Source organism: Streptomyces sp. NPDC054796 (assembly GCF_053611545.1).
The window spans coordinates 1-111,884 of sequence record NZ_JBSHAO010000010.1 but is presented as its reverse complement, the minus strand read 5'-3'; the positions used below and the strand labels follow the sequence as shown (position 1 = coordinate 111,884).

Here is a 111,884-nt window from a genome sequence, read left to right as displayed (position 1 = left end):
GTCCTCGGTGACGCTCTCGCCGAGCAGCGCCGAGAAGGTCCGCACGATGGCGGGGCGCATCGCGTTGTACTCCACCAGCGAGCCGAGGAGATCGAGCCGCCGCGCCCCGGCGGTGCGGCTGCCACCTGTGTCCCAGCGGTCGCGCTCTTCCAGCACGGCCACGAGAAGCTCCTCCTTGGTGGGGAAGTAGTGCAGCAGCCCCTGCTGGGTGAGGCCCACCCGCTCGGCGACGGCCCCCAGCGACGCGCCCCGGTAGCCCCGCTCGGCGATCACCTCCAGAGCCGCACCGACGATCTCCGCCCTGCGCTCCTGGCTCCTCGCCCTGGTCATCTGCCCGCCCGCTCCTTCCGTGGCCGCCCGGCCCGCTCGGTTCCCCGTCGGCAGGACCGTACGCCACGCCGCGACATCACGAAAACATAACAAAACCTACTGCTCTACAGGCACAGGGTCCACCATGGGAGCGGCAGCGGACAGTCGACGAGGAGGTACGGACATGGGTGACGGGGTTCCCCGGAGCAGCGGAAGCGGACGGTCGCCGGAGGGCGGCCCGGCGCCGGAGGGCGGTTCTCCGGCCGAGGGCGAGTGGGCGCGCGAGGCCGTCGTCGAGGCCGCGCTGGACAAGCTCGACCTGGACACGAAGGCGCGGCTGCTCGCAGGCCAGGACATGTGGTCGCTGCCCGCCGTGCCCGGGATCGGGCTGCCGTCGCTGGTGATGTCGGACGGCCCCATCGGGGTGCGGGGTGTGCGCTGGACGGCGGACGACCCGTCCGTGGCGCTGCCCTCGCCGACGGCGCTCGCGGCGGCCTGGGATCCGGGCCTCGCGCGGCGCGCAGGGCGGCTGCTCGCGCAGGAGGCCCGCCGCAAGGGTGTGCACGTACTGCTGGCCCCGACGGTCAACCTGCACCGCTCCCCGCTGGGCGGACGGCACTTCGAGGCGTACAGCGAGGACCCGTACCTCACCGGCGCGATCGGCACCGGCTACGTGCGGGGCGTGCAGGAAGGCGGCGTGGGGACGACGGTCAAGCACTTCGTCGCCAACGACGCGGAGACCGACCGCTTCACCGTCGACAACGTGGTCGGCGCCCGCGCGCTGCGCGAGCTGTATCTGAGGCCCTTCGAGATGATCGTCAAGGGGGCGCGGCCCTGGGGGATCATGACGGCCTACAACTCGGTCAACGGCACCACCATGACCGAGCACGGTCCCCTGGTGAACGGGGTGCTGCGCGGGGAGTGGGACTTCGACGGGTACAACGTCTCGGACTGGATGGCGGCGCGCTCGACCAAGGGCGCGATCGAGGGCGGCCTGGACGTGGCCATGCCCGGCCCACGCACGGTGTACGGGGAGGCGCTGGCCGCCGCCGTCCGCGCGGGCGAGGTCGAGGTGGCACACGTGGACACGGCCGTGCGCAATGTGCTGCGGCTCGCGGCGCGCGTCGGCCTCCTCGACGGCGCCCCGCCCGTGGTCACCGCGCCGCCCGCCGGGATCGACGGGCCCGCGCTGGCCCGCGAGATCGCCCGCCGCTCCTTCGTCCTGGTGCGCAACGAGGAGCGCGACGGCCGCCCCACGCTCCCGCTGGACCCCGCGCGCACACCCCGTATCGCCCTCATCGGCGCCCTGGCCCGCGAGCCGCGCGTGCTGGGCGGGGGCTCGGCCACGGTCTTCCCCGAGCACGTCGTCTCCCCGCTGGAGGGCCTGCGCGAGGCGCTGCCCGAGGGCGCGCTGACCTACGCCGTCGGCGCCGACCCGAGCGACGAACTGGCCGTCGCCGACGCCGGTTTCACGCTGCGCGCCGTCTGCCGCGACGAGGCGGGGGAGGTCCTGGGCAGCGCGTCCGTGCCGAACGGCATGGTCCAGTGGCTCGGGAACGACCTGCCTCCTGGCGTGACGTACGAGGCGCTGCACTCCGTCGAGATCACCGGCACCCTCACCCCGCGCGAGAGCGGCGAGCACTCCTTCGGCACCCGGGGCACGGGCGGCTTCACGCTGACCGTCGACGGCACGGTGCTCTTCGACGGGGAGCGCTCCTCGGACGACCCGTTCGGCGCGATCTTCGACGCGCCCGTCGAGCACGGCCGCGTCGCGCTGACGGAGGGACGGTCCGTGGAGATCACCCTGCGCCACACCGTCGACAAGGGGGCCACGGGCCCGCTGCGCGCCATCGTGTTCGCGCTCGCCCACCTGGGACCGCGGCGCGATCCGGACGAGCTGATCGCGGAGGCCGTGGCCGCGGCCCGCGAGGCCGACACCGCGCTCGTGGTGGTCGGCACCACCGAGCGCGTCGAGTCCGAGGGCTTCGACCGCACCACCCTCGCCCTGCCCGGCCGTCAGGACGACCTCGTCCGCGCCGTCGCCGCCGCCAACCCCCGCACGGTGGTGCTGGTCAACTCCGGCTCGCCCGTACAGCTTCCCTGGCGCGACGAGACGGCGGCGCTGCTGCTCACCTGGTTCCCGGGGCAGCAGGCGGGCGCCGCGCTCGCCGACGTGCTGCTGGGCGCCCACGAGCCCGGCGGGCGCCTCCCCACCACCTGGCCCGCGGTGCTCGACGACACGCCCGTCAAGGGGACCGTTCCGGAGGACGGCGAACTCCCTTACAACGAGGGCGTCTTCATCGGCTACCGCGCCTGGCAGCGCGACGGCCGCGCACCCGCCTACCCCTTCGGGCACGGCGAGGGCTACACGAAGTGGACGTACGAGAGCGCCCGCTTCACCCCTGCCGACCCAGACGCCGACGCCGACGCCCAGGACCCGGACGCCGCCGGCCGCCTCGGCACCCTCACGGTGCGGCTGCGCAACACCGGGGACCGCCACGGCCGCGAGGTCGTCCAGCTCTATCTGGCACCGGAGCGGCAGGACGGCGGCGCGGACCGGCCCGCGCGCTGGCTCGCGGGCTTCGCCTCCGTGGAGGCCGCGCCGGGCGAGAGCGCCGAGGCCGTGGTGCCGCTCCCCCGCCGCGCCGCCGAGGTCTGGGACGAGGCGGCGGGTGACTGGCGGCTGGTGCCCGGCCCGTACAGGGCGGAGGCGGCGCACAGCGTCGAGGACGTGCGGCTGCGCACGGCGGTGGAGGTGACGGGCGAAGCCTGAGCCGGGGCGGGCCATGGAGCCGTGGAGCCGTCAGGGAGGCGCCTCCCACTGGACGCGCAACCAAAAGGTTGCCTATCGTGGAGCGGGGAGGCACCATGGACGAGGTATTCAAGGCGCTCGCCGACGCGCACCGCAGGCAGCTCCTCGACAGGCTCCATGAGCGTGACGGGCAGAGCCTGCGCGAGCTGGGCGAGGGCCTGGAGATGACCCGGCAGGCAGTGAGCAAGCACCTCGCCGTGCTGGAGACGGCGTGTCTGGTCACCGTCGTACGCCACGGCCGGGAGAAGCTGCACTACCTCAACCCGGTACCCATCAACGACATCGCCGACCGCTGGATCGGCCGGTACAGCCGCGAACGGCTGCGCACCCTCGCCGACCTCAAGCACGTGCTGGAGAAGGAACCCATGAGCAAGCCCGAGTTCGTCTACGTGACCGTCATCAGAACCACCCCCGAGCGGCTCTGGCAGGCGCTCACCGACCCGGCGTTCATCCGTCAGTACTACGAGGGGACGGGCCCCGAGTCGGACTGGAAGGTCGGCTCACCCGTGAAGTGGAAGATGAGCCCCGACGGCGAGTCCCACGACTGGGGCCAGGTGGTCCTGGAGTCCGAGCCGTACCGGAAGCTGGCGTACACCTGGCACAACTACCAGCCCGAGATGGCCGAGATGTTCGGCTGGAGCGAGGAGAAGCTGGCCGAGCTGCGCAAGGAGCAGATCTCGAAGGTCTCCTTCGAGATCGAGCCGCTGGGCGAGTCGGTCCGGCTCACCGTGATCCACGACGACTTCGAGCCCGGCAGCGAGATGCTGGAGGGCGTGAGCGAGGGGTGGCCGGAGATCCTGTCCAGCCTCAAGACGCTGCTGGAGACGGGCGAGCCGCTGCCCGCGCAGGACGGCTGACCGGGGCCACGCACCCCCATCAAGGCACCCCGTCAGGGTGCCCCGGCGGAGTGCCCCGACGGGGTCACGGCGCCTCCCCCGACGCCAGCACGGCGCGGGCGAGCGCCGCGACCCCGTCGCGCATCCGCTCCGGCGCGGTGCCGCCCGCGCTGACGTGCTCGATGAGGTCGCTCCGCACGGCGGCCAGGAGGGCGTGGGCCAGGAAGCCGGCGTCACGTTCGCCGCGCACCTCGGCCAGCAGCGCGGCGAGCTGCCCGTGCCACAGCGCGTAGCCCTCGTTCCGGTACGGGCTGCCGCTGCCCGCGTTCTCCAGGGCCAGCATCAGCGGGCGGCTCTCCAGCTTGAGCCGCAGCAGCGCGTCGAGCAGCGCGAGCACCCGCTCCTCGGCCGGGGCGCCGGGCCCGAGCGGGGGCGGGCCTTCCGCTACGTCGCGCCTGAGCGTCTCCGTACGCTGCTCGACGAGCGCCTTGACCAGTCCGACGCGGTCCCCGAACCGGCGGAAGAGCGTGCCCTTGCCGACGCCCGCCTCGGCGGCGATGTCATCCATGGAGACCCGGCCGGGATCGCCCCGCTCCTCGAACAGCCGCGCCGCCGCCGCGAGCACCGCCTCACGGTTCCGCACGGCGTCGGCGCGCTCTTTGCGTACGGGGGGTACGGGGGGCTCGGGGGGTACAGCGGGCAAGGGTTCCTCCTGGGGCGCGGAAACGGACTACTGGTCCGCACTCTAGGCGGGGCTCAGGTCCAGCGCAGGGGCAGGTTGGCAAAACGGACCGGCAGTCCGTATATTCGGTGAAGCGGACCGCCGGTCCGCATTCATGCTCCCGCCCCTCCCCCGAAAGGCACAGCCATGCCCGCGTCCACCACTGCCCCCACCACCCCCGAGCAGGTCTTCCGGCGAAGCCTGGAGCTGCTGCTCGCCAAGGACATCTCCGGCTGGCTCGGACTCTGGGCCGAGGACGGTGTCGTCGAGTTTCCCTTCGCGCCGCCCGGCGCGCCCCGGCGGCTGGACGGCAAGGAGGCCGTCCGCGCCTATATGGCCGACTACCCGGACCACATCGACCTCGCGGACATCCCCTGGGCCGAGGTCCACACGACCGGGGACCCCGAGGTGGCCGTGGCCGAGTGGCGCGGGGTGGGGCGTGTGGTCGCGACGGGTGAGCCGTACGACATGACGTACATCGTCGTCCTCACCGTCAAGGACGGCCTGTTCACCCACTACCGCGACTACTGGAACCCGCTCGTCGTCCAGGAGGTCACGGACGGCGGCAACGCGCCCTTCGGAGGCGGTGCCCGATGACCGGACCTGAACCCGTTCTCGTGACCGGGGGCACCGGCAAGACCGGCAGCCGCGTCGCCGCCGGGCTCGCCGGACTGGGGCACCCCGTGCGCGCGGGCAGCAGATGGCCCGCGCCGGGCCACCCCGTAGAAGCACCCGTGGACGCGCCCGTGGACCGCTCGACGAACCATCCCGTACGGCCCGTGCGCTTCGACTGGGCCGACCCCGCGACGCACGGCCCCGCGCTCGACGGGGCACGCCTGCTCTATCTCGTCGCACCCCTCGCGGACCCGGACCCGGCGGCCGTGATGCTGCCGTTCCTGCGGCGGGCGCGGGAGAGCGGCGTGCGCCGGGCCGTGCTGCTCAGTTCCTCCGCCATCACGGAGACCGGCGACGGGCTGAGCGTCGTGCACCGCGCCGTCCGCGACACGTTCCCCGAGTGGGCCGTGCTCCGCCCCTCGTGGTTCATGGACAACTTCACCGGCGACCACCCGCACGCCCACAGCATCCGCGCGGCGGACGAGATCGTGACCGCGACGGGTGAGGGGCGGGTCGGGTTCGTCGACGTGCGGGACATCGCGGAGGTCGGCGTACGGGCGCTGAGCGACGCGCGGGCGCACAACACCGCGCACCTCATCACGGGGCCCGAGGCGCTGAGTTACGCGGACGTCGCCGCCGTCGTCTCACGCGTCACCGGCAGGCGGATCGCGCACCGTCCCGTCCCGTACGAGGCCATGCGCGACAGGCTGGCGGCGACCGGGATGCCGCCCGCCTTCGCGGCGCTCCTCGCGGGGATGGACCGGTCGATCGCCGGAGGCTCCGAGGACCGGGTCAGCCCCACGGTGGAGCGCGTCACCGGCAGGCCCCCGCGTTCCTTCGCCGAGCACGCGGCGGCGCACGTGGCCGGTCTGGCGCGCGGGTAGCGGCAACGGGCGTACGCGCGTGCCGCGCCCGGCGGCGCCCCGTGGTTCACCCCCGTGCGCGGTCCAGGCCCTCGGCGGCGAGGAGCTCCCAGACCCGTGCGGGGGTCAGCGGGGTCTCGGTGAGGGCGTGGGCGATCTCGGGCACCGCGTCCGCCACGGCGTTGGCCACCGTGACGGGCGGCGGCAGCGTGCCGCCCTCCCCCAGCCCCTTGAAGCCGCCGGGGATGAGGGTGCTGGGTGTGACGGTGTGCTCGACGCCCACGTCGGGCACGTCGCCAGGCCCCGGCAGCTCGTAGTCCCACAGCGAGGTGGTGAGCGGCTGCGCGGTCACCGGGTCGTACGCCGACTCCTCCATCAGCGCGAGCCCCAGCCCCTGCGCGACGGCCCCGACGATCTGGCCCTTGGCGATGAGCGGGTTGACCAGGACGCCGCTGTCGTTGACGGTGTGGTACTTCTCGACCGTCACCGTGCCGGTGTCCAGGTCGACGGCGACCTCGGCCGCGTGCGCCGAGTAGGCGAAGGTGATCGCGGGCGGGTCGAAGTCGACGGTCTCCTCCAACTGGATGCGGTCGTGTTCCGCGCGGCCCCAGCCGAGCCAGCCGCGGTGGGCGACCTCGCGCCACGTCGCCGTCTCCCCCGTCTTCCCGGCGCGGAAGACCTGCCCTTCGAGCCTGACGTCCTCGGTCGCGGTGCCCAGATACCGGGCCGCCAGCCCCTGCATCCGCTCCCGCATCCGCGCACCGGCCAGCATCAGCGCCCCGCCGGAAAGCGCGACGGAGCGGCTGGCCTGCGAGGACAGTTCGGAGTGCGGGGTGGTGTCGGTGTCGCCGAGACGCACCGCGATCTGCTGGAGCGGCAGTCCCAGTTGCTCCGCGACGATCTGCGCCAGCGCCGTCTCGATGCCCTGCCCCATCGAGATCGCCCCGGCGAACACGGTGACGGTGCCGTCCTCGTTGACACGGATCCGGCCGCCCTCCCAGCCGCTCATCTCCGCGCCCGCCAGCTCCAGCAGCGCGGTCGGCGCGAAGCCGGTGATCTCCACACACGGTGTGACGGCCGCACCCCGCCGCACCCGCCCCGTGCGCTCGCGCCTGAACCCCTCGGCCAGTTCGGCGGCGCGGCGCAGGGCTGCCGGGTAGTCGCCGTTGTCGTAGGTCATCAGCGTGCGGGTGGTGTACGGCATCTCGTCGGCGCGCACGAGATTGAGCCGCCTCAAGTGGCCTGCCTCCACGCCGAGTTCGCGCGCCGCCTCCTCGATGAGACGTTCCCTGATCCAGGCCGCCTCCTGCATGCCGTAGCCGCGGTAGGCCCCGGTGGGCACCGCGTTGGTGTGGACCGCGGTGACGGTCGCCCCCGCGCGGTCGAAGCGGTAGGGCCCCTCGATCGACTGTCCCGCGACCTGGAACGGGCCCGAGCCGCCCTGCGTCGGGAAGGCGCCGAGATCGCCCTTGATGTGGGCCTCCACGGCGAGGAAGCGGCCGTCGGCGTCGAGCGCGAGCCGGGCGTGGGCGCGCTGGCCACGGCCCTGGTAGCTGGCGGTGAGCGCCTCGGCTCGGTCCTCGGTCCACTTGACGCGGCGGCCGAGGAGTCTGGCGGCCAGGCACACCAGCACCTCGTCCACGTACACCGCGGCCTTGCCGCCGAACGCGCCGCCCACGTCGGGCACGAGCGCGCGGATCTGGTCGACGCGCAGCCGCAGCGCGGTGGCCAGCCCGTAGCGGACGGCGTGCGGCACCTGGGTGCTGCTCCACACCGTCAACTGCTCGGTGGCGTCGAGCCATTCGGCGAGGATGCCGCGCGGCTCCATGGAGCAGAAGCTGACCCGCTGGACGCCGAGTTCGCGCTCGACGACGTACGGGGCGCCCGCCATGATCTCCTCGACGTCGGAGGCCGGGTCGCCGAAGCGCACCTCGCCCGCGATGTTGCTGCCGTCCTCCGGGTAGAGCAGCGGCGCGCCGTCGGCGAGCGCGGCGTCCACGCCCACCACGGCGGGCAGCGGCTCGACGGTGACCTCGACACGTTCGGCCGCGTCCTCGGCCGCCGCCCTGCTGTCGGCCACGACGATGCCGATGGGCTGGCCGACGTAGCGGACCGTGGGCGCCGCCAGCTCGATGTGCTTGAGGCGCTGGCCGGGGATGTTCCAGACGGTGGGCAGGGGTTCGGTGTGCCGCGCGATCTCCTCGGGCCCGAGCGCCAGGTGGGCTCCGGTGTCGCGGAGTGCGGCCGAGGCGTCGAAGCGGGTGACGCGGCCGTGTGCGACGGTGCTGCGGACGAGGGCCGCGTGCAGGGCCGAGGCGTCGTCGATGTCGTCGACGTAGCGCCCCTGGCCGCGCAGCATGCGCGGGTCGTGGACGCGGGGCAGCGGGCGCCCGATCAGGCCCTCGCCGAGGGCGGGTGACGTGGGTTCGCCGGGGGCGGGTGCCGTGCCGTCGCCGGTCATCGGGTGGCCTCCCCGCCCTTGTCCGAGGGGCCCGAGGGGAACGCCATGTCGGAGGGGAGTGTGACCTCGGGGTGCGTGGCCTCGCGGGGTGTGTCCGCGGGATACGAGGGGTGGCCCGGGGTGTCCGCGAGGTGTGGGGCGTGTAGGGGCTCGCCCGGGGTGTCCGGGAAGTGTCGGGCGGGGTTCGTCTCCCGCCCTCGGCGCTCGATCGCGGCGCGGATGCCCGCGTAGCCGGTGCAGCGGCAGCGATGTCCCGCCAGCACCTCGTCGACGGTCGCCTCCGTGCCCAGTCCCTCCCGTTCGGCGGCGGTGAGGCTCATCAGGATGCCCGGGGTGCAGAAGCCGCACTGGAGTCCGTGCTCCACCATCAACGCCTCTTGCAGCGGCGAGAGTTCACCGTTCCGCGCCAGCCCCTCGACCGTCTCCAGGCGGTGCCCGTCCGCCTGGACCGCCAACATCAGACAGGACCGCACGGGCGTCCCGTCGAGCAGGACCGTGCAGGCTCCGCACACGCCCTCCTCGCAGCCGACGTGTGTGCCCGTGAGCCCCAGGCCGTGACGCAGGAAGTCGCTCAGCAGGGTCCGCGCCTCCGTACGGCCCGAGCGCACCGCGCCGTTCACGGTCACGGTCACCTCGCGTGTCGTGGTCCCGCTCATGCCCTGCCCCTTCCCTCGGCGTCGGTGTCCCTTCCCTCGGCTCCCTCGGCCGCGGCGTCAGCGCGAGCCGCTTCCGCCGTCTCCGGTTTTGTGCGTGCTTCGGCCGCCAGGCGGCCGAGGGCGCGCCGCACCGCTGTGCGCAGCAGCGCGGTACGGAACGCGGCGCTGCCGTGCAGGTCGCTGGGCGGTGCGGCCTCGGCCTCCGCCGCGTCGAGCACGCCGTCGAGCACGTCGCCGGTCTCCCCGCCGGTGAGTCCGGCGACGAGCGCGTCCAGGGACCGGCCCCGCAGCGCCTCCTCGGCGCGGGCCAGCCGCACGGGCCGGTCCGCCACCCCGGCGCCCGCCAGGCGTGCGGCGGTCACCGTCGTCGCGCGGGTGCCGTTCGTACGGGCGAGGTCGAGGCCGAGGCAGACCCCGACCAGCGGGAACCCGCCCTGGCCGTGCCGGGGGATCTCCACGAAGCAGAACCGGAAACCGTCGCGCCGTGGGAACTCGACCGCGGTGAGCACCTCGCCCGGGCGCCGGGCTGTACGGGGAGCGGGCGCGCCGGGTGTGTTCGTCGCACCGGCCACGTCGGCCACGTCGGTCGCGTCGGTGGCCTCGGTGGCCTCGGAACGGAAGAAGTCGTCGGCGGACACCGTGCGCTCGCCCTCGGCCGACCGCAGGAACATCCGCGCCCCGAGCGCCACGGCCAGCGCGGGCAGCTCGGCCGCCGGGTCGGCGTGGCTGAGCGAGCCGCCGACCGTGCTGCGGCTGCGGATCTGCGGGTGCGCGACGAGGCGCACCGTCGCGGGCAGTACGGGCAGCGCGCCGCGCAGCGCTTCGTGGCGCTCCAGCTCGCGCAGCCGGGCCATCGCGCCGATCCGCACGCGGTCCGCGCGGATCTCCACCGCGCTCATGTCCCGCACCCGGTTGATGTCCACGACGACGGCCGGGCGCACCCGGCGCCGGTTGAGCAGCGGCAGCAGGCTCTGACCTCCGGCCAGCAGCGACGCCCCCTCCCCTGCTTCGGCCAGAGTCTCCACCGTCTCCTCGACGGTGCGCGGCTCCACGTACTCGAACGCGGGAGGTTTCATGCGCCCTCTTCCGGCTGCTCCGACAGGTCCGCGCCATACCCCGCCCCGTACGGTCCCGCCGTGGTACGCCACGTGTCACGGGCGGCACATGTCGCGGGCCGGGTGCCACGACAAGAGTCGGCGCTGACGGCGACGGAGGCAAGAGTCCCGCACCACGCCACACCCGTCCGCCACACCTGTCCGCCACACCCCTACGTCACAGCGGACGCACAGCGTCCACCGGGCCGGGGCACAACGGGGCGCCGCACACTGCGTGTCAGCGGACGTGGGCGGGACCGCCCAGAAACAGACACGGACACAGACACGGACAGGAGACGCGGCATGAGGGACGGACAGACATCCTCGCGCTGGCTTCGGCTGGTGCGCACCCCGTGGACGGCGGCCTGTGTGACGGTCGCGGTCGTGCTGGGCCCGGCAGCGACGACCGCCTCGGCCCTCGACCAGGCCAACGCCTCCCCGAGGCACCGCCCGTACTCGGCGCTCGGCCACCAGCAGAACGCCGTCCAGCCCGCTCCCGTACGGCTCCGCGGAGGTGAGAGCGCACGCCGATAGGGCGTGCTGTCCGGGAAGGTCTGCCGGATCGGGATGGCACGTCTGTACGCCTTGCGCGCACGATCGCGTGATGACGCATCTCGGACTGGTGACTGTTGTCGTGCGTGACTACGACGAGGCCATCGCCTTCTTTCGGAACGCCGTCGGGTTCGAGCTCGTGGAGGACACACGGATCGACGAGGACAAGCGGTGGGTGGTGATCGCTCCGCCCGGAGCGCGGGAGACGGCTGTGCTCCTGGCCAGGGCCGTGACCGGCGAGCAGGAGGCTCGTATCGGGGACCAGACCGGCGGCCGGGTCGGCTGGTTCCTGAACACCGACGCGTTCGATCGCGATTACCAGCGGATGAGGGCGGCCGGGGTCGTGTTCGAGGAAGCGCCCCGGCAGGAGCCCTATGGCACGGTCGCCGTCTTCCGGGACCTGTACGGGAACCGCTGGGATCTGATCCAGCTCCGCCGGCCGGTGGCACCGGAGGGTGTGTGAGGCCAGGTTTGTGGCTGTGCCGTGCGCGGAGGATTCCGGCCTCGGGAATCGCCGGACTCATGAAGTGAGGCTGTCCGACGGGATCGTCGCTCCGTACATCCGGAACCTGTGCGTCGGCACCCGGGGACTATCCCGCTGTCCCCCAGTGACCAGCGGTTACGGGGCGGGCTTCAGGCGCTTCGGGGGCCGCTGCCCTCGCGCGCGGCGCGGATCTGGGCGAGCCATTCCGTGCCCAGCCGACGCCCGTCGGGGAGTTGGTCGTCCCGGTCCCAGCGCCAGGTGGTGATCATCGCCAGCACGAGGATCCGGCAGTCGCGCAGCACGTCCTGATCGACACCCGGATAGTGCACGCTGACGTCTTCGGGCGCATGGGCGAGGTCGAATTCGACGGGGCCGCGGCAGCACGTCTCAAGGTCGATGAACAGCGGCCCGTTCTTCGTGGCGAGCAGGTTGCCCGGGTGCGGCTCGCCGTGCAGAAGCTGCTCCGGGCCGCCGCCGCGCTCGCCGATCGATCGGCTCAGGCTCCGCAGCGTGTCGGCGAGCAGTTCCCGGTCCGCGTCGGGGAGCGCCGGGGTGCGGTCGCGGTCCGCCACGAGTCGCTGGGCCTGCTCGACCCGCTCCGTGAAGTGCGGCGTCGGGACGTCGAGGACGTCGAGCCCGCGCATGCCGAGGTGCAGTTGCGCGAGCGCATGGGCGTAGTCGGCTGACGGGACCTCTGGTACGGCTGCTGCGGCTGGTGCGGCTGGTGCGGCCTCTTGAGGTGCGACGGGTTCGTAGTAGGTCCACAGCGTGACCGCGAAGCCGTCACGCTCGTAGACGCGTGGCTCCACCCGGGGCTCAAGGACGGCGACGGGGCACCCGGACGCGGCGAGCCGCTGAGCGAGGTCGATCTCGAACTGTGCGACCTGGTGCGCCACGGGTGCCACCCGGGCCAGGACGTCACAGGGCAGCAGCCGCAGGGTGAGCTTGTTCGAATCGTGGAGAACGCTCGCGTCGTCGGCCGCGAGGCCGCACGACGAGGCGATCGCCGTGGCCGCGGCCACCGCACGCCGGACCTCTGACGCCTGCACCGTCGCCTGGCCCCTCTCCGCTTATGCGCTGCCGGGCGGTGCCGAGCGCCGCCGTCATGACTCCCCCGGCAGCCAGAAGGGGCTGCCGGGGGTACGTCGTGTCCGTACGAGGTGAATTCGCCGGGGATTTCCCCGGCCCGGAACGGTCACCGGGCCGGAACGGTCACCGGCCCGGAAAAGGAACGCCGTTCAGGAGTATTCGCGTCCCATGATGTCGGCGAAGGCGGCGGGGTCCGTGTCGAAACCGCGGAGCACCGGGCGGATTTCCCACTCGCCCGACTCGCCCCGGACGAACTCGGCGATGGTGGCCGCCGTGGATTGACCGACGCGCGAGAAGTCCTCCTGGACCAGCTCGTTGACGCCCTCACAGATCTTCGCGCTGCTGTTCGGCACTTCGGCGAACGTCTTGCGCCCGCCGCCCTGCTGTATGGCCACACCCACGACAACCCGCACATACGAGGAAGCCAGCCGGTCGAGTTCGAGGGTCATGGCCTCGTCCGCGCCGAATCCCTGGCCCGTCCTGCTGTCCCGGTTGAGGGTGATGGTGCCGTCGGGTGAACGGCTGTCGAAATGGACGAGATAGGCGGGCTTTCCGTGCGGATCGTCAGCGGTATACGTCGCGGCGACGATGTCGAGATCGTTGACCGGCGCACCAGAGGGGCTGGGATCCCACTTGAGTGTCACTTCGACTTTCCTGAGCCCCTTGTTGAGACTACTCACAGAATTCCCTTCCTCCGAACTGGGCTTATGCGAGCTGCGTCCGCGCCCAACTGTATCGTCTGGGCGGCTCGTTGAGATTGCTCCGCCCGTCCGCCGTGCGGGCCGACGGGGTCAGTCCGTGGACGTCGGCCGGGTCAGGTCGTAGAACGTGCTGCTTCCGACCGTGACCTTGGTGAAGTGGTCCGCGACCCAGGACTCGACCGAGGACGCCGTCCCCGAGCTGCGGCTTGAGCCTCCTGAACCGCTGGACGTGCCGATGTAGTAGTGGATCTTCCCGTCCGCCACGTACTTCTTGAACTGGGCGAGGGTGGGGCTCGGGTCGCTGCCGTTGAAGCCACCGACGGCCATCACCGGTGAGCCGGTGGCCGGTTGGTAGCTGGCCGCGCTGGAGGAACCGGTCGTCGGCGTCGGCGCTGAGCTTGGCCTTCGCCTTGGCGGTGACTGTTGTGCCGTTGAGCATCGCGCCGACACCGCCACCGGCCCCGCCGCCCTTGCCTCCCTTACCTCTCTTGCCGGGCACGCCGTTGCCGGACTTCCCGGAGCTGGCGCTCTTGCCGGGTGTGCCCTGCGACGTGCCGCCCCGCTGCGGGGGCTGGCCCTGACCGCCGGGGCCGCCGGGGTTGCCCTTGCCGCCGCCCGGCGCGCCGCCAGGGGCACCGCCACCCGTGTCTGTGCGGGCACCCGTACCCGCGCTCGTGACGGTGCCGGTCGCCGCGCCGTGGCGGCTCGTGCCGTCCGTGTGCTCCACATGGCCCGTGTGGTGAGTGGTCGTCATCGGACGCGCCCTGTGTGGGTCCTGGCCTCGGGCGCCACCGGTTCGGCACCGGCGACGGGGCGCAGCGTCATGGTCGGCTCGTCGGTGGTCCGCTGGTAGGCGGTGGCGCCGGTACGGTCACCGTCCATGCCCTGTCCCTGCTCGTGCTTGGCGGAGAAGACCCAGGCACGGAAGAGGACGAACCGCAGCACCGTCGCCGCCAGATTCGCCGCCACCAGCACCGCCAGCTCCGTCGCATGCGAAGCCCCCCACACCGCACGCAGCGCCCGCCCCCGCGCCAACTCCCGTCCTCGCGCTCCGGTGCGGGGGAAGCGTCCGCGCCGCAAGGCGGGTGTGCTGATGTCTCGCTCATGAGAACAGGCTGTGCGGTTCCTCTGAGAACGCACTGTGAACCGGCCGTGAACAAGGTGGGAGCCGCCGTACGGGCCCCGGCGCCGCTCCCTTGCCGTGTCCCCCTGCGCGACGTTCGCTCATACCGGTTCATTCAACCCGAAAACCGTCGGAACGGCTCGGTGGCCGACGCCCGCCCCCGGCAGGTGCCCGTGATTCACAGGAACCCACAGCTCCTTCACAGCGACCTTCCGCCACCGCATCCCTAGCATCTCGGCGCATGAGCGATGAAGCCATCTCCCAGCAGAGCGACCGGGACCCTACCCGGCGCGGCGACCGCGACCTGTCCCGGCGCCGTGCCCTCACCCTCGGCGGCGCGGGTGCCGTGGCCGTGGGCATCGGCGCACTGGGCGCCGCCAACGCCCTCGCGGGTGACGCCACCGCCACCGCCACCGCCACCGCGACGGCGGCGGCGGGCGGCGCCGACGGCACGGCCGAGGAGTGCTACCGCCTGACGGCCGAGTCCATCGAGGGCCCGTACTACCTCGACTACGACCTCTTCCGCCGGGACATCGCCGAGGACCGTCCCGGCATCCCCATGACACTGCGGCTGAAGGTGATCGACGGGACCAGTTGCAAGCCGCTCAGGAACGCGGCCGTCGACATCTGGCACTGCGATGCCGTCGGCGTCTACTCCGGCTACACCGGCATGGGCTCGGGCGGTGGCGGTGGCGGCGGCTCGGAGCCCCCGCCCTCCGGCGCACCGACGGGAACACCCACCGGAACACCGACGGGCGGACCCGGCGGCGGCGGCGGCGGACACCAGGAGCCGACCGACGGCACGACCTTCCTGCGCGGCTCGCAGATGACGGACCGGCACGGCGTCGTCGAGTTCGGAACGGTCTTCCCCGGCTGGTACCAGGGGCGCGCCGTGCACATCCACACCAAGGTGCACGTGGACGGAAAGCTGACGGAGGACGGGTACGAGGGCGGCCACCAGTGCCACACGGGGCAGCTCTACTTCGAGGAGAAGGCCGTGCTGGCCTCGGCCGAGGCCGATCCGTACCGCACCAACACCACCAGGACCACCCTCGACGAGGACTTCATCTACCCGGGCGGTGGCGCGCAGGGCGGTCTGCTGAAGCTGCGCTACAAGCGGGGCCGCATCACCGACGGGGTGGCCGCCTCGCTCACCGTCGCCGTCGACCCCGACGCGACCCACGACGGCTCGGACGCGGGCGGCCCCCAGCCCACCGGCAGCCCCTCGTCCTCCTCCTGACGCTCCCCGTCCGTCCCGCCACCCCGCCCACTCCGCCACCCACCTCGTCCGCGTAAGCCGGGCCGGCCCGACAGGCTGGTCAGCCCGACAGCCCGACAGCCCGACAGCGCGGCGGCGAAGGCGCCGGACCGCTGCTCGACACCGCTGCACGTGTCCTGCGCCTTCGCCGGGGTGGCGTCGCCCTCGCACTCCTGATCGCGGAAGGACGCCCACAGGGACAGCCAGCCAAGGCCCCGCTCCTCGGCGAACGTCCGCAGCTCGGCCGCGTCCGCGAGGGTGAACGTCTCGCCCTCGACGTCGTTGACGCCCGCCATCGCGGTCACGGCGAGGGTCTTCCAGGCCGGGCGTAGCCGGTGTCCCCGGCACCGCTCGTGGCGGAGGGCGCGGACCGTGCGGCGGTGCTCCCGCCCCCTCCGGCCGCGGGGGTGCCCGTCGAGCACGCGGCGCAGCCCAGGCACACCAGCACGAGGGCCCCCACGGTTCCGGCGGCCGTTTTCAGAGAACTCCGCATTCCGCACTCACCGTGGTGGGCGCTCCGGCACCCGGTGGACGGCGGCTACGACCTCGACGACATCCCCCTCGCGCAGACCCTGTGGTCGGCGGGCTTCGTCCTGCTGCTGATGCGCCGGCGGCCACGGCTCTCCGGGACGGGCCGCTGGAAGCCGGTGGACCGGCTGGTCAGGGTGCTCAACGCCCGCGCCGTGACGGTCTATCTGTGGCACGAGATCGCGCTCATGGCGGGCGTCGTGCTGATCGACCCGCTGTGGGACGTGCCCGCCTTCGAGCGGTATCTGCCGCTGGACAGCCAGTGGTTCCTGTTCGGGGTGGCCTGGGTGCTGATCGCCGTGGCGGTCCTCCTCGTCGGATGGGTCGAGGACGTGGCGGCCAGGCGCGCGCCACGGCTGCTGCCCTGACGCGGTACGTCAGCGGGCGGCGGACGAGCGGCGGCGCGGCCATGGGTAAGGTAAGCCTTACTTCGGGAGCGCCACCGCTCTCCGTCGTGCCCGCCGACCATCTCGTACGTCACGTCCGCGCGTACGCCAGCACGCCCCTGGAGGCCACGCCCATGGCGCAGCAGTCCCCGCCGCAGCCCGGCCCCACCACGACCACCGCGACCACGGCCAGGGCCAACACGGCGCGCCCGCCACGGCTGGCCCGCCCCGCGCCCGTCGAGCTGACCGGCAGTCCGCGCGTCCGCGCCCTGGAGGCCGAGCTGGCGGAGGGAGTCCGGGCTGAGGAGGCCGTGGCGCGGCTGTGGCGGGACGTCGCACGCGAGGGCACCCCGCTGATCGAGGCCGACCCCGCCGGCAACCCGGACCACGCTGCCGTCACTTTCCTCTGGCGCGGCGACGAGGAGACCGGCGAGGTGACCGTCCTGCCGAACAAGGTCGCCGATCCGGCGGCCATGGAGCGCAACACCATGCGCCGGGTGCCCGGCACCGATGTGTGGCACTGGAGCGTACGGATGCGTCGCGACTGGCGTGCCACCTACGAGATACGTGTCGACGGTGTCCCGCGCCGCGACGCCCACAACCCGGCCGCCTTCCCCCGGCGCTGGGGCGGCGAACCGCTGTCGGTCGTACGCCTGCCGCACGCGCCCTCGCCCCGCGCGTGGGAGCGGAGGGCCGATGTGGCGCGCGGGCACGTAGGTGTGCACCGGGTGCGCAGCGGCGCCCTCGGCAACGAGCGCGAGGTGTGGGTGTACGAGCCGCCGGAGGGCCCCACGCAGGGCGGCGATCAGGGCGAGCCGGAGGGCGCACCCCGCGAGCTGCCCGTCGTCGTGCTCTTCGACGGCGAGATGTGGGAACCCCGCCTGGACTTCTCCGCGCTGCTCGACAACCTCATCGCCGAGGGCCGCATCCCGCCCGTCCTCGCGCTGCTCCCGCACGCGCTCGGCCAGGACCAGCGCGCCGACGAACTGGCGGGCAACGACACCTTCCTGGAGTTCCTCGAAGGGGAACTGCTGCCCTGGGCCGCCGGCCGCTGGCCCGTCACCGCGGATCCGGCGCGTACCGTGCTGGCGGGCCAGAGCCTGGGCGGGCTGATGTCCGTCTACGGGGTGCTGCGTGCCCCGCACCGCTTCGGCGCCGCGCTGGCGCAGTCGGGTTCCTTCTGGTGGCCGAACGGCGCGGACGCCGAGGAAACAGAGCGGGTGACGCGGATGGTGGCCGAGGCGCCGTCTCCCGTTCCGCCCGTGCGGCTGCGGCTGTCGGCGGGCGAGCAGGAGTGGGTGCTGCTGCCCGCCAACCGGCGGCTGCGGGACACGCTGGCCGAGAAGGGCTGGCACGCGACGTACCACGAGTTCAACGGCGGGCACGACTACCTGTGCTGGCGGGACGAGATGGCGGCGGGCCTGGTGGAACTGCTGGACGGCGCGTGACGCCATGGGCCGTAGGCCGTAGGCCGTAGGGATCGCGCCTGAGACGTACGGACGCGTGCGGAGGGCGGAAGGGCGCCTGTCAGCCGGACGTCTCGATGTGCGTCACGCAGGCGGCGTGCGCGGCCGGGCCGAACTCCGTCTCCCAGCCGCCCGGTACGGGCGCGAAGACGGGCCACAGCGCGCGCTCGCCACGAGGCGCGCGCAGGACGAGGTGGCTCTGGTCCGAAGGATCCCTGTCCGGGTCGCCCTCGGGCGCCTCGAACGGCGCGGGCGCCGAGGACGCGGCGAACGCGGTGCAGGCGGTCACTTCACGGGCTCCTTCTCTTCTCGGGCCGCGCTCGCGCGCGGTACGGGCACCCCGTCCAGCTCGGCCAGGCGCGTGGCGAGAACCGAGCCGATGTGCGAAAGGTGCCGGGGCAGGGTGAGTTGCGGGTGCAGGCAGTCGAGGTCGTGGTTGGTGACCTCGCCGCTGACGTACGGGCGCCACGCCTCCCTCGTCAGCCAGTCCTCCTCGCGCGGCGCGGCGGCCGTGAAGAAGAGCAGGTCGCCCTCGTAGCGCCGGTGTTGGTGACGGCGCATCAGGCGGGCGTTGTTCGTGACGATGCCGACCACCGCGGTGAGGGTCCGCTCCGGCAGCGCGGCCAGCGCGCTGCCCTCACGGCGCAGCACGGCGAGGACGTCGTCGCGGGAGAGCAGGGCGCCGTCCTCGGTGGCCGCTTCGGTGTCGAACCCGGCCATGCGCAGCAGCGCGCGCAGCGCGTCGGCCTCGGTGGGGGCCTTGAGCTGCCGCCACTGGTCGGAGGGGTAGGCGTCCATCAGGGCCAGCAGTTCGACCCGTTCGCCCGCCTCCTGGAGCAGCACCGCGACGGTGTGCGCGACGACGCCGCCGACGGACCAGCCCAGCAGCCGGTACGGGCCGTGCGGCTGCACCCGGCGCAGTTCCTCGACGTAGTCGGCGGCCATCTCCTCCATGGAGCCGGGCAGTTGCGTGTCCTCCTGGCCCGTGTGCCCGTGCAGGCCGCGTGCCTGGAGGCCGTGTACGGGGAGGCCGGGCCCCAGCGGGGCCAGGAGGCCCGAGTAGCACCAACTGATGCCGCCTGCGGGGTGGAAGACGAACAGGGGCCGACGCCCGCCTCCCGCGCGCAGCGGCAGCAGCACCCCCAGCGCGTCGTCGTCCGGGGCGTCCTCCGCGCCGCCCTCCGCGTCGTCCCCTCGCCGGAGGCGCCGTGCGAGCGCGGCCGGGGTGGGGGCCTGGAAGAGGGTGCCGATGGTGACGCGCTCTGCGGACTCGTCGCCGAGGGTCTCGCGGATGCGCGCCGCGAGGCGGGCCGCGAGCAGCGAGTTGCCGCCCAGGTCGAAGAACCCGTCGTCGACGCCGACCCGTTCCACGTCCAGCACCTGCGCGAACAGCCGGGTGAAGGTCTCCTCCCGGTGGCTGCGCGGCGGCCGGGAGCCCTCGGTCGCGGGCAGTTCGGGCGCGGGCAGTGCCGAGCGGTCCAGCTTGCCGTTGGGGCTCAGCGGCAGCGCGTCCAGCACGACCAGCGCGCCGGGCACCATGTAGTCGGGCAACTGCGCGGCGAGCCGCGCCCGCAGTGCCTCGGTGTCGCAGACGCCTTCCTCCCCGCTCTCCGCCGGCGTGATGTAGCCGACCAGCCGCTGGTCGCCAGGCCGGTCCTCGCGGACGAGGACGGCGGCGGCGCGCACCCCCTCGTCGGCGGTCAGCGCGGCCTCGACCTCGCCGGGCTCCAGGCGCTGTCCGCGCAATTTGACCTGGTGGTCGGTGCGTCCCAGGTACTCGATCTCGCCCCGCTCGCTCCAGCGCGCCAGGTCCCCCGTCCGGTACATGCGTCCGGGCGCCGCGGACCCGTCGGGGCCCTTCGGCGCGTAGGGGTCGGCGGTGAAGCGGGAGGCGGTGAGCGCGGCGCGTCCGAGGTAGCCGTCGGCGAGCTGGGCCCCGGCGAGATACAGCTCGCCGGGCACGCCGGGCGGGCACGGCTGGAGTGCCGCGTCGAGCACATAGGTGCGGGTGTTCCACACGGGCCTGCCGATGGGCACGGGGCCCGTGCTCCCTGGCCCGCACTCGTGGTACGTGACGTCCACGGCTGCCTCGGTCGGCCCGTACAGGTTGTGCAGCGGCACCCCCGGCAGCACCCGTACCGCTTCCTCGACCGTCTCGCGGGGCAGTGCCTCGCCGCTACAGAAGACACGTCGCAGCACCGCGCCGCAGCGCACGGCGTCCGGCTCGGCGAGGAAGACGCTCAGCATGGACGGCACGAAGTGGAGGGTGGTGACGCCGCACTCGCGGATGGTGCGGGCCAGCGCCGCCGGGTCCTTGTGCTCGCCCGGCGAGGCGACGACGAGCGTGGCGCCCTCGCGCAGCGGCCAGAAGAACTCCCACACCGACACATCGAAGCCCGACGGCGTCTTCTGGAGGACGCGGTCGTCGGGGCGCAGCCCGTACTCGCCCTGCATCCAGCGCAGCCGGTTGTCGATGGCCGAGTGCGGGACGACGACGCCCTTGGGGCGGCCCGTCGAGCCCGAGGTGTAGATGACGTACGCGGGATCGCGCGGCTCGGGCCCTGTCCCGGGGCGGGTACGCGGTTCGTCGGCCAGTTGCGCGACGGTGTGCGGGTCGTCGAGGACGAGCCGCATCGGGCCTTCGGCGGGGAAGGTGGGGGCCGTGGCCGCGTCGGTGAGGACGCAGGCGGGGGCCGCGTCGTCGAGCATGTACGCGAGCCGTGCCGCCGGGTAGTCCGGGTCGAGCGGAAGATAAGCGGCGCCCGCCTTGAGGACGGCGAGCAGCGCGACGACCAGCTCGGGCGAGCGGGGCAGTGCGACGCCGACCCGGCCGCCGGGGCCCACGCCGAGCGCGGTCAGCCGGTGGGCGAGCTGGTTGGCGCGTGCGTCGAGTTGCTCGTAGCTGAGCGCCTGGCCGCCGCTGACGAGCGCGGTGGCGTGCGGTGTGCGCGCGGCCTGGTCCTCGATGGGCCCGACGAGGGTGGTGACGGGCAGTTCCCGTGCGGTGTCGTTGAACGTGCCGACCACGCGGGCGCGTTCGTCGGGGGTGCAGATGCCGTGGGTGGCGAGCGGCGCGTGCGGGTCGGCCTCGGCCAGCCGCTCCAGCAGCCGCAGATAGCGTTCCTGGTGGCGGGCGAGGTCGTCCTCGCCGTACAGGCCGGGGTTGCCGTCGTGGTCGAAGCGGAGTCCGGTGCCGTCGGTGCGGTCGTAGACGTTGACGGTGAGGTCGTCCACGGGCCCCGCTGAGAGGTTGTGCGCGGTGCACTCCGCGCCCGCGAAGGTGACGCCGTAGTCGAAGGGCATGACGTTGACCAGCGGCCCGGTGAGGGCGCGGCCCTCGCCGAGGAGGCCGAGGTCGCGCCGGATGTCCTCGTACCGGTAGCGCTGGTGTCTGCGTGCCGCGCGGACGGCGAGCACGGCGGCGCGGGTCAGCTCGGCGAAGGTGGCACCGGGTGTGACGGTGAGCCGCAGCGGCAGCACGTTCATGACCATGCCGGGCACGCGCAGCGCCACCGAGCCCATGCGCCCCATCATCGGCAGGCCGAGCACCACGTCCTCGCTGCCCGTGGCCCGTGACACGTACAGCGCCTGCGCGGCGAGCAGCACGTCGGGCCAGGTGGCACGGACCGAGGTGGCCAGCGCGCGCAGACGCTCGGTGGCCTCGGGGCCGAGGTGTCCCGTGCGGCGGTGGAAGGTGCGGCCCGCGAGGGCGCCGCTCCCGGCGAGGGTGGGCACCTCGGGCCTGTCGGCGAACTGGCCGCTCCAGTGGGCGCGGTCGACGGTGAGCGCGGCGGAGGAGTGGTAGGCGGCGTCCTCGGCGACGAGGTCGGCGAGGCGGCCGAAGGGGCTTGCCCCCGGGGTCCTGCCGTCGGCGAGCGCGGTGTAGAGGTCGGCGACGCGCTGGACGAGCAACGAGTAGCCGAAGCCGTCCATGACCACGTGGTGCACCCGCTGGTACCACAGCCAGCGTGCGTCGCCGACCTGGAAGAGCGCGTGCTTGAAGAGCGGGCCCGTCTCCAGGTCGAAGGGCTCGGTGAGGTCGTCGCGCATCCAGGTGTGTGCGACGGCGTCGGGGTCGGTGTGCTCGCGCAGGTCGGTGGCGTACAGCGGGAAGCCGTGGCCCGGGGGTTCGATCTCCAGGGGCAGTTGCCGTGGCACACCGTCCGCGTCGGTGGTGAAGCGGACGCGCAGCGCGTCGGCCTCGCCCGTGGTGCGGTGCAGTGCCTCCGCGAAGAGGACGGGGTCGAGGGTGCCGCGTATCTCCAGGTACTCGGCGGTGTTCTGCGCCGGGCTGGCGGGATCGAGGGCCTGCGCGTACCACATGCCCGACTGCGCGGCGGTGAGCGGCAGTCCGGCACGGGGCGCGCCGGGGGCCGGGTGGTCCACCGGGCCGGACGGGGGCGGCTCGGACGGCGCGGGTCCTGCCTCCGCGTGTGCCGCCCGCGCGTGGGCCGTGGCGGCGGCGCTCATCGGTCGGCCCCCATCAGCTCGGCCCAGCGCTCGATGGCGGGCCGGTCGGCGAGTTCCACGAAGGTCACCTGGGTGCCGTGGTCCTCGCGCCAGCGCTTGAGGAGGGTCATGACGCGGATGGAGTCGAGGCCGTAGTCGACGAGGTTCTCGTCGACGGGGATGTCCTCGGGATCCTCGCCGAGCACGTCGGCGACGTCGGCGCGGATCCGGTCGGTGGTGAGGTGCGGCATGCCGTGCTCACTTCCCCTCTGCCGTGCGGGGCGTCTGATCGGTGAAGGGCCCCGCCAGCACGGTGTGTGCCGTGGTGACGACGGCGCACTTGGCTGCGGCGTAGCGCAGCGCCATGTGGTGGTCCTCCTCGGAGAAGTCGGCGACGGCGTCGGCGACGAGGAACGCCTGGATGTCCCGCATCCACGCGTCGGCGGCCGTGAGCAGCACGCCGATGTGCGCGTACACGCCGACGACGATGAGCTGGTCGCGGCCCGCCTCGGCCATGCGCTCGGCGAGGTCGGTACGGGCGAAGGCGCTGTACTTCCACTTGGTGAGCACGGTGTCGCGCTGCCGCGGTGCCACCGGCGCGGGGATCTGCGCGGAGCGTTCGTCGTCGGGCAGTCCGGGGCCCCAGAAGTCCTGCTGGAGTCCGCGTTCCTCGGGGGTCTGGCCGCCGACCTGCGCCGAGTAGACGACGGGGACGCCCAGTTCGCGGCAGCGGCCGAGCACATGGGCGGTGTTGTCGAGCAGTTCGGTGCGCGGGGAGGTGTCGGGCGGGAAGGCGCCGAGGAAGTAGTTCTGGAGGTCGTGCACGAGCAGCACGGCCCGGTCGGGGTGGGGGCTCCAGTTGGCCTTGTTGCGCGGCAGTGCGCCCTTGTCGGGCATGGGGTACGGGGTGATGGCGGGCAGGGCCATGGGGGTGCTGCCTTCCGGTGTGTGTCAGGGGTTCCGGTGTGCGGGGGTGCGGGGCGGCGGGGTGCGCGGGGTGCGCCGGGGGCAGCCGGGGGTCAGGAGGCCGGGCCGTCCTCGGGTGGCTCCTGGGTGCCGGTGGTCAGCAGTGCGGCGACGGCGGCGCGCAGGTCCCTCTTGGAGGTCTTGCCGACCCCGGTGCGCGGGAAGGCGTCGGTGAACTGGACCCGGTCGGGCACCTTGAACTCGGCAAGACCCCGCTCGCGCACATACCGCTTCAGCTCGACGGGCCTGGGCCGCTCGGCGCCCTCGCGCAGGACGACGTAGGCACATGTGCGCTCGCCCAGATACGGGTCGGGCAGTGCGACGAGGGCGACGTCGTGCACGGCGGGGTGGCCGAGGAGGACGTTCTCCACCTCGTCGGCCGCGACCTTCTCGCCGCCCCTGTTGATCTGGTCCTTCGCGCGGCCCTCGACGATCAGGTGGCCCGTGGGGGTGAGCCTGACGATGTCGCCCGTGCGGTAGAAGCCGTCGGCCGTGAAGGCGTCGGCGTTGTGCGCGGGGGCGCGCCAGTAGCCGCGGATGGTGTACGGGCCGCGGGTGAGCAGGTGGCCGCTCTCCCCCACGGGCACGTCGTTGTCCTCGTCGTCCACGACGCGGATCTCGTCGTCGGGCGAGATGGGGCGCCCCTGGGTGGTGACGACGGTCTCCTCGTCGTCGTCCAGGCGCGTGTAGTTGACGAGTCCCTCGGCCATACCGAAGACCTGCTGGAGCGCGCAGCCCAGCACGGGCCGCACCCTGCGTGCCGTGGTCTCGCTGAACTTCGCGCCGCCGACGAGCAGCAGCTCCAGGCCGCGCAGCGGCCCGTTGCCCTCGGCCTCAGCCGTGTCCAGCCACACATGCGCGAGCGGCGGCACGAGCGCGGTGAGGGTGACACCCTCGCGCTCGATCAGCGGGAACGCCACATCGGGGCTGGTCCCGGGGGCGAGGACGACGCGGCCTCCCGCGTAGAGCACGCCGAGGTGTCCTGGTGAGGACATGGGGAAGTTGTGCGCGGCGGGCAGCACACAGAGGAAGACGGTGTCCTCGGTGACGTCGCACAGTCCGTTGGAGCCGCGCAGCGAGTAGATGTAGTCGTCGTGCGTGCGCGGGATGAGTTTGGGCACGCCCGTGGTGCCGCCGGACAGCTGGAGAAAGGCCAGCTCGTGCGGCGCGGGCGGGTCCGGCACGACGAGCCGCCCCGGCCCCGGCGGGTCGATGGAGAGGGCGCTGAGGGGTTCGTGCCGTCCGGGGTCCCCGTCGGCCACGAACACATGGCGCAGCGTGGGCACCCGCTCGCGTACGAGGCCGGCGAGGGTGCGGTAGTCGAAGCCGCCGTGCCGCGCGGGGACGACGTAGGCGACGGCCTCGGTGAACTCGCAGAAGTAGGTGATCTCCAGTTCGCGGTGCGCGGGCAGCGCGTAGACCGGGACGGCGCCGATCCGGAAGAGCGCGAACACCACCTCGAAGAACTCGGCGATGTTGGGCAGTTGGATCACGACCCGGTCGCCCTTGCCGATGCCCCGCGCCAGGAGCCCGGCGGCCATGCGGTCGGCGCGCTCGTCGAGTTCGCCGTACGTCCACACCCGGCGGCGTGCCTCGCCGGTGCCGGGTGAGGGGTCCACGAGCGCGGGTCTCTCTGGGTGCGCGGCGGCGCGCTCGCGCAGCATCCCGCCGAAGGTCTCGCCGCGCCACCATCCGGCGGCGCGGTAGCGCGCGACGAACTCGTCGGGCCAGAAGGGGTGATCGGGGTACGGCGTCGTGCGGTCCTGGTCCTGGTCGCGGTTCTGGTCCTGGACGCGGTCCTGGTCCTGGACGCGGTTCTGGGTGATGCTCACAGCTCGACCCCCGCCGCCTCCAGGAACGTGCCGAACTTCGCGCCCGTCTCGTCCGCCTCGGCCCACGGTGAGGAAGCGGCGACGACACCGGCGCCCGCGTACAGCCGCAGCCGCCGCTCCTCCGGCTCGGCCTCGGCGCAGCGGATGGTGACCACCCACTCGCCGTCGCCTTCCGCGTCGCCCCAGCCGACGACGCCGGTGAACAGCCCCCGGTCGAAGGGCTCCAGCTCGCGGATCAGCGCACGCGCCGCGTCGGTGGGCGCGCCGCACACGGCGGGCGTCGGGTGGAGCGCCATGGCGAGTTCCAGTGCCGAGGTCTCGGGCTCTGCCAGCTCGCCCGTGACGGTGGTGGACAGGTGCCACATCGCGGCCGTCCGCACGAGAGTGGGCCGTTCGGGTACGTCGAGGACGCGGCAGTGCGGCTGGAGCGCGGCGCGTACGGCGTCGACGACGAGCGCGTGCTCGTGCAGGTCCTTCGCCGACTCCAGCAGCCCTGCCGCGCGACGTACGTCCTCGGCGAGGTTGTCGCTGCGCGGCACGGAGCCCGCGAGGGGGTTGGCGGTCAGTTTCGTCCCGCGCCGGGAGACCAGCAGTTCGGGGCTGGCGCCGAGCAGGGTGCGGCCCGGTCCGGCCGGGACCGCGAACGTATAGCCCTCCGGGTCGCGGCGGGCCAGGCGCTGGAGGATCGCGGACAGTTCCAGCGGCTGCGACGAGGTGAGTTCGAGGGTGCGCGCCAGGACGGCCTTGCTCAGCGCGCCCGCGCGCATGCGCTGCACGGCGGCGGTCACCGCGTCGCGGTAGACCCTGGCCTCCGGCACCCGGCGTATCTCCCAGTCGGCGGGCGTAGGGACGGGTGCGGGCAGCACGGTCAGCGGGTCCTCGCGCAGCGCGGGCGCGCCGCGCACGGTCTCGGGCACGGCGAGCCTGGCGGGCGCCCCGGTGTCGAAGGGCACGGCCCCGACGACGAGGGGCGACGCCTGTCCGGCGTGCCGCCGCTCGCGCAGTGTGGCCGCGACCCGCTCCGGCAGCGGACGGCCGTCGTGCGGCACGCGAGCGGCGGTGCCTCTCGCGAGCAGGGTGCGGGTGGGGCTCGCGAAGAACCGCGTGTCGTCCCCTGGTTCGTACGCGGCCAGCAGGTCCGTGGCGGAGCCGACGCGCCGCGCGACGTCCGTCGATGCGGAGGAGGAGCGAGAAGAGGAGGGAAGGGCGTGGGCGGTGGTCACGTGGTGCTCCGTTCGGTCGCAACGGAAGGGCGGAAGGACGGGTGGTGCGGCACATGTGGTGCGGCACGGGGTGTGGCTGAGGGGCACGGGCGGGCGCGGGCTCGCGGGCGCGGCGCCGTGCGCTGGTACGGGGACGTGCGGCGGGGCACGAGGGGGTGCGGGGGCCGGGGACAGCGGCCGGTCCTGTCGCGCGGCCGGTCGTCTCCGGGCACCGGCACCCGTGTCGGGGAACGCCTCGGCACGGTCGCCCCTGTCCGGGGCCAGGTGTCCGGGGCCGTCTCCGGAGCGGCGGTTCGGAGCGACAGTCCGGAGCGGCGGTTCGGAGCGCGCACACACGTGCACGCGTCCCGCAGCGCTTCCGGTGCCCGGTCAGGCGCGCAGCGTCGCGCCGCCGTCCACGTACAGGTCGTGGAGGGTGATGTGGCGGGCCCGGTCGGAGACCAGAAAGGCCACGGCCTCGGCGATGTCGAGGGGTTCGGCGATCCGGCCGAGCGGGATACCGGTGCGGTACGTGTCCGGGTCGCCGTCGATCACCGAGCGTGGCGGCCCCGCGTTCGTGCCGTCGCCCTCCGGCCACAGCGCCCGCTGCATGGCGGTGTCCGTGGAGCCGGGTGAGACGACGTTGCACCGGATGCCGCTGCGGCCGAGTTCGAGCCCGAGGCACTTGGTGAACATGGTGGCCGCCGCCTTGGACGCCGCGTAGGCGGCCATCCCCGTGCGCGGGATACCGGCGGCGTTGGAGCCGACGGTCACCACCTGGCCGTCGCGCCGCTCGCTCATGCGGCGGGCGACGGCGCGGGAGACATGGAAGACGCCGGTGGTGTTGACCGCGAAGGTCCGCGCCCAGTCCTCGTCGGTGAGTTCGACGACGGGCGCCGCGTGCAGCACTCCGGCCACGTTGACGAGGATGCCGAGGGGGCCCACGGTGCGCTCCACCTCGGCCACCAGTTCCTCGACGGCCGCGGCGTCGGCGATGTCGGCGGTGTGCGCGCTGATCCGGTCCTGGCCGTACTCGGCCTCCAGGGCTTTGACGCCCTCGGACTCGCGGTCCACGGCGGCGACTCGGGCGCCCCGGTCGGCGAGCGTACGGGCGACGGAGGCGCCGATGCCCGCGCCCGCTCCCGTGACCAGTGCCGTTCTGCCGACGAGTTCGGTTTCAGTCGCTTGCGAAGGCAACGCGCACACCTCTCCCAGAGATCGACTTCTTACTTAGGTAAGGCTAACCTAACACGGCTTTCTGTGAGCCCTCCGGGACTCGCGAAAAGCTCGCGCGGGCACCCGGAACGCCCCCGCGGAAGGTCACCCGGCCATCGCCTTCTCGATGTCGTCCAGCACCGAGCCGGCGGCCAGCGGACCGCCCAGGCTGGTCCACTTCGACCCGTCGATCTCCGTGACGTGGCCCTCGCGCACGGCGTCCAGCTCCTTGTAGGCGGGCTTCCCCTGAAGCTCCTTCAGCAGCTTCGCATCCTCGCCCTGCGCGGAGAGGGTGCCGATGAACAGCCAGTCGCCGTCCACCTTCGCGATGTCCTCGTCGCTGATCGGGGTCGAGTGGCCCTCGCCGCGCTCCTTCTGGATTCCGGGCCGCTCGAAGCCGAGGTCCTTGAGCACGTCGCTGACGAAGACGCCCTGCTGCATCAGCGCCGTGCCCTTGGTGCTGTAGCGGGCGACGCTGACGGTGGACCCCGCCCTGTCGCCGAGACCCTTCTTCACCTCCGCGACCTTCTCGTCGTAGGCACCCAGGACCTTCTCCGCGCGCTCCTGCCTGTTGAGCGCCTTGGCCGTGAGGTCGAACGCGTCCTTGAAGTCGTTGCTCTTCGCGAATGTCACCACGGTGGGCGCGATGGCCCGCAGTTGCCGCAGCACCTGCTTGTCCGCGACCTGTCCCGCGAGGATCACATCCGGCTTCGCCCGGGCCACCTTCTCGACGTCGGGCCCCGTCACGGCGCCGACCAGGGGTATCCCCTCGGCCTTGTCCGCCAGGTACTCCGGCGCGCCCTTCTGGCCCCGCCCCGCGGTCAGTCCGACGGGCTTCACGCCCAGCGCGAGCGCGCTGTCGAGGTCCATCTCGCTGAGCGTCACCACCTTCACAGGCTTCTCGGGCACCTTCACCCGCTCGCCCGTGGCGTCCTCGACCGTGCGGGTGGCGCCCTTCGCTCCACCTGAGCCCTCAGCGCCCGCGGACTCCTCCGCGCCGCACCCCGTCAGCGCGAGCGGGACGACGACCGCGAGCACGGCGGCCCCCGCCAGCCGACGGCGCGCGGGGCGAGTGCCGGAGACGGCGGGGATCACGGGGATGGCGCGGCCGGACCGGCCGTACAGACGAGGCATGGACAACTCCCGTACAGGTCACGGCGGTCCGGGGGCCGGACCGCATCGAGGAGGACTTAGGTTAGGCTAACCTAATGCTTCCTGTGCTCCGGGGCAGCCCCGACGTCACCAACAGCGCGGATTCCCCGCCAACGGCTACGGCCCGACGGGCTGGGCGGGCCCGTCCAGCCGCTGGGCGCCGCACAGTGCTGTGGGCCGCGCTCGCCCTCACCGCCGCGCTGCTCGTCCTCGCGCTGCTCTCGCTGCTCATCGGCACGGGCGACGCGCCCGCGGGGCGCGCCCTCGCCTATCTGCTCGGCGACCCCGGTGCCCGCGCGGACGCGCAACTCCAGCTCGCCGTCGGCGACGTGCGGATGCCGCGCACCTTCGCCGCCGTCGTGGTCGGCGCCGGACTCGGCACGGCGGGCGCGCTCCTCCAGGCCGTCACCCGCAACCCGCTGGCCGAGACCGGCCTGCTCGGCGTCAACGCGGGCGCGGCGGCGGGAGTCGTCACGGGACTCACCTGGGCCGGGGTGAACTCCGCCTACGGAATGCTCGGCTGGGCCCTCGCTGGCGGACTCGCCGCCAGCGCCGTGGTGCTGCTGATCGCCGCCTCGGGGCGCGCGGCGGGCTCGCCGCTGCGGCTGGTGCTGGCCGGGTCCGCGCTCGGCGCCACCTTCCACGGCGCGACCGCCTATGTGCTGCTCGGCAGCCGCTCCACCTTCGACGAGTACCGCTACTGGACCATCGGTTCGCTGGCCGGGGTGGACGCCTCGGCGGTACGGGCCATGGCCCCCGTCGTCGGCGTCGGGCTGCTGTGCGCGCTGCTCACCGCGCGGCCCGTCTCCGCGCTGGCACTCGGCGACGACGCGGCGCGGGCCCTGGGCCACCACCCGGGCCGTGTCCGGCTCGCCGCCGTCGGCGCTGTCACCCTGCTGACCGGCGCCGCCGTCGCGCTGGCCGGGCCCATCGCCTTCCTCGGCCTCCTCGCCCCGTACGCGGCACGCGCCCTCGCCGGGCCGCGCATCGTGGCGCAGCTGCTCCTCTCCGCGCTCGTCGCCGCCGATGTCACGCTCGCCGCCGACGTCCTGGCGCGCGTGGTGATGCGGCCCTGGGAGACGCCGGTGAGCGTGCTGCTGGCGCTGCTCGGCGGGCCGTTGCTCATCTGGATCGCCCGCACGGACAGGGGCACGCTGACGGGAGGCGCGGCATGACACCACGTCAGGAAACGGAACCGGATGCGGAGGTGCCGGAGGCCGGTCCCGGGCCGTCGGAGGGCACCCTGCCCGCCCCGCCCGGCCCGCAGACGCCGCACGCTCCGCACCCACCCCTCACCCCGCCCGACAGCGTCGTCGTCCGCTTCCGCACCTTCTCGTGGCTCTTCCCGCCGCGCACCGCGCTCGTCGCCGTCGGCCTCGGGCTCGTCATCGCGGTCGTCGTCGTGCTGGGCACCCTCGCCAGCTCCAGCGGCATGAGTTTCGGCCAGAGCGTCGGCGGGCTGCTGGGCACCGGCGACAGCCTGGACGTCATGCTCGTGCGCGAGTTCCGACTGCCGCGCGTCGTCGTCGGGCTCATGGTCGGCGCCGCGCTCGGCGTCTCCGGCTGCCTCACGCAGGCGCTGGCGGGCAACCGGCTCGCGACCCCGGACATCATCGGCGTCAACGAGGGCGCGACCGCCGTCGTCGTCGCCTCCGTCGTCGGCTCCTCCACCGCGATGATCGGCGACTGGTGGCTGGGCCCCATCGGCGCAGCGGCGGCCGCTGCGCTCGTCACGCTGCTCGCGGGCGGCACCGGGACGCGCGGCTACCGCGTGCTCGTCGTGGGCATCGGCGTCTCCGCCGTCGTCGGCGCCGTCACCGATCTCGTGCTCTCCCGGCAGAACGACAACACCGCGGGCGGGGTGTTCCTGTGGAGCGTCGGCAGCCTCAGCGGCCGTGACCTCGCCGTCGCGCTGCCCCTCGCGCTCTGCCTGGTCCCGCTGCTGCCGCTCTCGCTCGTCGCCGGGCGGCGGCTGGACGTCCTCCGGTTCGACGACGAGACCGCCGCGTGCCTGGGGCTCTCCGTGCCGAAGGTGCGGGGTGTCGCGCTGGCGCTGGCCGTCGCGCTCGCCGGGGTCGCCGTCGGCATCGGCGGACCCGTCTCCTTCGTGGCACTGGCCGCGCCCGTCATCGCAGGGCGGCTCGCGGGTCCCGCGCGCGTGCCGGTGCTCGGCTCGGCCCTCACCGGTGCCGCGCTGGTGGCGGCGGCCGACGCGCTGGGCCGCGTCATCGCTCCCGTAGAGATACCCGTCGGTGTCGTCACCAGCGTGCTGGGCGGCCCCTTCCTCCTGTGGACGCTGCTCGGCCGCCGTGGTGTGGACGCGACAGCGGGAAAGGCATGACCCACGTGACAGCCCCCACCCCCACCGGCCCGACGACCGCCCCCGCCGGGGAAGACGCCCCTTCGGCCCCGGCCGCCCCGGCCGTGCGTGCCGCCCCCGACCCGGCCACCGCTGACGGCACCCGCAACCCCGCGCTGGAGGTGTCCGGGCTCACCGTCGGCTACGCGGAGCACACCGCCGTGCGCGACGTCACCTTCGAGGTGCCGCAGGGCCAGGTCCTCGCGGTCGTCGGGCCCAACGGCTGCGGAAAGTCCAGCCTGTTGCGCGCCGTCGCCCGGCTGCACAGGCCGGACACGGGCACCGTGCGCGTCGGCGGCACGGACGTGTGGCGGCTGCGGCAGCGCCAGGCCGCGCACCGGGTCGCGCTCCTCCCCCAGTCCCCGCGGGCGCCCGAGGCGGTGACCGTCGCCGGGCTCGTGCGCTACGGCCGTCATCCGCACCAGGGACTGCTGCGCCAGTGGTCGCGGGAGGACGAGCGCGCCGTGCGGGACGCGCTCGACGCCACCGGCACGGCGGCGCTCGCCGGGCGCCGCCTCGACACCCTCTCCGGCGGGCAGCGGCAGCGGTGCTGGCTCGCGATGGCCCTCGCCCAGCAGACCCCGCTGCTCCTGCTGGACGAGCCGACGAGCGCGCTCGACATGGGGCACGCGCTCGAAGTCCTGGAGCTGGTACGGGAGATCGCCGCGGGCGGGCGGACCGTCGTCATGGTGCTGCACGACCTCGCGGCGGCGGCCCGCTGGGCCGATGGCCTCCTCGCCATGCGCGACGGCCACATCGTCGCCTCGGGCCCGCCCCGGACGATGCTGGACGCGGCGCTGGTGCAGGAGCTGTACGGGGTACGGGCCGACATCGTCCCCGCGCCCTCGGACGGTTCGCCGGTCGTGGTGCCCGTCGCCAGGACCGCCGCGCAGGGGGAAGCGGCGACGGCCGGTGCCGGGCCGGAGCGGGAAGCCGAACCGGAACCGGCAGCGGAACCGGAACCGGGCTGACCGACGGAAAGCCGCTCGCGACGGCCATCGGCCCCGGTGTCCGGCCGCTTTCAGCCGGCGCTGACCGGTGCCGGGTTCCCGGGGAGCTGCCGGCCTCCGCCGCGGTCCTCCTTCGAGAAGCGCGCGACGAGACCGGGAACGCGCAGGAAGCAGGCCAGCGCGGTGGCGGCCTGGAAGGCGGCGATCGCACGCCGGGTCGTCGGCATGGCCAGGCGCAGGAGACGCGGATTCACTTCGCCCTGGATCCTGTCGACGAAGGGCCGCAGCACGCTGTCGTAGTTCGCCAGCGCGGCCGGCAGGTCGCCCGGGTGCCGGTTGATCTCACCGGCCAGGACGTGGGCGCCCACCAGGCCACCGGAGACGCCCATGCCGCTGTAGGGGGAGGCACAGTGGGCGGCGTCACCGGCGAGGACCACGCGCCCCTTGGACCAGGTACCGGTCCGGACCTGGACGACCTCCTGGGAGTAGAAGAACGGACTCGTCCGCATGCCGTCGATGAAGCGCCCTGTCTGCCAGCCCGCGTCGCGGAACCTGCTCGCCCAGAACTCCCGCTGGCGCTCGACGGGTTTCCGGTGGATCGCTGAGGCTTCCTCCGACTCCTCCCGCAGCACGAAGTACACCTGGGTCTCGGCCGGGTTGTGGCTGCGGCGCATGATCTGACGGCCGCCCGGAGCCATGTAGGTGTCCCGGATATTGCCGTCGGACGCTGTGCGCGGGATGAACCAGTAGGCCATGTGGATGCCGACGCGCCAGTACGGGTCGAAGTCCGCGGCGAGTATCGCCCGGCGGATGCGCGATCCCTGCCCGTCCGCGCCCACCAGGAGGTCGAACTCGCCGGAGGAGCCATCGGAGAAGTGCGCGACGACCCGCTGTTCGTCCTGCTCGAAGCCGTCCACGCTCACACCGAAGACGTACTCGGTGTCGTCCTTCGACGCCTCGTACAGGATGCGCACCAGGTCACCGCGCATGATCTCGTACTCGGATGTGAGGGTCTGCCTGCCACGTCCTGAGGTGTTGGCCATGATCGTCGCCCTGGCCCTGCCGCGCGCGTCGACGAAGGCGACACCCGCCTCCTCCACGAGCTTGCCGCGGACGGCGTCGAGAAGCCCCATCCGCTCGACGGCCTCGATGCCCTGCCCCCGGAGATCGACCTGCGCGCCCGTGGCCCGCAGCGCCGGAAAGCGTTCGACGACGGTCACCTTGTGGCCGCCCCGCGTGAGCCAGAAAGCCAGCGCCTGGCCTGATATCCCGCCCCCTGCGACAAGGACCCGCAGGGGGCGCGCTCCCGATCCGTCGGCCATGCCCGTCACCCCAAAAATCTATCGGTGAATGATTCCTTTTCGAGAGTTGTCTATCAGTGATAGATTTGTCAATGTGACCAAGATGAACCGTGAGATCGTCGTCTCCGGAGCGCTCGATCTGCTCGACGAGGTCGGCCTGGACACGGTCAGCACCCGGCGGCTGGCGAAGCGGCTGGGCGTCGAACAGCCCTCGCTCTACTGGTACTTCCGCACCAAGAAGGACCTCCTCGCCGCCATGGCGGAGGCGGCGATGGCACCGCACGCCGCCGCCCCGCTGCCGATGCCCGGCGACGACTGGCGCGACTGGTTCCTGGACAACACGCGGAGCTTCCGGCGCACCCTGCTGATGCGCCGGGACGGCGCACGCCTCCACGCGGGCAGCACCCCCGCCAACGACCTCGACCGGATCCGCCGCAAGATGGACTTCCTGGTCTCCTCCGGGGTGCCCGAGCGGGACGCGCGGATGGCGATGCTGGCCGCCGGCCGTTTCACGGTCGGCAGTGTCCTGGAGGAACAGGCGGACGCCGGGCCCGGCGACGGCTCGGAGCTACCGGCCGACATGCCCGTGATCGACCACGAGTCGGCATTCGAGGCCGGTCTGGCCCTCATCCTGGACGGCCTGGTCCACCGCACCGCGACGCGGGCCGACGGTCATGGGTCCCGCGCGGACGAGGGGTGAGCCCGTGGGCGATGGCGTCCGTCCGGGCCGACAGGACCGGCCCGGCGCGAGGCCCGTAGTCCGTAGCCCGTAACGGAGGCGGAGGCGGAGGCGGCGGGTTCGCTCCGCGCGCAACCCGCCACCCGCACCGCCCGGCGGCCCTACCGTCCACCCGTATGACGTCACATGTCGCGGTCCTGTCCGACATCCACGGAGTGCTGCCCGCGCTGGAGGCCGTGCTCGCCGAGCCCGACGTACGTGCCGCCGACCGGATCGTCCTGACCGGCGACCTGGCCGCGGGTCCGCTGCCCGTGGAAACCCTCGACGCGCTCGAAGCACTCGGCGAACGCGCCCTGTGGATACGGGGCAACGCCGACCGCGAACTGGCCGAGGCCCGCCCCACGGGCGATCCCGTCACCGACTGGGCGGCGGGCCGCATCAGCGCCGCACAGCGCGCGCGGCTCGCCGCCCTGCCGCTCACCGCCGAGCTGGACGTCGAGGGACTCGGCCGCGTCCTGTTCTGCCACGCCACCCCGCGCGACGACGCCGAGGTCGTGCTCGTCGACTCCCGCACCGAGCGCTGGAACGAGGTCACCGCCGGGCTCGACGCGGGTGTGGGCACCGTGGTGTGCGGCCACACGCATGTGCCGTTCACCCGCGTCGTGCACGGCCGCACGGTCGTCAACCCGGGCAGCGTCGGCATGCCCTACGGACGTCCCGGCGCACACTGGGCCCTGCTCGGGCCCGGCATCACGCTGCGCCGCACGCCCTACGACTACGCGGCGGCGCGGGCCCGCATCGCCGCCGCCTCGGCCTTCCCCGACGCGGACGCCTGGGCCGGGGAGTACGTCCACGCCCGTTCCAGCGCGGAGGACGCGCTCGCCGCGTTCGGCCCGCACGACGGGCGGTGCGACGGGCAGGGCGACAGGCGGTGCGACAGGCGGTGCGCGTAACCGTCTCAGCGGGCCCGCAGCGCCCAGTACTGGGCGCGTTCCGTGCCGATGTAGGGCGCGTCCTCCACATGGCGCAGCAGGTCCAGGCGGCCCGCGTTGGCGAGTTCGCCGACGTGGGAGGCGAAGCCGGAGGACTCCGCGTAGCTGTCGCGGGTGTTCACCAGGACGAGCCCGCCAGGCGCCGTCACCCGCAGCAGCGCGGACAGTGCCTCAGGCCGCACATGTCCCGGCGCGAAGACACCGGAGCACAGGGTGGCGTCGTAGGTGCGCTCGGGCAGGGTCTCGGGGCGGTTCAGATCGACGCCGCCCCACAGCGTGCCGTAGGCGCCGGTGCCGCGGGCCCGCTCGACCATCTCCTCGCTCAGGTCGAAGCCGTCGAGCGCGTACCGGCCGTGCCGGGCCAGCGCGACGCCTATGAGCCCCGTGCCGCACCCGGCGTCGAGCAGGCTCGCCCGCTCCCTCGCGCCCCGGGGCCACTGCGCGGACAGCTCGACGAACAGTTCGCACATGAACTCCGGTGCGTCGTACCGCTCGCCGAGCACGTCCCTGTCGTAGGTGCTCGCCCAGTCCCTGTAGTGGGCCTCGATCGCCTGCGCCGTTCCGTCCAGGGCGTGCGCCCGCTCGATGCTCGTCCGGCCGTCCGTCATCCGCGCCTTCACCTCGTCCTCGTCGTCCGCTCCGGCGCGCGTCACGTGCCGCGTGGCCGTCTCCGCGCGCCGGGTTCGACGGAGCCTCCCCAGTCGGCCACCCCGTAACCCGTGCCCCGTCGCTCGCACGGGCCACACCCGTACGGCGTACGGACCGGGCCCGGAACGGCGGAGTCGAGCGCCAGGTGCGTCACTCGCGGGGGCCACGCGGGTCGCCGCGCGGCCCCGGCTGGCGTGGAATCGGAGGGACACCCGCCGTCGGCCGGGCACGCCGGCGCGGGCACGAGGAAAGGACGCGATGGACCGGCTCAGAGACCGAGCACCCGCGCGGGTGAAGTGGGTACCGCCGGTCATCGTGCTGGCGGCGGTGGTCATCGACATCTGGGCGCCGGACTACATCAGCGGTACGGCGTTCTACTGCCTCGCGTGCGTGCTGGCCGCCGCGGTGTCCTCCTTCCGCTACACGATGTCGGTCGTGCTGACATGCTGCGCCGCCGTCCTCGTCGGATACCTCGCGCCCGACGTCTTCCAGTTGCCGCCGGACGAGCAGGTGATCCGGCCCGCGAGCGTACTGGTCGCCGGGCTGATCGGCATCGACCTCAACCTCGCGTTCTCCCGCACCGAGCGGCGCCTCGGCCTCGTCCGCACCGTCGCGGAGGAGTTGCAGCGCGTCGTGCTGCCCGTGCCGCCGGTGCAGGTGGGCCCCGTGCACATCGCGTGCCGGTACGAGGCCGCCGACACGGAGGCCCACATCGGCGGGGACCTCTACGCGGTCCAGGACACCCCCTACGGCATGCGCATGCTGATCGCGGACGTGCGCGGCAAGGGGCTCCCGGCGGTCGCCGTGGTCTCGGTGCTGATCGGCGCGTTCCGTGAGCGGGCCGGCGAGGAACCGGAGCTGGCGGGGCTCGCCGTGCGCCTGGACGAGGCGCTGAACCGGGAGCAGTCGGCCGAGGCGGACCCCATTCCGTCGGAGGCGTTCGCGACGGCGCTGCTCGTCCAGGTGTCGCCCGACCACACCTCGCTCCAGATCCTGAACCGCGGCCATCCCGGCCCGTATCTGATCGAGGGCTCCACGGTCTCCGAGCTGCCCACCCGCGAGACGGGCCTGCCCCTGGGCATGGGCGCCCTCGCCTCCCAGCAGGTGCCCCCGCAGCCCGAGACGGTGCCCTTCCCTCCGGGCTGCGAGGTGCTGTGTCTGACCGACGGGGTGACCGAGGCCCGGAACGGGAAGGGCGACTTCTTCGACCCGCTGGTGAACTGGCGCCCCGAGCCGCAGCTCAGCCCGGAGGGCCTGATCACCTCGCTGGTCGGCGCCGTCACCGACTGGGCGGGCGGGACCCGGCACGACGACATGGCACTGCTCGTCATGGCCCACGACGGCACGGCGTCCGACGGCACCGCGTCCGAGGGTGCCGGGGCGGCGCTCAGTCGCCCTTCTTCAGCGCCTCCGAGAAGAGGGGCGTGACCTTCTTGAGCGCGTACGGCAGGGACAGCACCGTGTTGGTGGCGAAAGCCGAGCTGATCGAGCGGTCATCGAAGATCACGGAGCGGCCGTCCTCGACGGACGGCACCGCCTGGTACAGCGGGTCATCGGCGATCTTCTCGGGCTTCACTCCGATGGGGGTCATGACGGTCAGGTCGGCGTCGAGGAGGTTCAGCTTCTCGCGGGAGATGTCGATGGAGAAGCCCTTGCCGGCCCGCTTCTGCACGGCGGGGCTGTTGCGGAAGCCCAGGGCCTCGGCGAACTCGACCCGGCCGCCGCCGCGCACGTAGGCGCCGTAGCCGCCGCCCGAGTAGGCGCCCAGGGTGATCGTCTTCCCCTTGAACTCGGGGTGCGCCTCCGCCGTCTCGCGGAAGTGCGCGTCGGTCTGCTTCTTCAGCTCCTCGCCGCGCTCGGAGCGGCCGAGCGCCTTGGCGACCATGGAGAGCTGCCGCTGCCAGGAGAGCTTGTACTGGTCGCCGCCCGAGGGTGCGGAGACGGTGGGGGCGATCTTGGAGAGCATCTCGTTGCGCGCGCTGTCGCCGCTGGACTTGGTGTCCAGGATCAGGTCGGGCTTGAGCGCCGCGATCTTCTCCAGCTCAGGTTCCAGGGTGCCGATCAGCTTCGGCGACTTGTCGTACTTCCCCTTGGCCCAGGGGCCCACGCCGTCGCCGCCGAAGGCGAGCCAGTCGCTGGCGCCCACCGGCTGCACGCCGAGCGCGAGCGCGGTCTCCGCGTCGCCCCAGCCCAGGGCGACGACGCGCCGGGGCTCCCGTTCCACCGTGACGTCGCCGAACTTCGTGGAGATCTTCGCGGGGAAGGCGCCCTCGGCGGCTCCTCCTTCCGTGTCCGACGTCGCCGTGCCGCCGTCCTGGGAGCCGCCGCAGGCGGCGAGGGGGACGACGAGGAGCGCGGCGAGGAGACCGAGTCCCGCTCGTCTGCGGAGGGATGGGGCCGGGGAAACGCTTCTACCGATCATGAGCTTAGGTTAGCCTCACCTAAATACTTTTCGGTACCTGGGCCTCGTCACAGTGGTGACGGCCCACCGGGACGATCAGCGGAGTCCCCGAGACGGGGTCGGGCGTCAGCGCGCAGCGCAGCCCGAACACCTCGGAGACGGTCTCCTCCGTGACGACATCTGCGGGCGGCCCCTCGGCCCGCACCTCTCCCCCGCGCATCGCGACGAGGTGGTCGGCGTAGCGGCAGGCCAGGTTGAGGTCGTGCAGCACGACGACGATGGTCGTGCCGTGCGTGCGGTTGAGGTCCGTGAGCAGATCCAGCACCTCGATCTGGTGCGTGATGTCGAGATACGTCGTCGGCTCGTCGAGCAGCAGCAGGTCCGTGCGCTGGGCCAGGGCCATCGCGATCCACACCCGCTGACGCTGCCCGCCGGACAGCTCGTCGACGTCGCGTGCGGCCAGCTCCGCCACGTCCGTGGCCCGCAGCGCCTCGGCCACGGCCTCCTCGTCCTCCTCCGTCCAGCGCCGGAACCAGCCCTGGTGGGGGTAGCGCCCCCTGCTGACGAGGTCGGTGACGGTGATGCCGGCGGGCGCGACGGGGCTCTGCGGCAGGATGCCGAGCGTGGCCGCGACCTCCTTGGGCGGCAGGCCGTGGATGCTCTCACCGTCGAGCCGCACCACACCGGCCGAGGGCGCGAGCAGCCGGGCCAGACCGCGCAGCAGGGTCGACTTCCCGCAGGCGTTGGGGCCGACGATCATCGTGATCCGGCCCGGAGGTATCTCCAGCGAGAGGCCGCTGATGACCTCGCGGGAGTCGTAGGCGAGCCGGAGGTCCTCCGTGCTCAGCGTGTGCCCTGCCGTCATCGCCCCTGCTCCGATCCGTTCCGGCCCGATGTGGCGCGGCTCGATGTGGCGCCGCTCGATGCGTCGCGACCCGATGTGTCGCGGGATGTGTGGCTGCTCGACGGGTTCCGGCCCGATGTACCGCCGCCCGGTCCGTTCCGGCGCCCGATCCGTCCCGGCCCGGCCTGGCCCGTTCCGCGAGCCCGGCCCCGCGCCCGCTCGCGCGTGCCGTGCGGGGCACGCCGTGTGTCCGTCATCCGCCGCGCCCACCCCTGTTGGACCTGGCCAGGAGCCAGAGCAGATAGGGCGCACCGACCACGCTGGTGACCACGCCCACGGGGAACTGCCGGGCGCCGAGCAGGTGCTGCGCGACGAAGTCGGAGGCCAGCACGATCAGCGCGCCCGTCAGGGCCGAGGGCACCAGCGCCGGATCGTCGCGCCGCAGCAGCCCGCGCGCGAGGGGCCCCGCCACGAAGGCGACGAAGCCCACGGGCCCTGCGGCGGCCGTCGCAACACCGACGAGCGCCACCGCGCACAGGAGCAGCAGCACACGTGCGCGCTCCGTGCGGGCGCCGAGCCCCCTGGCCGTGTCGTCGCCGAGTTGCAGCACCTTGAGCGCCCGTGACCCGGCCGCCGTCAGCGGCAGCAGGACGGCGAGGGCCACCAGGAGGGGCACCGCGTGGGACCAGTCGCGGCCGTTGAGGCTGCCCGTGAGCCAGACCTTGGCCTGTTCGGCGACGACGGTCTCCGAGAGCGTCATCGCGTACGAGACGACGCTCATCAGCACGGCGGAGACCCCGACGCCGACCAGCACCAGCCGGTACCCGGTCACGCCCCGGCGCCACGCGAGCAGATGGATGAGCGCGGCGGCCAGCACGGCGCCGGCGAGCGCGCTCGCCGAGACCGCGGCGCCGCCCAGGCCGAACAGCGCGATCGCCGCCACGGCGGCGGCGCTCGCCCCGGCGCTCACGCCGATGACGTCGGGGCTGGCCAGGGGGTTGCGCAGCAGCGTCTGGAAGACCGCGCCCGACAGGCCGAAGGCCACCCCGACGAGGATGCCGGTGAGCGCCCTGGGCAGCCGCAGCTCCAGCACGATGAAGTCGGCGCCGCCCGTGCCGCCGCCCGCGAGCGCGGCCAGCACGTCGGACAGCGGGAGCGTGAGGTCCCCGTACGCGAGCGAGCAGCACAGGGCCGCCGCGAGCGCGGCCAGCAGGCCGAGCGAGACGGCCAGGGTGCGGCGCGTGTGTGCGCGGCGGCTGCGGCGTACGGCGCGCAGCGCCGCGCGGACGGCGTCCCCGGCCGCGTCCTGGACCAGGGGCGAGGAGGCCGCCTGCGGCGGCGGGTCCATGGGCACGGGTTCCCTCTTCGCGGGCACGGGTTCCCTCACAGCTCGGCCTGCTTGCGCCGTCGCACCAGCGCGATGAACGGGGGCACGCCGACGACGGCGGTGACGATGCCGACCTGCAACTCGCCCGGCTGCGCCACGAGTCGGCCGAGCACGTCGGACACCAGCAGCAGCGAGGGCGCCAGCAGCGCGGCGTAGGGCAGGATCCAGCGGTGGTCGGGCCCGGTGATCATGCGCGCCACGTGCGGGACGACCAGTCCGACGAAGGCGATGGGGCCCGCGACGGCCGTGGCCGTGCCGCACAGGACGACAACGGCCGCCGCCGACAGCGCCCGTACGACACCTACGCGCTGGCCCAGGGCGCGCGCCACGTCGTCGCCGAGCGCGAGAGCGTTGAGGAACCGGCCGCAGAGCAGGGCGCAGACCGTGCCGACGGCGAAGAAGGGCGCCGCCTGCCACAGCAGGTCCGCTTCCCGCCCGGAGAGCGCGCCGACCTGCCAGAAGCGGTACTGCTCGAAGACGTCGGTGTCCGACAGCAGGACGACCGTGGTCACCGAGCCGAACGCCGCCGTCGTGGCCGCGCCCGCCAGAGCGAGCTTCACCGGCGTGGCACCCTCGCGGCCCATCGCGCTGACCCCGTACACGAGCACGGCGGCGACCAGCGCGCCCGCGAACCCGAACCACACATACCCGGTGAGCGCGCTCACGCCGACCACGTGGATCCCGAGGACCACGAACAGTGCTGCGCCCGCGTTGACTCCGAGGAGGCCTGGGTCGGCCAGCGGGTTGCGCGCGACGCCCTGCATCACGGTGCCCGCGAGTCCGAGCGCGACGCCGACGAGCAGCCCGGCGACGGTGCGCGGCACGCGCAGCTCGGCGACGATCAGATGGTCCTTGTCCGACGGGTCGTGGTGCAGCAGCGCGTCGAGCACGGTGCGCGGGGGCAGGCTCTGCGCGCCGAGCGCGAGGCTCGCGGCCACCGCGAGCAGCAGCACGACGGCCGCGGCGAACAGCCCGGCGACGAGGGCAGGACGGGCCCGCGACGCGCGCGGGGTCCGCGCCGCCCGTGCCGTCGGTCCCGTCCGTGCCGCTCGCGCGAGGCGTGCGGCGGGCTCGCCTGTACGGTTCACTTCCGTGCTCACCATGCCCCGGAGCCGCGCGGCACGGTCCCCGTTCCGGTTCTGCTGCCGCTCATACACCTTTGCCGATCACTGAAACTTAGGGCAGGCTACCCTAATCGCACATCACCGGTACCGGCCGCACCACCGCCACCACCGGAGCGGCGACGGTGAACGGACAGGCGAGCAGAGGGTCACGGATGCACAGCGGCAGCACGGTCGGTACGGATGGCGCGCGTCACTCGCACGAGGCGGACACGGCGGACACGGCGGACGGAGCCCCGCGCGTCGCGGACCCGCTCGCGTGGCCCGACTGGCCGGACTGGCCCGACCAGGGCGGCACGCTCGTCACCAGCGAGGCCGAACTGAGCGCCCTGGTGGGCGAGCCGCACCCGATCGTCATCGACAAGGTGACCTCGCGGCTGGGCGACGTCGAGCAGCGGTGGCTGCGCAGCTCACCGTTCGTCTTCCTGGGCACCTCGGCCGACGACGGCACGTGCGACGTGTCGCCGAAGGGGGACCCGGCCGGGTTCGTGGAGATACTCGACGACCGCACGATCGCGATACCCGACAGGCCGGGCAACCGCCGCGTCGACGGCTGGCGCAATCTGCTCACCAACCCGCACCTCGGGCTGATCGCCCTCGTGCCGGGCCAGGGCATGACCCTGCGGGTCAACGGGCGCGCCCGGCTGGTCCGCGACGCCCCTTTCTTCGACCGTCTCGCCCTCGACGGGCGCCCTCCGGCCCTCGCGCTGCTCCTCCGCACCGACGAGGTCTACTTCCACTGCTCGCGGGCGCTCACCCGCTCCGGGGTCTGGAACCCCGAGACCTGGGACCCCGACAGGGTCGGCGCCAAGGGCGGCTAGACCGCCGACCAGAGCGCCGGGTCAGGGATGTGACGGGGGCTCAGCTCCCGTCATCCGGCGCGCGCTCGCGCTCGGCCTCGCGGGCGCGCAGCCGCTCCCGCTGCGGCACCACCGTGTACTTGGGATCCTGTGCCGACTGCCTGCCCGCGTGGAAGACCGCGAGGCGCGTGCAGAGGGAGGCGCCGAGCAGTGCGGCGCCCGAGGCTCCCGGGACCACCGCCACGCTCCGGCCGCTCCGGCCACTTCGGCCGCTCCGGCCCAGCAGCGCGCCGAGCGCTCCCCCGGCCGACAGCAGCTTCGCCGCCCGCATCAGCCGCCCCGCCGTGCCCTCGCGGTAGGTCTCGGCGACCACACCGAGCCGGGTCTCCATCGCCTTGACGGCCACCGCCTCGACTGCGGCGCCGAGCAGCGCGGCACTGCGCGCGGGCCCGTGCTCCCGTGGCGGTGCGACGAGCAGGGCCATGCCCGCCGCCGCTGACGTGGCCGAAGCGGTGAAGACGAAGGGCAGTTCGCGGTAGGCGCCGTGCCACGCGGGCACCGCCGTGTCGGCGGCGAGCACGGCGGTGTAAGCGGCGACGGCGGGTCCGAGCAGCGCGGCACCCACGGTCGCCGTGCGTCCGGCGCGCGGCAGCAGTCCGGTGAGATCGGAGACGGCGGCGGCGCCCGCGGCCGGGCCGTAGGCGGCGAGCAGCCAGGAGCCGACGCTCATGGGCGAGGTGGGCTTGAGGACGCGGAGCATGTTGACGAAGCGCGCAGGGCGGCCCAGGTCGTGGATGAGCGCGGCTGCGGACCCCGCGACGGCCACCGTCGAGGAGACCTTCAGCGCCCGCGCCGTGGCGCTCCTGCCCGTCAGATCCGCGCCCGCCGCGAGGACCGAGCCCGCTCCGGCGAGACCGCCGAGGAAGAAGTAGCCGCCGATGTTCAGGGGCTTCCACGCGGGGGTGTTGAGGACGGGCCTGCCGTAGTACGAGGTGAACTCGGCGTCCGGCACCACCGTCCGCTCGCCCTTGCCCCTGCCCTTGCCCCGGCGTCCGCGCCTGCCGCCCCCGCCGCCTCCGTCGCGCCGTTCCGCCGCGCTCACAGGGCGCCCCTCCGTCCCGTACCGCCGCAGGGACGCGCGTGCGCGGCGAACACGGCGGCGAGGCCCCCGAGAAGGGTGAGTGCCGCGGCTCCCGCGTGCCGCCACATCGCGGGCAGGTCGCGAGTGGTGACGACGGGGTCGGGCGGCAGTCCGTAGACCTCGGGTTCGTCGAGCAGGAGGAAGAACGCACCGTCGCCGCCGACGCCGTCCTCCGGGTCGTGGCCGTAGAGCCGCGCCTCCGGCACTCCGGCCCGGTGCAGTTCTTCGACTCGCGCGGCGGCGCGTTCGCGCAGCTCGTCCAGGGGGCCGAACTGGATGGACTCCGTGGGGCACGCCTTGGCGCAGGCCGGTTCCTGGCCCGCGCCGAGCCGGTCGTAGCACATCGTGCACTTGAAGGCGCGGCCGTCCTCGGGCCGCTGTTCGATGACGCCGTAGGGACACGCCGGCACGCAGTAGCCGCAGCCGTTGCAGATGTCCTCCTGCACCACGACGGTGCCGAACTCGGTGCGGAAGAGGGAGCCCGTGGGGCACACGTCGAGGCAGGCGGCGTGGGTGCAGTGCTTGCACACGTCGGAGGACATCAGCCAGCGCAGCTCGGTGCGTCCCTCGGGCGCGGGCGGCGCCTCCCCGGGCTCCGTCACCTCGGCCGGGGCGGCGGGGCCGCCCGCCGCGAGCGCGAACACGTCCACGTCGCCGTGGTCGACGGCGGCGTCAGTGGCCGGGACACCCAGCGGCCTGCTCTGCTCGATGAACGCGACATGGCGCCAGGTGGAGGCGCCCAGGCCCTCGCTGTTGTCGTAGCTCATGCCCGTGAGCGCGAGGCCGTCCTCGGGCAGCGCGTTCCACTCCTTGCAGGCCACCTCGCACGCCTTGCAGCCGATGCAGACCGAAGTGTCCGTGAAGAAGCCGACACGCTCCGGGTGCCCGGTGTGGCCCGCGTCCCCGGAGGGGTCGGGCTCGGCCCCCGCGAGCAGGTTGCGGCCGACGAGGGAGCCGGTCATCCCCGTACCTCCGTTCCGGTGTGCTCCGTGATGCCCGCGCGCGTCCGGTACGCGTCGAGCAGTTCCCGCAGCGCGGGCCCGCGCGGGCGGCGGCCCGGACGGATGTCGGCGGTCAGTGCCTTGACCTCCTGGATGTGCACGTTGGGATCGAGCGCGACGGAGGTCAGTTCGTTGGCCGCGTCGCCGCGCACGAGCCCGTTGGCGCCCCAGTGGTAGGGCAGCCCGATCTGGTGGATGTCGCGCCCGCCCGCCCTCAGCGGGGTCATCCGCTCGGTCACCAGCACCCTCGCCTCGACGGCGCCGCGCGCCGTGACGAGGGTGGCCCATCCGGCGTGGTCGAGGCCGCGTTCGCGGGCGAGCTGCGGGGAGACCTCGCAGAAGAACTCGGGTTGCAGCTCGGCCAGATACGGCGACCAGCGCGTCATGCCGCCCGCCGTGAAGTGCTCCGTGAGCCGGTAGGTGGTGACCACGTAGGGGAAGACCGGGGAGCCCGCGTCGTCGCCGCTGGGGTGGTAGCGGTTGTGCTCGCGGGCGAAGGTCTGCCGGACGGGGCTGCGCTGCTGCCCGGGGTGCAGCGGGTTGCGCACCGGGGAGTCCTGCGGCTCGTAGTGGGTGGGCAGCGGCCCGTCGACGAGCCCGGCGGGCGCGAACAGCCAGCCCTTGCCGTCCGCCTGCATGATGAACGGGTCGACACCGCTGAGCGCGTCGGGCCCCGTCGCGTCGGCGGCCGGGCGGAAGGAGGGCGGCCGGTCCTCGATGAAGTCGGGGTTGTCGTGGCCCGTCCAGCGTCCGTCCTCGCCGTCCCACCACACGAGGGCCTTGCGCGCGCTCCAGGGCGCCCCTTCCGGGTCGGCCGAGGCGCGGTTGTAGAGGATGCGCCGGTTCGCGGGCCAGGCCCAGGCCCACTCGGCGGCGATCCAGTCCTGCTGGGTGTGCGGCTTCTTGCGTGCGGCCTGGTTCACGCCGTCGGCGTAGACACCGCAGTAGATCCAGCAGCCGCACGATGTCGAGCCGTCGTCCCGCAACTGCTGATAGCGGGTCAGCGGGGCGCCGTCGGGCCCGTGTCCGTTGATCTCGGCGAGCACCGCCTCGGCGACGGGCTCCTCCAGCGGCCCCTCGACGGGATAGTCCCAGGTCAGGTCGAGCACCGGGCGGTCCATGGGCGCCGTCGAGCCGCGCAGCTTCTCCCGTACGCGCCTGCCCAGGTGGTACATGAACCACAGATCGCTGCGCGCCTCGCCGTCGGGCTCCTTGGCCGGGTGGTGCCACTGGAGCATGCGGTTGGTGTTGGTGAAGGACCCGGCCTTCTCGGTGTGCGAGGCGGCCGGGAAGAAGAAGACCTCGGTGCCGATGTCCTCCGTGCGCAGCTCGCCGGTCTCGGTCTCGGGGCCGTCCCGCCACCACGTCGCCGACTCGATGAGCGAGAAGTCCCGTACGACGAGCCAGTCGAGGTTCGCCATGCCCAGGCGCTGCATCCTGGCGTTGGCCGAGCCGACGGCCGGGTTCTCGCCCAGCAGGAAGTAGCCCTTGCACACGCCGTCGAGCTGCGCGAGGACGGTCTCGTAGGTGCTGTGCGAGCCGGTGAGCCGGGGCAGGTTGCCGAAGAGGTAGTCGTTCTCGGCCGTGGCCGCCTCGCCCCAGTACGCCTTGAGCAGGCTGACGAGATACGCGCCCATCTCGCCCCAGAAACCCTTGTCGGTGCGCATGGCACGGACGAAGGTGTCCAGGTCCTCGTGGGCGTGCGCGTGCGGCATCGGGATGTAGCCGGGCAGCAGGTTGAACAGGGTGGGGATGTCGCTGGAGCCCTGGATGCTGGCGTGCCCGCGCAGCGCCTGGATGCCGCCGCCCGGACGGCCGATGTTGCCCAGGAGGAGCTGGAGCACGCAGGCGGTGCGGATGTACTGGGCGCCGACGGTGTGCTGCGTCCAGCCCACCGCGTAGGCGAAGGCGGAGGTACGGTCGCGGCCCGAGTTCGCCACCAGCGCCTCGCAGACCTCCAGGAAGGTCTCGCGCGGCACACCGCAGACCTCCTCGACCAGCTCGGGCGTGTAGCGCGCGTAGTGGCGCTTGAGGAGCTGGAAGACGCAGCGCGGGTGCTGGAGTGTGCGGTCGTGGCGGCGCGGGCCCGTGACGGCGGGGCCGCCCGAGCCGTGCGACTCGGCGTGGCCCGAGGCGCCGGTCCTGGCGCTGTCGGCGGGCGGCAGGTCCGTGTCGCCGGGCGGGCGGTCGGCACCGTCACCGGCACCGGCACCATCTGCGGGCGCGTCCGCGCGCTCCTCGTACAGCGCGTCCCGCTCCCCCGCCGCCGCCTGCACCAGGCCGCCCTCGTACTGCCAGGTGTCGACGTCGTAGTGCCCGGTCTCCTCGTCGAGCCCGGAGAAGATGCCGTCGAGGTCCTCGGTGTCCTGGAAGTCCTCGCCGACGAGGGTCGAGGCGTTGGTGTACTCCAGCACGTACTCGCGGAACTCCGAGCCGGTGCGCAGCACGTGGTTGATGATGCCGCCGAGGAAGGCGATGTCGGTCCCCGCGCGCAGCGGCACGTGCAGATCCGCCAGTGCGCTGGTGCGCGTGAACCTCGGATCGACGTGGATGATCTTCGCGCCGCGCGCCTTGGCCTCCATCACCCACTGGAAGCCGACGGGGTGCGCCTCGGCGAAGTTGGACCCCTCGATGACGATGCAGTCGGAGTGCTGGAGGTCCTGGAGGAAGGTGGTGGCGCCGCCGCGTCCGAAGGAGGTGCCGAGCCCGGCGACCGTCGAGCTGTGGCAGACCCTGGCCTGGTTCTCGATCTGGACCACGCCCAGGGCCGTGAACAGCTTCTTGATCAGGTAGTTCTCCTCGTTGTCGAGGGCCGCGCCGCCCAGGGTGGCCAGCCCCAGCGTGCGGTTGACCCGCGTCCCGTCGCGCTCCTCCTCCCACGTCTCGCGCCGGGTGCGGACGACCCGTTCGGCGACCATGTCCATCGCCGTGTCCAGGTCGAGCCGCTCCCAGTCCGTGCCGTAGGGGCGCCGGTAGAGCACCTCGTGGCGGCGCGCGTCGCCCGTGGTGAGCTGGAGGGTCGCCGAACCCTTGGGACACAGGCGTCCGCGGCTCACGGGCGAGTCCGGGTCGCCCTCGATCTGGACGACCTCGTCGTCCTTCACATAGACGTTCTGGCCACAGCCCACGGCGCAGTAGGGGCAGACCGACTTCACGACCCGGTCCGCCTCGTCCGTGCGCGCCCGCAGGTTCCTGGTGCGGGCCGAGGTCACGGCCGCGCCTCTGCCCAGCGGATCCGCCCCGGCCAGTTGCCGGTACACGGGCCAGTCCTGGATCCAGGTGCGCACGCCCATCCCACGTCCTCCCACAGGTCGGCCCTGACCGCCGCCGCGCCCGGGTGCCGTACGCACCCGGGTGCCGTGTGTGCGGACCACCAGTTCCCCGCTCGGGGCACCTGACACGTCGCCCCGGCGAGATGGGCCCGTAAGGCGCAGCCGAGGTGGCGGACCGCGGACGCACATCGGGTCACGTATGACGGGTCCCGGCACGGGTACGCGGAGGGCCCCGAGCGGAGGTGGTGGCTCTGATGAAGGCACTCGTCTGGCACGGAAAGCGCGACGTGAGGGTGGACGAGGTCCCGGACCCCGCCGTCCAAGAGCCGACCGACGCGGTCATCCGGATCACGTCGAGCGGCCTGTGCGGCTCCGACCTGCACCTGTACGAGGTGCTCACCCCGCTGATGACGGAGGGCGACATCCTTGGTCACGAGCCGATGGGCGTGGTCGAGGAGGTGGGCGCCGAGGTGACACACCTGTCGCCCGGCGACCGCGTGGTGGTGCCGTTCCAGATCGCGTGCGGCTCGTGCTTCATGTGCGACCGGGGCCTCCAGACCCAGTGCGAGACCACGCAGGTGCGCGACCAGGGGTCGGGCGCGCCGCTCTTCGGCTACACCAAGCTCTACGGTTCGGTACCCGGCGCACAGGCGGAGTACCTGCGGGTGCCGCAGGCGCACTACGGCCCGGTGAAGGTCCCGGAGGGCCCGTCGGACGACCGGTACCTGTTCCTGTCCGACGTGCTGCCCACCGCGTGGCAGGCCGTCGAGTACGCGGCCGTGCCCAAGGGCGGCACGCTGGTGGTGCTCGGTCTCGGGCCCATCGGCGACATGGCCTGCCGCATCGCGCTGCGGCGGGGCGCCGAGCGCGTCATCGGCGTCGACCTGGTGCCCGAGCGGCTGGCGCGCGCCCGCGCGTGGGGCGTGGAGGTGCTGGACCTGACGCACCACGAGGACCTCCCGGGTGCCGTCCGCAACCTCACCGAGGGGCGCGGGCCCGACTCCGTCGTCGACGCCGTCGGCCTGGAGGCACACGGCAGCCCCGGCGGCAAGCTGTTGCAGACCCTGGGCGGCATGCTCCCCGGCAGGCTGGCCGAGCGCGCCGTGGCGACGGTGGGCGTCGACCGGCTCTCGGCCCTGCACCACGCCATCGACATCGTCCGCAGGGGCGGCACGATCTCACTGAGCGGCGTGTACGGGGGCGCGGCCGATCCGCTGCCCATGCTCACCCTCTTCGACAAGCAGGTGCAGATGCGGATGGGTCAGGCCAACGTGCGGCGCTGGGTGCCCGACATCCTGCCGCTGCTCACCGACGAGGACGTGCTCGGCGTCGACGAGTTCGCCACGCACCACCTGCCGCTTGAGCGGGCGCCGCACGCGTACGACATGTTCCAGAAGAAGGCCGACGGCGCGGTGAAGGTGGTGCTGCGGCCCTGACACGGGCGGGTCCCGGCCCGGCCCTCCCGGGGCCGGGTCAGCGGGGCGACGGGTCAGCGGGGCGGCGCGTGCCGCCGCGTCAGCCCCCGGTCTTCAGCACCACCTCGTCGGCCCCGCACACCTCTGCCGACATGTTGCGGGACATCATGCGCAGCGCCGCGTCGGCCAGGTCCTCGTGGATGTGGGCCACCGCGTCCCGGGGCACGCACACCTCCAGGTGCCGGATGTGGGCGTCCAGCGCCGAGTACAGCACGCACTGCTCGGTGACCTGCCCGCACAGCACGACCCTGCGGATGCCGCGCTGGAACAGCAGATACTCCAGCGGCGTCTGGTAGAAGATCGAGTGCCGTGCCTTGACGACGAACAGCGACTCGGCGTCGGGCCGGATGGGCTCGACCAGTTCGGAGTGCGGGCTCTGGAGCACGGTGTCCAGGATCTCGTCGTGGTGCGAGCGCCACCTGCCGAAGTTGTCGTTGACGTAGATCACCGGGGTGCCCTCGTCACGCGCGCGGTCGATCAGCCGCCGCATGGGCGGCAGCGCGCGCCGCACCGAGGGGATCAGCTCCGCCGCGTCGCGGTGCTCGTAGGCGTTGATCATGTCGATGACGATCAGCGCCGTCCCGTCGCCTTCCTGGCCGTGCACGTCACGTTCCTGGCCGTTCATGCTCTTCACCATCCCGTCCGGCTTCCCCCTCCGCCAGTCCATGAACACGCGGGCCCCGTGTGTGACGGGACGGATCGGGGGAACCGCCGGAGACAGTCACCTCCGCATCTGAGAGGGGAACCTTCATGGGGACGCTACGCGGATCGTCCGTCCTGGTGACGGGCGGTTCCAGGGGCCTCGGGCTGCTGCTGGCGCGACAGTGCGCCGAGCGGGGCTGCGACGTCACGATCGCGGCCCGCGACGAGGAGGAGCTGGAGCGCGCCGTGGCACTGCTGCGGGAGCGGCCGGGCGGCGGCACGGTCACGGGAAGCGTGTGCGACGTACGGGACCGCGCCGCGGTACGCGATCTGGTGGCCGCGACGGCCGAGCGGCAGGGCGGCCTCGACGTGGTGCTGGCCAACGCCGGCATCATCCAGGTGGGCCCGGCCGAGGCCACCGGCGCCGACGGTTTCCGTGACGCCATGGACACGATGTTCTTCGGCGCCCTGCACGCCTCGCTGGAGGCCCTGCCGTATCTGCGCGAGAGCCGCGTGGGCGGGCGGCTCGGGCTCGTCGGCTCGGTCGGCGGGCTGCTCCCCGTCCCGCATCTGCTGCCCTACTCGTGCGCGAAGTCGGCCGTGGGCGCACTCGCCGAGGGGCTGCGCACCGAGCAGGCGGAGCACGGCGTCAGTGTCACCGCCGTACGCCCCGGGCTGATGCGGACCGGTTCCCATCTCCAGGCGGAGTTCGGGGGCGACGCCGACCGCGAGTACGCCTGGTTCGCCACACTCGCGGGGTTGCCGCTGCTCTCGATGAACGCGGAGCGCGCCGCCGAGCGCATCGTCTCCGCCGTCGAGCGCAGGCGCACCAGGCTGGTGCTCACCCCGGCGGCGAAACTGGGCGGCAAGGCGTACGGGCTCGCGCCCGTGCTGGTCACGCGCGTCAACTCGGTCGTCGCACGGCTGCTGCCCGACGCCGCCCCCGGCGGCGGAGGCACCGTCAAGGGCGCACTCGTCGCGCGCGGGGAGGGCGCGGGACGCACCAGGTGGCAGGCGGCACTGAGCGCCCTCAACGACCGCGCTTCCCGGCGCTTCAACGAGACAGGCCCGCGACACCGGAGGCACCCATGAACACCCCCCGCACCGACGGCAACGGCCCCGGCAGCCACGGCGAGCGCGGCGGCCACAGCGACCACCCGTCCGAGCAGCACCCCAAGCCCGCCTTCGCGCAGCAGGACCAGCCGCACCCGGGCGACACGGAGCGCATGGACCCGCGGCCCGACCACGGCGAGGACTCCTACCGGGGCAGCGGGCGGCTGACGGACAAGTGCGCCGTCATCACCGGCGGCGACTCCGGCATCGGCCGGGCCGTGGCGCTCGCCTACGCGCGCGAGGGCGCCGACGTCCTCTTCGGCCACCTCCCCGAAGAGGGCGAGGAGGGCCGCGAGACGGCCCGGCTGGTGGAGGACGCAGGGCGCCGCGCGGTGGCCGTGCCCTGCGACATCAGGGAGGAGGCCGAGTGCCGACGGCTCGTGGACCGCGCCGTCGGGGAGTTCGGGCGCATCGACGTGCTGGTGAACAACGCGGCCTACCAGATGGCGCAGAAGGACGGCATCGACGGCATCACGACCGAGCAGTTCGACCGCGTCGTGCGCACCAACCTCTACGGCATGTTCTGGCTGTGCAAGATGTCGCTGCCGCACATACCGGAGGGCGGCAGCATCATCAATACGACCTCGGTGCAGGCGTACCGCCCCGGTCCGCACCTCCTGGACTACGCGACGACCAAGGGCGCCATCGTCACCTTCACCCACGGTCTGGCGGCCAATCTCGCCGAGCGCGGCATCCGCGTCAACGCCGTGGCCCCTGGCCCCGTGTGGACCCCGCTCATCCCGGCGACACTGCCCGACACCTCGCACTTCGGCGAGCAGAGCCCGCTGGGGCGCCCGGCGCAGCCCGCCGAGCTGGCGCCCTCGTACGTGTTCCTGGCCTCGCGCGACGCGAACTACGTGACCGGCGAGATCCTCAACGCCACCGGGGGCACACCGCTGCCCTGAGCGGCAACGGTGCGGGGGGATACGGGGAGGGGGTCGGCGCATGAAGATTCCCTCATCCCGCGCTCACCGGTGCCTCACGCCCCGTGGCGATGCTGGAGGCCACGGTGCCGTACGAGCGCGAAGGGGCTGAGGACATGGGGACCGTCCGCCGCACACGGGTCCGGGACGCCGGGACTCGGGCGGGCGAGCGCATAGGCGGGGGCGCCGCGCCACGTCGAACGCCTGCCGAGGCAGGCGCGGCGGCGCAGCGGACGCCCTGACAGGTCCGTCCCCCGCCCGGCCCCCACCGCTGGAGGCAGCATGCCCGCCGACCCCCTCGCGTTCGTCCACGCCTTCGTCCGCGCCCAGGCGTACTCCGCCGACGACCCCGACTCTTCGGACGACCCTGCCGACCCTGCCGACGACCGCCCGCCCCGTTCCACACACCGCGCACAGCCCACCCGGTCCACCGGGCCCGCCCGCACCGCCCGCACTGCCCGGCACGGCAGGACCGGGGTGCCGGAGCAGTCGGCCCGCACCGCCCGGAACCGCGGCTCCCAGCCCCGCGACGCCGCGCTCTCCCGCCCCGTGAAAGGTGAATAAACGGTTAACTCCGGGTGGTCACCAGGGTGTACGCGCCGGAGGTGAGGGGTACCGAGCTGACCATGCGATTAGGCGTTGTCGATGTGGGTTCGCGCACGGTCAGGCTGCTGGTGGCTGAAGGGGACGGAGCTGTTCCGCTCCCCCTGCACACGGCCAAGCACCGGTTGCGCCTGGCAGACCACCTCGGACCCGACGGCTCCCTCTCAGAGGAGGCCGTGGGCGAGCTGGCCCGTGCCGTGGGCGAGGCCCACGGGGAGGCGCGGCGCTGGGGCGCCGAGCCGCTCGTGTTCGCCACCTCCATCGTGCGGGACGCCGCGAACAAGCAGGACGTGGTGCGCACCGTGCGCGAGCGCACCGGGGTCCCCCTGTGTGTGATGTCGGGCCAGGCCGAGGCGGAGTTCACCTTCCTCGCGGCGCGCCGCTGGATGGGCTGGCGCGCGGGCCCGATGCTGCTGCTGGACATCGGCGGCGGCGCGCTGAAGGTGGGCTTCGGGCGCAGCGGTGTGCCCGATCTGGCCGTCTCGCTGCCGCTGGGCGCCGGGCACCTCACCCGGCAGTTCCTCGGCGAGTCCGACCCTCCGGACCCGGAGGCCCTGCGGGCCGTGCGCCGCGAGGTACGCCACCGGCTGCGCGACTTCGCCGCGCGCATGCAGTGGGAACGCCCGCTCACCTGCGTCGCCACCTCACGCACCTTCCAGCAGCTCGCCCGGCTGTGCGGCGCCCCGCCGGGCCGCGAGGGCCCCTTCGCGCAGCGTCTGCTCCACCGGCGCGATCTGCGCGCCACCGTGCGGCGGCTCGCCGACACCCCCGCCGACGAGCGGGCCGAGCTGCCGGGCATCTCGGCGGCGCGCGGGGCGCAGTCCCTGGCGGGCGCCGTCATCGCGCACACCGCGATGAAGCTGCTGGGCGTCCGTACGGTCACCATCTGCCCCTGGGGGCTGCGCGAGGGCATCCTGCTCAAGCACCTTGAGGGCGGCGACGCGACCTGGTGGAACCTCACGCACGGGCTCGGCGGCGACGCCGCGAACGGGCCGCGCGGCCAGGTGGACATGCGCCTCCCGTCCTCGCGCTCCCTGTCCTGAGCCCGCCGCCGCAACCGCCCGGCACCCGGCTGGCCGTCCGGCTCCCGGGCGCACTCCGCCATCCGGCGCGCGGCGGCCCGCGCTCGTACGCCGTCGTCCGTTTGCCGGGTGCGGCGGGCAGGGCCGACGATGGAAGGGAAGCCGCGGAGCTGCGGCCACCCGCGTGACCACGCGGACCGGGGTCTCCCCGGCGACGCGGGGTCGCTCCCCCACGGTGGAGGTAATCGCTCATGGCTACGGCATGCGGTACGCCGTGCTGGGTCAGCCTGATGACCCGGGACATGGAGGCGGCGGAGCGCTTCTACGGCTCCGTCCTGGACTGGGATTTCCGGCCCGGCTCCTTCGGGCCCGGTTTCCGCGTGGCCCTGGACGACGGGCTCGCCGTCGCCGGGCTGAGCGAGCTGGCCACCTCGTGGCAGATGCCGGTCTCCTGGAGCGCCTACTTCCGTGTCGACGACGCCGACCTCGCCGCCTCCCGCATCCGGGAGCGCGGGGCCACCATGGGCGTCGGCCCCCTCCGCCTCGGCGAGGGCCGCGCGGCGCTCGCCGCCGATCCCTCGGGCGCGGCTTTCGGGCTCTGGGAGGGCGACACCCTCCCCCACTGGGAGGTCGGCAGCGGCCGGGCCCCCGCCTGGCTGGAGCTGCGCACGCGGGACGCGTTCGCGGCGGCCGTCTTCTACGGCGAGGTCTTCGAGTGGGCCGACGCCACGGGACGCTGCGAGGTGGCGTACCAGTACGAGACCAACGAGGTGTTCGTGCGCGCCGGGGGCCACACCGTCGCGGGGCTGCGCGGGGGCGGCGTCGAGGCGGCGCCCGATCCCAGCGTCAGGCCGCGCTGGCAGGTCTACTTCCGCGTCCCCGACGCGGAGCGCGCGGCGAAGGCCGCCCTCGCGGCGGGCGGGACCGTGCTCGCGGAGCCCGCGCCGATGTCCCTGGGTGTCGCGGCGACCCTGCGCGACCCCGACGGCGCGCTCTTCTCCGTCCTCGCGGCCTGAGCGTCACCGGGGGCAGGGCTCACGAAGCGGACGACGGACGAGGGTCCGGCGCGCCTCAGACCGTGCGCGTCTCAGACCGCCGCGTGCTCGCTCCGCCGCGCCGGGGACGCGACGGAGGCCGTGGGCGTCCCGCCCTCGCCCGCGTCGACCTCCTCCTGGATGCGGCGGCAGGCGCCGCTGATGAGGCGGGAGACGTGCATCTGCGAGATGCCGAACCGCTGGGCGATGCGGGACTGCGTCATCTCGCAGTAGAAGCGCAGGTAGAGGATCTGCCGTTCCCTCTCGGGGAGGTGACGCAGCCGGGTCCTGACGGCCTCGCGGTCGACAACGTGGTCGTAGCCCGGCTCCTCGCTGCTGAGCGTGTCCAGCAGGCTGTAGTTGTCCTCGCCGCCGGGCAGTTCCGCCTCCAGGGAGAGCGAGCTGTAGCTCTCCAGCGCCTCCAGGCCGAGCTGGACGTCCTCGGGGCACAGCCCGGTGTGCTCGGCGAGTTCGGCGACGGTGGGCGAGCGGTCGCCGAGGGTGAGGCTCAGCTCCTTGGCGCTGCCGCGCACACGGTTGCGCAGTTCCTGCACGCGCCGGGGCACATGGAGGTCCCACAGGTTGTCGCGGAAGTGGCGCTTCAGCTCGCCGACGATGGTCGGGATGGCGAAGCTCTCGAAGGCGCAGCCGCGGGAGGGGTCGTAGCGCTCGACGGCCTTCACCAGGCCGAGCGCCGCTACCTGTTCGAGGTCCTCCACCGCCTCGCCGCGGTTGCGGTACTTGTGCGCCAGCCGGTGCGCCATCGGCAGCCAGGCCGCCGCGATGTCCTGCTGGAGCCGGTGCTTCTCCGGCCCGTCCGGGAGACGTACGGCACGTGCGAAGTCCTCCGCCGTGTCCGGGGCGTCGTGGTGCGGGTGGCGGTTGCGCCGCGTACGGAGCTGGGTGGTGCTCATGGGCTTCGCTCACTCCCTGGTCACGCGGTCGGTGGCCGAGCGGGGCGGGAGCAGGCACGGGCCCTGGCGGCGGAGCGGGTGGTCCGCTCCCGCGGCTGTGCCTGCTGACCGAAGCACTGGTCCCTGGAGGCCCCAGGGACGGGACACGCGTGCCGACGGGGGCGCGGAGGCAGCCCTCGCGACCGGCTGCCTGCCGCCTCCGGAGCCGGACGGCGGGTCCTCCTCCACCATCGCAAAGGTCGGCCCGCACGGCATCTCGGCCCGGCACGCCCCGGCGCGGTGCCGAAAACGGGCCCACAGGTCCACGGCCGGCCCGCCGCCCCGCCCGCCTCGCGTAGGCGCCGCAGTGCTCACACCGTCGCGCCGTGTCCGCGCAGCCACGGGAGTGGATCGATGCCCGAGCCCATGCGCGGGGTGACCCGCACCTCGAAGTGGAGGTGCGGCCCCGTGGAGTTGCCCGTGTTGCCCGACAGGCCGATCCGCTGTCCCGCGCGCACCCGGTCGCCGTCCCTGACCTGGAGCAGGGACAGGTGCGCGTACTGCGTGTAATAGCCGTCCTCGTGCCGCAGCACGATCTGGTTCCCGAAGGCGTCCCCGCACCCGGTGGACACCACCGTGCCGGGTCCCACCGCGCGGACCGGGGTGCCCGTCGGGACGGCGAAGTCCTGGCCCGTGTGCAACTGGGACCAGCGGGAGCCGGAGGAGGCGAAGCCCGCCGAGAGTTCGTACGCGTCCACCGGCGCGACCCACCGCTCCCCCCGGCCCCCCGCCCTGTCCGGCTCGCCCTCCCCGCCCGAAAGCTCCCCGTACGGGCAGCCGCCCGACGTGCTCATCAGCAGCCCGGTGCCGGAGCCGCGCTCGCGTACCGTGCGGCGCAGCTCGCGCTCGGCGCGCGCCAGCCGCCGCTCGACGGCGGCCTGCACGGCGCGCTGGTGCCGCACGCTCGTCTCCAGCGCGCGCAGCGTCGCCTGGGCGCGGGCCCTGTCCCGCGTGAGCCGCCGCTGCGTGAGGCGGGTGCTGCGCAGCAGCATGCTCAGCGCCCTGTCGCCGCGCCGCTGGCTGCTGAGCCGCTCCAGCAGCGCCTCGGGCGACGTGGTGGTCAGCAGCCGTACGCCCGGCGTCCACCCGCCGTCGCGGTACTGGCCGCGCGCGATGATCCCCGTCTGGTGGCGCAGGAAGCGCATCCTCACCTGCGCGCGCACGACGGAGGCCCGCAGCCGTGCCGCGGTGGCGCGCTGCGCGTCGGTCCTGGCGCGTACGCGCTCGTACCGCGCCGTGGCCCGCTGCGCCTTCTCGTAGAGCGCGTCCACGCGGGCCGACACACGGTCCCTGTGGTCCGCGGGTGCCGGGCGGCCGTCGGCGAGCGCGGACGGCTGTGCGCCCGTCCCAGTGCCCGTGCCGGTCAGCAGCAGGGCGCACAGCGTGGCGACGGTGGCGAAGGCAGGGGCACCGGGGCGGCCCCAGCGGGCGGCGACGTGGCTCATCGGACGATGGTCCGCCCGTACGCGCTCCGCGCGGCTCAACTGCCGCCTGGCGCGCGGGGGGTTGGGCCGTTCGACGGAGTGTCGCGGCCCCGTACGGACGCGGTACGGCGCTCCGCCGGCCCCTTCGGCGGGCGCGGCGCGGATCACCCGTACGGGGAAGTGGCCGTGCCGTCCCCGTATACGCGGACGGGTCACTCGCGCGGGAGCGAGAGCGCGAGGACCGCCATGTCGTCCTCCAGGACGCCCTCGCTGTGCCGCAGCACGGCATCGGCCAGCGCGTCGACCGTCGCGCGCGGCGAGGGCGCGCCGAGCCCCGTGCAGAAGGCCACCGGGTCGAAGAACACGCGGGCGCGGTCCCTGGCCTCCACGACCCCGTCCGTGAACAGCAGCAGGGTGTCGCCGGGCGCGAGCGCGTCCTCGCGGACGGGCGGGGTGCCGCTGTTCCCGGACGGGGCCAGGTCGCGCAGCCCCAGCGGCAGCCCCTCAGCCGCCGGGTGCAGGGTGCGCGGCGCCTCGCCGTCCCGCAGCAGCAGCGGCGCGGGGTGGCCGCACTGGAGGGTGCGCAGGCGGCGTCCGTCGAGGGACACCTCGGCGCACAGCGCCGTGATGAAGCGCTCGTCGGCCTCCAGTGCCCCGGCGTCCCCGAGCTGCCGCTTCCAGCGCTGGTCGGACTCGTCCAGCCAGCCGACGAGCGCGGGCAGGTCGGGCGCGCGGGGCGCCGCCTCGCGGAAGGCGCCCAGCGTCGCGGCGACGGCGGACATGGCGCCGAGCCCCTTGCCTCGCACGTCCGCAACCAGGACGCGGACGCCGTAGCGGGTCCTGGCGACGGCGTACAGGTCGCCGCCGATGCGGGCCGCCGCGTACGCGGGCTCGTAGCGTCCGGCCACCTCCAGCGGCCCGCAGCGCGCGGGGAGCGGCGGCAGCACCGCCTGCCGCACGGTCTCGGCGACGACCTGCGCCGTCGCCAGCTCCGCGTCCCGCCGTCTGCGGACCCGGCACAGGCCCAGACTGACGACGACGAGTACGGCGAGTTCGCCGAGGTCGACGAAGCCGTGCGGGACGGTGGGTCCGGCGGTCGCCAGCACCTCGACGGCGCCGATCGCCAGCACCAGCGCCCCGATCAGCACGGTGGCGCGCAGCGTCATCCGGTAAGCGGCGACGAAGGGTGCCGCCGCCAGCAGCGGTGCGCCGGTGATCTCCGGCGGGGTGGCCGCCTGGACGCACAGGCTGATGACGATCAGTACCGCCGGAAGGGCGTCGGCCCAGGACAGCGGCCCGCGCACGGGGCGGGCCCGCTCGTGCTTCCGGGCGACGCCGAACGCCTCGGGGGGTCCTGCGGGAGGGCGCCGGGGGAACATCGCTGGCCGCCCTCCTCAAGAACGTGGCCCGGATCCGGCCTGGACGTGGAAGCCCATGGCTCCGTGGACCTGTCTCAGCCTCGGGGAAACGGGGCGGGGCTGCCACCGGGAGCGGGGGCGGGAGGGCGGGGGGCCGGGGGCCGGGAGGCTCCGGTTCCGCTCGTGTGCCCTGCGCGCTCATGCCGAGGGGCGGCACTCCGGGTGGAGTGCCGCCCCTCGGCGGGTGGCGGGAAGCGGTGCGTCAGCGGTTGCTGGTGCCGTTGCCCGAGAGCGCCGAGATGTCATCCAGAATGTGCGAGAGCGGCTCGTCGCCCTTCTGCTGCGCGGAGTTCCGCGCGCACTGCTGGTCCTGCTGCGAGGACAGGACGTCGATGTCCTGGACCGTGATCGGGATCAGGCCGACGAGGGAGCCCAGGTTGGCCTCGATCGGGATGCCCAGGCAGAGCTTGTTCAGCGAGCCCTGGATGAGCTGGTTCTGCGGGCTGTGGTTGCCGTGCGTGTTGTGCTCGGCCATCCGCTCGGTCGAACCGTTGCCGTTGACCGAACGGGTGCTTTCGTCGTTGCCGATGGCCATCGCGGGCGAGGCCGTACCGACGATGGCGGCGGCACCGACAACGGTGGCGAGAGCGTGCTTGATCATTTTGAACCCTTCTGAAAACGGCTGATCCAACGTCGAATCGACTTGATCAACACCTCTACGCGCGAAGAGTTCCACTTATTCACCCGATGGCAGGAATCATCCCCGCGACAGCGGCTCTCCGGGCGGGGTGCCGCTCCTCCGCGGAGAGGGGTGCGTCAGCGGATGCCGGTGCCGTTGCCCGAGAGCGCCGAGATGTCATTGAGAATGTGCGAGAGCGGCTCGTCGCCCTTCTGCTGCGCGGAGTTCCGCGCGCACTGCTGGTCCTGCTGCGAGGACAGGACATTGATGTCCTGGACCGTGATCGGGATCAGGCCGACGAGGGAGCCCAGGTTCGCCTCGACGGGAATGCCCAGGCACAGCTTGTTCAGCGAGCCCTGGATGAGCTGGTTCTGCGGGCTGTGGTTGCCGTGCGTGCCGTGGTCGCCCATCCGCTCGGTCGAACCGTTGCCGTTGACCGAACGGGTGCCTTCGTCGTTACCGATGGCCATCGCGGGCGAGGCCGCACCGACGACCGCGGCGGCACCGACAACGGTGGCGAGAGCATGCTTGATCATTTCGAACCCCTCTGAAAACGGCCGGTCCAATGTCGAATCGACCTGACCAACACCTCAGCGCGCGAAGAGTTCCACCTCTTCACCCGTTGGCAGCAAACATCCGCCGGCCGACAGCTCCCCCGGCCGGGCCGTGGAGCGGCGCAGGTGGGCAGACTGTGGGGAGCCCCGTCCCCGGCTGCCGGGGGCATCTCGTTCGGAAAGGTTCCACGACGTGCAGATCGATCTCACCGACAGGACCGCGCTGGTCACCGGATCGACCCAGGGAATCGGCGCGGCCATCGCCGCCGGACTGGCGCGGGCCGGGGCGCGGGTGGGCGTCAACGGGCGTACGGAGCGGTCCGTCAACGCGGCCGTGGAACGGCTCGGCGCCGAGGTCCCGGGCGGCAGGTTCGTCGCCGCGTCCGGGGACGTGTCCACCGACGAGGGCACGGACGACGTGCTGCGGGAGCTGCCGGAGGCGGACATCCTCGTCAACAACCTCGGCATCTTCGGCGCCCGTCCCGCGCTGGAGATCACCGACGACGAGTGGCGGCGCTACTTCGAGGTGAACGTCCTGGCCGCCGTCCGGCTCACGCGCGCCTATCTGCCCGGCATGGCGGACAGGTCGTGGGGGCGCGTGCAGTACATCGCCAGCGACTCGGCCCTCGTCGTCCCCGCCGAGATGATCCATTACGGGATGTCCAAGACGGCGCTGCTGGCCGTCTCGCGCGGCTTCGCGAAGGAGGCGGCGGGCAGCGGGGTCACCGTCAACTCGGTGATCGCTGGGCCCACGCACACCGGGGGCGTCGAGGACTTCGTCTACGAGCTGGTCGACCGCGACCTGCCCTGGGAGGAGGCGCAGCGCGAGTTCATGCGCACCCACCGGCCGCAGTCCCTCCTCCAGCGGCTCATCGAGCCGGAGGAGATCGCGCACATGGTCGTCTACCTCAGCTCGCCGTTCGCGTCGGCCACCACGGGTGCGGCGGTACGCGTCGACGGCGGCTACGTGGACTCGATCGTGCCCTGATCCGCCCCCGGGCCTCCGGACCGCCGAACCCCGGCCCGCCGGATTCCGGTTCGCCGAATCCCGGCCCGCCGAACCCTTGACACGTTCCGCCCTCGTGCACATAGTTCTCGCCTCACAACGCAACACCGTTGCGCTGAGCGCACCGGGCGGGGCGGCACACCCCCGCCGGTCATCGAGCAGCACGCCGGGCCTACGGCCCAGCACCGGCACAGCAGGAGGTGGGCGCATGGCGCACGCGGAGACGCGGGCACGGGCGCGGTCGCAGACGCACGCGGAGACGCGAGGCGAAGCGGAGACGCAGGCGCACGCGGAGACGGCGCGGGCCCAGGCGAAGGCGAAGGCGCCGCAGCAGGGCGTCCTCCAGACCGCCGACCGGGCCCTGGTCGTCCTGCTCACCTTCACCGAGCAGCGCCCCGAGTGGGGCGTCAGCGAACTGGCCAGGCACCACGGCTGGGACAAGGCCGTCGCACAGCGGCTGCTCACGACGCTCGCCGCGCGCGGGTTCCTGCTGTGCGACAGCACCACCCGCCGCTACCGGCTCGGGCCCGCCGTCTCCCGGCTGGCGCGGGTCGGCGAGCACAGCGGCGTGCTGCCCTCCCTGGTCAGGCCCGTGCTCGCCCGGCTGCTGCGGGAGACGGGCGAGAGCGTCGTCCTCAACGTGCCCAACGGCGGCGGCTACCGCTGCGCCGCCGCCGTCGACGGCACCGGGCCCGTCCGCTACACGGCCATCGTCGGCGCCCTGATGCCGGGGCACGCCGGGGCCTCGGGGCACGCGATCTTCGCGTACTACCCGGAGCCCGAGATCCGGCAGATCTTCGGCGCCGCGCCGCTCCAGCGCTTCAACGACCACACCGTGACCGGCGTCGACGCGCTGCTGGAGCGCTACGAGCAGGTGCGCGCCGACGGCTACAGCGTCAGCCACGGCGAGTACGACGAGGCGGTGACCGCCGTCTCCGCGCCCGTCTTCCAGGCCGGGAGCATCGCCGCCTCGCTCACCGTCATCGGCCCCGCGCACCGGGTCTCCCGGTCGGCCGGGGACCTCACAGGGCTCGTGCTCGACGGTGCCTCGGAGGCCACGGCGGCCTTCGGGTCCTGACCTTCCCGGCCCCGGCGCCCACCCCCGCGCCACCCGCCCCCCCCACCGGTCCCACCGGTTCTCCCCGTGCCGACGGCACCCCTCGCGCGCCTCCACCCCGCGGCGCGCGCACCCGCACGGCCGTCGCCTTCCCCTGTCATGCCCTCGTGCCCGCCCTCGTGAAGAGGTGTCCCGTGTCTCTCCCCGCACCACCAGAAGGCCCGTCCGGACCACACGCCCCACGCGCCGGTTCCGGCTCCGGTTCCGGTTCCGAGGCCGCCGCGTCCCACCCCCGGGTGCGCGAACCGTTCCTCTTCGTCCTCCTCGCCGTCCTCTCCGTGGTGGGCGCCGTCATCGGCGTCGATCTGGTCGCCAAGCTCGGCATCTCGGCGAACACCTCGGTCGTGGGCGCCCTCATCGCCATGCTGATCGGGCGCATCCCGCTCGCGGGGCTGCGCCGCATGCGCTCCGTGCACCGTCAGAACCTCGCGCAGAGCGCCATCTCGGCCGCCACCTTCGCCGCGGCCAACGCGCTGCTGACGTCGGTGGCCGTGCCGTACGTCTTCGGCCGCCGCGATCTGGTGTGGCCGATGCTCGCCGGGGCCTTCATCGGGCTGCTCGTCGACGCCTGGGTGCTGTACCGCTCCTTCGGCTCGCGGCTACTGCCCGCCGACGCGGCATGGCCGCCCGGCACCGCTGCCGCCGAGACCATCAAGGCCGGTGACCAGGGCGGCAAGCGAGCCGTCGTCCTCGCGGGCGGCACCCTCGCCGGGCTCGCGGGAACGTTCTTCAGCCTGCCGCTCTCGGCCGCCGGTGTGGCCTTCCTCGGCAACATCTGGGCGCTGCTGATGTTCGGCATCGGCCTCGGGCTGCGCGAGTTCGGGCCCGGTCTGCTGGGCACCGACCTCGGCACCGGGTACGTGCCGCACGGTGTGATGGTCGGCGCCGGTGTCGTCGCCCTCGGGCAGGCGGTGGTGCTGCTCGTGCGCCGCCGTGGGAAGGGCGGCGCCGATACGCGGCCGACCGATGCGGCGGCGCACGGGGCGACGGCTCCGGAGAACGCTCCGGAAGCGGCGTACACCGTGGACGAGCGGGCCCTGCGTGCCTCCCTGCTGAAGGGCTACGCGCTGTTCACCGCGGGCGCCGTCGTGCTCGCGGTGGCGGGCGGGCTGCTCGGTGAGATGAGCCTGCCGGGGCTGCTCGGCTGGGTGCTGTTCGCCGCCTTCGCGGCCCTGGTGCACGAGCTGATCGTGGGGCTCGCGGCCATGCAGTCCGGCTGGTTCCCCTCCTTCGCGGTCACGCTGATCTTCCTCGTCGCCGGGCTCCTCATCGGCATCCCCTCGGTGCCGCTCGCCCTGCTGGTGGGCTATGTCTCCGCCACCGGGCCCGCGTTCGCCGACATGGGCTACGACCTCAAGGCGGGGTGGCTGCTGCGGCGCGACCACCGCCCCTGGGACCCGTACGAGCGCGAGGGCCGCCGCGAGCAGTTCCGGGCCGCGCTGATCGGCTTCGCCGCCGCGCTCGCCGTCGTCGCGCTGCTGTGGCAGTCCTACTTCCGGCAGGGCCTGATCCCGCCCGTCGCCACCGTCTACGCGGACACCGTGCGGCACGGGCTCGGCGAACCCGGTGTGCTGCGCACCATGCTGCTGTGGGCCGTGCCCGGCGCGCTGATCCAGCTTCTGGGCGGCCCCCGGCGCCAGATGGGCGTGATGCTCGCGACCGGTCTGCTCATCCTCACCCCGCACGCCTGCTGGCTCGTGCTGGCCGCGCTCGCCGTACGCGTCGTCTACCGCAGGCTGCGCGGCCCCTCCGCCGACACCGAGCTGAACCTCGTGGGCGCCGGGCTCATCGCGGGCAGTTCGCTCGGCGACTCCGCGCAGATCCTCCGCGCCAAGTAACCACCCCTCGGCGCCCGAGGCCACTCATCCCGAGACCACTCCCCCGACCCCGTTCCCTACCAGGAGAAGAGCACCATGGAGATGCACAGCCGACTCGAACCCCGCAGTGAGTACCTCGGGTTCGAACTCGCCCTCGCGGCCCGCAAGCTGGTCGAGCAGGTCATGCTCGTGAAGCCGGGCGAGCACGTCGTCCTCACCGGGGACACCAGCAGCGACCGACGCGTCGTCGACGCCACGGCGCAGGCCGTCGCGGCGGCGGGCGCGCACCCCGTCGTCGTCTGGTACGAGACCCTGCCGGGCTCGTCCATGGAGCCGCCGCGTCCCGTCGCCGGTGCCATCGCGGACGCCGACGTGTGGATCGAGTTCGCCGTCTCGTATCTGATGCACTCGGACGCCTTCCGCACCGCGATGGCGAACGGCTGCCGCTACACCAACCTCACCGCGATGGACGTGCACATGCTCGTCGCGACGGTCGGACGCCCCGACTTCCAGGGCGTCATACGGCTGGGCAAGGCACTGGTGCGGCTGCTGGAGGCTGCCGACGAGGTGCGCATCACCTCGGCCAACGGCACCGACATCACGGGCCGCAACGGCGACCGGCCGGTCAACCTGCGCGGCAAGCCCGCCGAGAAGCCCGGCGAGACGGTGATGCTCTCCGGGCAGATCTCCTGGAACCCGCTGGAGGAGACCCAGGACGGCGTCCTGGTCTTCGACGGTGCCCTGTGGCCGCCGGACGAACTGGGTCTGCTGCGCTCGCCCGTGCGCTGCACCGTCGAGAAGGGCGTGGTCACGGCCATCGAGGGGGGCCAGGACGCGGACACCTTCCGCCGCTGGATGGAGTCCTGGGACGACCCCGACATGTTCCGCGTAGCGCACTGGTCGCTGGGCTTCAACCCGGGCGTGCTCGCGCCCACCGGGCGCATCGTCGAGGACGAGCGTGTCTTCGGCTGCGTCGAGCTGGGCATCGGCACGAAGGGCGTCTGGATCGGCGGCGAGCCGTGGGTCGCGGCGGCGCACACCGACGGCAGCGTGCTCGGCCCCTCCATCTATCTCGACGGTGAGGCCATCGAGGTGGACGGGCGCTATGTGCACCCGGAGCTGGTGGAGATCTGCCGCGAGCTGGGCGTCGCGGGCTACTGACACCGCGCGGACACGGGGTGGGGAGGGGCCGGTCGCCGGTCCCTCCCCACCCGTACGCGCACACCCCACCCGTACGCCCGCACCCCAGCCGTACGCCCGCACCCCGCCAGCCCATACGCACACACCGCGTACGTACCATCTGTCCGTCCCGCCGACCGCTGGAGCAGCCACCATGACCACAGCCCCCTACCGTCACGACGGCCTCGTCTGCACCGACCACACTCTCGACGTGCCGCTGGACCACGCGCGCCCCGAAGGGCCGTCGATCACCCTGTTCGCCCGCGAGGTGACGGCGGCGGGCCGCGAGCGGGACGTGCTGCCCCTGCTGCTGTGGCTCCAGGGCGGGCCAGGCGGCCGGGCCGAGCGGCCCCACGCGGCGGGCGCGTGGCTGCGGCGGGCGCTGAAGGACTACCGGGTGGTGCTGATGGACCAGCGCGGTACGGGCCGCAGCACCCCCGCCGACCGGCGCACCCTCGCCGTGCACGGGGACGCCGCCGCGACGGCCGCGTATCTGGGCCACTTCCGCGCCGACTCGATCGTCCGCGACGCCGAACTGCTGCGCCGTCACCTCAACGAGCAGCGGCACGGGGAGCGCGAGCGGGACCGGCCCTGGAGCGTGCTGGGCCAGAGCTTCGGCGGCTTCTGCGCGCTGACGTATCTCAGCCTGGCGCCCGAGGGTCTGGACCAGGTCTTCATCACCGGCGGGCTGCCCACCCTCACCGGGCACGCCGACGACGTCTACCGCGCCGCCTACGCCCGCACCCTCGCCCAGAACGCCCGCTACTTCGACCGCTACCCCGGCGACCAGCGCCTCGCCGACGAGGTGGCGGCGCATCTGGCGGCGCACGACGTGCGGACGCCGTCGGGGGAGCGGCTCAGCGTGCGCCGCTTCCAGACCATGGGCATCAACTTCGGCCAGGCGTCCAGCTTCGACGCCCTCCACTATCTGCTGGAGGGCGCGTTCGTGACCGGGCCGCGCGGCCCCGAGCTGTCCGACACGTTCCTGCGCGGCGTCGACGCCACCGTCTCCTTCGCCCAGCGCCCCCTCTACGCGGTGCTGCACGAGCCGATCTACGCGCAGGGCGGCAGCCCCACGGCGTGGTCGGCGCACCGGGTGCGCGAGGAGTTCCCCGCCTTCGCACCGGACACGGACGGGCCGCTGCGCTTCACGGGCGAGATGATCTACCCCTGGCAGTTCGAGGAGGACCCCGCGCTCGTGCCGCTGCGCGACGCGGCCCAGTTGCTGGCCGAGCGCGCCGACTGGCCCGCGCTCTACGACCTCGACCGGCTCGCGGCGAACGAGGTCCCGGTCGTCGCCGCCGTCTACTACGACGACATGTTCGTCGACCGCGGCCACGCGCTGGAGACGGCGGACGCGGTGCGCGGGCTGCGGCCGTGGATCACCAACACGCACGCGCACGACGGGGTACGTGTGGACGCGGGCGTCCTCGACCGGCTGCTGGAGATGGCACGCGGCGAGATCTGACCCCGGAACGTGCCCGGCCCCCCGGCCCCCTCCCCCACGGAGGGGGCCGGGTCAGATCCGGTAGCGCCGCAGCGCGGGCATCGCGACCGCGAGCGCGAGCATGGCGACCACCACGAGGAGCCCGCCCGCCGTGACCGCCGTGCGCGTGCCGAAGACGGAGCCGGCGGTGCCGTGGAAGAGGTCGGCCAGCCGGGGCCCGCCCGCCACGACCACGGTGAACACGCCCTGCATGCGGCCCCGCATGTCGTCCGTGGCCACCGACTGGAGGATCGCGCCCCGGAACACCATGGACACCATGTCGGCCACACCGCCGACCGCGAGGAACGCCGCTGCCCACCACAGGCTGCCGCTGAGCCCGAACCCCGCGACGGCCAGCCCCCACACCACCACGGAGCCGATCACCATCAGCCCGTGCCGGCGGGCGCGCGAGAACGTGCCCGAGAGCAGTCCGCCCGCCACTGCCCCGAAGGGGATCGCGGCGAACAGCAGCCCGAGCGCGAAGCCCTCGCCGTAAGGCGCGTACGTACCGGCGGCGAGCTGCGGGAACAGGGCGCGCGGCATGCCCAGCACCATGGCGATGACGTCGGCGAGGAAGGACAGCAGCAGCACCTGGCTCGCGGCGATGTAGCGGAAGCCGGCGGCCACCTCGCGCCACCCGGCGCGCCGCTTCACGGGTTCCTTCCCCGAACTGTGCAGCGGCGGCAGCGCGGGCAGCTTCCACACCGCCCACACGGCGGCGCACAGGGCGAGGCTGTCGACGAGATACAGCTCGGGCAGTCCGATGACGGGTATCAGCGCGCCCGCGAGCAGCGGCCCCACGACCATGCCGGTCTGCGCGACGGTCGAGCCGAGCGCGTTGGCGGCGGGCAGCTCGGAGGCGGACACGAGGCGGGCGATGGACGCGCTGCGCGCCGGCGCGTTCATGCCGAACAGCGCCTGTTGCAGGGCGAGGAGGACCATCAGCAGCCAGACCGACTCCATGCCGAGCGCCGCCTGTACCCAGAACAGGAGCGAGGTGACGGCGATCCCGGCGTTCGTCACCAGCAGCAGCTTGCGCCGGTCGACGCTGTCCGCGACCGCGCCGCCCCATAGCGCGAAGACCACGAGCGGGACGAGCCCGGCGAAGCTGGCGTAGCCCACCCAGGCCGAGGAGCCCGTGATGTCGAAGACCTGCTTGGGCACGGCGACCGCGGTGAGCTGGCTGCCGACCGCGGTGATCGTGGTCGAGGTCCACAGACGGCGGAAGGCGGGGTGCCGCAGCGGCCGGGTGTCCATCGCCCAGCGGCGCCAGCCGCCCCGCTTCCGCTCCGACTCCGGCTCCGGCTCCGGCTCCGGCTCCGTCCCGGGCTCTCGCGCCGGTATGTCGTCCGCCGCGTCGTCTCCTGCGGCTCTTCTGGGGGTGTCCACGGCGGTCCTGGCTCTCTTTTGTTTCGTCGTACATCCATATGGTCGGCATCCATTGTCGCCGCGCCGTCAACGAACCCACGGACCGGGCACGGGGACGCCACCGCGACGGCACGGGGACGCGCCCCCTTCCGGCGTGATCTCATGGAGCCGCACGTCCGCAAGGGGGCGGTACGGCCTCCCCCGACTCATGAGGAGGGCGCGAGCATGGCGCAGGAAGTACGCGGAGTCATCGCTCCGGGCAAGGACGAACCGGTGCGGGTGGAGACGATCGTGATCCCGGATCCGGGCCCGGGAGAGGCCGTGGTGCGGGTGCAGGCGTGCGGCGTCTGCCACACGGACCTGCACTACAAGCAGGGCGGCATCAACGACGACTTCCCCTTCCTCCTCGGACACGAGGCGGCCGGTGTCGTCGAGTCCGTGGGCGAGAACGTGGACGAGGTCGCGCCGGGCGACTTCGTGATCCTCAACTGGCGTGCCGTGTGCGGCCAGTGCCGCGCCTGTCTGCGCGGGCGCCCCCAGTACTGCTTCGACACGCACAACGCCGAGCAGAAGATGACACTGACCGACGGGACCGAGCTGTCCCCCGCGCTGGGGATCGGCGCGTTCGCGGAGAAGACGCTCGTCGCCGCGGGCCAGTGCACGAAGGTGGACGCGCAGGCCCCTGCCACCGTCGCCGGGCTCCTGGGGTGCGGGGTGATGGCCGGTATCGGCGCGGCCATCAACACCGGGCAGGTCGGGCGCGGCGACTCCGTCGCCGTCATCGGCTGTGGCGGTGTCGGTGACGCCGCCGTCGCGGGAGCGCGGCTGGCGGGCGCGGCGAAGATCATCGCGATCGACGTGGACGACCGCAAGCTGGCGACCGCCAAGTCGATGGGCGCCACGCACACCTTCAACTCGCGGGACGACGACCCCGTCGAGGCCGTGCGCGCGCTGACCGGCGGCTTCGGCGCCGACGTCGTGATCGAGGCGGTCGGCCGTCCCGAGACGTACAAGCAGGCGTTCTACGCCCGCGACCTTGCCGGGACCGTCGTCCTGGTCGGGGTGCCCACGCCCGACATGCGGCTGGAGCTGCCGCTGCTGGACGTCTTCGGGCGCGGCGGCGCGCTCAAGTCGTCCTGGTACGGGGACTGTCTGCCCTCGCGGGACTTCCCGATGCTCATCGACCTCTACCTCCAGGGCCGCCTGGACCTCGCGGCCTTCGTCACCGAGACCGTCGAGCTGGACCAGGTCGAGCACGCCTTCGAGCGGATGCACGAGGGCGACGTGCTGCGTTCGGTGGTGGTGCTCTGATGGCGGCGCGCGTCGACCACCTCGTCACCTCCGGCCAGTTCTCGCTGGACGGCGGCACCTGGGACGTGGACAACAACGTGTGGATCGTCGGCGACGACCGCGAGGCAGTCGTCATCGACGCGGCGCACGACGCGGACGCCATCGCCGAGGCCGTCGGAGAGCGCAAGCTGCGCGCGATCGTGTGCACGCACGGGCACAACGACCACATCGACGCGGCGCCCGCGCTCGCCGACCGCACCGGGGCGCCCATCCTGCTGCACCCGGACGACCTCCCGCTGTGGCGGCAGACCCACCCGGACCGCTCCCCCGACGGCGAGCTGCACGAGGGGCAGGCCATCGCGGTGGCCGGTGCCGTGCTGACGGTCCTGCACACTCCGGGGCACGCGCCCGGCGCGGTCTGTCTGCACTGCCCCGACCTGGACACCGTGTTCAGCGGCGACACTCTCTTCCAGGGCGGTCCCGGCGCCACCGGGCGGTCGTTCTCGCACTTCCCGACGATCATCGAGTCCATCCGTGAGCGGCTGCTGACGCTGCCGCCCGAGACCGTCGTACGGACGGGGCACGGCGGCTCCACGACGGTCGGCGCGGAGGCACCGCACCTCCAGGAGTGGGTCGACAGGGGGCACTGAGCGGACCGCTCCCCGGGCCCGCCGCGCGCTACGGCTCCGCCACCGCTGCCGCCACCGGCTACCGCTGCCGCGTCAGCGCCCTCGTGCGCAGGGCGAGCAGCGCGCCGGTGCGGAAGGCGGGGTCGCCGAGCCGTTCCCCGTAGAGCTGGTCGAGCTGCCGCAGCCGCTTCCGTACGGTCTGCGGGTGCACCCCGAGCGCTTCGGCGACCTCGGGGGCCGTGCGTCCCCACGACGTCAGCAGTGCTTCGAGCGTGTCGGCGAGCCGGGCCGCCTTCCCCGGCGGGAGCGCGCGCAGCGCTTCGGTGAGCCGGTCGGCCATCAGCCGCCCCATGTGCGCGCCGGACAGCAGGTGCAGGTCGAGGAGGTGGTCGGCGGCGACGACGGGGACGTCGGCGGGCGCTCCCAGGTCGTTCCGGTGCCGGAGGGCCAGGCGGGCGCAGTACGCGGAGAGCCACGCCTCGTCCAGCGCGACGGTGGGGCCCAGCGCGGCGGCGTACTCCCGCACGGCGGCCCGCAGCCGGTCCAGTCGGCCGCCGTCCTCGGGGTCGGGGACCACGAGGAGCAGTTCGCCGCCCTGCGGCAGGACCAGGACGTCCTCGTCGAGCCCGGAGGCGGCGAGCACGTGCCCGCCGCCTCCGGCGCGGCCCATCACGAGGCAGGCCACCGACTCGGGAAGCGGCCACTTCGCCTGCTCGGCCAGCGCGGACAGCGGCTCGGTGCGCGGCATGGCCGACTGTTCCAGCAGGCGCGCCGCCAGTGCGCGGCGGCTGCGCTGCGTGTGCCCGGCGGCGTGGGCGCGGGCCGCGGCGTAGCCCCGTACGGCGAGGTCGGACAGCGCGCTGATGTGCGCGAGCACCGCCTCGGTGACCGGCAGGGCCGTCTCCGGGGGCAGCGAGGCGGCGTGCGCAAGGCGTACGTAGTGGCGGCAGGCGACGCGCGCGCCGACGCGGTAGGCGGCCTGGATGCCGTCCGTCGTACGGCCGTTGAGGTACTCCAGCCGTCCCAGGCGCTGGAAGAACAGCTCGTGGTGGCCCTGCGGGCTGTCGGGGTTCTCGGTGAGTTCCACGAACTGGCGCAGCGCGCAGTGCACGGCGGCCGACACGTCCCGGCCCACCGCGGAGTGCTCCGGCTGCCGGTAGACGCGCACCTCGTGCCGGATCGCCGCCTGCATCTCCGAGGCGATCTCCTCGACCCGGGGGCGCAGCACGTCGGCGAAGAGCACGGGCACCTCGCGCCAGGGCCAGCGGGCGAGCACGTCACCTGTGGGCTCCATGGGGGGGCTCCGGGAAGGATGAGGGGGCAGGCGAGGAGACGGGAGACAGTCAACAGCGCGGCCTCCCGCGCAGACAGGGGAATTCCGGTCCGAGTGTGCGGCTGCGCGGCTACGGGGTGGGGCGAGGGCTCACACGGATGAGTGACGGGGCCGCGGATCTGTCACCGGAGTGCGGAATTCCGGGGCGGGGCGCGCCATGGCTCTGGTGTCCGCGGTGCGGCTGGTCCAGCGTATGGCGGGCCGAGCCTGCCGCCCGTGCCGTCCGTCAGTTCTCGTCGCAGGTGTCTCTCGCCGAGTGCGGGGAGTGTGCCCATGCCGTACCGAGTGCCGCACCAAGTGCCGTACCGAGTCCGGGTCCCGGCCGAACTGCGCGACCATGTGCGGTTGCACGTCGCGGACATCGCCAAGGAGATCGTCACGGCGGTCCGCCGCAGGATCCCCGCCTACGCGCGCCCGCTGGACGCCACCTACACGCACGCGCTGCAACGCGGCGCCGAGCAGGCTCTCGACGGGCTCCTCGCCAGGATGGCCGCCGCGGACGCCGACACGGGTCCTGTCATGACGACCTACCGGCGGCTCGGGCACGCCGAGGCCGACGAGGGGCGCGGCCTGGAATCCCTGCACGCGGCGATCCGGGTCGGTACCCAGGTGGTCTGGCGCCGGATGAACGCCCCCGAGATCATGGGCCCGCTGCCGCGGGAGGCGGTCGCCGCCTTCGGCGAGCTGCTGTTCCTCCAGCTCGACGAGCTGAGCCGGGCCGCCACCACCGGCCACGAGGAGGTGCGGCTTCGCTCGGCAGGTGAACTGCGGCGGCGGCGCGCCCACCTGGTCACCCTGCTCACCTCCTCCCCGCCCGTCTCGCTCCGCGCCCTCGACGCACGGGCCCGCGCGGCGCAGTGGCGGCTGCCGCAGCGGCTGGCCGTCGTCGTCGCCGAACTCGACCACGAGCCGTCGCAGGAGCCGGGAGCGGGACGGCGCGGGCCGATGATGCCGCCCGGGTTCCTGACCCGCTTCGAGGGACGGCGCGGCCTCATCGTCGTGCCCGACCCGGACAGCGCGGGCCGCCGACGCGATGTCGCCTCAGCGCTGCGCGGGACGCGTGCCGCGATGGGCCCCGCGGTGGCGCTCACCGAGGGCGCCCGCTCCCTGGGCTGGGCGGTGGACGCGCTGGACCTCGCCCGTCGCGGCGTGCTCCCGAGCAGCGGACTGCTGCGCTGCGCCGACCACTTGACGACGCTGCTCCTGCTGCGCGACGACGCACTCGTGGACGCCCTCGCCGAACGCTGTCTGCTGCCCCTGCGGGACGTCCGCTCGCCGCAGCGGGAGCGGCTCGCTGAGACGCTGCTGTGCTGGCTCCAGAGCGGCAACAGCACCACGGAGGTCGCGGAGCGCCTGGCCGTACACCCGCAGACGGTGCGCTACCGGATGCGTCAGCTCAAGGCGGCCTACGGCGACCGTCTCTCCTCGCACGAGGAACGGTTCGCGCTCCAACTGGCCCTCCAGGCGGTGCGCTTGCGCGGACAGGCGGGGCCCGAGGTCCCGGCGGCCGCACCCGTCACCGGCCCTGTGCCTCCCCCTCGGCCTCACCGTCGCCCTGTCCCAGCACGTAGAGGTGCGGCAGGTTGACCACGATCGCCTCCTGGGTGCTGCGGGCGATGACCACGACCGCCTCGTCGTCGGGGTCGGGGTTCTCCTCGCGGTGGGGCACGTAGGGCGGGACGAAGATGTAGTCGCCGGGCGCCGTGCGCAGGCGGACCTCTTCGGCGGGGCCCGCGCCGCCGCCGTCGTCGAGGAACACGAACTCGGGGTGCCCCTTGACGACGAAGATGGCCGTCTCCGACTCCCCGTGATGGTGGTTGGCCGAGGATGTGTCGGGGGCTACGTGGGTCTGGCCCATCCAGATCCGTTCGGAGCCGACGGTCTGGCCGCTGACGGCGGCGAAGCGCCGCATGCCGCCGGTCTGCGCCGTGTCGCCGTCGAGCCCGTCCGCGCGGATGTGGTGCAGGCGCCGGCGCAGCGGGGTGCCGTCGCCCGGGGCCGCCGTGTCGTGAAGGTGCGGGTGGAACGCGTCGTGCCCCTGCTCGGGCGGGGTCGTGGTCATGGCGTAGACCGTAAGAACCCGAAAAAAGGATGTCAATAAGTGTCCATTCTCTGACCAGCGATAACACCCCCTTTCCGGAACCGGTCCGACTGCCCTGATCCGACGCGGCCCACCCGCCGTGGCCACGGCCGTGGCAATAATGGAGGGCATGCAGATCTCGGCGAAGGCGGACTACGCGGTCCGGGCACTTGCGGAGCTGGCCGCGGACGCCGCACGGCCGCTCACGTGCGAGGCGATAGCCACGTCCCAGGACATTCCCTTCCGGTTCCTCAAGTCGGTCTTCCGCGACCTCCGCGCGGCAGGTCTCGTGCGCAGCCAGCGCGGCTGCGAGGGCGGGTACTGGCTGGCCCGCGAGCCCGTCGCCATCAGCCTCGCCGACGTGGTCACGGCCGTGGACGGCGAGCTGCTGACCCTGCGCGGACAGGCACCCGGCGCCCTGGACTACCCCGGCGCTGCGGCCCGGCTGCCCGGCGTGTGGCGGGACGTGGAGACGTACGTGGGGGAGCTGCTCGGCAGGACCACGCTCAGCGATCTGGTGCGCGACGTGAGCGGCGACAAGGGCGGCGAGGGAGCGGCGGGGTCCCCCCGGCCGGTCGTCATGGGGGCCGCCCCCGTCACGGCCGGGTGACCTGGCATGGATCCCGCGCACCCGGCGCCGCACGCCCCCGAACCGCCGGTCCCCTCACCCTCCTCACCCCCGTCACTCCCCGGCGTACCCGCCCAGCGCGAAGAGGCCGGGGACGAAGCGGCCGGGCGCGGGCTCCGGGTGGAGATCACCGAGTACACCGACCCCGCCTGCCCCTGGGCCTGGGGCTGCGAGCCCACGTTCCGCCTTCTGCGGGAGCGGACGCGCGGACTGGCCACCTGGCGCCGCGTCTTCGGCATCCTCTTCGACGAGGACGACGACCCGCCGCCCGACCCGGCGGCCGAGGCGTCCTGGTACGCGGGCTTCATCGCCCGCACAGCGCGGCACACCCGCGCCCCCTTCACCTCCCGGCTCCAGTGGGTGGCCTCCTCCAGCTGGCCAGCCTCGCTCGCCGCGAAGGCCGCCGAGCAGCAGGGCCCCGAGGTGGCGGAGCGGGTGCTGCGACGGCTGCGCGAGTCCACGTTCGTAAGGGGCACGCCCGCCGACACCGTGGACCGCGTGCTGGAGGCGGTCGACGGCGTCAAGGGGCTCGACACCGCGCGGCTGCGCGCCGGCTTGGCCGAGCCCGCGACGCTCGACGCCGTGCGCGACGACTGGCACGAGGCGCGCGACCCGCTGCCCGAGGCGCGGTCGCTGCGCGCACCAGCGCGGCATCCGCACGGCGCGGGGGTCAAGGAACTGGAGGTGGGCGTGCGGTACTCGCTGCCCACGCTCGTCGTGCGCGGTCCGTCCGGCACCGTGGTCGTGCCCGGCTGGCGCGCCCCCGAGGAGTACGTGGCCGCACTGGACGCCGTCGCTTCCGGCTCGGGCTCCGGATCCGGGTACGGCTCCGCGACGCGGCCCGTGCGGCCGTGCGGCGCCCACGAGGCGCTGGAGCGGTACCGCAGCATGACGGAGCCGGAGTGGGAGCTGCTGACCGACGGCTCCCCTCCCCCGGCCCACGCCGTGCGGATCGAGACCGGCAACGGGGCACTGTGGCTGCACCCGGACGAGGCGATCACGTGAGGACGCCAACTCCCCCGCGATCCGTCCGAGATGGGAAACCCGCAGGTCGACCGCGTCTTAGCCAATGAGACATCAAAAGGTATCCATTGACGGCGGCATCGTCGCCGGGCCAGTATGAGCGCATGATTCCGACGCACCCCGGTGTGGTGTGCCGCTACGTGGACCTCCGGCGCACCTGTAGCGCGCTCTGTCTCTGACCGCCGCCCTCCTCTGACGCGCAGGCCCCTCCGTTCCGGTCCGGCCGGAAACCGGTGGCTGCCCCTTCCTCCGGGCACCGCGGCCGCGCGCGACGGCCAGAGATCCCTCTCCCCCTTTCTTTCCTCCCCTTTCCTCTCGCCGCACGGCCGCGTCGAGCCCCGCCCCTGGGCCGGGCCGTCGCGTCCTCGCGTACGTCCGTACAGCTCAAGCTCACAGCTCCCGTAGCGCCCTCGGAGCGCCGGGACGCGGCTGCGCGTACGGGCCCGCGACCACGCCGTGCCGTGCGCGGACACCACGAAAGGCGACGTTCACCCATGAGCGCCCCCGCGCCGCCCGAACCCTCGTCCCCGCCGTATCCGCCACCTCCGCCGCCCTCCCCGCAGCCGCCGCGCACCGCGCCGGGCCGTCGCGCCGCGCTGGGGCTCGGCCTCGGGGCCGGGGCCTCGCTGCTGCTTTCCGCGTGCGGCGGGGTCGCCACCACCGCGGCTGCGGGCGGCTCGGCGACCACCCTGCGCTGGGGCTGGGACCTGCCCTCCTCCTGGGACCCGGTGTTCTCCTCCAAGGGCTGGGACGTGCATCTGCTCTCCCTCGTCTACTCGGGCCTCACCCAGCTCGACGCCGAAGGCAACGCCGTCCCCGCGCTCGCCCGTTCCTGGCACTACGCGCACGACGGCCGCACCCTCACCTTTGCCCTGCGCCACGGGCTGCGGTTCTCCGACGGGACGGACGTGGACGCGCGGGCCGTCAAGGCGAGCATCGAGCGCGGCAAGAACCACCCCAAGTCGCTGATCGCCTCCCAGCTCACCAGCATCGGCCGCGTCGAAGCCCCCGACCGGCACACCGTCGTCCTCGAACTCACCGAGACCGACTACCAGTTGCCGACGCTCCTCGCGGGCAAGACCGGCATGGTGGTCAGCCCGGCCGCTTTCCGTAAGGACGAGGCGGCGCTGGCCACCGCACCCGTCGGGCACGGGCCCTTCGAGCTGCTCTCCTACGCGCAGAACTCCATGGCGAGCCTGCGCCGCGACCCCGGCTACTGGAACGCGGACCGCATCACCGTCGACCGCTTCGAGGCGTATCCGGCCCCCGACGAGACGACCGCGCTCGCCTCCCTCCAGTCCGGGCGGCTCAACGTCGCGCAGATCCCCTTCAGCCAGGTCTCGGCCGCGCGTGCGGCCGGTCTGAAGGTGCAGCTCATCCCGTCGATGGTGGTGCGCGTGCTGGACGTCAACACCTCGATGAAGCCCTTCGACGATCCCGATGTGGCGGAGGCGCTGAAGTACGCGGTGGACCGTCAGGCGCTGCTGGACGCCGAGCAGTTCGGGCACGGGACCGTCAGCCTCCAGCCGTTCCCACCCGGTTACGCGGGCCACGATCCGGGGCTCCAGGACGCGTACCGTCACGACCCCGAGCGGGCGCGGCGGCTGCTGAAGAAGGCCGGGCGCGGCAAGGACGTCGAACTGACCCTCACCACCCAGCAGGCCCAGGGCATACCCGAGCAGCTTCAGGCCCAGTTGGAGGAGGTCGGCTTCCGTACCCGTATCGAGGTCATCCCCGAGTCGCGCGCCAGCGAACTCGTCTACGTGCAGCACTCACGGGCGCTCTACATCGACCAGTTCGCGGGCCGCGAGTCCGCCGTCCAGACGCTCCAGGTGCTGTTCGGCGAGGAGGGGCTGATGAACCCCTCCCGTCGCACCACACCGGAACTCGACGCGGCGACCCGCGCCGTGCGCAGGACCCCGGTGGACTCGCCCCGCTACGGGCAGGTGCTGCGCGAGGCGACGGGGGTGGCCGTGCGGAGCATGCCGAACGTCTTCCTCTACACCGTGCCGCGCGTCCTCGCCCGCCACCCCGGCGTCTCCGCGATACCCCGGCTGCCCGTGGTGCAGCGCTTCGAGGGGGTGAAGGCCGCGTGAGCGCGACCGCCACGGGCCTGCCGGAGAGGACCGGGAGTGCCGGGCGCGCCGGGCGCGCGGGAGGCGTCGCCGTGCGTGCTGCCGGGCGACGGTTCGCGCGCGCTCCGCGCTCCCTCGCCCGTGTGCTCCTCGTCGCGGGCACCGTCTTCCTGCTCTCCTCGGCGCTGACCTTCGGCCTCGGCGCACTGTCCGGCGCGAACCCGGCAGCGGCTGTGCTCGGTGAGACGGCGACACCCGCCGACATCGCCCGCATGAACCACGAGTTCGGGCTCGACAGGCCCCTCGTCGTGCAGTACCTGTCGTGGCTGGGCAACGCCTTCACCGGGGATCTGGGCCGCTCCTGGTTCACCACCATCCCGGTCGCCGACAGCATCGCGCAGGCCCTCCCCGTCGACCTGTCCATCGCGGGGCTCGCGCTGCTCATCGCCGTGCTGCTCGGGGGCGGTGCCGGGATCGCGGCGGCGCTGCGGCCGGGCAGCAGGCTGGACCGCACGGTCACGGCGGCCTGCACCCTGCTCGGCACACTGCCCGGCTTCGTCGTCGCCATCGTCCTGGTGACGGTGTTCTCGCTGAAGCTCGGGCTGCTCCCGGCGGGCGGCTACGTACCGCTGGACGTGGACCCCGTGCGGTGGCTCACGTTCACGATCATGCCCGCCGCCGCGCTCAGCCTGGAGGCCGCAGCCGCCATCGCGCGGCAACTGCGCACCTCGCTGGTGGGGACGCTCCAGGAGAACTTCGTGACCGGCGCCGTGATGCGCGGGCTCTCAGCGCGGCGTGTGCTGTTCGGGCACGCGTTGCGCAACGCCGCCGCGCCCGCGCTGACCGCGCTGGGCATGAGCGTGCCGATGCTGCTGGGCGGCGCCGTCGTCACCCAGCAGATCTTCGCCCTGCCGGGTCTCGCGCAGCTCGCTCTCCAGTCGGCGGAGCAGCACGACATCCCCGTCATCCAGGGGACGTTGCTCGTGACGATCGCCGTGGTGCTGGTCGTCAACATCGCCGTCAACGCCCTGCTCCTCGCCCTCAACCCGACGGCCAGGCGCCGCGGTGCCAGTCGTGCCGGTGGCGTGAGCGGTGCCACGGGCCGGGAGACCGACCGGGGGGACGCGTCATGAGAGCGCTGCGACTGGCCTGGCGCACCCGCGCGGCGAAGGCCGCGCTGCTGGTCCTGCTGGCAGTGACCGCGCTGGCGGTGACGGGCGGCTGGCTGGCACCGTACGACCCGCTCGCCCAGCACCCCCACGACATGCTCCAGGGCCCCGGCTCCCAACACCCGCTGGGCACGGACTACTTGGGGCGCGACGTCCTCAGCCGTCTGCTGGAGGGCACGGGCCGCTCGGTGTTCGGCGCGGTGGAGGCGGTGGCCGCCGCCATGGCCGTCGGCGTACTGCCCGGCCTGGCCTCGCTGTGGCTGGGGCCCGCCGTCGAGTGGCTGGCGCAGCGGGCTGCCGACGCGCTGATGACGCTGCCGTTCACGATCTTCGCCATCGCGGTGGTCGGCGCGCTCGGCAACGGCATGCACCAGGCGATGCTGGCGCTCGGCGTGCTGTACTCGCCGCTGTTCTTCCGGATGACCCGCGCCGCCGCGCTCGGGCTGCGTCAGGCGCAGTACGTGGAGTCGGCGGAGCTGTTCGGGGCCTCGGTGTGGCGCGTGCTGCGTACGCACATCGCGTCGAAGATCCTGCCGACCCTGGTGGTGACGGCGGCGCAGGCGCTGGCCACCTGCCTGCTGGTGGTCTCCTCGCTGACCTTCCTCGGCGTGGGCGTCCAGCCGCCCGCCGCGACCTGGGGCGGCATGCTCGCGACCGACCTGGGCTTCCTCGCCCTCCAGCCCTGGGCGCCCCTCTTCCCCGCCGCGCTGATCGTGCTGACCACGGGCGCGCTGAACCTCCTGGCGGACGCGGTGCGCGACGCGGGCTCCGCGACGGACACCGCCGCTCCCGCTTCCTCCGCGCCGGGCGCGCACGACGACACCGCCGACAACACCGCCGACAACACCGCCGCCGACACCGACAAGGAGCGTGCAGCCGATGCCGCACTCCCCGTCCGCTGAGGCCCCGGCCGAGGCCCCTCCCCGTAGCGCGGCGCCCGTACGAGCCGCGAAACCCACGGAGCCCACTGAGTCCACTGAGCCCCGAGCGGTGGCAGACACCGTGCTCACCGTCGACGGTCTCGCCGTGACGGTCGCCTCCGCGCGTGCCCGCGCCGTGCGGGACGTGAGTTTCGGCGTACGGCGCGGCGAGGCCGTCGGCCTCGTCGGCGAGTCGGGCAGCGGCAAGACCCTCATCTGTCGCTCCGTGCTGGGCCTGCTCCCGCCGGGCTGCGACGTGTCCGAGGGGCGGATAGCCCTGGGCGACGAGGAGTTGACGGGCCTCTCGCGCCGCGAGTGGAACCGGATACGCGGCACCCGCCTCGGCGCCGTCTTCCAGGACCCGGCCTCCTACCTCAACCCGTCCCTCACCGTGGGCCGCCAGCTCGCCGAGCCGCTGCGGCTCAAGCTCGGCCTCGGCCGGTCCGAGGCGGCCGAGCGCGCCGTCGCGCTCTTCGACGCCGTCGGCCTCCACGACCCCGCCGACGTCTACCACCGCTACCCCTTCGAGCTGTCCGGCGGCATGCTCCAGCGCGTCCTGATCGCCGTCGCCGCCGCCTGCGCGCCCGATCTGCTGGTCGCGGACGAGGCGACCACCGCGCTCGACGTCGTCGTCCAGGCCGAGGTCCTCGCCCTCCTCGCGCGCATGCGCCACGAGCACGACCTCGCGCTGCTCCTGGTCACACACGACCTGGCCGTCGTCGCCGAGGTCTGCGACCGCATCCTGGTGTGCTACGCCGGAGAGCTGGTCGAGGACGGCCCCGCCGAGCAGGTGCTCACCCGGCCGCGGCACCCGTACACCGAGGCGCTGCTGCGTGTCGCGTCCGTCGGGGACTGGTCGCGCCGCGAACTCGACGTCATCCCCGGCGCCCCGCCCGAGGCGGGGGCCGAGCTGCCAGGCTGCCGGTTCGCCGACCGGTGCGCCTTCGCGACGCCCGCGTGCACGGCGGGCCCCGTGCCGTGGCGCGAGGCCGTGCCGGGGCACCGGGTGCGGTGCGTGCGGGCCGGGGAGCTGGAGCTGTCCGGTTCCCCGGAAGGTATCGCGGCGGGCTCCGATGACGGTGCGCGGCAACGGGAGGCCGCCGTATGAGCGCCGCGGCCCTGCTGGAACTGCGCGGCGTGACCGTCGCGTTCGGGCGCCGCACCTCCGGGGCAGCGCCGGTACTGGACGGCGTGGACCTCGACGTACGCGAGGGCGAGATCCTCGGCGTCATCGGCGAGACGGGCTCGGGCAAGACCACCCTGGCCCGTACCGCCGTCGGGCTCACCGCTCCCCGCTCGGGCCATGTCTCCTTCGAGGGGCGGCGGCTGACGGGGCTGCGGGGGCGCGGGCTGCGGGAGTTCCGGCGTACGGGGCGGCTCCAGTACGCCTTCCAGGACCCGTTGCGCGCACTCGACCCCGACTTGACGATACGTCAGAGCGTGGCCGAACCCCTGGCCGTGGCGGGCGGGCTCGGCGAGGCGGAGCTGACGTCACGCGTCGACGAGGCACTGCGCACGGTCGGCCTGGACCCGGCACTCGCCGACCGGCTGCCCGGCGCGCTCTCCGGCGGCCAGCGGCAGCGGGCACTGCTGGCCCGCGCCGTCGTGACCGGGCCACGGCTGCTGATCGCCGACGAGCCCGTCAGCGCGCTCGACGCGTCGAACCGCAACCGTGTGCTGGCACTGCTGGAGCGGCTGCGGCGCGAGCAGGGCATGGCGATCGTGATCATCTCGCACGATCTCAGCTCCCTCGCGGGCATCGCGGACCGGGTCGCGGTGCTCTACCGGGGCCGCCTGGTGGAACAGGGGCCCGTGCGCGCCGTGTTCGAGCGTCCGCTGCACCCGTACACGGCGCTGCTTCTCGCCTCCGCGCCGAGCGTCCGTACCGGGCACGGGCCGCCCGTCGCACTGCTGCGGCCCTCGGGCCCGGCGCCGGAGTGGGCGGGGGCAGGGGCGGGGACGGCGGGGTGCGGGTTCGCGGGGCGCTGCCCCTTCGTGACGGACGACTGCCGTACGGCGCCGCTCCCCCGTCAGGACACCGGGGGCCGCGAGGCCGCCTGCCACCACGCGCCCGGGTGGCGCGAGCGTGTGCGCGAACGCGTCGTCGCGTCGGACGGAGCACCCTCGTGAGCACCGTGCCGACCACCTCCCACTGGGGCGCCTTCGGCGTGCGCGTCCACGAGGACGGCCGCATCGAGACCACCCCGCACCCCGGCGACCCCGCGCCCTCGCGCCTGCTGGGCAACGTCGCCGACGGACTGACGCACCCCACCCGCGTGCGGCGGCCCGCGATCCGGCGCGGCTGGCTGGAGCACGGGCCAGGACCCACGCGGGCACGTGGCGCCGAGCCGTTCGTCGAGGTCGGCTGGGACGACGCGCTGGACCTGGTGGCGGACGAACTGGCGCGCGTACGGGCACAGCACGGCATGCGGGCCGTGTTCGGCGGCTCGTACGGCTGGGGCGGCGCGGGCCGCTTCCACCACGCGCAGAGCCAGATCCACCGCTTCCTCAACACGCTGGGCGGCTTCACCTCCTCCCGCGACTCCTACAGCCTCGGTGCCTCCCACGTGCTGCTCCCCCACGTGGTCGGCGACGCGGACGCGGTACTGCGGGCCGCCTCGTCCTGGCCGACGGTCATCGAGAACACCGAGCTGATCGTGGCCTTCGGCGGCATCCCCGAGAAGAACGTGTACGTGACGCCCGGCGGCGTGACCCGGCACTCGGCGCCCGTGGCGCTGCGCGCCCTCGCCGGGCGCGGGGTGCGGGCCGCGCTGGTGAGCCCGCTGCGCACCGACCTGCCCGAGGACATCCGGGCCCGCTGGTACCCCGTCGTCCCCGGCAGCGACACCGCGCTGATGCTGGCGCTGGCGCACACCCTCCTCACCGAGGGCCTGCACGACCGTGCCTTCCTGGAGCGGTGCACCAGCGGCTTCGGCACGTTCGCCGCGTATCTGCGGGGCGAGGCCGACGGTGCGGCCAAGGACGCCGAGTGGGCCGCGCCCCTGTGCGAGGTCCCGGCCGCTGACATCCGCGCGCTGGCCAGGGACATGGCGCGCTCGCGCACGCTCGTCACCGTGACGTGGTCGCTCCAGCGCACCCCGTACGGCGAACAGCCGGTGTGGGCCGGGCTGGCCCTGGCCGCGATGCTCGGTCAGATCGGGCTCCCCGGGGGCGGGTTCGGGCACGGCTACGGGTCCATGGGCGACGTCGGAGACAACGGCCCGCGACTGCGGCTGCCGACGCTTCCCCAAGGCACCAACCCCGTAGGGGAGTTCATCCCCTGCGCCCGGATCGCCGACCTGCTGCTGCACCCCGACGAGGAGTTCGACTACGACGGGGCCCGCTACACCTACCCCGACATCAGGCTGGTCCACTGGGCGGGCGGCAACCCGTTCCACCACCATCAGGACCTCGGGCGGCTACAGCGCGCTTTCGGGCGGCCCGACACCGTCGTCGTGCACGAGCCGCACTGGACGGCGACAGCGCGGCACGCCGACATCGTGCTGCCCGCCACCACGGGCCAGGAGCGCGAGGACATCGGCGGCGGACGGCGCGACACCCATCTGATCGCGATGCGCCGCGCACTCGCGCCCGTCGGCGAGGCCCGCGACGACTACGCCGTCTTCTCCGCCCTCGCCGAACGACTGGGTACGGTACGGGAGTTCACGCGGGGCCGTACCGCGCGCGAGTGGCTGCGCCACCTCTACGAGGAGTGGCGCGCGGGCGTGGTGGCCGGGGCCGAGGGTGCGTCGGCGTCGCCCGGCGCGGGCTGTGTGCCGGACTTCGACGCGTTCTGGGCGGCCGGTGAGGTGCGGCTCCCGGAGGGCCCCACCCACTTCACGCTCTTCGACGCCTTCCGCGCCGACCCCGTCGCACATCCGCTGCCGACACCGAGCGGACGCATCGAGCTGGCCTCGGACACCGTCGCTGACTTCGGCTACGACGACTGCCCGGGACACCCCGTGTGGCGGGAGCCGGAGGAGTGGCTGGGCGGCGAGGCGGCCGAGCGCCACCCGCTCCATCTGATCGCGAACCAGCCGGAGTCCCGGCTGCACAGCCAGCTCGACGTGGGCGCCGTCAGCCGCGCCGCCAAGGTGGCGGGGCGGGAGCCCGTGTGGCTGCACCCCGACGACGCCGCCGCGCGCGGCATCCGCGACGGGGACGTGGTGCGCCTCTTCAACGACCGTGGCGCGTGCCTGGCGGGTGCGGTGCTGACGGACGCCGTGCGGCCGAGGGTGGTCAGGCTGGCGACGGGCGCCTGGTTCGACCCGCTGCCGTCGCCCGCCACCGCCGGTGCGGAGGCGCACGAGGGTCCCCCGCTGTGCGTCCACGGCAACCCGAACGTCCTCACCGCCGACGTGCCCGCCTCCCGGCTCTCGCAGGGCTGCGCCGGACAGCACGCCCTCGTACAGGCGGAGCGCTGGAGCGGCGAGGTGCCACCGGTCACCGTGCACGCTCCGCCGCGCATGGTGCGCGCGGAGCGGCGGGGGGACGGAGACGGTCCGGCACATCGCGGCTCCGAGCACCACGAACCCCGTCGGCCCGCCCGGCACACCCCGCGCCATCCGGCCGACTCCACGGAAGGAAGCCCCCGTTGACCCGCACCGACGCCTCCCCCGGCACCCCGTCCACGACTGCGGCGGTGGCGGCCGGCCCCGGCACGCTCCGGAGCGTCGCCGCCGCGCTGTCCGCGCGGGCCGCCGAGCACGACCGTACGGGCACGTTCCCCGCCGAGGGCTTCGAGACCGTGCGGCGGGCCGGGCTGCTCACCGCGACCGTGGGACGAGCGCACGGCGGTCCCGGCGCCGGGCTCGCCGACACCGTGCGCATCCTGCGCGCCCTGGGCACGGGCGACCCGGCCGTCGCGCTGGTGACCGCCATGACCCTCTTCACCCACGCCGCGCAGGCCCGGCTCGGGCACTGGCCCGAGGACGTGTACGAGGAGGTGGTGGCGGAGTCGTCGCGGCGGCCCGTGCTGCTCAACTCCCTCCGTGTCGAGCCCGAGTTGGGCTCACCGGCGCGCGGCGGCCTGCCCGCGACCACGGCCACCCATGTCCCCGGGGGCGGGTGGCGGCTCTCCGGCCGGAAGATCTTCTCTACCGGGGCCGTCGGGCTGCGCTGGATGCTGGTGTGGGCGCGTACGGACGAGGACCCTGCGCGCGTGGGTGCCTTCCTCGTACGGGCCGACTCGCCCGGCATCACCGTCCATCCGACCTGGGACCACCTGGGGCTGCGCGCCAGCCGCAGCGACGACGTCGAGTTCCACGACGCCCTGGTCCCTGAGGGACACACCACCGGCCTGCACACCCCGGAAGAGGCACCCTCGCGCGATCCGGTCACCGGCTCGTGGAACGCCCTCGGTCTCACCGCCCTCTACCTCGGCGTGGCCGGGGCGGCACGTGACTGGCTGACGGGGTTCCTCCACGAGCGCGTCCCCACCTCTCTCGGTGCGCCGCTGGCCACGCTGCCCCGCTTTCAGGAGGCCGTCGGCGAGATCGAGGCGAGCCTGACGGGGGCCGAAGCGCTGGTGGACGGTCTCGCCGCGCGCGTCGACGCGGGCGACGAGGAGGCCGTGGCGCGGGCGGGCCTCGCCAAGGTGCTGGGCACACGTGCCGCGATCGGCGCCGTCGAGAAGGCGCTGTCCCTCACCGGCAACAGGGGCCTGGCCAGCTCCAGTCCGCTGCAACGGCACTACCGCGACGTGCTGTGTTCCCGCGTCCACACGCCCCAGGACGACACCGTGCTCGTCGCGGCGGGCCGCGCGGCCCTGTCCCGCGCGACACCCTCATCCGCCACCACTACCGCCACCCACCCGTAACCCGGTTCCCGTCCCGTTCCAGAAAGGCTGGCCATGCCCGTCGAGTTCATCGGAATGATCGGCACGCACGACGTGTCGGAGACACGCGCGGCACGCGGGCCGCTCGTCGATCCCGCGTACACGCTCCGCTTCGCACGCGCCCACGAGGACGGCGGCTTCGACCGCGTCCTCATCGGCTACGGCTCCTCCACCCCCGACGGCACACAGGTGGCCGCGCACGTCGCCGCGCACACCGAACGGCTCGGACTGCTCGTCGCACACCGCCCCGGCTTCGTCGTCCCGACGCTGGCGGCGCGCACCTTCGCGACGCTGGACCAGTTCTCCGGCGGGCGCGTGGCCGTGCACGTCATCAGCGGCGGCCGGGACGCGGAGCAGCGGCGCGACGGCGACTACCTGGGCAAGGAGGACAGGTACGCGCGCACCGACGAGTACCTGGATGTGCTCAAGCGGGCGTGGACCGAGCGGGAGCCGTTCAGCCACGAGGGCCGCTTCTACCGCTTCGCCGACTTCCACTCCGAGGTGCGCCCGAACCAGCAGCCGCGCATCCCCCTCTACTTCGGCGGTTCCTCCGAGGCCGCCTACCGGGTCGGGGGCAAGCACGCGGACACCTTCGCGCTGTGGGGCGAGCCGCTGGCCGAGACGGCGGCGCAGATCGCCGCGATCCGGGATGCCGCGGCGGCGGCCGGGCGCACCGAACCGCCGGGCATCAGCGTCTCGTTCCGCCCGATCGTCGCGCCCACCGAGGAACTGGCCTGGGAGCGCGCGCACCGCGTGCTGGACACGATCCGCTCCGAGGGGCCCAAGGGCTCCTTCACCGCTCCCCGCCACGCGCGCGAGGCGCTGGGCAGCGCGCGTCCCGGCGACGTGAACGGTGCGGACGGTGCGGACGGTGCGGACGGCCAGCCGGAGAACGTCGGTTCGCGGCGGCTGCTGGCGGCGGCCGCCAAGGGCGAGCTGCACGACCGTGCCCTGTGGACGGCGACCGCGGCGGCGACGGGTGCGGCGGGCAACTCCACCGCGCTGGTCGGCACGCCGGAGACCGTCGCACAGGCGCTTCTCGACTACGTCGACATCGGCGTGACGACCCTCCTCATCCGCGGCTACGACCCGCTGGACGACGCCATCGACTACGGGCGCCACCTGCTGCCGCTCGTACGGCAGGAACTGGCACACCGCGCACGGACGTCGACGGCGCCCGCCCTCGCGCCGGACCACTCTCCTGACGTCCCGTCAGCGCCCGTCGTCGCGGGGCGTGGTGCGTGATGGCCGCCGCAGGGTACGCAGCCGCGGAGCACGCGTCCGGCGTACGCGAGACCGTCCGCGCGCCGCGCTCATGGCACCCCGCGCCCGGACTCACCCGGCGCGGCACGCTCGTCGTCCTGCCGGGGCGGGGTGAACACGGCGGCGTGTACGAGCGGTTCGGCCGACGGCTCGCCGTGGACGCCTACACCGTGCACGCCCTGGACACCACGCCGGAGGACGATGCCCCGGCGGTGGCGCGGGCGGTGCGCGAGGCGCTGGGGCCGGAGGATGCGGAGCCCGTGGAACCCGTGGTGCTGGTGGGCTCGGACACGGGTGCGCTCCAGGCGCTGCTGGTGGCCGAGGCCGTCGGCGCGAACGGTCTCGTGCTGGCCGGACTGCCGGAGCTGCCGGGACTGGCGGGGTTGCCGGGACTGGCGGGGTTGCCGGGGGCCGACGGGCCGGAGGGCGACTGGGAGGCGGAGCTGACGGCCCGCACCGCCTGCCCCGTCCACCGCGCACGTCTCGACGCCGACCCTGACATCGGCCACGGCGCGCTCTTCCGCCCCGTCCCGGAAGCGCTGCGGGACGCCGCTGCGGCACCCGGATGGCCCAGCCCCGCACTGGTGCTGCACGGGGAAGCCGACCCGGTCAGCCCTGTAGCGGCCGCGCGTACCGTCGCCGCCGCGCTTCCCGTCGCGGAACTGGCGACGGTACGGGGCGGCGTGCACGACGTACTCAACGACGCCGCACACCGCACCGTCGCCGCGGCCGTCGTGCAGTGGCTGGAGCGACTGCGGGCGGAGCCCGTCCCGGGCACCGGCCCTCTCGCGGCTCTGCTCACCACCGAGCCCGCACCCGCCTGACACCACCCACCCGCATCCGCATCCGCATCCCGACGTTGGGAGACCCTCATGACGGCCCTCACCACCAATGCCACGCCCGCACCCGCCCTCTCCGGTGCCGACATGCTGCGCCGCACCCTCCGACGGCTCGCCTCCGGGGTCACCGTGATCACGGTGCCGGGCCCTGCCGGGTTCACGGCCACCTCGTTCACCTCGGTGTCCGTGAACCCGCCCCTGGTCTCCTTCTACGTCTCCACCACCGCCTCCTCGGCCCCCGCCGTGCGCGCCTCAGCACACTTCGCGGCACACATCCTCACCGGGGACCAGTCGGACGTGGCCGAGCGGTTCGCCCGCAGCGGCGTGGACCGCTTCGCGGGCGCCACGTGGGAGCCGGACCGGCGCGGGGTGCCGCTGCTCGACGGGGTGGACGCCTGGCTGGTCGCCCGTACCCACGAGATACGTCCCATCGGCGACCACCTGCTCGTGGTGGGCGAGGTCGTCGACAACGGCGGCCCCGCCAACGCCTCCCCCCTGATCCACCACGCGGGCGCCCTCACCCCCCTCCACTGACCCCCACCCCCGTCGCCTGTCACCCTCACCGCTGGGGCACAACGGGCCTACACTGTGCGACGGTTCGCACACGGGCACGTCGACAGGAGGCAGTACATGACACACGCATCATGGGAAGCCGACCCTTCCGCGTCCTTCGCACGACGGCTGGGGAAGTCGGCGCAGGAGCTGGGCCATTCCGACGGCAAGGACCAGTGCCCCGACATCTGGCAGCTCGACAACGGCGACGTCGCGGTCATCGGCAAGGACCTGACGGCCGCTTACGGGCCCCGTCTGCCGGAGGGGGTGTCCCTGGCACCTGACGAACGGCTGGTCGTCATACCCGGTGACATGCTCAGCGCGGCGCAGAAGGATGTCACCGGCAAGTGACCCCAGCGTCCCCCGCACCGCACACGGCCGGAATGCACATTGCTGCGCCAGTTGACGGCGGCAAGGATGGCGCGCATGGGGAATACGGGGGATAGAGCGGTGCCGGAGGCACGGGACTCCGCTGCTTTTGTCGCGGCCATGCGGCGGCTCAAGGAGCGGTCGGGGCTGACGTACCGGCAGTTGGAGGTCCGGGCCGCCGAGCGGGGCGGGGTGCTGCCGCGCAGCACGCTGGCCGATGTGCTGCGCCAGGACGCACTGCCGCGCGCGGAGATCGTGTCGGCGCTCCTCCTCGCCTGCGGCGAGGAAGCGCACACCGACGCCTGGCTGGAGATCCGCGAGCGGATCGCGGCCGGGGACACCGGCTCGGGGCGTGCGCCGACGGACGGCCCGGAGCCCGGCGCCCCTGGCACCGTCGCCGCCACCGAGACGGTCGGGAGCGGCGACGGCCGCGCCGACCGGCCCGGCGCCCCCGACGCGCCCCGCTGGCCCCGCTCCCCGCTCGGTTCACGGGGCCGCTCCCTGACCACCGTGCTGTCGCTGGCCGCGCTGGTCGCAGGCGCGTACTTCGCGGTGGCCGAGCTGTCAGCGCGTGGCCCAGGGGCCGGGGACGGCAGGCTGGCCGAGTCCGCCGCCGACGCCTCGCAGGAGGGCTCGGAGGAGTCGGGCGGCGCCGCGTCGGAGAGCACGGCCAAGAAGTCCCCCGCGCAGGGCACGTACCGCATCCGGTCCGTCGCCTCGTCCCTGTGCCTCTCCGAGCGCGACGGGGAGGGCAGCGGCCACGTCTACCAGTCCGGGTGCGACGGCGCCATCCCCGTCTACGCGCTGGAGAAGGCGGAGAGCGGGGCCTACCGGATCCGTTCCCTCCACCCCACCTTCGGCAAGGGCTGCCTCGGCGTGGACGAGGGGAGCACCCACCCGGGCGCGAGGATGGTGGACGACTACTGCGGGCACCGTGGCGTGGCCGAGCGCTTCCGCCTCCAGCCGACCGTCGAACCGGCGCGCGGCTACCGCCTCAAGCCCCTGCACGCTGACACCTGCGTGACGGTGCCCGGCGGCTCGGCGGAGGAGGGGACGTCGGTGCTCCAGCTTCCCTGCGACTCCGGTCTGGAAGGCCAGATCTTCCGCTTCGACCCCGTCCCCGCCCCTCGCGGCATCCCCACCCCGAAGGGCTAGCAGGTTCGGTCCGCTGCCGGTGGCCGGCGCCGCCCCCCTGTGCCGGTACCGGCCGTCGGTTCGTGCCGGTGCCGGCCGTCAGTTGTGGTCGTTCCCGCAGACGAACAGCTCCCGCAGATAGGGCCACGTGGCGGGACCGATCTTGCCGTCGACGTCCAGGACCTCCTTCTGGCACAGTACGTTGACCCTGGCCTGGAACTTCTTCGCTGCCGTCTGCGAGTTGCTTCCGAAGACCCCGTCAATGGTTCCCGGGCTGAACCCCTTGTGCTTGAGGATGCACTGGGCTTCCTTGCCCGCCGCGGACACGGACGTGGTGGAGGGCTGGACGGTCACCCCGTTGTAGTACCCGGCACGGTACTGGTAGCCGTCCCCGCCGCTGACCGTCGTGATGTTGCACGAGTACGCCTGGACACTGACGTCCGCCCCGGCTGCCGGGGTGACCGAGACGCCGGTCAGTGCCAGAGCGGCCGCTCCGAGAACCATGCTGAGCTTCACCCGGGATCGCACGTCCTGCCTCCAAGTTGTCGGCCCCAACGGTGGGGTGCGATCAGTGTCCAGTGGGGTGAGCCCGGTGACCCAGGCTTTTCAGCCCTGCCGAAAAGGCCCAGGACAGATGGCGGAACGGCACGCTCCCCTCCCCCTCCCCCGCACCATGGGCGCAGACAGCACGACGTGACCACTGGGTGCGGCGGGCCGCCGGGTGACGGCCCGCCGTGTCCGGCCGGTGTACCGGCGTCGGTCAGTCGGTCAGTCGGCGGCCTGTCCGCCGGTGCCGGGAGCGGAGGCGGACGGGAAGACGACGCGTCCCTCCGTCATCATCTGCTCGAACATCCGCCCCATCGACGCGGTGTCGTTGAGGCGGGGGAACTCCTCACCGGCGGGCGGCTCGACGCCGAGGAAGGCGCAGAGCGGGCCCCACCCCTCGCGCACGTCGAACACCAGCAGCCGCTCGGGGTCGATCTCCTCGCGGACCGCGGCGATGTGCCGGTGGTAGGCGGCGACGATGGCGTCCTCGTCGGACATGTCCTGGCCCATCTGCCAGTCCGGGCCGAAGATCTCCTTGCCCTTGCTGTCCAGCAGCGGGCGCAGCCGCTGCATTCCCTCCAGGAGCGGGCGCATCTCCGCGGGTGCCTGCTCGACCGCCTCCCGCATCGAGTCGGACCGCTCGGCCAGGGTGCGGAAGCTGGTGTACCAGCGGTGCGGGTCACGGACGGTGAGGATGACCTTCGCCTCCGGGTAGGCCTGTGCCAGCTCCCGCCAGAAAAGACCGGACGGCCAGTCCACGGCCGAGACGTACCCCTCCAGCACGTGATCCCAGTCGACGGGGCCGTCCGACCCGGCCGACAGCCAGCGGTCCACCTGCTCGGGGTGGGTGAGGACCTCGGACATGTGGTGGCAGGGGCCGAGGCCGAGCAGTTCCAGCGCCGTCTGCGTCGACTTCGTACCCGTCCGCGGCAGCCCCGCTCCGATTATCCGCAGCACTCCCAATTCCTCCCTCTGCCATGCGCGGCCCGCCCCGGCGTGTCCGGCTGCGTGCCCGTCATGGCTCCAGGACGAACACTAGGCCGTTTCCGACGGCTCTCGTCAGGCCCGTGGCCTGGTGTTGTCCGTCCGCCCAGCGAGGGTCACTCCTTCACCGCTCCGCTCAGCATCCCCTCGATGAAGCGCCGTTGCAGCGCCACGTAGACGACGACCACCGGGAGCGCGATCAGGGTGGAGGCCGCCGCGAGGAGCGCCGTGTCCGAGCTGTGCTGGCCCTGGAAGAAGGCGAGGCCGAGGGGGACGGTGCGGTGGGCTTCGTCGCTGACCATGACGAGGGCCAGCAGGAACTCGTTCCACGTCCACATGAAGACGATGACGACCATCGTGGAGATCGCCGGGCGCCCCATCGGCACCAGTACCCGCCACAGCGTGGTCCAGCTCGACGCGCCGTCGATACGTGCCGCCTCGACGACGGCGCGGGGGCTGCCGCGGAAGTACGTGCGCATCCAGAAGACGCCGAAGGCGAGGGACTGCGCGGTCTGCGGGAGGATCAGCGCCCAGTAGGTGTCGGTCAGCCCCCAGTGGCGCAGGTCGAAGTAGAGGGGCACGACCAGCGCCTCCTGCGGCAGGGTCAGCCCGATGACGAACAGGTAGAAGAGCACCGTCGAGCCGGGGAAGCGCATCACGCCGAACGCGTAGGCCGCCAGCACGGCCAGGACCGAGGTGGCGGCGACGACGGCCACCGTGACCAGGGCCGAGTTGGCGAGGTAGGTGCCGAAGTGGCCGCGGGTCCAGGCGTCGGCGAAGTTGCCCCAGTTGAGCCCGTCGGGCAGCGAGAAGCCCGTGTCCAGGGAGGAGCGGCGGCCGAGTGCCGTCGAGAGTATGCCCAGCACCGGAGTGAGGGAGACGGCGGCGAAGAGGGCGAGGATGCCGTAGGTGACGGTGCGCTCCAGCCGCCCGGTGACCACCCCGGAACCGGAACCGGATCCGGGCCCGGTTCCGGAGGCCGTTCGACGTGTGCCGGTGCCGGTCATCGGTTCCTTCCCTCCACCAGCCGCGACACCGCGACCGTCAGCACGAAGATCAGCACGGTCAGGCCGACGCCCATCGCCGCTGCCGCGCCGACCTCGTTGGTCTCGAAGGCGCGACGGTAGACCTCGTACGCCGGTACGGAGGTGGCGTTGCCGGGGCCGCCACTGGTCGTGATGTAGATGAGGTCGAAGTTGCGGAGCCCGGCGACGATGGTGAGGGTGAGCGCGACGGCGATCTCGGCGCGCAGCCCGGGCAGGGTCACCGCGAAGAACTCCCGCACCGCACCGGCCCCGTCCAGCCGCGCGGCCTCGTACAGTTCGCGCGGGATCCGCTGCGCCCCGGCCAGGAACAGCACCAGGCACAGCCCGGTCTCCACCCAGGTGCCGACGGCGCCGACGGCCGGCAGCGCCCAGGTGTAGTCGCCCAGCCAGGACCGGGTCAGCGCGTCGAGGCCGACGAGCCGGAGCGTGTCGTTCAGCAGCCCGTCGGGCGCGAGGATCGAGCGCCAGGCGACGCCGACGACCACCATCGCCAGGACCTGCGGCAGGAAGAGCACCGTGCGGAAGAAGGTCATCCCCCGCACCCGGAACCGCGAGAGCGCCGAGGCCAGCAGCAGCCCGATGGCCACGGGGAGCGCCGCGTAGAAGAGGAGCAGCACGGCGGCGTGTACGAAGGGGGCGCGCAGCCCGGGGTCGGTCAGCAGGTCGCGGTAGTTGTCGAACCCGGCCCAGGTGGCGACGGTCAGCCCGTCCCAGTGCAGCAGGGAGAGCCACACGGTCTGGCCGAAGGGGAAGAGCAGGAAGACGCCGTACACGGCGAGTGCGGGCAGGAGGTAGAGGTAGCCGATCGCGCGCGGCTGCCCTGGCGCGCCACGCCGGTAGCGCGCGGCGAAGGCGCCCAGCAGGCCCCGGCCCGCGACGGGCCGCCCCTCCGCGCTCATTCGCCGCCCTCCCCGCCACCGGAACCGCCGGAGCCCTCACCAGAGCCGTCGGAACCCGGGCGCTCGGCGCGCTGCTTCGCGCGGAACTCCCCGTACTCCCGCTGCATCGTGTCCGCGAGCGCGTCCGGCGTGACGCTGCCGTCGATGACGCCCTGGAGCTGCGCCGAGAGGGTGTCGTAGAAGCCGGGGGTGGTGTAGTCGAGGTAGGGGACGAGGCCGTCGGCGGCGCTGAGCCTGCGCCAGCCCGCGATCATCTGCCCGTCGGCCGTGCCGGACGGCACCTCGCGCGCCGCGCGCCCCGGCACGGCGGGCAGCACGCCCTCCTCGGTCATCACGTCGGCCGCGTGGGTGCCGGTGAGGAAGTCGAGGTAGGCCGCCGCGACGTCCGGGTGCCGGGACTTGGAGGTGACGGACCAGGCCAGGCCCTGGCCCCCGGTCGTCACGGGCGCTCCCCCGGCCTCGGCGGGCGGCGGGGGCATGAAGCCGAGCTTGTCGCCCATGGGCTTCTTGAGGTCGGCGAGCTGCCAGGTGCCGGTGATGAGGTAGGCGCCCTTGCCGTCGGCGAACTGCTTGGCCGCGTCGTCGTAGCCGGTCCCGTTCGCGCCCTTGGGCATGTAGCCGCGCTCGTGCCAGTCGGCGAGGGTGCGGGCCGCCTCGCGAGTGGGCTCGTTGTCGAATCCGTCGCCGCGGCCGAGGACCGTGTCGCGTATGGCCTCGGCACCGGCCGCGCCCTTCGCACCGCCCGCGCCTTCCGCTGCGCCCGCCTGGTTCTGGAGCACACCGAAGGTGTGGATCGCCGGGTACTTGTCGAGGTTGCCGAACTGGACGGGCAGCTCCCCCTCCTTCTTGAGCCGGGGCAGCGAGTCCGTCAGCTCCTTCCACGTACTCGGCGGCTCGACCCCGGCCTTCTCCAGCACGTCCTTGTTGTAGTAGACGCCGATGTACTCGCCGGTCTGGGAGATGCCGTACAGCCGCCCGGTGCCGAAACTGTGGCCGTCGGCCGAGACGCGGTTGAGGTTGAGCAGCGTGTTCGGGTAGCGGGTGTTCCAGGCGTAGATGCCCGCGTAGTTGTCCAGCGGGGTGAGCAGGCCCGCGCGGACGAAGGCGACCATGTCGGAGTAGCCCTGGTTGGCCTGCACGACGTCGGGCGGGTTGTTGCCGGAGAGCGCCAGCTTGAGGGTGGTCTTGAGGTCGGAGAAGCTGCGCGAGACGCGCTGGACGCGCACGTTCGGGTAGCGCTTCTCGAACTCCGCGTTGAGCCGCTCGATCTCGGCGTTCGTGCCGCCCCGGGTCTCCTGGTCCCAGACCTTCAGGGTGACCTTGCCCGCCTTGCCGGGGTCGGGCACGGCGGTGGCGACGCCCGTACCGCCCCGTCCCGCCGCGCCCGAGCCGTCCGTCCCCGGCACGCATCCCGTGGCGAGCAGCCCGAGCAGGGCGCCGCCGGCGGCGAGTGCGACGGCGGGCGGCCGGGCGCGTCCGGTACGTGCGGCGCGTCCGACGCTTCCGGCGCGCACAGCACGTCCGGTACGTCCATCGGCACGTCCGTCGGCGCTCCCGCGACGGCGGCGGGCTCGGAGCGGTAGCAGCGTGGCCGGGAGCTGCATGGCGGGGCTCCTTCGGGAGGGCGGACGGGACAGCGGGCGGCGCCGGCCTTACGGGAAGGCCGCGCCCGTCGTGCCGGGCCCCTCCGACAGGGGCCCTTCAAGCGGAAGCTCAGGTGGAGCGGAACCCGATGGTCGGCGTCGCACGCCGCAGCGCCGAGTCGCCCGCCCCCTTGGGCAGCAGGTCCTCCAGGAACCGGTAGCGCCGCAGCACCTCCTCGCCCTGTCCGCCGCACCGGGTGACGTACTGCCACCACGCCGCGACCTCCGTCCAGCCCGGCGCCGACAGGGACCCGCCGAAGTGCTGCACGGACAGCGCGGCCGTCAGGTTGGCGAAGGCGAGGCGGTCGGCGAGGGGCCAGCCCGCGAGGGTGCCGGCCGTGAACCCGGCGACGAACACGTCGCCCGCGCCCGTCGGATCCAGCGCGTTGACGTCCAGCGCGGGCACGTCGGCGCTCTCGCCGGAGAGGGAGTCGACGGCGACGGCCCCGCCCGCGCCCTTGGTCACCACCGCGATCGGCACCAGGTCGGCCAGCGCACGCACGGCGGACTCGGGGTCTTCGGTGCGGGTGTAGTGCTGTGCCTCGGCCGCATTGGGCAGGAACGCGTGGCAGTACGCGAGGTCGGCGAGGGTGTCCGGGTCCCAGGCGCCGGTCTCGTCCCAGCCGACGTCGGCGAAGACCTTGCTGCCCTCCTCGTACGCGTCCCGCACCCAGCGCTCCATCCTGCCGGGCGCCAGGGAGGTGAAGCAGGCGCGGGAGCGGGGCCGCTGGGCCACGCTGACGGAGGGCGGCGGGGCCTCGTGGCCGTGCGAGACCATGGTGCGCTCGCCCTCGTAGGCCATGGAGACGGTGACCGGCGAGTGCCAGCCGGGGGCGCGGTGCGAGGGCGTGAGGTCGATGCCCTCGTCGTCGGCGAGGGACTCCCAGCAGTAGTCGCCGTACACATCGTCACCGAAGGCGGCGGCCAGCGAGGTGCGCAGGCCGAGCCTGCGCAGCGCCGTCGCCATGTTGGCGACGCCGCCGGGGCTGGAGCCCATGCCGCGCGACCAGGACTCGGTGCCGCGCACGGGCGCGTGGTCGAGCCCGGTGAAGATGATGTCGAGGAAGACGGTGCCGGTCAGGAACACGTCCTGGTCCGGGCCTCCGTCGCCGCGCAGGGACGCCAGCGGGTCCAGGCCCGCCGAGGTCGGCGCGGGCCTGGCACTTCCGGTCGTACTCAATTCCTCGCCCCCTGGCCGAAACATGCCGTCGTGTGCCCGATACCTTGCACCGCGCCACCCCAGGAGTGCAATACCTCGGTCATACTCGCGCACAGTCGCTCAATCGCGCTACATTGCCGGGCATGTTGCGCGAGAGCCGCCATGAACAGTTGCTGCGGATCCTCCGCGAGGAAGGCGTGCTGCCGATCGGCGAGATAGCCAAACGGCTCCACGTCAGCGAGGCCACAGCGCGGCGCGATCTGGACGGCCTCGGCAAGGCGGGCAGGCTCACACGCATCTACGGCGGCGCCGTCGCGCACGACGCCGTGGCACGCGGCCCCGCCGAGCGGCCCTTCGCCGACGAGGCGGGCGACGACCTCGCCGCCAAGGACGCGGTGGCACGGGGCGCGGCCCGCATGGTGCAGGACGGCGACACGGTGCTGCTCGACATCGGCACCACCACGCTGCGGCTCGCGCGCCTGCTGCACGGCCGCCGCGTCACGGTGGCCACCAGCAGCCTCGCGGTCTACGAGGAACTGCGCGACGACCCCGAGGTGGACCTCGTCCTCCTCGGCGGCCAGGTGCGGCGCAACTACCGTTCCCTGGTGGGCCACTTGACGGAGACGAGCCTGTCGCAGCTCTACGCCGACCGGCTGTTCCTCGGCACGAGCGGCGTGCTGCCCGACGGCCGGGTGCTGGACAGCACGGACGTCGAGGTCCCCGTGAAGCGGGCCATGCTGTCAGCGGCGCGGCAGGTGGTGCTGCTGGCCGTGGCACGCAAGTTCCCCGGTACGGGGACGGCCCGCGTGTGCGGGCCCGGCGACATCGACGTCCTCGTCACCAACGGAACCAGCGGAGCGGACCAGGCAGCCGGGCCGGAAGAGACCGGCGCACAGCGACATCGGACGCACGACCCGGCACGACTCGCGGCCTTCCGCGAGGCCGGAGTGGAGGTAGTTGAGGTATGAGGCTGACCGTGCTGGGTGGCGGCGGGTTCCGGGTGCCGCTGGTGTACCGCGCCCTGCTGGAGGACACCGGCGACGCGGCGGGACGGTGCACCGAACTCGTCCTGTACGACACGGAGCGCTCCCGGCTGGACGCGATCGGCGCCGTGCTCGCGCGCCAGGCCGAACGTCACGCAGAGCGCCACGCCGAGCTCCACCGCACGGCGGACGGTGCCGCCGCGCACCCCGCGCCCCAGGTGCGTACCACCACCGACCTGGACGAGGCGCTGCGCGGCGCCGACTTCGTCTTCTCCGCCATCCGGGTCGGCGGCCTGGAGGGCCGCACCCGCGACGAGCGCGTCCCGCTCGCCGAGGGCGTGCTCGGCCAGGAGACCGTCGGCGCGGGCGGTGTGCTCTACGGGCTGCGGACGCTCCCGGTGGCCGTGCGCATCGCCGAGCGGGTGGCCGAGATCGCGCCGGACGCCTGGGTCATCAACTTCACCAACCCCGCCGGCATGGTCACCGAGGCCATGGCCCGCGTCTTCCGCGAGCGGGGGCTCGGGGACCGGGTGATCGGCATCTGCGACTCCCCCGTCGGCCTGTGCCGCCGCGCGGCCCGCGCGCTGGGCGCCGACCCGGACCGCGCGGACTACGACTACGTCGGCCTCAACCACCTGGGCTGGCTGCGCCGGGTGACCGTCGACGGGCGCGACCTGCTGCCCGGACTGCTGGGGGACGCGGCGCGCCTGGAGTCCTTCGAGGAGGGCAAGCTCTTCGGCGCCGACTGGCTGCGCGCCCTGGGCGCGCTGCCCAACGAGTATCTGCACTACTACTACTTCAACCGCGAGTCCGTCAGCGCCGTGCGCGGCGCCGAGGCGACGCGCGGCGAGTTCCTGCACCAGCAGCAGGCCCGCTTCTACGAGGGGCTGCGCTCGGGCGACCCGGCGGAGGCGTTCGAGGCGTGGGACCGCACGCGCCTGGAGCGCGAGGAGACCTACATGGCCGAGAGCCGCGAGGCCACGGGCGGCTGGGAGCGGGAGAGCTGCGATCTGGACGGCGGGGGCTACGACCGGGTGGCGCTCGCCCTGATGCGGGCCATCGCGCGCAACGAGCGCACGACGCTGATCCTCAACGTCGCCAACAGGAACGCCGTGCCGGGGCTCGACGCGGACGCGGTGGTCGAGGTGCCCTGCCTTGTCGACGCGGGAGGGGCCCGCCCGCTGGCCACCGGTGCCGTCGCGCCCGACCAGCTCGGCCTGATGCTCTCCCTCAAGGCGGTGGAGCGCTCCGCGATCGAGGCGGCGGAGAGCGGTTCGCGCGACGCGGCCCTGCGCGCCCTGGCGCTGCACCCCCTGGTGGACTCGGTACGGGTCGCCGGACGCATCCTCGACGCGACGGGCGCGTACTGAGCCTGGGCGGGCCCTCAGCCCTCAGCTCTGAGCCCTCAGCCCTGAGCCGCGACGTGCCGGACATGCCGTGCGGGGCCTCCGGGCCGTGCGGCGGAACTATGCGAGGATTGTCCCGTCGTTCGTCGAATGGGCGTGCCAATGGGCAAGGGTTCCACCAGCTCTACCGGTTCCTCCGGCCCGGCCGAAGCCGAGGCCGGTCCCGCCGAAAGAGTGTCACCGGCCCGGCGTCTGGTCGCCCGCGCCGGTGTCCTCGTCAGCACCGACTCCTTCGCCGCCACGCTGCTGCTGGCGGCGACGCTGCTCGCGCTGCTGTGGGCCAACTCGCCCTGGAGCGGGAGCTACGAGGCGTTCTGGCACAGCGAGTTCGCGCTGCGCTGGGGCGACACCGAGCTGGCCATGGACCTGCGGCACTGGGTGAACGACGGGCTCATGGCGGTCTTCTTCTTCGTCGTCGGCCTGGAGGTGCGGCGCGAGCTGGTACTCGGCGATCTCACCGACCGCCGTCGCGCCCGCGTCCCGCTGGCGGCGGCCGTCGCCGGGCTGGCGCTGCCCGCGCTGATCTTCCTGCTCTTCAGCCCCTCGGGCGACGCCTCCCGCGCCTGGGGCGTGGTCATCTCCACGGACACGGCATTCCTGCTCGGCGTCCTGGCCCTGGTCATCCCGCGCGGCGCCGTGCAGTTGCGCCCGTTCCTGCTGGCCCTGGCCGTCGCCGACGACATCGGCGCCCTGCTGATCATCGCCCTCTTCTACACGGAGCACCTCGCCCTCGTCCCGCTGATCCCCGCCGTGTGCGGACTGCTGGCGGTGGTGGTGCTGGCCAGGTTCGACCAGTGGCGGGGCCCGGCCTACTTCGTCGTCTCCCTGGTGGTCTGGCTCGGCGTCGAGGCGTCGGGGGTGCATCCGACGATCGCCGGGGTGGCCATCGCGCTGCTGATGCCCGTACACCCGCCGCGCCGTCAGGACGTCGAGGACGCAGCGCTCCTGGCCCGCCGCTTCCGGCAGTCGCCGTCCGCCGAGTACGCGCGCAGCGCCCGGCAGAGCGTCGATCGCGCCGTGTCCATCAACGAGCGCGCGCACCGGCTCTGGCAGCCCTGGAGCACGCTGGTCATCGTCCCCGTCTTCGCCGTGGCCAACGCGGGCGTGCGGCTCGACGGGGAGACCCTCTCCGCGGCGCTGCGTTCCCCGCTGACCTGGGGTGTCGTGGCAGGGCTCGTGGTGGGCAAGACCGTCGGCATCACGGGGGCCGCCGCCTGGGCCGTCCGCATGGGCATGGGCACCCTGCCCGGCGGGCTGCGGCTTCCCCGGCTGGCCGGCGGCGCCGCGCTCTCCGGCATCGGCTTCACGATCTCGCTGTTCATCATCGACCTGGCGCTTGAGGACCGGGCCCTCCAGGACCAGGCGCGGGTGGGCGTGCTGCTGGCCTCCGTGCTCGCCGTGCTGACGGGCTGGCTGATCACCCGCAGCTACGAACGGCTGCGCCCGGAGGAAGCGTCGAAGCCGCCCGACCGGCTCGTCGAGCCCGTCGACCCGGACCGCGACCACGTGCTCGGCCCGGACGACGCGCCGCTGACGCTGGTCGAATACGCGGACTTCGAGTGCCCCTTCTGCGGGCGGGCCACAGGATCCGTGGACGAGGTGCGCCGCCACTTCGGCGAGCGCCTGCGGTACGTCTACCGGCACTACCCCCTCGGCGACGTCCACCCGCACGCGGCCCTCGCCGCCGAGGCCGGCGAGGCCGCGGCGGCCCAGGGCGGCTTCTGGCCGATGCACGACCGGCTCTTCGCGCGCAGCCACGCCCTCACCTTCGACGACCTCGTCGCGCACGCCGACGCGCTCGGCCTCGACACCGACCGCTTCGCTCGTGAGCTGCGGCTGCGGCTCCACGAGCGGCGGGTGCGCGAGGACGTGCGGACGGGGCAGGCCAGCGGCGTCCGGGGCACCCCGACCTTCTTCATCGGCGACGAACTGCACCAGGGCCCCTTCGACGCGGTCACCCTCATCGAACGGCTCACGGCTGCCGATCCCGGAGACGGGGCGTCCAGGGCGCGTACCGGCAGTACATGAGGCGCCGGGCGCGCCGGGCCGGCTTGTCGTGCACCTCACACATTCTTGTCGTGTCCCTCACACGGTGCGGGCCGGTTGGTGATCTCGCAGGGCGGGCATCACCCGTGCACAGGACCGGTCGTGCGCGGCACGGCCCGACGGCTTGGGAGGGCGTCGAGTGTCCACGAAGGAGGGGGAGGACGTCATGCGTGCGTCCACATACGGCCGCTGGCCGACGGCACGGGCCGAGTACAGCCTGCCGCGGAGGGATTCCTCCGTACGCTGGGCACGGCGCCTGACCAGCGCTTTTCTCGCACATCCCGTCGATCCGGCGCTCACGGGGGATCAGTTGCTCCAGGACGCGACGCTCGTCGTCTCCGAGCTGGTCACCAATGCCACCCGGCACGGTGACGGTGACTGCCGGCTGCGTCTCTACGCGGCGGCGGGGCTGCTCATCGTCGAGGTGCACGACAGCAATCCGTCGCGCCCGCGGATGGGTCCCATGCCGGGGCTGACGGAGAGCGGGCGAGGTATAGCGATGGTCCGGCACGTGGCGCGCAGTTTCTCGGTCACCAGTGACCGGGGCGGGGGCAAGACCGTGCGCGCGGTGCTCGGCCCGAGCTGAGCCCGGCGGGCCCCGCGAGGGTCCGCCGGTCACCGCCCGGTTCCGTTCCCCGGACCTGCCTCCGCTTCGCCACCGGCGTGCGCGTCCGCTCCGGGACCGGAAACGGAACCCCAACCGGAACCGGCACCTGAGCCCGAACCGGAACCGGGCCCCACCCCCGTACGGGAGGAACCGGGGCCCTGAGCCGCACCGGCCGAGCCGGTCGAACCGGCCCCACCGGCCGCATCGTCCGCACAGGTCAGGACGCGGTCGCGGCCGACGGTGAAGCCGATGACAGCACCGCCGCCCTCGCGCCGCCGCGCGAACACGGTGCCGCCGTGCGCCGTCGCCACCTCGCGCACGATGGCGAGGCCCAGCCCGGATCCTGGGAGGCTGCGTGTGTCGGCCGAGCGGTAGAAGCGGTCGAAGATGCGGTCGAGGTCCTCCTCCGCGATGCCGGGCCCCCGGTCGGCGACCTCGACGCACCCCTGGTGCACGGTGATCTCCACAGGGCCGCTGCCGCCCTCGTCGAACTTGGCCGCGTTCTCCAGGAGGTTGGCCATCGCCCGGTGCAGCGCCGAGCGGCGGCCCTCGACCAGGGTGCCGTCAGAGCGCACCGTGACCGTACGCCCCGTGCGGCGCCCGGCGATCGAGGCGGCGTCCTCGGCCACCTCGCCGAGCGGCACCTCGGCCGGGGGCTCGTCGTCCTGCTGGCCCGCCGCCAGGTCCACCAGTTCGTTGACGAGGTCGGCCAGTTCGCGGGACTCGTCGCCCAGGTCGGTGATCAGCTCCTCGCGGGCCTCGGGCGGGAGTTCGTCTATGCGGCGCAGCAGCGAGATGTTGGTCCGCAGCGAGGTCAGCGGGGTGCGCAGCTCGTGGCTCGCGTCCTGGACGAGGCGGCGCTGGTCCTCCATGGAGCGTGCCAGCCGCCCCAGCATGCGGTCGAAGGACCAGCCGAGCCTGGCCACCTCGTCGCGCCCGCCGACGGGCACCTTGGCGTGCAGGTTCCCCGTGCCCGCGACGCCCTCGGCCACCGCGCTCAGCCGCACCAGCCGCCCGGTGATCCGGTGCGCCAGCCACCAGCCCGCGAGGCCCGCGGCGACGATGACCACGACCACGAACAGGGCCGTGCGCTGCTGGAGTTCGCTCAGCAGGTCCTCCGTGTCGCTGAACTGCTGGGCGACCTGGATGGCGCCCCTGCCGCCGCCGAGCGACACCGTCGTCAGCCGGTACTCCGCGTCCTCGACGTTCACCTCGCGGCGCACGGCCTTGCCCGCTTCGCTGTGGGTGGCCATGCCGCGGTCCGAGGCGTTCACCGGGAGCGGCGGACTGCCCCTGTCCACGGTCTCGCCGTTCACGCCGAGGACCTGGACGTCGGTACGGGTGGGGCGGATGAGGTCGTCGCGGGGGCCGTCGTGGTCCGGGTCCGAGGTGGCGTAGTCCCTGGGGGTCAGCTGCTGCTCCCGCACCTGGCTGCGCAGGTCGGCGACCACCTCCGCGTACACCGACTGCTCGTCCACGCGCACCAGCCGCGCCGCCGCGTCGTAGCTGAGGAAGCCGACGAGCACGGTGACCAGGACGGCCACGGCGGCGAAGGAGATGGCGAAGGTGGTGCGCAGGCTGGAGAGCGGGCGCACGGCCAGTCTGGGCAGCGGGCGCACGGCGAGCCTGGGCCGGAGACGGCGCGGCGGCCTCATCTCAGTCCTCCCGCAGTACGTAGCCCACACCGCGCACCGTGTGAATCAGCGCGGGGCGGCCGGGCTCGTCGAGTTTGCGCCGCAGATAGCCGACGTAGACGGCGAGGTTCTTGGAGCCGGGGCCGAAGTCGTAGCCCCAGATGCGGTCGTAGATGGTGGCGTGGTCGAGCACGATGTCCGCGTTGCGTACGAGCAGTTCCAGCAGTTCGAACTCGGTACGGGTCAGGTCCAGTTCGCGCTCCCCGCGCCACGCCCGCCTGGCCTGGGAGTCGATGCGCAGGTCGGCGGCGGTCAGCGGGCCGTACGCGCCCTGCCCCGCCGCCCCCTCCTGGCCGGATGCGCCCTCCTGCTCCGGCGCGGCGTCCTGGCCCTGTGCCGCCTCGACGCCCACCCGGCGCAGCAGGGCCCGCAGCCTGGCGAAGACCTCCTCCACCTCGAACGGCTTGACCACGTAGTCGTCGGCGCCCGCGTCGAGACCGGCGATGCGGTCGGCGGTCTCGACGCGCGCGGTGAGGATGAGGATCGGCGTGCGGTCGCCCTCGGCGCGCAGCACCCTGCACACCTGGAGGCCGTCGACCCCGGGCATCATCACGTCCAGCACCAGGACGTCGGGGCGTCGCTGGTGGGCGGCGGCGAGCGCCTGGACGCCGTCGGCGACCGCGATGACGTCGTATCCCTCCAGGGCGAGCGCACGCTCCAGCGCGTGGCGGATGGCACGGTCGTCCTCGGCGAGCAGCACGGTGTGGTTCACACCCCGCAGTGTGCCAAGGCCGAAGGGCCGCGAACCCCGCTCTGAGCTGCGCGATGCCGCCTTTCTTACCCTGCTCTCACCTTCCGCACGTGGCCGGCTTACCCGGTGGGGGCACGGTGTGATGACCGTGCGGAACGTCCGGCGCCGCCGGGGAAAGGCTGACCGCATGAAGATCGTGTTCCTGCTGCACAACGTCTACGCGATCGGCGGCACCATCCGCACCACCCTGAACCTCGCGACAGCGCTCGCCGATCACGGGCACGAGGTCGCGATCGCCTCGATGACGCGCCACCGCGACAAGCCCAGGTTCGCCATCGACCCACGGATCACGGTGGTGCCCCTGGTCGACATCAGGCCGGGCAGCCCGGACACCCTCGACCCCCTGCACGGCGAGCCCGCGCGCGACTACCCGTCGGCCGACGGGCGGTGGCGCAGCTACAGCCGCCTCAGCGACGTGCGGGCCCGGGACTATCTGGGCTCCTGCGGCGCCGACGTGATCATCGGGACGCGTCCTGGGCTCAACGTCTACCTCGCCCGCTTCGGCCCGCGCGGCGCCCTGCGCGTCGGCCAGGAGCACCTGCGCCACGACGCGCACAAGAAGAGGCTGCGCCGGGTGCTGGCCAGGGAGTACCGCTCGCTGGACGCGCTGGTGACCACGACGGAGGCCGACGCGGAGGTCTACCGCACCCGCATGCGGCTGCCGGGGGTACGGGTGCTCGCGGTGCCCAACATCGTTCCCGAACCGGCCGGGGAGAACCTGGCCTCCGCTGCGTCCGGCGGCAACGGCGAAGGCGAAGGCCCCAAGGTGATCGCGGCGGCGGGACGGCTGGCCCCCGGCAAGCGCTTCGACCTGCTCGTCAAGGCGTTCGCCACCGTCCACGAGAAGCACCCCGACTGGACGCTGCGCATCTACGGAGGCGGCCGTCAGAAGCAGGCGCTGCGGGAGCTGACGGGCAGGCTGGGGCTGGACGGCAGCGTGTCGCTGATGGGGCCGCGCTCCCCCATCGAGAAGGAGTTCGCCAAGGCGTCCTTCGTCGCGTCGGCCTCGGACGCGGAGTCCTTCGGCATGACCCTGGTGGAGGCCATGCGCTGCGGGCTTCCCGTCGTCAGCACGGACTGCCCGCTCGGCCCCGGCGAGATCATCCAGGACGGCCGGAACGGCAGGCTCGTGCCCATGCGGGATGCCGACGCGCTCGCGTCCGCCATGATCGAGCTGATCGAGAACGGCGAGCGCCGCCGGGACATGGGCGCGGCGGCCCGCCTCAGCGCGCACCGCTTCGACCCCGCGCCGATCCTGCGCCGCTACGAGCTGCTCTTCTCCGAGCTGCACGCCACCCGCCACCAGCGCGCCCGGCAGCGCGCCATGGCGCGGCTGGACGAGCGGGTCAGGGCCTGGGTCCGCAGGGTCCGCGCGGCGCTGCGGCGGAGGCCGGCCGGACGGCCCCGGCGGCGCGCGCGGGGCAGCCGGGGAAGCGGAGCGCCGGTCACGGGCTGAGCGGGCGCGCGAAGCCTTGACGAAGGATTGGTCCAGTCCTACGTTCTGCGCATCGCTCGTTCATGTCGCGAACCAGTGTTCGCCAACATGAACCGGTGCCCGTCGTCTCCTCCATTGGAAGGCGCACCATGCCCCCCACTTCCGCACGTCGTCCCGCGCGCCGTCGCACCCTGTTACGGCGCGGAAGACTCCTCGCCGTCGCCGGGACCCTGATCGCCGTCACCGCGGTCCTCGTCCCCCACGGCCTCGCCGCCCCGGCACGCACGTCCACACCCACGACCGCGTCCGCGCCCGCAGCGCCCGACCGGTTCACCCACCCCGGCGTCCTCGTCAGCGCCTCCCAGCTGGACTTCGTCCGCGGGAAGGTGCAGGCGGGCGCGCAGCCGTGGAAGGGGGCCTTCGACCAGATGATGGCCTCGAAGTACGCGTCGGCCTCGCGCACGCCCAAGCCACGGGCCGTCGTGGAGTGCGGCTCCTACTCGAACCCGAACTACGGCTGCACCGACGAGCGCGAGGACGCCATCGCGGCGTACACCAACGCGCTGGCCTGGTACCTCACCCGCGAGGACAAGTACGCCAAGAAGGCGATCGAGCTGATGGACGCCTGGTCGGCGGTCATCCGCGACCACACGAACAGCAACGCGCCGCTCCAGACCGGCTGGGCCGGTTCCGTGTGGCCGCGCGCCGCGGAGATCATCCGCTACACCTACGACGGCTGGTCCCAGGCGGACCGCTTCCGCACCATGCTGCGCGACGTGTATCTGCCCGAGGTCGTCAACGGCTCGCACAGCAACGGCAACTGGGAACTGAGCATGATGGAGGCCGCCGTCGGCATCTCCGTCCACCTGGAGGACAAGGCCGCCTACGACAAGGCCGTCGCCCGCTTCCTGAACCGCGTCCCCGCCTACGTCTATCTGACGTCCGACGGCGCCCTGCCCAGGACGGTGCCGGGCAGCGGGCTCGACACCCGGGACGAGATCGTCAGGTACTGGCAGGGCCAGTCCACGTTCGCCGACGGGCTCACCCAGGAGACGTGCCGGGACCTCACCCACACCGGGTACGGGCTCTCCGCCGTCTCCCATGTGGCCGAGACCAGCCGCATCCAGGGCGCGAGCCTCTACCCGCAGGTCGGGGAGCGGCTGCGGCACGGGCTCGGCTTCCAGTCCACGTACGAGGTGGGCACCCCGGTCCCGTCCTGGCTGTGCGGCGGCAGCCTCGACCTCGGCCTCGGGCCCGTCACCGAGGTCGGCTTCAACGCGCTGCACCACCGCGAGGGCCACGCGATGACCAACACCGAGAAGCTGACGGAGCGCCAGCGCCCGGCGGGCAGCAACAACCTCTTCGTCGCCTGGGAGACGCTCACCCACGCCGAGAACCCCAACTGACGGACCTGTCCGGGCTCCGAAAATTACTCTACACAACCTTGACGCAACCACGGAAAGTTGTAGACGATCACGGTGTCGGACTCGTCCAGCGCGAGGAGGCACGCGAATGGACCCGGACGGGGCGCGGCCTCCCGAGGTCACCTTCCAGCGGAGCCCGGACAGCTACCGGCACTGGACGCTGCGCGTCGAAGGCCCCGTCGCGCGGCTGGAGTTGGACGTGGCCGAGGACGGCGGCCTGGTTCCCGGCTACGAGCTGAAGCTCAGCTCCTACGACCTGGGCGTGGACATCGAGCTGTACGACGCGCTCCAGCGGCTGCGGTCGTCTTCCGGGAGGATGCCGCTCAGCCGTTCGATGACCGGATGCCGACATGGAACCTCGATGCGCGGACCGTATCCCTGTGGACGGTGGCCGGACGCCTGAAGGGCATCCTGTTCGTCTGCTCCCCCCAGGCGCTGAAGCTGCTCGCCTCCCGTAACTTCACCGACCGGGACGGCAAGTACCAGCTCGGCACGCTCAAGGAGAGCGCCTTCGACCCGCTCTCGCGCACCTGCGAATTCATGCTCAAGGAAGAGGCGCACCACATGTTCGTCGGCACGACGGGCATCGACCGCGTGGTGACACGCAGCGCCCAGTTGATCCGCGAGGACGACCATCTGCTCGCGGACGGCGCGGCCGTCCTGGAGACGCCGGGCGAGGACGGCGGCTGGGAGCGGACGGAGGTCCCGGCGCTGCTGGCGCTCAACCTGGACCTGCGCGACGCGTACACCGCCGACTGCCGCAGCGGTGTCGCCCGCTGGAACCGCGTCCTCGACGACCACGGCATCGGCTTCCGCTTCACGCTCCCCCACCCCTGCTTCAACCGGCGGGTGGGCCTGGCCGCCGGCCGTCATGTCACGCCGGACGGCAGGATCGTGGACGAGGCGGAGTGGGAGCGGAACCGTCGGGCGTGGCTGCCCACGCCGGAGGACCTGGCCTTCGTGAAGTCGCTGATGCGGCCCGTGCGGGAGCCCGGCAGGATCGCGGGCTGGATCGCGCCGCCGAGCCGTGGCATCAACGGCCGCCCGCTCGATTACGCGTACGTCCACCTGCCCTGAGCCGCCCCGCGGGGCCTGTCGGGGCTCCGGAAGCGGTCACGCGTCGCCTTCGCCCGACAGCAGTTCCTCCCAGCGCCGCCGCGCCACGGGCCGCCACTCGACGTGACGGCGGTGGAACAGCTCGGCGGCCTGTGCCCCGCTCCAGTTGGCGGGAAGCAGCTCGCGCGGCAGCCGGGGGTCGAGGAAGGGGAAGCGGCGCCACTCGTGCACGAGCCGGGTCTGGGCCTGGAGCACGGCGTCCCCGCCCCGGGGGTCGAGCCCGGCGAACTCGTCGATGAACGCCTCGTAGCGCTCCTCCAGTTCGCGCAGGTCCCACGCCCGCGCGACCATCGTCTCCGCGCTGCCCACCGCGCCGTACGAGGCGGTGAAGGACATGGCGTCGGCGGCGAGTTCGAGGTCCTTCAGCACCTCCAGCGCCTCGGCCTCGCGGTCCGGGTGCGGGGTGATCCAGACGCCCGCCTCGGGCGACCCGAAGCCCGCCCAGCTCAGCCGCGTGCGCAGCCGGTGCCGCAGATCGCGCTTGGTCTCGGGCACGGAGACGAGGATCAGCAGCCAGCTCCCCGCCCAGGGGCGCTCGTCGCTGCCGAAGCCGTAGATCCGCTCGGCGCCCTCGGTCAGCAGCCGCCGCCCCGGCCGCGTCAGGTCCCAGCGCACCCGCCGCCCCACCCGCTCCGAGACGAGCCAGCCCTCGGCGCCGACGCGGGCGAGCGCCTGCCTGGCCGACTTCTCCTCGACGCCGAACTGGGCCAGCGCCTCCACGAGTACGGAGGTCCACACCGGCTCACCGCGCGGGCGGACGTACTCTCCCAGCAGGGTCGTCAGCAGGGAGCGCGCGCTCGTGTGGCTGACCTCCCGGCGTCGGCTGACCACGGGGCGTGCCCCGTCACCGGTGGCCGCGTCCGCCATCGCTCTCCCCTCAACGTTCCCGCACGCCCGCTTCTTTTCCTACGCTAACGCAGCGGAACGGCAGTTTTACGTCGAATCCCGCATGACGTGACCTGGTGTCAGGAAGCACGTGCCGTACGGGTGTCGGGGCGCTCAGTCGAGGCAGAACTCGTTGCCCTCGATGTCCTGCATGACGATGCACGAATCCGTGTCGTCGGCCAGCAGCCGCACGCGTACCGCGCCGAGCGGGAGCAGGCGCGCGCATTCGGCCTCAAGTGCGGCCAGGCGCTCCTCGCCCACGAGCCCGGTACCGACCCGCACATCGAGGTGCACCCGGTTCTTGACGACCTTGCCCTCGGGAACGCGCTGGAAGAACAGCCGAGGACCCACGCCCGAGGGGTCGACGCACGCGAACCACTCTTCCTGGCCCTCGGGCGACCGGGAGCGGTTGAACTCGCCCCACGTGGCGAACCCCTGCGGCGTCGGCGCCACGTCGTACCCCAGCACCTCGCACCAGAAGCGGGCGACACGCTCGGGTTCCGCGCAGTCGAAGGTGACCTGGAACTGCCTGATCGTCGACATCGGCGCACCATAGCAGGGGGCTCCCCGGCAGGGCCCCGCATTTGTCCGGGGCGGGTCCCTGCGGGAAGGGGCCCGGGCTGACAGGCCGTCACTCGATGACGAGCTCCACCGGGATGTTGCCGCGCGTCGCGCGGGAGTAGGGGCACACCTCGTGGGCCTCCCGCACCAGCCGCTCGCCGGTCTCGCCCTCCAGGGAGTCCGGCAGCTCGACGCGGAGGGTCACGCTCAGCGCGAAGCCGCCGTCGTCCTTGCCGATGCCGACCTCGGCCGTGACGGACACCTCCGAGGTGTCGGCCTTCGCCTGCCGGCCCACCACGCCCAGGGCGCTGGCGAAGCAGGCGGCGTAACCGGCGGCGAAGAGCTGCTCGGGGTTGGTGCCCTGACCGTCGCCGCCCAGCGCGGGCGGCGGGGCCAGGGGCAGGTCGAGGTGGCCGTCGGAGCTGACGGCCCGGCCCTCGCGGCCGTTGGCGGTGGCGACAGCGGTGTAGAGCGCGGCCATGGTGACCACTCCCTCTCGTCTCGGTGCTCGTTGACTGACACCGACAACTACAGCACACAATTAAGTTGCGTGCAATCAAAACGCCTACTATTGAACCGCCCGCCCCGCGTTACCGTGGAGGCATGAAGCCGCTTTCCGCCGACGGGGCCGCCCACGCGGACGAGGAGTACCTCCGCCTCGGCCACCAGATCTGTTTCGCCACCCACGCCGCGTCCCGCGCCTTCGGCGACGTCTACCGCGTCGCGCTCAAGGACCTCGGCCTGACGTACTCGCAGTACCTCGTCATGCTGGTCCTGTGGGAGCGCGGCGGCTTGCCGGTGAAGGAGATCGGCAAGCACCTGCGCCTCGACTCCGGAACCCTCTCCCCCCTGCTGAAGCGGCTCGAAGCGGCGGGGCTCGTGGTGCGGGAGCGCAGCCGCGAGGACGAGCGCTCCGTCTCCGTACGCCCGACGGCCGAGGGCAGCGCCCTGCGTGAGCGCGCCACTCTGGTGCCGCGCCGCATCGCCGCGGCCACGGGGCTGTCCCTCGCGGAGATCACCGAACTGCGCGACCGGCTCGCCTCGCTCACCGCCTCGCTCGACGCGGCCGACCCCGAAGCCCTCGCCCCCGACGCGCCGTTGACGGAGTGCGGCGACTGACCGCGGCGGCTGACGGGGTGCGGCGACCGGGACCCCGCGCCGGACGCCCGGCCCGTTCCGGCCTCCGAGGGGGAAGCGGATTCGGCGCGACCGGGGAGCCAGTAGAGTGACGGCTCGTGGCTGCACGACCGTTGAACGAAATCGTCGAACCGGGCTGGGCCAAGGCCCTGGAACCGGTCGCTGAACGCGTCGCCGCGATGGGCGACTTCCTGCGCGCGGAGATCGCCGCGGGAAGAACGTACGTACCCTCGGGGGCGAATGTGCTGCGTGCCTTCCAGCAGCCTTTCGACGACGTACGCGTCCTCATCGTGGGACAGGACCCGTATCCGACGCCCGGCCATGCCGTGGGGCTGTCCTTCTCCGTCGCGCCCGAGGTGCAACCCGTGCCCGGCAGCCTGGAGAACATCTTCCGCGAGATGCACAGCGACCTGGGCCTCCCCCGCCCCTCCAACGGCGATCTGACGCCCTGGACCCGGCAGGGCGTCCTCCTCCTCAACAGGGCGCTGACCACGGCGCCCCGCAAGCCCGCCGCGCACCGCGGCAAGGGCTGGGAAGAGGTGACTGAGCAGGCCATCCGGGCGCTCGTCGCACGCGGCAAGCCGATGGTGTCCGTGCTGTGGGGCCGCGACGCGCGCAACCTGCGGCCCCTCCTCGGCCCCCTCCCCTCCGTCGAGTCCTCGCACCCCTCGCCCATGTCGGCCGACCGAGGCTTCTTCGGCTCGCGGCCCTTCAGCCGCGTCAACGATCTGCTGGCCCAGCAGGGCGCGCCGCCGGTGGACTGGCGCCTGCCGTGACCGGGGGCGCCGCGCGGGCCGACGGCGGCGGCGCACCGGCCGAGTGGATCATCGGGGTCGACTCCGGCGGCTCGGGGCTGCGGATCGCCCTGGCCGAGGCGGGCCGGAGCGCACACGACACCCGGGTGCGCGACGGACACGGCTCCGCGCGCCCCCGGCCCGTCGGCACCTTCGCCTCGCCCGAGCCCGTCCGTACGGACACGTCGGGCATCGACGCCGGGCACATGCTGGAGCTGCTGGTGCCCGCGGCGCGCGCTCTCCTGGCGGAGGCGGGCGCCGGGCCCGCGCCCGCCGTCGGCGCCGTGTGCGTCGGCGCCGCGGGCATGGCCTCGCTCGGGGACGGGCTGCGCGCACGGCTGCCCGGCGCCCTCGCAGAGACCTTCGGCGCGCGGCGCATCGCGCTGGCCGCCGACGCGGTGACCGCGTACGCGGGCGCCCTCGGCGAGCGGCCAGGGGCGGTTGTCGCGGCGGGCACGGGCCTGATCGCCATGGGCACGGACCTGCGGTCCTGGCGGCGCGCCGACGGCTGGGGCCATCTGCTGGGCGACTGCGGCGGCGGCGCGTGGATCGGGCGCGCGGGCCTGGAAGCCGCGATGCGCGCGTACGACGGGCGCGAGGGCGGCTCGCCCGCGCTGCGCGAGCGCGCCGAGGCCGTCTTCGGCGCCCCGCTGAGCGGCCTGCCGGGCCGCCTGTACCCGCGTACGGACCGGCCCGCCGTGCTCGCCTCCTTCGCGCCCGAGGTCGCCCGGTGCGCGGCGGCCGAACCCGCCGACCCCGTCGCCGAGCGCGTCATGCGGGAGGCGGCCCGCGAGATCGCGGTGTGCGCCGGGGCCGTCTGCCCCTCGGGGAAGGCGGCGGACATCGCACTGACAGGGGGCCTCTTCCGCGTCGGGGAGCCGCTGCTCGGGCCCCTGGCTGAGGAGCTGGCAGCACGGCTGCCGCACGCGCGGACGGTCGAGGCCGAGGGGGACCCGCTCGACGGGGCGCTGCTGATCGCGGAACGGCTGGCGCACGGTGCGCTGGAACTGCCAAATGATCCGACGTTGCTGTATATCGGTTGACAGAACCGTCCAAAATTTGTCACACGACGCGCGGTGCGAACCGGTACATACACGGACTCCTCTCCCCCGCCCGAACAGTCAAGCCCATCAAGGCATTAACATGCGGGCGCATGAGCTCCCCCACTGGGCCGGACAATGGCCTGCCCGTACGAATGCCGCGTCCACGCCAGCCCGGAAGGCACCGCCGACCGGAGCCCGTCGTTGCCCCCGAGAACGCGCCCGCGCTGGTGCTGGCCGTTCCTGGCACGCCGTCGAGCACGACGCGCGGCCTCGCCGAGGAGATCCTGAGCATCGCCCGCTCGGAGCTGCCCGGCATGGACGCGCGCATCGGCTTCATCGACGGCGGCGACGAGGAGTTCCCCGGACTGGAGTCCGTGGTCGCCCGAGCCGCCGCCGAGCGCGTCGGCCCCACCGCCCACGAGGGCGGATCCCCTGAGCAGCAGGAGCCGGACGGCCCGACGGCCGTCGTCGTCCCGCTGCTCGCCGGTCCCGACTCAGCGCGCATGCGGCAGATACGGCAGACGGTGCTGGGAAGCGGCCCCGGTGCCGAGGTGACCGACGTCCTCGGCCCGCACCCCCTGCTCGCCGAAGGGGTGCACGTCAAGCTCTCCGAGGCGGGCCTCGCGCGCGCCGACCGGGCCCGGCTCTTCACTGTCGCAACCGCCGCGGACGGCATCGTCCTGGCGGCTGTCGGCGGCGAGGAGGCCGTCCAGGCAGCGGGTATCACCGGGATGCTGCTGGCCGCGCGGCTCGCCGTTCCGGTACTCGCCGCCGGGCTCGACGAGGAGGGCGCGATCGCGCGTACCGCCGAGCAGCTCCGCAGCTCCGGCTCCCAGCAGCTGGCCGTGGCCCCCTGCCTCATCGGCCCCGAGGTCCCCGAGGGGCTGCTGGAGGCCGCGGCGCAGGAGGCGGGCTGTTCCGCCGCCGAGCCGCTGGGCGCCTACCCGGCGATCGGCAAGCTGGTGGCGTCCACGTACGCGGCCAAGCTGGGCATCAACCAGCAGCAGCCCCAGGGGATGCCCGCGCGCTGACCTGCACCGGTCCTGGCTCCGGCCCGGTGCCGTCCCCGGCTCCGGTACCGGTTCCGCTCGCTGTTCCACCGCACCATGGCGCCGTCCCGCGCCGCACCGACGAAGGCCGCACGGAGAGGCGGCGGCCCGCCACAC

At 73.5% G+C, this 111,884-nt stretch carries 100 protein-coding genes and 2 pseudogenes (1 of these 102 running past the window's edge); 56 read left to right on the top strand and 46 right to left on the bottom strand.

What is annotated here, in order from left to right; translation table 11 throughout:
- On the bottom strand, positions 1-330 hold the 5' portion of the coding sequence (locus tag ACWGJ2_RS11305; RefSeq protein ID WP_453345779.1) for a TetR/AcrR family transcriptional regulator. Its footprint begins 276 nt before the window's first position; only the first 330 of its 606 coding nucleotides appear in the window; the start codon lies at positions 328-330; the stop codon falls past the left edge of the window.
- A 163-nt stretch (positions 331-493) separates the two neighbouring features.
- On the opposite strand from ACWGJ2_RS11305, the gene ACWGJ2_RS11300 reads away from it, so the two are divergent.
- Complete coding sequence (locus ACWGJ2_RS11300; RefSeq protein ID WP_453345778.1) at positions 494-3,082, top strand: glycoside hydrolase family 3 protein; 2,589 nt, start codon at positions 494-496, stop codon at positions 3,080-3,082.
- Positions 3,083-3,177: 95 nt separating this feature from the next.
- A complete protein-coding gene (locus ACWGJ2_RS11295) occupies positions 3,178-3,978 on the top strand; it encodes an ArsR/SmtB family transcription factor (RefSeq protein ID WP_453345777.1) in 801 nt (266 codons plus the stop codon).
- A 64-nt stretch (positions 3,979-4,042) separates the two neighbouring features.
- Here ACWGJ2_RS11295 and ACWGJ2_RS11290 read toward each other — a convergent pair whose 3' ends face one another.
- Entirely contained in the window at positions 4,043-4,660 is a 618-nt protein-coding gene (locus tag ACWGJ2_RS11290; protein ID WP_453345776.1) for a TetR/AcrR family transcriptional regulator, read from the bottom strand.
- A gap of 165 nt (positions 4,661-4,825) precedes the next feature.
- Here ACWGJ2_RS11290 and ACWGJ2_RS11285 point away from each other — a divergent pair, with 165 nt between their 5' ends.
- Together ACWGJ2_RS11285 and ACWGJ2_RS11280 are read left to right on the top strand one after the other, a co-directional pair.
- Positions 4,826-5,275: a nuclear transport factor 2 family protein gene (locus ACWGJ2_RS11285; RefSeq protein ID WP_453345775.1), complete on the top strand. Its 450-nt coding sequence runs from the start codon at positions 4,826-4,828 to the stop codon at positions 5,273-5,275.
- A complete protein-coding gene (locus tag ACWGJ2_RS11280; RefSeq protein ID WP_453345774.1) occupies positions 5,272-6,177 on the top strand; it encodes an NmrA family NAD(P)-binding protein in 906 nt (301 codons plus the stop codon). Before ACWGJ2_RS11285 ends, ACWGJ2_RS11280 begins: the two co-directional genes overlap by 4 nt.
- 46 nt (positions 6,178-6,223) lie before the next feature.
- Here the strand turns inward: ACWGJ2_RS11280 and ACWGJ2_RS11275 are convergent, their stop codons facing one another.
- From ACWGJ2_RS11275 to ACWGJ2_RS11265, 3 genes are read right to left on the bottom strand one after another with little or no spacing between them, the layout of a single operon-like run.
- The gene (locus ACWGJ2_RS11275; RefSeq protein ID WP_453345773.1) at positions 6,224-8,617 is read right to left on the bottom strand and encodes a xanthine dehydrogenase family protein molybdopterin-binding subunit; all 2,394 of its coding nucleotides are present in this window, start codon (positions 8,615-8,617) and stop codon (positions 6,224-6,226) included.
- A complete protein-coding gene (locus ACWGJ2_RS11270) occupies positions 8,614-9,273 on the bottom strand; it encodes a (2Fe-2S)-binding protein (RefSeq protein ID WP_453345772.1) in 660 nt (219 codons plus the stop codon). The genes ACWGJ2_RS11275 and ACWGJ2_RS11270 overlap by 4 nt, the downstream gene beginning before the upstream one ends.
- On the bottom strand, positions 9,270-10,349 hold the full coding sequence (locus ACWGJ2_RS11265; protein WP_453345771.1) for an FAD binding domain-containing protein: 1,080 nt from the start codon (positions 10,347-10,349) through the stop codon (positions 9,270-9,272). Before ACWGJ2_RS11265 ends, ACWGJ2_RS11270 begins: the two co-directional genes overlap by 4 nt.
- Before the next feature lie 321 nt (positions 10,350-10,670).
- Between ACWGJ2_RS11265 and ACWGJ2_RS11260 the strand changes: the two genes are divergently transcribed.
- The gene (locus ACWGJ2_RS11260; RefSeq protein ID WP_453345770.1) at positions 10,671-10,901 is read left to right on the top strand and encodes a hypothetical protein; all 231 of its coding nucleotides are present in this window, start codon (positions 10,671-10,673) and stop codon (positions 10,899-10,901) included.
- A gap of 70 nt (positions 10,902-10,971) precedes the next feature.
- On the top strand, positions 10,972-11,382 hold the full coding sequence (locus ACWGJ2_RS11255; protein ID WP_453345769.1) for a VOC family protein: 411 nt from the start codon (positions 10,972-10,974) through the stop codon (positions 11,380-11,382).
- A gap of 170 nt (positions 11,383-11,552) precedes the next feature.
- Here the strand turns inward: ACWGJ2_RS11255 and ACWGJ2_RS11250 are convergent, their stop codons facing one another.
- The 4 genes and pseudogenes from ACWGJ2_RS11250 to ACWGJ2_RS11235 all read right to left on the bottom strand — a co-directional run.
- Positions 11,553-12,452 carry a phosphotransferase gene (locus ACWGJ2_RS11250; protein WP_453345768.1) on the bottom strand — a complete coding sequence of 300 codons (900 nt, stop codon included), beginning with the start codon at positions 12,450-12,452 and terminating at the stop codon, positions 11,553-11,555.
- Between the two features lie 189 nt (positions 12,453-12,641).
- Positions 12,642-13,172: a TerD family protein gene (locus ACWGJ2_RS11245; RefSeq protein ID WP_453345767.1), complete on the bottom strand. Its 531-nt coding sequence runs from the start codon at positions 13,170-13,172 to the stop codon at positions 12,642-12,644.
- A gap of 111 nt (positions 13,173-13,283) precedes the next feature.
- Positions 13,284-13,520, bottom strand: coding sequence for a hypothetical protein (locus ACWGJ2_RS11240; RefSeq protein ID WP_453345852.1), 237 nt, complete (start codon positions 13,518-13,520; stop codon positions 13,284-13,286).
- Positions 13,521-13,943: 423 nt separating this feature from the next.
- A pseudogene (locus ACWGJ2_RS11235) lies at positions 13,944-14,189 on the bottom strand (glycosyltransferase family 2 protein); the annotation flags it as partial.
- A 368-nt stretch (positions 14,190-14,557) separates the two neighbouring features.
- Between ACWGJ2_RS11235 and ACWGJ2_RS11230 the strand changes: the two are divergent.
- The 3 genes and pseudogenes from ACWGJ2_RS11230 (at position 14,558) to ACWGJ2_RS11220 (ending at position 17,936) form a co-directional block, all read left to right on the top strand.
- Positions 14,558-15,556 (top strand): intradiol ring-cleavage dioxygenase, encoded by a 999-nt coding sequence (locus ACWGJ2_RS11230; protein WP_453345766.1) that lies wholly within the window; start codon positions 14,558-14,560, stop codon positions 15,554-15,556.
- A 524-nt stretch (positions 15,557-16,080) separates the two neighbouring features.
- Positions 16,081-16,470: pseudogene (locus ACWGJ2_RS11225) on the top strand (acyltransferase family protein); the annotation flags it as partial.
- A gap of 86 nt (positions 16,471-16,556) precedes the next feature.
- Entirely contained in the window at positions 16,557-17,936 is a 1,380-nt protein-coding gene (locus ACWGJ2_RS11220) for an alpha/beta hydrolase-fold protein (protein WP_453345765.1), read from the top strand.
- A gap of 79 nt (positions 17,937-18,015) precedes the next feature.
- Here ACWGJ2_RS11220 and ACWGJ2_RS11215 read toward each other — a convergent pair whose 3' ends face one another.
- From ACWGJ2_RS11215 to ACWGJ2_RS11180, 8 genes are all read right to left on the bottom strand, one after another.
- Entirely contained in the window at positions 18,016-18,243 is a 228-nt protein-coding gene (locus ACWGJ2_RS11215; RefSeq protein WP_453345764.1) for an MbtH family NRPS accessory protein, read from the bottom strand.
- Positions 18,240-22,424 carry an amino acid adenylation domain-containing protein gene (locus ACWGJ2_RS11210; protein WP_453345763.1) on the bottom strand — a complete coding sequence of 1,395 codons (4,185 nt, stop codon included), beginning with the start codon at positions 22,422-22,424 and terminating at the stop codon, positions 18,240-18,242. Before ACWGJ2_RS11210 ends, ACWGJ2_RS11215 begins: the two co-directional genes overlap by 4 nt.
- Positions 22,421-22,654, bottom strand: coding sequence for a phosphopantetheine-binding protein (locus ACWGJ2_RS11205; protein WP_453345762.1), 234 nt, complete (start codon positions 22,652-22,654; stop codon positions 22,421-22,423). Before ACWGJ2_RS11205 ends, ACWGJ2_RS11210 begins: the two co-directional genes overlap by 4 nt.
- Before the next feature lie 7 nt (positions 22,655-22,661).
- Complete coding sequence (locus tag ACWGJ2_RS11200) at positions 22,662-23,330, bottom strand: isochorismatase family protein (protein ID WP_453345761.1); 669 nt, start codon at positions 23,328-23,330, stop codon at positions 22,662-22,664.
- A 92-nt stretch (positions 23,331-23,422) separates the two neighbouring features.
- The gene (locus ACWGJ2_RS11195; RefSeq protein ID WP_453345760.1) at positions 23,423-25,201 is read right to left on the bottom strand and encodes a (2,3-dihydroxybenzoyl)adenylate synthase; all 1,779 of its coding nucleotides are present in this window, start codon (positions 25,199-25,201) and stop codon (positions 23,423-23,425) included.
- On the bottom strand, positions 25,198-26,337 hold the full coding sequence (dhbC, locus tag ACWGJ2_RS11190) for an isochorismate synthase DhbC (RefSeq protein WP_453345851.1): 1,140 nt from the start codon (positions 26,335-26,337) through the stop codon (positions 25,198-25,200). Before dhbC ends, ACWGJ2_RS11195 begins: the two co-directional genes overlap by 4 nt.
- Before the next feature lie 456 nt (positions 26,338-26,793).
- Entirely contained in the window at positions 26,794-27,600 is an 807-nt protein-coding gene (locus tag ACWGJ2_RS11185; protein ID WP_453345759.1) for a 2,3-dihydro-2,3-dihydroxybenzoate dehydrogenase, read from the bottom strand.
- 123 nt (positions 27,601-27,723) lie between these two features.
- Positions 27,724-28,752 (bottom strand): ABC transporter substrate-binding protein, encoded by a 1,029-nt coding sequence (locus ACWGJ2_RS11180; RefSeq protein WP_453345758.1) that lies wholly within the window; start codon positions 28,750-28,752, stop codon positions 27,724-27,726.
- Between the two features lie 74 nt (positions 28,753-28,826).
- Between ACWGJ2_RS11180 and ACWGJ2_RS11175 the strand changes: the two genes are divergently transcribed.
- From ACWGJ2_RS11175 to ACWGJ2_RS11165, 3 genes are read left to right on the top strand one after another with little or no spacing between them, the layout of a single operon-like run.
- Positions 28,827-29,945 carry a FecCD family ABC transporter permease gene (locus ACWGJ2_RS11175; protein ID WP_453345757.1) on the top strand — a complete coding sequence of 373 codons (1,119 nt, stop codon included), beginning with the start codon at positions 28,827-28,829 and terminating at the stop codon, positions 29,943-29,945.
- Positions 29,942-31,111 carry a FecCD family ABC transporter permease gene (locus tag ACWGJ2_RS11170; RefSeq protein WP_453345756.1) on the top strand — a complete coding sequence of 390 codons (1,170 nt, stop codon included), beginning with the start codon at positions 29,942-29,944 and terminating at the stop codon, positions 31,109-31,111. The genes ACWGJ2_RS11175 and ACWGJ2_RS11170 overlap by 4 nt, the downstream gene beginning before the upstream one ends.
- A complete protein-coding gene (locus ACWGJ2_RS11165) occupies positions 31,108-32,100 on the top strand; it encodes an ABC transporter ATP-binding protein (RefSeq protein WP_453345755.1) in 993 nt (330 codons plus the stop codon). Before ACWGJ2_RS11170 ends, ACWGJ2_RS11165 begins: the two co-directional genes overlap by 4 nt.
- A 50-nt stretch (positions 32,101-32,150) precedes the next feature.
- Here ACWGJ2_RS11165 and ACWGJ2_RS11160 read toward each other — a convergent pair whose 3' ends face one another.
- Positions 32,151-33,401 carry an FAD-dependent monooxygenase gene (locus ACWGJ2_RS11160; RefSeq protein WP_453345754.1) on the bottom strand — a complete coding sequence of 417 codons (1,251 nt, stop codon included), beginning with the start codon at positions 33,399-33,401 and terminating at the stop codon, positions 32,151-32,153.
- An 82-nt stretch (positions 33,402-33,483) separates the two neighbouring features.
- On the opposite strand from ACWGJ2_RS11160, the gene ACWGJ2_RS11155 reads away from it, so the two are divergent.
- Both ACWGJ2_RS11155 and ACWGJ2_RS11150 read left to right on the top strand, forming a co-directional pair.
- Positions 33,484-34,080, top strand: coding sequence for a TetR/AcrR family transcriptional regulator C-terminal domain-containing protein (locus tag ACWGJ2_RS11155; protein WP_453345850.1), 597 nt, complete (start codon positions 33,484-33,486; stop codon positions 34,078-34,080).
- Between the two features lie 155 nt (positions 34,081-34,235).
- On the top strand, positions 34,236-35,012 hold the full coding sequence (locus ACWGJ2_RS11150; protein ID WP_453345753.1) for a metallophosphoesterase family protein: 777 nt from the start codon (positions 34,236-34,238) through the stop codon (positions 35,010-35,012).
- Positions 35,013-35,017: 5 nt separating this feature from the next.
- On the opposite strand, the gene ACWGJ2_RS11145 is transcribed toward ACWGJ2_RS11150, so the two are convergent.
- A complete protein-coding gene (locus ACWGJ2_RS11145) occupies positions 35,018-35,704 on the bottom strand; it encodes a class I SAM-dependent DNA methyltransferase (RefSeq protein ID WP_453345752.1) in 687 nt (228 codons plus the stop codon).
- 253 nt (positions 35,705-35,957) lie between these two features.
- On the opposite strand from ACWGJ2_RS11145, the gene ACWGJ2_RS11140 reads away from it, so the two are divergent.
- Positions 35,958-37,127 (top strand): PP2C family protein-serine/threonine phosphatase, encoded by a 1,170-nt coding sequence (locus tag ACWGJ2_RS11140; protein WP_453345751.1) that lies wholly within the window; start codon positions 35,958-35,960, stop codon positions 37,125-37,127.
- Here ACWGJ2_RS11140 and ACWGJ2_RS11135 read toward each other — a convergent pair.
- The 4 genes from ACWGJ2_RS11135 to ACWGJ2_RS11120 all read right to left on the bottom strand — a co-directional run bounded on the left by ACWGJ2_RS11135 (position 37,087) and on the right by ACWGJ2_RS11120 (position 41,434).
- Positions 37,087-38,121, bottom strand: coding sequence for an iron-siderophore ABC transporter substrate-binding protein (locus tag ACWGJ2_RS11135; protein ID WP_453345750.1), 1,035 nt, complete (start codon positions 38,119-38,121; stop codon positions 37,087-37,089). The genes ACWGJ2_RS11140 and ACWGJ2_RS11135 overlap by 41 nt on opposite strands.
- A 19-nt stretch (positions 38,122-38,140) precedes the next feature.
- Positions 38,141-38,965, bottom strand: a complete 825-nt coding sequence (locus tag ACWGJ2_RS11130; protein WP_453345749.1) for an ABC transporter ATP-binding protein — start codon at positions 38,963-38,965, stop codon at positions 38,141-38,143.
- Between the two features lie 232 nt (positions 38,966-39,197).
- A complete protein-coding gene (locus tag ACWGJ2_RS11125) occupies positions 39,198-40,292 on the bottom strand; it encodes a FecCD family ABC transporter permease (protein WP_453345748.1) in 1,095 nt (364 codons plus the stop codon).
- Between the two features lie 35 nt (positions 40,293-40,327).
- The gene (locus tag ACWGJ2_RS11120) at positions 40,328-41,434 is read right to left on the bottom strand and encodes a FecCD family ABC transporter permease (RefSeq protein WP_453345747.1); all 1,107 of its coding nucleotides are present in this window, start codon (positions 41,432-41,434) and stop codon (positions 40,328-40,330) included.
- Between the two features lie 173 nt (positions 41,435-41,607).
- Here ACWGJ2_RS11120 and ACWGJ2_RS11115 point away from each other — a divergent pair, with 173 nt between their 5' ends.
- Positions 41,608-42,273 (top strand): MSMEG_1061 family FMN-dependent PPOX-type flavoprotein, encoded by a 666-nt coding sequence (locus ACWGJ2_RS11115; RefSeq protein ID WP_453345746.1) that lies wholly within the window; start codon positions 41,608-41,610, stop codon positions 42,271-42,273.
- Positions 42,274-42,313: 40 nt separating this feature from the next.
- On the opposite strand, the gene nrfD is transcribed toward ACWGJ2_RS11115, so the two are convergent.
- From nrfD to fdh, 3 genes are read right to left on the bottom strand one after another with little or no spacing between them, the layout of a single operon-like run.
- Entirely contained in the window at positions 42,314-43,354 is a 1,041-nt protein-coding gene (gene nrfD / locus ACWGJ2_RS11110; protein ID WP_453345745.1) for an NrfD/PsrC family molybdoenzyme membrane anchor subunit, read from the bottom strand.
- A complete protein-coding gene (locus ACWGJ2_RS11105; protein ID WP_453345744.1) occupies positions 43,351-44,355 on the bottom strand; it encodes a 4Fe-4S dicluster domain-containing protein in 1,005 nt (334 codons plus the stop codon). The genes nrfD and ACWGJ2_RS11105 overlap by 4 nt, the downstream gene beginning before the upstream one ends.
- Entirely contained in the window at positions 44,352-47,687 is a 3,336-nt protein-coding gene (fdh, locus tag ACWGJ2_RS11100; protein WP_453345743.1) for a formate dehydrogenase, read from the bottom strand. The genes ACWGJ2_RS11105 and fdh overlap by 4 nt, the downstream gene beginning before the upstream one ends.
- Positions 47,688-47,920: 233 nt before the next feature.
- Between fdh and ACWGJ2_RS11095 the strand changes: the two genes are divergently transcribed.
- Positions 47,921-49,102 (top strand): zinc-dependent alcohol dehydrogenase, encoded by a 1,182-nt coding sequence (locus ACWGJ2_RS11095; protein WP_453345742.1) that lies wholly within the window; start codon positions 47,921-47,923, stop codon positions 49,100-49,102.
- Between the two features lie 79 nt (positions 49,103-49,181).
- Here ACWGJ2_RS11095 and ACWGJ2_RS11090 read toward each other — a convergent pair whose 3' ends face one another.
- On the bottom strand, positions 49,182-49,766 hold the full coding sequence (locus ACWGJ2_RS11090; RefSeq protein WP_453345741.1) for an isochorismatase family cysteine hydrolase: 585 nt from the start codon (positions 49,764-49,766) through the stop codon (positions 49,182-49,184).
- A gap of 125 nt (positions 49,767-49,891) precedes the next feature.
- Between ACWGJ2_RS11090 and ACWGJ2_RS11085 the strand changes: the two genes are divergently transcribed.
- From ACWGJ2_RS11085 to ACWGJ2_RS11065, 5 genes are all read left to right on the top strand, one after another.
- The gene (locus ACWGJ2_RS11085; protein ID WP_453345740.1) at positions 49,892-50,875 is read left to right on the top strand and encodes an SDR family NAD(P)-dependent oxidoreductase; all 984 of its coding nucleotides are present in this window, start codon (positions 49,892-49,894) and stop codon (positions 50,873-50,875) included.
- Positions 50,872-51,801, top strand: a complete 930-nt coding sequence (locus ACWGJ2_RS11080) for an SDR family oxidoreductase (RefSeq protein ID WP_453345739.1) — start codon at positions 50,872-50,874, stop codon at positions 51,799-51,801. The genes ACWGJ2_RS11085 and ACWGJ2_RS11080 overlap by 4 nt, the downstream gene beginning before the upstream one ends.
- A gap of 300 nt (positions 51,802-52,101) precedes the next feature.
- Entirely contained in the window at positions 52,102-52,383 is a 282-nt protein-coding gene (locus tag ACWGJ2_RS11075; RefSeq protein WP_453345738.1) for a hypothetical protein, read from the top strand.
- A 62-nt stretch (positions 52,384-52,445) separates the two neighbouring features.
- Complete coding sequence (locus ACWGJ2_RS11070) at positions 52,446-53,465, top strand: Ppx/GppA phosphatase family protein (RefSeq protein ID WP_453345737.1); 1,020 nt, start codon at positions 52,446-52,448, stop codon at positions 53,463-53,465.
- Positions 53,466-53,695: 230 nt separating this feature from the next.
- Complete coding sequence (locus ACWGJ2_RS11065) at positions 53,696-54,460, top strand: VOC family protein (RefSeq protein ID WP_453345736.1); 765 nt, start codon at positions 53,696-53,698, stop codon at positions 54,458-54,460.
- Between the two features lie 71 nt (positions 54,461-54,531).
- Here the strand turns inward: ACWGJ2_RS11065 and ACWGJ2_RS11060 are convergent, their stop codons facing one another.
- From ACWGJ2_RS11060 to ACWGJ2_RS11040, 5 genes are all read right to left on the bottom strand, one after another.
- On the bottom strand, positions 54,532-55,392 hold the full coding sequence (locus ACWGJ2_RS11060; RefSeq protein ID WP_453345735.1) for a SigB/SigF/SigG family RNA polymerase sigma factor: 861 nt from the start codon (positions 55,390-55,392) through the stop codon (positions 54,532-54,534).
- 350 nt (positions 55,393-55,742) lie between these two features.
- Positions 55,743-56,876, bottom strand: coding sequence for a peptidoglycan DD-metalloendopeptidase family protein (locus ACWGJ2_RS11055; RefSeq protein WP_453345734.1), 1,134 nt, complete (start codon positions 56,874-56,876; stop codon positions 55,743-55,745).
- Between the two features lie 191 nt (positions 56,877-57,067).
- A complete protein-coding gene (locus ACWGJ2_RS11050; protein WP_453345733.1) occupies positions 57,068-58,234 on the bottom strand; it encodes a PP2C family protein-serine/threonine phosphatase in 1,167 nt (388 codons plus the stop codon).
- A gap of 241 nt (positions 58,235-58,475) precedes the next feature.
- Complete coding sequence (locus tag ACWGJ2_RS11045; protein ID WP_453345732.1) at positions 58,476-58,874, bottom strand: rodlin; 399 nt, start codon at positions 58,872-58,874, stop codon at positions 58,476-58,478.
- Positions 58,875-59,029: 155 nt separating this feature from the next.
- A complete protein-coding gene (locus tag ACWGJ2_RS11040) occupies positions 59,030-59,428 on the bottom strand; it encodes a rodlin (RefSeq protein WP_453345731.1) in 399 nt (132 codons plus the stop codon).
- A gap of 211 nt (positions 59,429-59,639) precedes the next feature.
- Here ACWGJ2_RS11040 and ACWGJ2_RS11035 point away from each other — a divergent pair, with 211 nt between their 5' ends.
- The 5 genes from ACWGJ2_RS11035 to ACWGJ2_RS11015 all read left to right on the top strand — a co-directional run bounded on the left by ACWGJ2_RS11035 (position 59,640) and on the right by ACWGJ2_RS11015 (position 66,033).
- Complete coding sequence (locus tag ACWGJ2_RS11035) at positions 59,640-60,434, top strand: SDR family NAD(P)-dependent oxidoreductase (protein ID WP_453345730.1); 795 nt, start codon at positions 59,640-59,642, stop codon at positions 60,432-60,434.
- 226 nt (positions 60,435-60,660) lie between these two features.
- Positions 60,661-61,530: an IclR family transcriptional regulator gene (locus tag ACWGJ2_RS11030; RefSeq protein ID WP_453345729.1), complete on the top strand. Its 870-nt coding sequence runs from the start codon at positions 60,661-60,663 to the stop codon at positions 61,528-61,530.
- 173 nt (positions 61,531-61,703) lie between these two features.
- Entirely contained in the window at positions 61,704-63,407 is a 1,704-nt protein-coding gene (locus tag ACWGJ2_RS11025) for an OPT/YSL family transporter (RefSeq protein ID WP_453345728.1), read from the top strand.
- A 75-nt stretch (positions 63,408-63,482) separates the two neighbouring features.
- The gene (locus ACWGJ2_RS11020) at positions 63,483-64,547 is read left to right on the top strand and encodes a hypothetical protein (protein ID WP_453345727.1); all 1,065 of its coding nucleotides are present in this window, start codon (positions 63,483-63,485) and stop codon (positions 64,545-64,547) included.
- Between the two features lie 172 nt (positions 64,548-64,719).
- Positions 64,720-66,033, top strand: a complete 1,314-nt coding sequence (locus ACWGJ2_RS11015) for an alpha/beta fold hydrolase (RefSeq protein WP_453345726.1) — start codon at positions 64,720-64,722, stop codon at positions 66,031-66,033.
- A 51-nt stretch (positions 66,034-66,084) separates the two neighbouring features.
- Here ACWGJ2_RS11015 and ACWGJ2_RS11010 read toward each other — a convergent pair whose 3' ends face one another.
- On the bottom strand, positions 66,085-67,440 hold the full coding sequence (locus ACWGJ2_RS11010; RefSeq protein WP_453345725.1) for an MFS transporter: 1,356 nt from the start codon (positions 67,438-67,440) through the stop codon (positions 66,085-66,087).
- Positions 67,441-67,644: 204 nt separating this feature from the next.
- On the opposite strand from ACWGJ2_RS11010, the gene ACWGJ2_RS11005 reads away from it, so the two are divergent.
- Both ACWGJ2_RS11005 and ACWGJ2_RS11000 read left to right on the top strand, forming a co-directional pair.
- Complete coding sequence (locus tag ACWGJ2_RS11005; RefSeq protein WP_453345724.1) at positions 67,645-68,730, top strand: S-(hydroxymethyl)mycothiol dehydrogenase; 1,086 nt, start codon at positions 67,645-67,647, stop codon at positions 68,728-68,730.
- A complete protein-coding gene (locus ACWGJ2_RS11000) occupies positions 68,730-69,359 on the top strand; it encodes an MBL fold metallo-hydrolase (RefSeq protein ID WP_453345723.1) in 630 nt (209 codons plus the stop codon). Before ACWGJ2_RS11005 ends, ACWGJ2_RS11000 begins: the two co-directional genes overlap by 1 nt.
- Before the next feature lie 58 nt (positions 69,360-69,417).
- On the opposite strand, the gene ACWGJ2_RS10995 is transcribed toward ACWGJ2_RS11000, so the two are convergent.
- A complete protein-coding gene (locus ACWGJ2_RS10995; protein ID WP_453345722.1) occupies positions 69,418-70,632 on the bottom strand; it encodes a helix-turn-helix domain-containing protein in 1,215 nt (404 codons plus the stop codon).
- Between the two features lie 312 nt (positions 70,633-70,944).
- On the opposite strand from ACWGJ2_RS10995, the gene ACWGJ2_RS10990 reads away from it, so the two are divergent.
- A complete protein-coding gene (locus ACWGJ2_RS10990) occupies positions 70,945-72,258 on the top strand; it encodes a PucR family transcriptional regulator (protein WP_453345721.1) in 1,314 nt (437 codons plus the stop codon).
- Here the strand turns inward: ACWGJ2_RS10990 and ACWGJ2_RS10985 are convergent.
- The gene (locus ACWGJ2_RS10985) at positions 72,188-72,733 is read right to left on the bottom strand and encodes a cupin domain-containing protein (RefSeq protein ID WP_453345720.1); all 546 of its coding nucleotides are present in this window, start codon (positions 72,731-72,733) and stop codon (positions 72,188-72,190) included. The two genes, ACWGJ2_RS10990 and ACWGJ2_RS10985, sit on opposite strands and share 71 nt — an antisense overlap.
- Before the next feature lie 148 nt (positions 72,734-72,881).
- Between ACWGJ2_RS10985 and ACWGJ2_RS10980 the strand changes: the two genes are divergently transcribed.
- From ACWGJ2_RS10980 to ACWGJ2_RS10915, 14 genes are all read left to right on the top strand, one after another.
- Positions 72,882-73,361 (top strand): RrF2 family transcriptional regulator, encoded by a 480-nt coding sequence (locus ACWGJ2_RS10980; protein ID WP_453345719.1) that lies wholly within the window; start codon positions 72,882-72,884, stop codon positions 73,359-73,361.
- A 6-nt stretch (positions 73,362-73,367) separates the two neighbouring features.
- A complete protein-coding gene (locus ACWGJ2_RS10975) occupies positions 73,368-74,384 on the top strand; it encodes a DsbA family oxidoreductase (RefSeq protein ID WP_453345718.1) in 1,017 nt (338 codons plus the stop codon).
- Between the two features lie 512 nt (positions 74,385-74,896).
- Entirely contained in the window at positions 74,897-76,498 is a 1,602-nt protein-coding gene (locus ACWGJ2_RS10970; protein WP_453345717.1) for an ABC transporter substrate-binding protein, read from the top strand.
- Positions 76,495-77,610 carry an ABC transporter permease gene (locus ACWGJ2_RS10965; protein WP_453345716.1) on the top strand — a complete coding sequence of 372 codons (1,116 nt, stop codon included), beginning with the start codon at positions 76,495-76,497 and terminating at the stop codon, positions 77,608-77,610. The genes ACWGJ2_RS10970 and ACWGJ2_RS10965 overlap by 4 nt, the downstream gene beginning before the upstream one ends.
- Entirely contained in the window at positions 77,607-78,548 is a 942-nt protein-coding gene (locus ACWGJ2_RS10960) for an ABC transporter permease (RefSeq protein WP_453345715.1), read from the top strand. Before ACWGJ2_RS10965 ends, ACWGJ2_RS10960 begins: the two co-directional genes overlap by 4 nt.
- Positions 78,549-78,636: 88 nt before the next feature.
- Positions 78,637-79,674, top strand: a complete 1,038-nt coding sequence (locus tag ACWGJ2_RS10955; protein ID WP_453345714.1) for an ABC transporter ATP-binding protein — start codon at positions 78,637-78,639, stop codon at positions 79,672-79,674.
- Complete coding sequence (locus ACWGJ2_RS10950) at positions 79,671-80,696, top strand: ABC transporter ATP-binding protein (protein WP_453345713.1); 1,026 nt, start codon at positions 79,671-79,673, stop codon at positions 80,694-80,696. The genes ACWGJ2_RS10955 and ACWGJ2_RS10950 overlap by 4 nt, the downstream gene beginning before the upstream one ends.
- Positions 80,693-83,164, top strand: coding sequence for a molybdopterin-dependent oxidoreductase (locus ACWGJ2_RS10945; RefSeq protein WP_453345712.1), 2,472 nt, complete (start codon positions 80,693-80,695; stop codon positions 83,162-83,164). The genes ACWGJ2_RS10950 and ACWGJ2_RS10945 overlap by 4 nt, the downstream gene beginning before the upstream one ends.
- Positions 83,161-84,384, top strand: coding sequence for an acyl-CoA dehydrogenase family protein (locus ACWGJ2_RS10940; protein ID WP_453345711.1), 1,224 nt, complete (start codon positions 83,161-83,163; stop codon positions 84,382-84,384). Before ACWGJ2_RS10945 ends, ACWGJ2_RS10940 begins: the two co-directional genes overlap by 4 nt.
- Positions 84,385-84,417: 33 nt before the next feature.
- Positions 84,418-85,647, top strand: coding sequence for an LLM class flavin-dependent oxidoreductase (locus tag ACWGJ2_RS10935; RefSeq protein WP_453345710.1), 1,230 nt, complete (start codon positions 84,418-84,420; stop codon positions 85,645-85,647).
- Positions 85,647-86,489 (top strand): alpha/beta hydrolase, encoded by an 843-nt coding sequence (locus tag ACWGJ2_RS10930; RefSeq protein WP_453345709.1) that lies wholly within the window; start codon positions 85,647-85,649, stop codon positions 86,487-86,489. Before ACWGJ2_RS10935 ends, ACWGJ2_RS10930 begins: the two co-directional genes overlap by 1 nt.
- A 48-nt stretch (positions 86,490-86,537) precedes the next feature.
- Positions 86,538-87,038, top strand: coding sequence for a flavin reductase family protein (locus ACWGJ2_RS10925; protein ID WP_453345708.1), 501 nt, complete (start codon positions 86,538-86,540; stop codon positions 87,036-87,038).
- A gap of 96 nt (positions 87,039-87,134) precedes the next feature.
- Complete coding sequence (locus ACWGJ2_RS10920) at positions 87,135-87,407, top strand: hypothetical protein (protein WP_453345707.1); 273 nt, start codon at positions 87,135-87,137, stop codon at positions 87,405-87,407.
- Positions 87,408-87,482: 75 nt separating this feature from the next.
- A complete protein-coding gene (locus ACWGJ2_RS10915; RefSeq protein ID WP_453345706.1) occupies positions 87,483-88,580 on the top strand; it encodes an RICIN domain-containing protein in 1,098 nt (365 codons plus the stop codon).
- A 78-nt stretch (positions 88,581-88,658) separates the two neighbouring features.
- Here ACWGJ2_RS10915 and ACWGJ2_RS10910 read toward each other — a convergent pair whose 3' ends face one another.
- From ACWGJ2_RS10910 to ACWGJ2_RS10885, 6 genes are all read right to left on the bottom strand, one after another.
- Complete coding sequence (locus ACWGJ2_RS10910; RefSeq protein ID WP_453345705.1) at positions 88,659-89,063, bottom strand: peptidoglycan-binding domain-containing protein; 405 nt, start codon at positions 89,061-89,063, stop codon at positions 88,659-88,661.
- Between the two features lie 264 nt (positions 89,064-89,327).
- Positions 89,328-90,062: a sulfotransferase family protein gene (locus ACWGJ2_RS10905; RefSeq protein ID WP_453345704.1), complete on the bottom strand. Its 735-nt coding sequence runs from the start codon at positions 90,060-90,062 to the stop codon at positions 89,328-89,330.
- A gap of 143 nt (positions 90,063-90,205) precedes the next feature.
- Positions 90,206-91,096: a carbohydrate ABC transporter permease gene (locus ACWGJ2_RS10900; protein ID WP_453345703.1), complete on the bottom strand. Its 891-nt coding sequence runs from the start codon at positions 91,094-91,096 to the stop codon at positions 90,206-90,208.
- On the bottom strand, positions 91,093-92,034 hold the full coding sequence (locus tag ACWGJ2_RS10895; RefSeq protein ID WP_453345702.1) for a carbohydrate ABC transporter permease: 942 nt from the start codon (positions 92,032-92,034) through the stop codon (positions 91,093-91,095). The genes ACWGJ2_RS10900 and ACWGJ2_RS10895 overlap by 4 nt, the downstream gene beginning before the upstream one ends.
- Positions 92,031-93,638: an extracellular solute-binding protein gene (locus tag ACWGJ2_RS10890; RefSeq protein WP_453345701.1), complete on the bottom strand. Its 1,608-nt coding sequence runs from the start codon at positions 93,636-93,638 to the stop codon at positions 92,031-92,033. Before ACWGJ2_RS10890 ends, ACWGJ2_RS10895 begins: the two co-directional genes overlap by 4 nt.
- A gap of 109 nt (positions 93,639-93,747) precedes the next feature.
- A complete protein-coding gene (locus tag ACWGJ2_RS10885; protein WP_453345700.1) occupies positions 93,748-94,857 on the bottom strand; it encodes a carbohydrate kinase family protein in 1,110 nt (369 codons plus the stop codon).
- Between the two features lie 122 nt (positions 94,858-94,979).
- On the opposite strand from ACWGJ2_RS10885, the gene ACWGJ2_RS10880 reads away from it, so the two are divergent.
- The 4 genes from ACWGJ2_RS10880 (at position 94,980) to ACWGJ2_RS10865 (ending at position 99,857) form a co-directional block, all read left to right on the top strand.
- Entirely contained in the window at positions 94,980-95,804 is an 825-nt protein-coding gene (locus tag ACWGJ2_RS10880; protein WP_453345699.1) for a DeoR/GlpR family DNA-binding transcription regulator, read from the top strand.
- Positions 95,801-97,189, top strand: coding sequence for a 6-phospho-beta-glucosidase (locus ACWGJ2_RS10875; protein ID WP_453345698.1), 1,389 nt, complete (start codon positions 95,801-95,803; stop codon positions 97,187-97,189). Before ACWGJ2_RS10880 ends, ACWGJ2_RS10875 begins: the two co-directional genes overlap by 4 nt.
- Before the next feature lie 138 nt (positions 97,190-97,327).
- The gene (nhaA, locus tag ACWGJ2_RS10870; protein WP_453345697.1) at positions 97,328-99,253 is read left to right on the top strand and encodes a Na+/H+ antiporter NhaA; all 1,926 of its coding nucleotides are present in this window, start codon (positions 97,328-97,330) and stop codon (positions 99,251-99,253) included.
- 184 nt (positions 99,254-99,437) lie between these two features.
- A complete protein-coding gene (locus ACWGJ2_RS10865) occupies positions 99,438-99,857 on the top strand; it encodes an ATP-binding protein (RefSeq protein WP_453345696.1) in 420 nt (139 codons plus the stop codon).
- A 29-nt stretch (positions 99,858-99,886) separates the two neighbouring features.
- On the opposite strand, the gene ACWGJ2_RS10860 is transcribed toward ACWGJ2_RS10865, so the two are convergent.
- Entirely contained in the window at positions 99,887-101,533 is a 1,647-nt protein-coding gene (locus tag ACWGJ2_RS10860; protein WP_453345695.1) for an ATP-binding protein, read from the bottom strand.
- 1 nt (position 101,534) lies between these two features.
- Positions 101,535-102,284 (bottom strand): response regulator transcription factor, encoded by a 750-nt coding sequence (locus tag ACWGJ2_RS10855; protein WP_453345694.1) that lies wholly within the window; start codon positions 102,282-102,284, stop codon positions 101,535-101,537.
- Positions 102,285-102,450: 166 nt separating this feature from the next.
- Here ACWGJ2_RS10855 and ACWGJ2_RS10850 point away from each other — a divergent pair, with 166 nt between their 5' ends.
- The 4 genes from ACWGJ2_RS10850 to ACWGJ2_RS10835 all read left to right on the top strand — a co-directional run bounded on the left by ACWGJ2_RS10850 (position 102,451) and on the right by ACWGJ2_RS10835 (position 106,259).
- Positions 102,451-103,779 (top strand): glycosyltransferase family 4 protein, encoded by a 1,329-nt coding sequence (locus ACWGJ2_RS10850; protein ID WP_453345693.1) that lies wholly within the window; start codon positions 102,451-102,453, stop codon positions 103,777-103,779.
- 128 nt (positions 103,780-103,907) lie between these two features.
- A complete protein-coding gene (locus ACWGJ2_RS10845) occupies positions 103,908-105,164 on the top strand; it encodes an alginate lyase family protein (protein ID WP_453345692.1) in 1,257 nt (418 codons plus the stop codon).
- Between the two features lie 106 nt (positions 105,165-105,270).
- Positions 105,271-105,585 (top strand): hypothetical protein, encoded by a 315-nt coding sequence (locus ACWGJ2_RS10840; RefSeq protein WP_453345691.1) that lies wholly within the window; start codon positions 105,271-105,273, stop codon positions 105,583-105,585.
- Positions 105,525-106,259, top strand: coding sequence for a hypothetical protein (locus ACWGJ2_RS10835; RefSeq protein WP_453345690.1), 735 nt, complete (start codon positions 105,525-105,527; stop codon positions 106,257-106,259). Before ACWGJ2_RS10840 ends, ACWGJ2_RS10835 begins: the two co-directional genes overlap by 61 nt.
- 36 nt (positions 106,260-106,295) lie before the next feature.
- Here ACWGJ2_RS10835 and ACWGJ2_RS10830 read toward each other — a convergent pair whose 3' ends face one another.
- From ACWGJ2_RS10830 to ACWGJ2_RS10820, 3 genes are all read right to left on the bottom strand, one after another.
- Positions 106,296-107,165 (bottom strand): PaaX family transcriptional regulator, encoded by an 870-nt coding sequence (locus ACWGJ2_RS10830; protein ID WP_453345689.1) that lies wholly within the window; start codon positions 107,163-107,165, stop codon positions 106,296-106,298.
- Positions 107,166-107,297: 132 nt separating this feature from the next.
- Entirely contained in the window at positions 107,298-107,726 is a 429-nt protein-coding gene (locus ACWGJ2_RS10825) for a VOC family protein (RefSeq protein WP_453345688.1), read from the bottom strand.
- 88 nt (positions 107,727-107,814) lie between these two features.
- Positions 107,815-108,225 carry an organic hydroperoxide resistance protein gene (locus tag ACWGJ2_RS10820; RefSeq protein WP_453345687.1) on the bottom strand — a complete coding sequence of 137 codons (411 nt, stop codon included), beginning with the start codon at positions 108,223-108,225 and terminating at the stop codon, positions 107,815-107,817.
- A gap of 122 nt (positions 108,226-108,347) precedes the next feature.
- Between ACWGJ2_RS10820 and ACWGJ2_RS10815 the strand changes: the two genes are divergently transcribed.
- The 4 genes from ACWGJ2_RS10815 to ACWGJ2_RS10800 all read left to right on the top strand — a co-directional run bounded on the left by ACWGJ2_RS10815 (position 108,348) and on the right by ACWGJ2_RS10800 (position 111,749).
- On the top strand, positions 108,348-108,863 hold the full coding sequence (locus tag ACWGJ2_RS10815) for a MarR family winged helix-turn-helix transcriptional regulator (protein WP_453345686.1): 516 nt from the start codon (positions 108,348-108,350) through the stop codon (positions 108,861-108,863).
- 116 nt (positions 108,864-108,979) lie between these two features.
- Positions 108,980-109,657, top strand: coding sequence for a uracil-DNA glycosylase (locus ACWGJ2_RS10810; protein ID WP_453345685.1), 678 nt, complete (start codon positions 108,980-108,982; stop codon positions 109,655-109,657).
- Positions 109,654-110,718 (top strand): N-acetylglucosamine kinase, encoded by a 1,065-nt coding sequence (locus ACWGJ2_RS10805; protein ID WP_453345684.1) that lies wholly within the window; start codon positions 109,654-109,656, stop codon positions 110,716-110,718. Before ACWGJ2_RS10810 ends, ACWGJ2_RS10805 begins: the two co-directional genes overlap by 4 nt.
- A 110-nt stretch (positions 110,719-110,828) precedes the next feature.
- Positions 110,829-111,749 carry a sirohydrochlorin chelatase gene (locus tag ACWGJ2_RS10800; RefSeq protein ID WP_453345683.1) on the top strand — a complete coding sequence of 307 codons (921 nt, stop codon included), beginning with the start codon at positions 110,829-110,831 and terminating at the stop codon, positions 111,747-111,749.
- Positions 111,750-111,884 lie beyond the last annotated feature (135 nt).

Coding starts and splice junctions, on each gene's coding strand:
- ACWGJ2_RS11300 (WP_453345778.1), top strand. CDS start 494: ATGGGTGACGGGGTTCCCCGGAGCAGCGGAAGCGGACGGTCGCCGGAG.
- ACWGJ2_RS11295 (WP_453345777.1), top strand. CDS start 3,178: ATGGACGAGGTATTCAAGGCGCTCGCCGACGCGCACCGCAGGCAGCTC.
- ACWGJ2_RS11285 (WP_453345775.1), top strand. CDS start 4,826: ATGCCCGCGTCCACCACTGCCCCCACCACCCCCGAGCAGGTCTTCCGG.
- ACWGJ2_RS11280 (WP_453345774.1), top strand. CDS start 5,272: ATGACCGGACCTGAACCCGTTCTCGTGACCGGGGGCACCGGCAAGACC.
- ACWGJ2_RS11275 (WP_453345773.1), bottom strand. CDS start 8,617: ATGACCGGCGACGGCACGGCACCCGCCCCCGGCGAACCCACGTCACCC.
- ACWGJ2_RS11270 (WP_453345772.1), bottom strand. CDS start 9,273: ATGAGCGGGACCACGACACGCGAGGTGACCGTGACCGTGAACGGCGCG.
- ACWGJ2_RS11265 (WP_453345771.1), bottom strand. CDS start 10,349: ATGAAACCTCCCGCGTTCGAGTACGTGGAGCCGCGCACCGTCGAGGAG.
- ACWGJ2_RS11260 (WP_453345770.1), top strand. CDS start 10,671: ATGAGGGACGGACAGACATCCTCGCGCTGGCTTCGGCTGGTGCGCACC.
- ACWGJ2_RS11255 (WP_453345769.1), top strand. CDS start 10,972: ATGACGCATCTCGGACTGGTGACTGTTGTCGTGCGTGACTACGACGAG.
- ACWGJ2_RS11240 (WP_453345852.1), bottom strand. CDS start 13,520: ATGGCCGTCGGTGGCTTCAACGGCAGCGACCCGAGCCCCACCCTCGCC.
- ACWGJ2_RS11230 (WP_453345766.1), top strand. CDS start 14,558: ATGAGCGATGAAGCCATCTCCCAGCAGAGCGACCGGGACCCTACCCGG.
- ACWGJ2_RS11210 (WP_453345763.1), bottom strand. CDS start 22,424: ATGAGCGCCGCCGCCACGGCCCACGCGCGGGCGGCACACGCGGAGGCA.
- ACWGJ2_RS11205 (WP_453345762.1), bottom strand. CDS start 22,654: ATGCCGCACCTCACCACCGACCGGATCCGCGCCGACGTCGCCGACGTG.
- ACWGJ2_RS11200 (WP_453345761.1), bottom strand. CDS start 23,330: ATGGCCCTGCCCGCCATCACCCCGTACCCCATGCCCGACAAGGGCGCA.
- ACWGJ2_RS11180 (WP_453345758.1), bottom strand. CDS start 28,752: ATGCCTCGTCTGTACGGCCGGTCCGGCCGCGCCATCCCCGTGATCCCC.
- ACWGJ2_RS11175 (WP_453345757.1), top strand. CDS start 28,827: ATGCTTCCTGTGCTCCGGGGCAGCCCCGACGTCACCAACAGCGCGGAT.
- ACWGJ2_RS11170 (WP_453345756.1), top strand. CDS start 29,942: ATGACACCACGTCAGGAAACGGAACCGGATGCGGAGGTGCCGGAGGCC.
- ACWGJ2_RS11165 (WP_453345755.1), top strand. CDS start 31,108: ATGACCCACGTGACAGCCCCCACCCCCACCGGCCCGACGACCGCCCCC.
- ACWGJ2_RS11160 (WP_453345754.1), bottom strand. CDS start 33,401: ATGGCCGACGGATCGGGAGCGCGCCCCCTGCGGGTCCTTGTCGCAGGG.
- ACWGJ2_RS11155 (WP_453345850.1), top strand. CDS start 33,484: ATGAACCGTGAGATCGTCGTCTCCGGAGCGCTCGATCTGCTCGACGAG.
- ACWGJ2_RS11150 (WP_453345753.1), top strand. CDS start 34,236: ATGACGTCACATGTCGCGGTCCTGTCCGACATCCACGGAGTGCTGCCC.
- ACWGJ2_RS11140 (WP_453345751.1), top strand. CDS start 35,958: ATGGACCGGCTCAGAGACCGAGCACCCGCGCGGGTGAAGTGGGTACCG.
- ACWGJ2_RS11135 (WP_453345750.1), bottom strand. CDS start 38,121: ATGATCGGTAGAAGCGTTTCCCCGGCCCCATCCCTCCGCAGACGAGCG.
- ACWGJ2_RS11130 (WP_453345749.1), bottom strand. CDS start 38,965: ATGACGGCAGGGCACACGCTGAGCACGGAGGACCTCCGGCTCGCCTAC.
- ACWGJ2_RS11125 (WP_453345748.1), bottom strand. CDS start 40,292: ATGGACCCGCCGCCGCAGGCGGCCTCCTCGCCCCTGGTCCAGGACGCG.
- ACWGJ2_RS11120 (WP_453345747.1), bottom strand. CDS start 41,434: ATGGTGAGCACGGAAGTGAACCGTACAGGCGAGCCCGCCGCACGCCTC.
- ACWGJ2_RS11115 (WP_453345746.1), top strand. CDS start 41,608: ATGCACAGCGGCAGCACGGTCGGTACGGATGGCGCGCGTCACTCGCAC.
- ACWGJ2_RS11105 (WP_453345744.1), bottom strand. CDS start 44,355: ATGACCGGCTCCCTCGTCGGCCGCAACCTGCTCGCGGGGGCCGAGCCC.
- fdh (WP_453345743.1), bottom strand. CDS start 47,687: ATGGGCGTGCGCACCTGGATCCAGGACTGGCCCGTGTACCGGCAACTG.
- ACWGJ2_RS11095 (WP_453345742.1), top strand. CDS start 47,921: ATGAAGGCACTCGTCTGGCACGGAAAGCGCGACGTGAGGGTGGACGAG.
- ACWGJ2_RS11090 (WP_453345741.1), bottom strand. CDS start 49,766: ATGAACGGCCAGGAACGTGACGTGCACGGCCAGGAAGGCGACGGGACG.
- ACWGJ2_RS11085 (WP_453345740.1), top strand. CDS start 49,892: ATGGGGACGCTACGCGGATCGTCCGTCCTGGTGACGGGCGGTTCCAGG.
- ACWGJ2_RS11080 (WP_453345739.1), top strand. CDS start 50,872: ATGAACACCCCCCGCACCGACGGCAACGGCCCCGGCAGCCACGGCGAG.
- ACWGJ2_RS11075 (WP_453345738.1), top strand. CDS start 52,102: ATGCCCGCCGACCCCCTCGCGTTCGTCCACGCCTTCGTCCGCGCCCAG.
- ACWGJ2_RS11070 (WP_453345737.1), top strand. CDS start 52,446: ATGCGATTAGGCGTTGTCGATGTGGGTTCGCGCACGGTCAGGCTGCTG.
- ACWGJ2_RS11065 (WP_453345736.1), top strand. CDS start 53,696: ATGGCTACGGCATGCGGTACGCCGTGCTGGGTCAGCCTGATGACCCGG.
- ACWGJ2_RS11060 (WP_453345735.1), bottom strand. CDS start 55,392: ATGAGCACCACCCAGCTCCGTACGCGGCGCAACCGCCACCCGCACCAC.
- ACWGJ2_RS11055 (WP_453345734.1), bottom strand. CDS start 56,876: ATGAGCCACGTCGCCGCCCGCTGGGGCCGCCCCGGTGCCCCTGCCTTC.
- ACWGJ2_RS11050 (WP_453345733.1), bottom strand. CDS start 58,234: ATGTTCCCCCGGCGCCCTCCCGCAGGACCCCCCGAGGCGTTCGGCGTC.
- ACWGJ2_RS11045 (WP_453345732.1), bottom strand. CDS start 58,874: ATGATCAAGCACGCTCTCGCCACCGTTGTCGGTGCCGCCGCCATCGTC.
- ACWGJ2_RS11040 (WP_453345731.1), bottom strand. CDS start 59,428: ATGATCAAGCATGCTCTCGCCACCGTTGTCGGTGCCGCCGCGGTCGTC.
- ACWGJ2_RS11030 (WP_453345729.1), top strand. CDS start 60,661: ATGGCGCACGCGGAGACGCGGGCACGGGCGCGGTCGCAGACGCACGCG.
- ACWGJ2_RS11020 (WP_453345727.1), top strand. CDS start 63,483: ATGGAGATGCACAGCCGACTCGAACCCCGCAGTGAGTACCTCGGGTTC.
- ACWGJ2_RS11015 (WP_453345726.1), top strand. CDS start 64,720: ATGACCACAGCCCCCTACCGTCACGACGGCCTCGTCTGCACCGACCAC.
- ACWGJ2_RS11005 (WP_453345724.1), top strand. CDS start 67,645: ATGGCGCAGGAAGTACGCGGAGTCATCGCTCCGGGCAAGGACGAACCG.
- ACWGJ2_RS11000 (WP_453345723.1), top strand. CDS start 68,730: ATGGCGGCGCGCGTCGACCACCTCGTCACCTCCGGCCAGTTCTCGCTG.
- ACWGJ2_RS10995 (WP_453345722.1), bottom strand. CDS start 70,632: ATGGAGCCCACAGGTGACGTGCTCGCCCGCTGGCCCTGGCGCGAGGTG.
- ACWGJ2_RS10990 (WP_453345721.1), top strand. CDS start 70,945: ATGCCGTACCGAGTGCCGCACCAAGTGCCGTACCGAGTCCGGGTCCCG.
- ACWGJ2_RS10985 (WP_453345720.1), bottom strand. CDS start 72,733: ATGACCACGACCCCGCCCGAGCAGGGGCACGACGCGTTCCACCCGCAC.
- ACWGJ2_RS10980 (WP_453345719.1), top strand. CDS start 72,882: ATGCAGATCTCGGCGAAGGCGGACTACGCGGTCCGGGCACTTGCGGAG.
- ACWGJ2_RS10975 (WP_453345718.1), top strand. CDS start 73,368: ATGGATCCCGCGCACCCGGCGCCGCACGCCCCCGAACCGCCGGTCCCC.
- ACWGJ2_RS10970 (WP_453345717.1), top strand. CDS start 74,897: ATGAGCGCCCCCGCGCCGCCCGAACCCTCGTCCCCGCCGTATCCGCCA.
- ACWGJ2_RS10960 (WP_453345715.1), top strand. CDS start 77,607: ATGAGAGCGCTGCGACTGGCCTGGCGCACCCGCGCGGCGAAGGCCGCG.
- ACWGJ2_RS10950 (WP_453345713.1), top strand. CDS start 79,671: ATGAGCGCCGCGGCCCTGCTGGAACTGCGCGGCGTGACCGTCGCGTTC.
- ACWGJ2_RS10935 (WP_453345710.1), top strand. CDS start 84,418: ATGCCCGTCGAGTTCATCGGAATGATCGGCACGCACGACGTGTCGGAG.
- ACWGJ2_RS10930 (WP_453345709.1), top strand. CDS start 85,647: ATGGCCGCCGCAGGGTACGCAGCCGCGGAGCACGCGTCCGGCGTACGC.
- ACWGJ2_RS10925 (WP_453345708.1), top strand. CDS start 86,538: ATGACGGCCCTCACCACCAATGCCACGCCCGCACCCGCCCTCTCCGGT.
- ACWGJ2_RS10920 (WP_453345707.1), top strand. CDS start 87,135: ATGACACACGCATCATGGGAAGCCGACCCTTCCGCGTCCTTCGCACGA.
- ACWGJ2_RS10915 (WP_453345706.1), top strand. CDS start 87,483: ATGGGGAATACGGGGGATAGAGCGGTGCCGGAGGCACGGGACTCCGCT.
- ACWGJ2_RS10910 (WP_453345705.1), bottom strand. CDS start 89,063: ATGGTTCTCGGAGCGGCCGCTCTGGCACTGACCGGCGTCTCGGTCACC.
- ACWGJ2_RS10900 (WP_453345703.1), bottom strand. CDS start 91,096: ATGACCGGCACCGGCACACGTCGAACGGCCTCCGGAACCGGGCCCGGA.
- ACWGJ2_RS10895 (WP_453345702.1), bottom strand. CDS start 92,034: ATGAGCGCGGAGGGGCGGCCCGTCGCGGGCCGGGGCCTGCTGGGCGCC.
- ACWGJ2_RS10890 (WP_453345701.1), bottom strand. CDS start 93,638: ATGCAGCTCCCGGCCACGCTGCTACCGCTCCGAGCCCGCCGCCGTCGC.
- ACWGJ2_RS10880 (WP_453345699.1), top strand. CDS start 94,980: ATGTTGCGCGAGAGCCGCCATGAACAGTTGCTGCGGATCCTCCGCGAG.
- ACWGJ2_RS10875 (WP_453345698.1), top strand. CDS start 95,801: ATGAGGCTGACCGTGCTGGGTGGCGGCGGGTTCCGGGTGCCGCTGGTG.
- nhaA (WP_453345697.1), top strand. CDS start 97,328: ATGGGCAAGGGTTCCACCAGCTCTACCGGTTCCTCCGGCCCGGCCGAA.
- ACWGJ2_RS10865 (WP_453345696.1), top strand. CDS start 99,438: ATGCGTGCGTCCACATACGGCCGCTGGCCGACGGCACGGGCCGAGTAC.
- ACWGJ2_RS10860 (WP_453345695.1), bottom strand. CDS start 101,533: ATGAGGCCGCCGCGCCGTCTCCGGCCCAGGCTCGCCGTGCGCCCGCTG.
- ACWGJ2_RS10850 (WP_453345693.1), top strand. CDS start 102,451: ATGAAGATCGTGTTCCTGCTGCACAACGTCTACGCGATCGGCGGCACC.
- ACWGJ2_RS10845 (WP_453345692.1), top strand. CDS start 103,908: ATGCCCCCCACTTCCGCACGTCGTCCCGCGCGCCGTCGCACCCTGTTA.
- ACWGJ2_RS10840 (WP_453345691.1), top strand. CDS start 105,271: ATGGACCCGGACGGGGCGCGGCCTCCCGAGGTCACCTTCCAGCGGAGC.
- ACWGJ2_RS10835 (WP_453345690.1), top strand. CDS start 105,525: ATGCCGACATGGAACCTCGATGCGCGGACCGTATCCCTGTGGACGGTG.
- ACWGJ2_RS10830 (WP_453345689.1), bottom strand. CDS start 107,165: ATGGCGGACGCGGCCACCGGTGACGGGGCACGCCCCGTGGTCAGCCGA.
- ACWGJ2_RS10825 (WP_453345688.1), bottom strand. CDS start 107,726: ATGTCGACGATCAGGCAGTTCCAGGTCACCTTCGACTGCGCGGAACCC.
- ACWGJ2_RS10820 (WP_453345687.1), bottom strand. CDS start 108,225: ATGGCCGCGCTCTACACCGCTGTCGCCACCGCCAACGGCCGCGAGGGC.
- ACWGJ2_RS10815 (WP_453345686.1), top strand. CDS start 108,348: ATGAAGCCGCTTTCCGCCGACGGGGCCGCCCACGCGGACGAGGAGTAC.
- ACWGJ2_RS10800 (WP_453345683.1), top strand. CDS start 110,829: ATGAGCTCCCCCACTGGGCCGGACAATGGCCTGCCCGTACGAATGCCG.